This is a genomic window from Amycolatopsis sp. NPDC024027 (genome assembly GCF_040638975.1).
GTDB lineage: Bacteria > Actinomycetota > Actinomycetes > Mycobacteriales > Pseudonocardiaceae > Amycolatopsis.
Genome location: NZ_JBEZYY010000001.1, coordinates 728195 through 841413, shown reverse-complemented (window position 1 = coordinate 841413; position 113219 = coordinate 728195). Strand labels below are relative to the sequence as shown.

At 70.3% G+C, this 113219-nt stretch carries 103 protein-coding genes and 4 tRNA genes (1 of these 107 cut by a window edge); 41 read left to right on the top strand and 66 right to left on the bottom strand.

Annotated elements, in window-relative coordinates:
* Nucleotides 1-1643 carry the 3' portion of a BTAD domain-containing putative transcriptional regulator gene (locus AB0F52_RS04105; RefSeq protein ID WP_360164315.1) on the top strand. It extends 1525 nt beyond the left edge of the window, so the window shows 1643 of its 3168 coding nt (coding positions 1526-3168); its start codon lies off the left edge, out of view; it ends in the stop codon at nt 1641-1643.
* 126 nt (nt 1644-1769) lie between these two features.
* On the opposite strand, the gene AB0F52_RS04100 is transcribed toward AB0F52_RS04105, so the two are convergent.
* Both AB0F52_RS04100 and AB0F52_RS04095 read right to left on the bottom strand, forming a co-directional pair.
* Entirely contained in the window at nt 1770-2576 is an 807-nt protein-coding gene (locus AB0F52_RS04100) for an ABC transporter permease (RefSeq protein WP_360164313.1), read from the bottom strand.
* On the bottom strand, nt 2573-3559 hold the full coding sequence (locus AB0F52_RS04095) for an ATP-binding cassette domain-containing protein (RefSeq protein WP_360164311.1): 987 nt from the start codon (nt 3557-3559) through the stop codon (nt 2573-2575). Before AB0F52_RS04095 ends, AB0F52_RS04100 begins: the two co-directional genes overlap by 4 nt.
* A gap of 105 nt (nt 3560-3664) precedes the next feature.
* On the opposite strand from AB0F52_RS04095, the gene AB0F52_RS04090 reads away from it, so the two are divergent.
* Nucleotides 3665-4681, top strand: a complete 1017-nt coding sequence (locus AB0F52_RS04090) for an endonuclease/exonuclease/phosphatase family protein (protein ID WP_360164309.1) — start codon at nt 3665-3667, stop codon at nt 4679-4681.
* Here AB0F52_RS04090 and AB0F52_RS04085 read toward each other — a convergent pair whose 3' ends face one another.
* Together AB0F52_RS04085 and AB0F52_RS04080 are read right to left on the bottom strand one after the other, a co-directional pair.
* Nucleotides 4682-5482 carry a Sir2 family NAD-dependent protein deacetylase gene (locus AB0F52_RS04085; RefSeq protein WP_360164307.1) on the bottom strand — a complete coding sequence of 267 codons (801 nt, stop codon included), beginning with the start codon at nt 5480-5482 and terminating at the stop codon, nt 4682-4684. It lies immediately after the preceding gene.
* Nucleotides 5475-5786: an antibiotic biosynthesis monooxygenase gene (locus tag AB0F52_RS04080; protein WP_360164305.1), complete on the bottom strand. Its 312-nt coding sequence runs from the start codon at nt 5784-5786 to the stop codon at nt 5475-5477. The genes AB0F52_RS04085 and AB0F52_RS04080 overlap by 8 nt, the downstream gene beginning before the upstream one ends.
* Before the next feature lie 51 nt (nt 5787-5837).
* On the opposite strand from AB0F52_RS04080, the gene AB0F52_RS04075 reads away from it, so the two are divergent.
* Nucleotides 5838-7226, top strand: coding sequence for an AAA family ATPase (locus AB0F52_RS04075; RefSeq protein WP_360164303.1), 1389 nt, complete (start codon nt 5838-5840; stop codon nt 7224-7226).
* Here the strand turns inward: AB0F52_RS04075 and AB0F52_RS04070 are convergent.
* Nucleotides 7212-8627: a M1 family metallopeptidase gene (locus AB0F52_RS04070; RefSeq protein WP_360164301.1), complete on the bottom strand. Its 1416-nt coding sequence runs from the start codon at nt 8625-8627 to the stop codon at nt 7212-7214. The genes AB0F52_RS04075 and AB0F52_RS04070 overlap by 15 nt on opposite strands.
* Before the next feature lie 75 nt (nt 8628-8702).
* Here AB0F52_RS04070 and AB0F52_RS04065 point away from each other — a divergent pair, with 75 nt between their 5' ends.
* On the top strand, nt 8703-9449 hold the full coding sequence (locus AB0F52_RS04065; protein WP_360164299.1) for an alpha/beta hydrolase: 747 nt from the start codon (nt 8703-8705) through the stop codon (nt 9447-9449).
* 109 nt (nt 9450-9558) lie between these two features.
* Here AB0F52_RS04065 and AB0F52_RS04060 read toward each other — a convergent pair whose 3' ends face one another.
* From AB0F52_RS04060 to AB0F52_RS04040, 5 genes are all read right to left on the bottom strand, one after another.
* A complete protein-coding gene (locus AB0F52_RS04060; protein WP_360164297.1) occupies nt 9559-10515 on the bottom strand; it encodes an N-acetylmuramoyl-L-alanine amidase in 957 nt (318 codons plus the stop codon).
* Between the two features lie 63 nt (nt 10516-10578).
* Complete coding sequence (locus AB0F52_RS04055) at nt 10579-11454, bottom strand: A/G-specific adenine glycosylase (RefSeq protein ID WP_360164295.1); 876 nt, start codon at nt 11452-11454, stop codon at nt 10579-10581.
* Between the two features lie 9 nt (nt 11455-11463).
* Nucleotides 11464-12414: a glycosyltransferase gene (locus tag AB0F52_RS04050; protein ID WP_360164293.1), complete on the bottom strand. Its 951-nt coding sequence runs from the start codon at nt 12412-12414 to the stop codon at nt 11464-11466.
* A 46-nt stretch (nt 12415-12460) separates the two neighbouring features.
* A complete protein-coding gene (locus AB0F52_RS04045) occupies nt 12461-12952 on the bottom strand; it encodes a carbonic anhydrase (RefSeq protein ID WP_360164291.1) in 492 nt (163 codons plus the stop codon).
* Nucleotides 12953-13052: 100 nt separating this feature from the next.
* Nucleotides 13053-14153 carry a LacI family DNA-binding transcriptional regulator gene (locus tag AB0F52_RS04040; RefSeq protein WP_360164289.1) on the bottom strand — a complete coding sequence of 367 codons (1101 nt, stop codon included), beginning with the start codon at nt 14151-14153 and terminating at the stop codon, nt 13053-13055.
* 186 nt (nt 14154-14339) lie between these two features.
* Here AB0F52_RS04040 and AB0F52_RS04035 point away from each other — a divergent pair, with 186 nt between their 5' ends.
* From AB0F52_RS04035 to AB0F52_RS04025, 3 genes are read left to right on the top strand one after another with little or no spacing between them, the layout of a single operon-like run.
* Complete coding sequence (locus tag AB0F52_RS04035) at nt 14340-15254, top strand: zinc ABC transporter substrate-binding protein (RefSeq protein WP_360164287.1); 915 nt, start codon at nt 14340-14342, stop codon at nt 15252-15254.
* Nucleotides 15255-15256: 2 nt separating this feature from the next.
* Nucleotides 15257-16102 carry a metal ABC transporter ATP-binding protein gene (locus AB0F52_RS04030; protein ID WP_360164285.1) on the top strand — a complete coding sequence of 282 codons (846 nt, stop codon included), beginning with the start codon at nt 15257-15259 and terminating at the stop codon, nt 16100-16102.
* A gap of 3 nt (nt 16103-16105) precedes the next feature.
* Nucleotides 16106-16987, top strand: a complete 882-nt coding sequence (locus AB0F52_RS04025; protein ID WP_360164283.1) for a metal ABC transporter permease — start codon at nt 16106-16108, stop codon at nt 16985-16987.
* Here the strand turns inward: AB0F52_RS04025 and AB0F52_RS04020 are convergent.
* Nucleotides 16984-18192, bottom strand: a complete 1209-nt coding sequence (locus AB0F52_RS04020) for a DUF445 domain-containing protein (RefSeq protein WP_360164281.1) — start codon at nt 18190-18192, stop codon at nt 16984-16986. The two genes, AB0F52_RS04025 and AB0F52_RS04020, sit on opposite strands and share 4 nt — an antisense overlap.
* A gap of 40 nt (nt 18193-18232) precedes the next feature.
* Nucleotides 18233-19402 (bottom strand): DUF445 family protein, encoded by a 1170-nt coding sequence (locus AB0F52_RS04015; protein ID WP_360164603.1) that lies wholly within the window; start codon nt 19400-19402, stop codon nt 18233-18235.
* Nucleotides 19403-19571: 169 nt separating this feature from the next.
* On the opposite strand from AB0F52_RS04015, the gene AB0F52_RS04010 reads away from it, so the two are divergent.
* Complete coding sequence (locus AB0F52_RS04010; protein WP_360164279.1) at nt 19572-20513, top strand: hypothetical protein; 942 nt, start codon at nt 19572-19574, stop codon at nt 20511-20513.
* A gap of 569 nt (nt 20514-21082) precedes the next feature.
* Nucleotides 21083-21733, top strand: coding sequence for a class II aldolase/adducin family protein (locus AB0F52_RS04005; RefSeq protein ID WP_103343598.1), 651 nt, complete (start codon nt 21083-21085; stop codon nt 21731-21733).
* On the opposite strand, the gene AB0F52_RS04000 is transcribed toward AB0F52_RS04005, so the two are convergent.
* The 15 genes from AB0F52_RS04000 to AB0F52_RS03930 all read right to left on the bottom strand — a co-directional run bounded on the left by AB0F52_RS04000 (nt 21730) and on the right by AB0F52_RS03930 (nt 33370).
* Entirely contained in the window at nt 21730-22383 is a 654-nt protein-coding gene (locus tag AB0F52_RS04000; RefSeq protein ID WP_360164277.1) for an HD family phosphohydrolase, read from the bottom strand. The genes AB0F52_RS04005 and AB0F52_RS04000 overlap by 4 nt on opposite strands.
* Nucleotides 22384-22456: 73 nt before the next feature.
* Nucleotides 22457-23095: a hypothetical protein gene (locus tag AB0F52_RS03995; protein WP_360164275.1), complete on the bottom strand. Its 639-nt coding sequence runs from the start codon at nt 23093-23095 to the stop codon at nt 22457-22459.
* A 2-nt stretch (nt 23096-23097) separates the two neighbouring features.
* Nucleotides 23098-24111, bottom strand: a complete 1014-nt coding sequence (locus tag AB0F52_RS03990; protein WP_360164273.1) for a hypothetical protein — start codon at nt 24109-24111, stop codon at nt 23098-23100.
* Between the two features lie 183 nt (nt 24112-24294).
* Complete coding sequence (locus AB0F52_RS03985; protein WP_360164271.1) at nt 24295-24876, bottom strand: transglutaminase domain-containing protein; 582 nt, start codon at nt 24874-24876, stop codon at nt 24295-24297.
* Between the two features lie 72 nt (nt 24877-24948).
* Nucleotides 24949-25554, bottom strand: a complete 606-nt coding sequence (locus AB0F52_RS03980; RefSeq protein WP_360164269.1) for a histidine phosphatase family protein — start codon at nt 25552-25554, stop codon at nt 24949-24951.
* A 63-nt stretch (nt 25555-25617) separates the two neighbouring features.
* Nucleotides 25618-25944: a hypothetical protein gene (locus AB0F52_RS03975; protein WP_360164267.1), complete on the bottom strand. Its 327-nt coding sequence runs from the start codon at nt 25942-25944 to the stop codon at nt 25618-25620.
* 299 nt (nt 25945-26243) lie between these two features.
* The gene (locus AB0F52_RS03970) at nt 26244-27677 is read right to left on the bottom strand and encodes an MBOAT family protein (protein ID WP_360164265.1); all 1434 of its coding nucleotides are present in this window, start codon (nt 27675-27677) and stop codon (nt 26244-26246) included.
* Nucleotides 27678-27729: 52 nt separating this feature from the next.
* Nucleotides 27730-28686 (bottom strand): 23S rRNA (guanosine(2251)-2'-O)-methyltransferase RlmB, encoded by a 957-nt coding sequence (gene rlmB, locus AB0F52_RS03965; RefSeq protein WP_360164263.1) that lies wholly within the window; start codon nt 28684-28686, stop codon nt 27730-27732.
* A gap of 29 nt (nt 28687-28715) precedes the next feature.
* Nucleotides 28716-30104, bottom strand: coding sequence for a cysteine--tRNA ligase (cysS, locus tag AB0F52_RS03960; RefSeq protein ID WP_360164261.1), 1389 nt, complete (start codon nt 30102-30104; stop codon nt 28716-28718).
* Nucleotides 30105-30146: 42 nt separating this feature from the next.
* Nucleotides 30147-30833 (bottom strand): HAD family hydrolase, encoded by a 687-nt coding sequence (locus AB0F52_RS03955; RefSeq protein ID WP_360164259.1) that lies wholly within the window; start codon nt 30831-30833, stop codon nt 30147-30149.
* Between the two features lie 21 nt (nt 30834-30854).
* Nucleotides 30855-31241: a PPOX class F420-dependent oxidoreductase gene (locus AB0F52_RS03950; protein WP_360164257.1), complete on the bottom strand. Its 387-nt coding sequence runs from the start codon at nt 31239-31241 to the stop codon at nt 30855-30857.
* Nucleotides 31242-31251: 10 nt separating this feature from the next.
* A complete protein-coding gene (locus AB0F52_RS03945) occupies nt 31252-31647 on the bottom strand; it encodes a PPOX class F420-dependent oxidoreductase (protein ID WP_360164255.1) in 396 nt (131 codons plus the stop codon).
* A 93-nt stretch (nt 31648-31740) separates the two neighbouring features.
* Entirely contained in the window at nt 31741-32211 is a 471-nt protein-coding gene (ispF, locus tag AB0F52_RS03940) for a 2-C-methyl-D-erythritol 2,4-cyclodiphosphate synthase (protein ID WP_360164253.1), read from the bottom strand.
* Nucleotides 32208-32822: a 2-C-methyl-D-erythritol 4-phosphate cytidylyltransferase gene (locus AB0F52_RS03935; RefSeq protein ID WP_360164251.1), complete on the bottom strand. Its 615-nt coding sequence runs from the start codon at nt 32820-32822 to the stop codon at nt 32208-32210. Before AB0F52_RS03935 ends, ispF begins: the two co-directional genes overlap by 4 nt.
* 56 nt (nt 32823-32878) lie before the next feature.
* Entirely contained in the window at nt 32879-33370 is a 492-nt protein-coding gene (locus AB0F52_RS03930; RefSeq protein WP_004559016.1) for a CarD family transcriptional regulator, read from the bottom strand.
* Between the two features lie 286 nt (nt 33371-33656).
* Between AB0F52_RS03930 and AB0F52_RS03925 the strand changes: the two genes are divergently transcribed.
* Nucleotides 33657-34328, top strand: a complete 672-nt coding sequence (locus tag AB0F52_RS03925) for a hypothetical protein (protein WP_360164248.1) — start codon at nt 33657-33659, stop codon at nt 34326-34328.
* Between the two features lie 39 nt (nt 34329-34367).
* Entirely contained in the window at nt 34368-35726 is a 1359-nt protein-coding gene (gene radA / locus AB0F52_RS03920; RefSeq protein ID WP_360164246.1) for a DNA repair protein RadA, read from the top strand.
* On the opposite strand, the gene AB0F52_RS03915 is transcribed toward radA, so the two are convergent.
* Both AB0F52_RS03915 and AB0F52_RS03910 read right to left on the bottom strand, forming a co-directional pair.
* Entirely contained in the window at nt 35727-36782 is a 1056-nt protein-coding gene (locus AB0F52_RS03915) for a CU044_5270 family protein (RefSeq protein WP_360164244.1), read from the bottom strand. It lies immediately after the preceding gene.
* Complete coding sequence (locus AB0F52_RS03910; protein WP_360164242.1) at nt 36775-37368, bottom strand: sigma-70 family RNA polymerase sigma factor; 594 nt, start codon at nt 37366-37368, stop codon at nt 36775-36777. The genes AB0F52_RS03915 and AB0F52_RS03910 overlap by 8 nt, the downstream gene beginning before the upstream one ends.
* A gap of 61 nt (nt 37369-37429) precedes the next feature.
* Between AB0F52_RS03910 and AB0F52_RS03905 the strand changes: the two genes are divergently transcribed.
* Both AB0F52_RS03905 and AB0F52_RS03900 read left to right on the top strand, forming a co-directional pair.
* Nucleotides 37430-37735, top strand: a complete 306-nt coding sequence (locus AB0F52_RS03905; protein WP_360164240.1) for a hypothetical protein — start codon at nt 37430-37432, stop codon at nt 37733-37735.
* A gap of 5 nt (nt 37736-37740) precedes the next feature.
* The gene (locus AB0F52_RS03900; RefSeq protein WP_360164238.1) at nt 37741-37932 is read left to right on the top strand and encodes a hypothetical protein; all 192 of its coding nucleotides are present in this window, start codon (nt 37741-37743) and stop codon (nt 37930-37932) included.
* A gap of 30 nt (nt 37933-37962) precedes the next feature.
* On the opposite strand, the gene AB0F52_RS03895 is transcribed toward AB0F52_RS03900, so the two are convergent.
* The 6 genes from AB0F52_RS03895 to AB0F52_RS03870 form a co-directional block, all read right to left on the bottom strand.
* On the bottom strand, nt 37963-39237 hold the full coding sequence (locus AB0F52_RS03895) for an alpha/beta hydrolase (RefSeq protein ID WP_360164601.1): 1275 nt from the start codon (nt 39235-39237) through the stop codon (nt 37963-37965).
* A gap of 48 nt (nt 39238-39285) precedes the next feature.
* On the bottom strand, nt 39286-39852 hold the full coding sequence (locus AB0F52_RS03890; protein ID WP_360164236.1) for a helix-turn-helix domain-containing protein: 567 nt from the start codon (nt 39850-39852) through the stop codon (nt 39286-39288).
* Between the two features lie 263 nt (nt 39853-40115).
* The gene (locus AB0F52_RS03885) at nt 40116-40643 is read right to left on the bottom strand and encodes a hypothetical protein (RefSeq protein WP_103343616.1); all 528 of its coding nucleotides are present in this window, start codon (nt 40641-40643) and stop codon (nt 40116-40118) included.
* Between the two features lie 89 nt (nt 40644-40732).
* Nucleotides 40733-43267 carry a trehalose-phosphatase gene (gene otsB, locus AB0F52_RS03880; protein ID WP_360164234.1) on the bottom strand — a complete coding sequence of 845 codons (2535 nt, stop codon included), beginning with the start codon at nt 43265-43267 and terminating at the stop codon, nt 40733-40735.
* 34 nt (nt 43268-43301) lie between these two features.
* Nucleotides 43302-44744, bottom strand: a complete 1443-nt coding sequence (locus AB0F52_RS03875; RefSeq protein WP_103343618.1) for a trehalose-6-phosphate synthase — start codon at nt 44742-44744, stop codon at nt 43302-43304.
* 81 nt (nt 44745-44825) lie between these two features.
* A complete protein-coding gene (locus AB0F52_RS03870; RefSeq protein WP_360164231.1) occupies nt 44826-46331 on the bottom strand; it encodes a threonine/serine exporter family protein in 1506 nt (501 codons plus the stop codon).
* A gap of 180 nt (nt 46332-46511) precedes the next feature.
* Between AB0F52_RS03870 and AB0F52_RS03865 the strand changes: the two genes are divergently transcribed.
* Nucleotides 46512-46584, top strand: a tRNA-Thr gene (locus tag AB0F52_RS03865).
* A gap of 78 nt (nt 46585-46662) precedes the next feature.
* Here the strand turns inward: AB0F52_RS03865 and AB0F52_RS03860 are convergent.
* From AB0F52_RS03860 to AB0F52_RS03810, 11 genes are all read right to left on the bottom strand, one after another.
* Nucleotides 46663-48009 carry a tyrosine-type recombinase/integrase gene (locus AB0F52_RS03860; RefSeq protein ID WP_360164229.1) on the bottom strand — a complete coding sequence of 449 codons (1347 nt, stop codon included), beginning with the start codon at nt 48007-48009 and terminating at the stop codon, nt 46663-46665.
* Between the two features lie 15 nt (nt 48010-48024).
* Complete coding sequence (locus tag AB0F52_RS03855; protein ID WP_360164227.1) at nt 48025-48330, bottom strand: helix-turn-helix domain-containing protein; 306 nt, start codon at nt 48328-48330, stop codon at nt 48025-48027.
* Nucleotides 48331-48621: 291 nt separating this feature from the next.
* Nucleotides 48622-49773: a DUF3631 domain-containing protein gene (locus AB0F52_RS03850; protein ID WP_360164225.1), complete on the bottom strand. Its 1152-nt coding sequence runs from the start codon at nt 49771-49773 to the stop codon at nt 48622-48624.
* Nucleotides 49773-50849 (bottom strand): DNA cytosine methyltransferase, encoded by a 1077-nt coding sequence (locus AB0F52_RS03845; protein WP_360164223.1) that lies wholly within the window; start codon nt 50847-50849, stop codon nt 49773-49775. The genes AB0F52_RS03850 and AB0F52_RS03845 overlap by 1 nt, the downstream gene beginning before the upstream one ends.
* A complete protein-coding gene (locus AB0F52_RS03840) occupies nt 50846-51205 on the bottom strand; it encodes a hypothetical protein (protein WP_360164221.1) in 360 nt (119 codons plus the stop codon). Before AB0F52_RS03840 ends, AB0F52_RS03845 begins: the two co-directional genes overlap by 4 nt.
* 234 nt (nt 51206-51439) lie before the next feature.
* Nucleotides 51440-53707, bottom strand: coding sequence for an FtsK/SpoIIIE domain-containing protein (locus AB0F52_RS03835; protein ID WP_360164219.1), 2268 nt, complete (start codon nt 53705-53707; stop codon nt 51440-51442).
* Nucleotides 53707-54609, bottom strand: coding sequence for a hypothetical protein (locus AB0F52_RS03830; protein WP_360164217.1), 903 nt, complete (start codon nt 54607-54609; stop codon nt 53707-53709). Before AB0F52_RS03830 ends, AB0F52_RS03835 begins: the two co-directional genes overlap by 1 nt.
* Complete coding sequence (locus AB0F52_RS03825) at nt 54609-54812, bottom strand: hypothetical protein (protein WP_360164215.1); 204 nt, start codon at nt 54810-54812, stop codon at nt 54609-54611. The genes AB0F52_RS03830 and AB0F52_RS03825 overlap by 1 nt, the downstream gene beginning before the upstream one ends.
* Nucleotides 54812-55129 carry a hypothetical protein gene (locus tag AB0F52_RS03820; RefSeq protein WP_360164213.1) on the bottom strand — a complete coding sequence of 106 codons (318 nt, stop codon included), beginning with the start codon at nt 55127-55129 and terminating at the stop codon, nt 54812-54814. Before AB0F52_RS03820 ends, AB0F52_RS03825 begins: the two co-directional genes overlap by 1 nt.
* A gap of 1 nt (nt 55130) precedes the next feature.
* On the bottom strand, nt 55131-55361 hold the full coding sequence (locus AB0F52_RS03815; RefSeq protein ID WP_360164211.1) for a hypothetical protein: 231 nt from the start codon (nt 55359-55361) through the stop codon (nt 55131-55133).
* Between the two features lie 122 nt (nt 55362-55483).
* Nucleotides 55484-55777, bottom strand: coding sequence for a hypothetical protein (locus AB0F52_RS03810; protein ID WP_360164209.1), 294 nt, complete (start codon nt 55775-55777; stop codon nt 55484-55486).
* A 195-nt stretch (nt 55778-55972) separates the two neighbouring features.
* On the opposite strand from AB0F52_RS03810, the gene AB0F52_RS03805 reads away from it, so the two are divergent.
* The 6 genes from AB0F52_RS03805 to AB0F52_RS03780 all read left to right on the top strand — a co-directional run bounded on the left by AB0F52_RS03805 (nt 55973) and on the right by AB0F52_RS03780 (nt 62043).
* On the top strand, nt 55973-56833 hold the full coding sequence (locus AB0F52_RS03805; RefSeq protein ID WP_360164207.1) for a GntR family transcriptional regulator: 861 nt from the start codon (nt 55973-55975) through the stop codon (nt 56831-56833).
* Nucleotides 56830-57774: an NAD(P)-dependent oxidoreductase gene (locus AB0F52_RS03800; protein ID WP_360164205.1), complete on the top strand. Its 945-nt coding sequence runs from the start codon at nt 56830-56832 to the stop codon at nt 57772-57774. The genes AB0F52_RS03805 and AB0F52_RS03800 overlap by 4 nt, the downstream gene beginning before the upstream one ends.
* Nucleotides 57775-57940: 166 nt before the next feature.
* Nucleotides 57941-59716, top strand: a complete 1776-nt coding sequence (locus tag AB0F52_RS03795) for an AAA family ATPase (protein WP_360164203.1) — start codon at nt 57941-57943, stop codon at nt 59714-59716.
* Nucleotides 59717-59723: 7 nt separating this feature from the next.
* Nucleotides 59724-60791 (top strand): DNA cytosine methyltransferase, encoded by a 1068-nt coding sequence (locus AB0F52_RS03790; protein ID WP_360164201.1) that lies wholly within the window; start codon nt 59724-59726, stop codon nt 60789-60791.
* Between the two features lie 73 nt (nt 60792-60864).
* Nucleotides 60865-60992 (top strand) — tRNA-Leu (locus tag AB0F52_RS03785).
* Nucleotides 60993-61092: 100 nt separating this feature from the next.
* Nucleotides 61093-62043 (top strand): LuxR C-terminal-related transcriptional regulator, encoded by a 951-nt coding sequence (locus AB0F52_RS03780; RefSeq protein ID WP_360164199.1) that lies wholly within the window; start codon nt 61093-61095, stop codon nt 62041-62043.
* On the opposite strand, the gene AB0F52_RS03775 is transcribed toward AB0F52_RS03780, so the two are convergent.
* The 3 genes from AB0F52_RS03775 to AB0F52_RS03765 form a co-directional block, all read right to left on the bottom strand.
* Nucleotides 62040-62198 carry a hypothetical protein gene (locus AB0F52_RS03775; RefSeq protein ID WP_360164197.1) on the bottom strand — a complete coding sequence of 53 codons (159 nt, stop codon included), beginning with the start codon at nt 62196-62198 and terminating at the stop codon, nt 62040-62042. The genes AB0F52_RS03780 and AB0F52_RS03775 overlap by 4 nt on opposite strands.
* Nucleotides 62199-62487: 289 nt before the next feature.
* Complete coding sequence (locus AB0F52_RS03770; RefSeq protein ID WP_360164195.1) at nt 62488-63813, bottom strand: tachylectin-related carbohydrate-binding protein; 1326 nt, start codon at nt 63811-63813, stop codon at nt 62488-62490.
* 64 nt (nt 63814-63877) lie between these two features.
* Nucleotides 63878-65191, bottom strand: coding sequence for a tachylectin-related carbohydrate-binding protein (locus AB0F52_RS03765; RefSeq protein WP_360164193.1), 1314 nt, complete (start codon nt 65189-65191; stop codon nt 63878-63880).
* A 411-nt stretch (nt 65192-65602) separates the two neighbouring features.
* Here AB0F52_RS03765 and AB0F52_RS03760 point away from each other — a divergent pair.
* From AB0F52_RS03760 to AB0F52_RS03735, 6 genes are all read left to right on the top strand, one after another.
* Nucleotides 65603-65671, top strand: a tRNA-Trp gene (locus AB0F52_RS03760).
* Nucleotides 65672-65722: 51 nt separating this feature from the next.
* Nucleotides 65723-65795: transfer RNA gene (locus AB0F52_RS03755), tRNA-Arg, on the top strand.
* 311 nt (nt 65796-66106) lie between these two features.
* The gene (locus AB0F52_RS03750) at nt 66107-66973 is read left to right on the top strand and encodes an alpha/beta hydrolase (RefSeq protein WP_360164191.1); all 867 of its coding nucleotides are present in this window, start codon (nt 66107-66109) and stop codon (nt 66971-66973) included.
* A 108-nt stretch (nt 66974-67081) separates the two neighbouring features.
* Nucleotides 67082-68467 (top strand): MFS transporter, encoded by a 1386-nt coding sequence (locus AB0F52_RS03745; protein WP_360164189.1) that lies wholly within the window; start codon nt 67082-67084, stop codon nt 68465-68467.
* Between the two features lie 14 nt (nt 68468-68481).
* Complete coding sequence (locus tag AB0F52_RS03740; protein ID WP_360164187.1) at nt 68482-69105, top strand: TetR/AcrR family transcriptional regulator; 624 nt, start codon at nt 68482-68484, stop codon at nt 69103-69105.
* A gap of 280 nt (nt 69106-69385) precedes the next feature.
* On the top strand, nt 69386-69934 hold the full coding sequence (locus AB0F52_RS03735; RefSeq protein WP_360164185.1) for a hypothetical protein: 549 nt from the start codon (nt 69386-69388) through the stop codon (nt 69932-69934).
* Here AB0F52_RS03735 and AB0F52_RS03730 read toward each other — a convergent pair.
* Nucleotides 69849-71621: a toll/interleukin-1 receptor domain-containing protein gene (locus AB0F52_RS03730; RefSeq protein ID WP_360164183.1), complete on the bottom strand. Its 1773-nt coding sequence runs from the start codon at nt 71619-71621 to the stop codon at nt 69849-69851. The genes AB0F52_RS03735 and AB0F52_RS03730 overlap by 86 nt on opposite strands.
* 157 nt (nt 71622-71778) lie before the next feature.
* On the opposite strand from AB0F52_RS03730, the gene AB0F52_RS03725 reads away from it, so the two are divergent.
* Complete coding sequence (locus AB0F52_RS03725) at nt 71779-75264, top strand: glycosyltransferase (protein ID WP_360164181.1); 3486 nt, start codon at nt 71779-71781, stop codon at nt 75262-75264.
* Between the two features lie 19 nt (nt 75265-75283).
* Here the strand turns inward: AB0F52_RS03725 and AB0F52_RS03720 are convergent, their stop codons facing one another.
* Nucleotides 75284-77482, bottom strand: coding sequence for a tetratricopeptide repeat protein (locus AB0F52_RS03720; RefSeq protein ID WP_360164179.1), 2199 nt, complete (start codon nt 77480-77482; stop codon nt 75284-75286).
* Between the two features lie 219 nt (nt 77483-77701).
* Between AB0F52_RS03720 and AB0F52_RS03715 the strand changes: the two genes are divergently transcribed.
* Nucleotides 77702-78556, top strand: a complete 855-nt coding sequence (locus tag AB0F52_RS03715; protein ID WP_360164177.1) for an ion transporter — start codon at nt 77702-77704, stop codon at nt 78554-78556.
* On the opposite strand, the gene AB0F52_RS03710 is transcribed toward AB0F52_RS03715, so the two are convergent.
* On the bottom strand, nt 78545-79246 hold the full coding sequence (locus AB0F52_RS03710) for a TioE family transcriptional regulator (RefSeq protein ID WP_360164175.1): 702 nt from the start codon (nt 79244-79246) through the stop codon (nt 78545-78547). The genes AB0F52_RS03715 and AB0F52_RS03710 overlap by 12 nt on opposite strands.
* 17 nt (nt 79247-79263) lie before the next feature.
* On the opposite strand from AB0F52_RS03710, the gene AB0F52_RS03705 reads away from it, so the two are divergent.
* The gene (locus AB0F52_RS03705) at nt 79264-80322 is read left to right on the top strand and encodes an erythromycin esterase family protein (protein WP_360164173.1); all 1059 of its coding nucleotides are present in this window, start codon (nt 79264-79266) and stop codon (nt 80320-80322) included.
* Here AB0F52_RS03705 and AB0F52_RS03700 read toward each other — a convergent pair.
* Nucleotides 80309-82636, bottom strand: a complete 2328-nt coding sequence (locus AB0F52_RS03700) for a chitobiase/beta-hexosaminidase C-terminal domain-containing protein (protein ID WP_360164171.1) — start codon at nt 82634-82636, stop codon at nt 80309-80311. The genes AB0F52_RS03705 and AB0F52_RS03700 overlap by 14 nt on opposite strands.
* 267 nt (nt 82637-82903) lie before the next feature.
* Here AB0F52_RS03700 and AB0F52_RS03695 point away from each other — a divergent pair, with 267 nt between their 5' ends.
* Nucleotides 82904-84133, top strand: coding sequence for a peptidase S8 (locus AB0F52_RS03695; protein WP_360164169.1), 1230 nt, complete (start codon nt 82904-82906; stop codon nt 84131-84133).
* Here AB0F52_RS03695 and AB0F52_RS03690 read toward each other — a convergent pair.
* Nucleotides 84122-85297 carry a DUF2716 domain-containing protein gene (locus tag AB0F52_RS03690; RefSeq protein ID WP_360164167.1) on the bottom strand — a complete coding sequence of 392 codons (1176 nt, stop codon included), beginning with the start codon at nt 85295-85297 and terminating at the stop codon, nt 84122-84124. The genes AB0F52_RS03695 and AB0F52_RS03690 overlap by 12 nt on opposite strands.
* Nucleotides 85298-85362: 65 nt before the next feature.
* On the opposite strand from AB0F52_RS03690, the gene AB0F52_RS03685 reads away from it, so the two are divergent.
* The gene (locus AB0F52_RS03685; protein WP_360164165.1) at nt 85363-85986 is read left to right on the top strand and encodes a hypothetical protein; all 624 of its coding nucleotides are present in this window, start codon (nt 85363-85365) and stop codon (nt 85984-85986) included.
* Here the strand turns inward: AB0F52_RS03685 and AB0F52_RS03680 are convergent.
* Nucleotides 85975-88785 carry an alpha-L-fucosidase gene (locus tag AB0F52_RS03680; protein ID WP_360164163.1) on the bottom strand — a complete coding sequence of 937 codons (2811 nt, stop codon included), beginning with the start codon at nt 88783-88785 and terminating at the stop codon, nt 85975-85977. The two genes, AB0F52_RS03685 and AB0F52_RS03680, sit on opposite strands and share 12 nt — an antisense overlap.
* A gap of 289 nt (nt 88786-89074) precedes the next feature.
* Nucleotides 89075-89473: a carboxymuconolactone decarboxylase family protein gene (locus AB0F52_RS03675; protein ID WP_360164161.1), complete on the bottom strand. Its 399-nt coding sequence runs from the start codon at nt 89471-89473 to the stop codon at nt 89075-89077.
* A 166-nt stretch (nt 89474-89639) separates the two neighbouring features.
* On the opposite strand from AB0F52_RS03675, the gene sigJ reads away from it, so the two are divergent.
* Nucleotides 89640-90521, top strand: coding sequence for an RNA polymerase sigma factor SigJ (sigJ, locus tag AB0F52_RS03670; RefSeq protein WP_360164159.1), 882 nt, complete (start codon nt 89640-89642; stop codon nt 90519-90521).
* A 53-nt stretch (nt 90522-90574) separates the two neighbouring features.
* On the opposite strand, the gene AB0F52_RS03665 is transcribed toward sigJ, so the two are convergent.
* Nucleotides 90575-93664 (bottom strand): SpvB/TcaC N-terminal domain-containing protein, encoded by a 3090-nt coding sequence (locus AB0F52_RS03665; protein ID WP_360164157.1) that lies wholly within the window; start codon nt 93662-93664, stop codon nt 90575-90577.
* Nucleotides 93665-93863: 199 nt separating this feature from the next.
* On the opposite strand from AB0F52_RS03665, the gene AB0F52_RS03660 reads away from it, so the two are divergent.
* The 3 genes from AB0F52_RS03660 to AB0F52_RS03650 are packed head-to-tail and all read left to right on the top strand — an operon-like array spanning nt 93864 to nt 96546.
* Nucleotides 93864-95492, top strand: a complete 1629-nt coding sequence (locus tag AB0F52_RS03660; RefSeq protein WP_360164155.1) for a S8 family serine peptidase — start codon at nt 93864-93866, stop codon at nt 95490-95492.
* Nucleotides 95489-96064, top strand: coding sequence for a sigma-70 family RNA polymerase sigma factor (locus tag AB0F52_RS03655; RefSeq protein WP_360164153.1), 576 nt, complete (start codon nt 95489-95491; stop codon nt 96062-96064). Before AB0F52_RS03660 ends, AB0F52_RS03655 begins: the two co-directional genes overlap by 4 nt.
* Nucleotides 96061-96546, top strand: coding sequence for a hypothetical protein (locus tag AB0F52_RS03650; RefSeq protein ID WP_360164151.1), 486 nt, complete (start codon nt 96061-96063; stop codon nt 96544-96546). The genes AB0F52_RS03655 and AB0F52_RS03650 overlap by 4 nt, the downstream gene beginning before the upstream one ends.
* A gap of 20 nt (nt 96547-96566) precedes the next feature.
* Here the strand turns inward: AB0F52_RS03650 and AB0F52_RS03645 are convergent, their stop codons facing one another.
* Nucleotides 96567-96848, bottom strand: coding sequence for a hypothetical protein (locus AB0F52_RS03645; protein WP_360164150.1), 282 nt, complete (start codon nt 96846-96848; stop codon nt 96567-96569).
* Between the two features lie 96 nt (nt 96849-96944).
* On the opposite strand from AB0F52_RS03645, the gene AB0F52_RS03640 reads away from it, so the two are divergent.
* Nucleotides 96945-99491 (top strand): CHAT domain-containing tetratricopeptide repeat protein, encoded by a 2547-nt coding sequence (locus AB0F52_RS03640; protein WP_360164148.1) that lies wholly within the window; start codon nt 96945-96947, stop codon nt 99489-99491.
* 292 nt (nt 99492-99783) lie between these two features.
* Here AB0F52_RS03640 and AB0F52_RS03635 read toward each other — a convergent pair whose 3' ends face one another.
* A complete protein-coding gene (locus AB0F52_RS03635; protein ID WP_360164146.1) occupies nt 99784-101109 on the bottom strand; it encodes a DUF2079 domain-containing protein in 1326 nt (441 codons plus the stop codon).
* A gap of 56 nt (nt 101110-101165) precedes the next feature.
* On the bottom strand, nt 101166-102500 hold the full coding sequence (locus AB0F52_RS03630; protein WP_360164144.1) for a HAMP domain-containing sensor histidine kinase: 1335 nt from the start codon (nt 102498-102500) through the stop codon (nt 101166-101168).
* A gap of 65 nt (nt 102501-102565) precedes the next feature.
* Here AB0F52_RS03630 and AB0F52_RS03625 point away from each other — a divergent pair, with 65 nt between their 5' ends.
* On the top strand, nt 102566-103402 hold the full coding sequence (locus tag AB0F52_RS03625; protein ID WP_360164142.1) for a maleylpyruvate isomerase family mycothiol-dependent enzyme: 837 nt from the start codon (nt 102566-102568) through the stop codon (nt 103400-103402).
* A 357-nt stretch (nt 103403-103759) separates the two neighbouring features.
* On the opposite strand, the gene AB0F52_RS03620 is transcribed toward AB0F52_RS03625, so the two are convergent.
* The gene (locus tag AB0F52_RS03620) at nt 103760-104782 is read right to left on the bottom strand and encodes an aldo/keto reductase (protein WP_360164140.1); all 1023 of its coding nucleotides are present in this window, start codon (nt 104780-104782) and stop codon (nt 103760-103762) included.
* Between the two features lie 116 nt (nt 104783-104898).
* Between AB0F52_RS03620 and AB0F52_RS03615 the strand changes: the two genes are divergently transcribed.
* Entirely contained in the window at nt 104899-105468 is a 570-nt protein-coding gene (locus tag AB0F52_RS03615) for a TetR/AcrR family transcriptional regulator (protein ID WP_360164138.1), read from the top strand.
* On the opposite strand, the gene AB0F52_RS03610 is transcribed toward AB0F52_RS03615, so the two are convergent.
* Nucleotides 105453-106055 (bottom strand): dihydrofolate reductase family protein, encoded by a 603-nt coding sequence (locus AB0F52_RS03610; protein ID WP_360164136.1) that lies wholly within the window; start codon nt 106053-106055, stop codon nt 105453-105455. The genes AB0F52_RS03615 and AB0F52_RS03610 overlap by 16 nt on opposite strands.
* Nucleotides 106056-106077: 22 nt before the next feature.
* Nucleotides 106078-107064: a small ribosomal subunit Rsm22 family protein gene (locus AB0F52_RS03605; protein ID WP_360164134.1), complete on the bottom strand. Its 987-nt coding sequence runs from the start codon at nt 107062-107064 to the stop codon at nt 106078-106080.
* 478 nt (nt 107065-107542) lie between these two features.
* On the opposite strand from AB0F52_RS03605, the gene AB0F52_RS03600 reads away from it, so the two are divergent.
* From AB0F52_RS03600 to AB0F52_RS03590, 3 genes are read left to right on the top strand one after another with little or no spacing between them, the layout of a single operon-like run.
* On the top strand, nt 107543-107968 hold the full coding sequence (locus tag AB0F52_RS03600; protein WP_360164132.1) for a YciI family protein: 426 nt from the start codon (nt 107543-107545) through the stop codon (nt 107966-107968).
* Nucleotides 107969-107972: 4 nt separating this feature from the next.
* Nucleotides 107973-108323: a YciI family protein gene (locus AB0F52_RS03595; protein ID WP_360164130.1), complete on the top strand. Its 351-nt coding sequence runs from the start codon at nt 107973-107975 to the stop codon at nt 108321-108323.
* Between the two features lie 39 nt (nt 108324-108362).
* A complete protein-coding gene (locus tag AB0F52_RS03590; protein ID WP_360164128.1) occupies nt 108363-109628 on the top strand; it encodes an RNA polymerase sigma factor in 1266 nt (421 codons plus the stop codon).
* On the opposite strand, the gene AB0F52_RS03585 is transcribed toward AB0F52_RS03590, so the two are convergent.
* The 3 genes from AB0F52_RS03585 to AB0F52_RS03575 are packed head-to-tail and all read right to left on the bottom strand — an operon-like array spanning nt 109618 to nt 112682.
* A complete protein-coding gene (locus AB0F52_RS03585; RefSeq protein ID WP_360164126.1) occupies nt 109618-110175 on the bottom strand; it encodes an HD domain-containing protein in 558 nt (185 codons plus the stop codon). The genes AB0F52_RS03590 and AB0F52_RS03585 overlap by 11 nt on opposite strands.
* A gap of 9 nt (nt 110176-110184) precedes the next feature.
* Nucleotides 110185-111873 carry an L-lactate permease gene (locus AB0F52_RS03580; protein WP_360164124.1) on the bottom strand — a complete coding sequence of 563 codons (1689 nt, stop codon included), beginning with the start codon at nt 111871-111873 and terminating at the stop codon, nt 110185-110187.
* Nucleotides 111874-111899: 26 nt separating this feature from the next.
* The gene (locus tag AB0F52_RS03575) at nt 111900-112682 is read right to left on the bottom strand and encodes an IclR family transcriptional regulator (RefSeq protein ID WP_034284138.1); all 783 of its coding nucleotides are present in this window, start codon (nt 112680-112682) and stop codon (nt 111900-111902) included.
* Nucleotides 112683-113219 lie beyond the last annotated feature (537 nt).

Sequence of the window (113219 nt, the reverse complement as noted above, 5' to 3'; positions counted from 1 at the left end):
TGCGTGCGGTCGTCGAGTGGAGCTGGGAACTGCTGGCCGAGCCCGAGCTGGTGCTGGCCCGGCGGCTCGCGGTGTTCGCGGGCGGGGCGGAACTGGCCCCGATCGAGGCCGTCTGCGGTGACGAGCTGCTCCCCGCGGCCGACGTGCCGTACGTGCTCGGCAGCCTGGTCGAAAAGTCCATAGTGGACACCGTGGACGCCGGCGGCGAGCCGCGGTACCGGATGCTCGAGACGCTGCGGGTGTACGCCACCGAGCGGCTCGTGGAGTCGGGGGAGCACGACCGCACGCGCCGGGCGATGGCCCGCTACTACGCCGAACTCGCCCAGCGGCTGGAGCCGACGCTGCGCACGGCCGACCAGCTGCGGGCGATCGACCAGTACGAAGCCGAGAGCGCCAACATGATCGCCGCCCTGCGCGGGGCCATCGAGATGTCCGATGTGGACAACGCGGTCGCGTTGCTGGACGGGATGTTCTGGTACCTGACCATCCTGGGCCAGGGCGGGCGGATCGGCTCGCTGCTGCGCGAGACCCTCGAGTTCGGCGACCGGCTGCCCCCGGCGGCCCTGGCCGCCTACCGGGCGCTCGGCTACCTCATGGACGCGGTCCCGGTCCGGTCGGACCAACCCGCGATCCTCCGCCTGGTCGACGCCTGCGTGCGCACCGAGGCGGTGGACCGCTACCCGGGTCTCGCGGTGGCGCTGCCGATGCTGGCCTTCCTGGGCGGGGATCGCGAGATCGCCGTCCGCGAGGTGAGCCGGGCCGCGCGGCACCCGGACCAGTGGACCCGCGCCGGCGCGCACTGGGTGGAGAGCTTCCTGCTCGACGACGAGGGCGACGTCGAGGGGGCCGACCGGGCGCGCGACCTGGCCCACGCCGGGTTCGAGGCGGTCGGCGACCGCTGGGGCATCGCGATGACGCTGAGCTTCAAGGCGTACTCGCTGTCGCAGAACGGCGACAGCGCCAAGGCCATCGAGACCTACCAGCAGGGCCTCGCGCTATCGATCGAGCTGCGGTCGTACGAGGACGCGGTGCAGCACTGGTGGCGGCTGGCCGTCGAGCGGGCGCGCGCCGGGGACTTCGAGGGTGCCTGGCGCGATCAGGAGGCGGCGGAGCGCTACGGCGAAGGCATCACGAACCTGCAGCACCGCGCCATCCTGATGTTCGGCCGGCTCGAGCTGCTGCTGCGCACGGACCGGCTGGGCGAAGCGCGGGCGCTGCTCGACCGCGTCGCCGCGATGGGTGGCGACGACTGGTTCCCCGGCGGGATCGGCGACGAGTTCATCCACGCCTTCGAGGCGCGGATCCTGCTGGCCCAGGGCCGGGTGGACGAGGCCGAGCCGCACGCGGTCATCGCGATCCGGGCGACGAACCAGCGCGGCGACATGCCCGACCTGGCCGGGGTGGTGGAACTGCTGGCGATCATCCGCGAACGGCAGGGCCGTCCCGAGACGGCGACCCGGGTGCTCGCCGCGTCCGCCGTCATCCGCGGCCGGCTCGACCGGGGCAGCCCGGAGGTCCGGGCGCTCATCGACACGCTGCGCGCGGCGCTCCCGGACTACGACTCGCGCTACGAAGAAGCCCACCGGGTGTCCAAAAAGGACGCGATCGTCCGGCTGCTGGACGAGCTGCCTCCGATGCAGTGAATGACTCATTCCTGTCATCCGAAGGCAGGAATGAGTCATTCACTGCATGCCGGTGGGGACGTCCGCCCCCGCGAACGTCCCCACCGGCTTCCCCCTGGCGCGACTCACCCCCGTGTGGCGCGCCGTTCAGACCCGCTTGCGGTAGGCCCAGGTGGCCAGCGGGAAGAACACGATCACCGCACCGGCCATCCAGGCCAGCGCCCCGGTCAGCGGGCCGGCCACCGCGCCGCCGTTCATCAGGCCGCGCAGCGCGTTCGCCATCAGGCTGACCGGGCTGATGTCCGCCCACGCCCGCAGCCAGCCCGGCATGGTGTTCGTCTGCACGAACACGTTGCTGCCGAAGGTCAGCGGCATGATGAAGACGAACATCAGCGCCTGCGCCGAGCCCGGCGACTTCATCACCATGCCGACGAACACCGAGGCCCAGCAGAAGGCCAGCCCGAACGCCAGCGCGAGCAGGATCGCCACGGCGAACTCGCCGGGGCTGGTCGCGATCCGGTAGCCCATGATCGTCGCCACGACCATCAGCACCGCCAGGCACACGACGTACCGCACGACGTCGGCGAGCACGGCACCGATCAGGGGTGCCGAGCGGGCGATCGGCATGCTCCGGAACCGGTCGAACACGCCCTTGGTGACGTCGGTGTTGAGGTTCGTGCCCACGGTGAGGCACGCCTGCAGGATGTTCATCACGATGATGCCGGGCACGACCATCTGCAGGTAGGCGTCGGTCGAGCCGGACAGCGCGCCGCCGAACAGGTAGACGAAGATCACCAGGAAGACGATGGGCATCAGGGTGACGTCGGCGAGCTGTTCGGGGTTCTTGCGGATCTTCAGGATGCCGCGCCACGCCAGCGAAAGCGCGTGCTGGAACCCCTTGCCGGGGCTGATGTGCCGCGGCGGGGCCGGGCGGTCGAGGGCCAGCGTCGTCATGCCAGGCTCCCTTCGAGGGTCTTGTCCGAAGAAGACACAGCGGACTGTTCGGCCGTGTGCCCGGTCAGGGCGAGGAACACCTCGTCGAGGCTGGGCAGCCGCAGCGCCAGCTCGTCGGCGGTGATCCCGGCTTCGTCCAGCTTGCGGACCAGGGTGGACAGCAGCACCGGGTCGTTGACCGGCGCGGTGAGCAGCCCGGAGGCGTCGTCGCGGGTCGGCCGGACGCCGGAGAGGTCGCCGAGGATCCGGTTGACGGCGTCCATGTCGGACAGCTGGGTCGGCCGGACCTGCAGCGTCTGCCCGCCGACGCGGCGCTTCAGCTCGTCGGCGCGGCCGTCGGCGACGACCCGGCCGTGGTCGAACACGGTGATCTTGTCGGCCAGCTGGTCGGCCTCCTCCAGGTACTGCGTGGTCAGCAGCACCGTCGCGCCTTCGGCGACGAGGCCGCGGACGACGTCCCAGACCTCGTTGCGGGCGTGCGGGTCGAGGCCGGTGGTCGGTTCGTCGAGGTAGAGCACCTCGGGCCGGCCGACGAGGCTGGCGGCCAGGTCCAGCCGCCGCCGCATGCCGCCCGAGTACGTCCGGATCGGCCGCTTGGCCGCCTTGGTCAGCTCGAACCGCTCGAGCAGCTCGGCGGCGCGGGCCTTGGACTGGGCGCGGGAGTGGCCGTACAACCGTCCGATCAGGACGAGGTTCTCGATGCCGTTGAGGTCCTCGTCGACCGACGCGTACTGCCCGGTCAGCCCGATCAGGCTGCGGACGCGGACCGGGTCGGCGACCACGTCGTAGCCCCCGACCGTGGCTCTGCCGGCGTCCGGTTTCATCAGGGTCGCGAGGATCCGGACGGCGGTCGTCTTGCCCGCGCCGTTCGGCCCGAGCACCCCCACGACCTGCCCGAACGGGACCTCGAGATCCACCCCGTCCAGCGCCGTCGTGTCCCCGAACTTCTTGACCAAGCCCTCGGCTTGGATCGCGTGCGACATGGGCGTCCTCCTTCGCTCGTCGCTTCTGCGATCACAGTGCGGGTTCGCGCTGGCAGGCCACGCACAGCGCGCTGTCAGCGGCTGGCAGGCGCTGGTGGAGATCTTGTGGAGGAGTTGTCGGCGCCCGGGCCGACCGGCGCCGGTCTCGGCATACTCGGCAGCATGGTGCTTGCGGAAGAGACGCGGTCGCGGCGGAAGAACCCGCTCGTCACGGGCCTGCTGGTGGTCCCGGTGGTGCCGTTGGCGCTGCTGGCGGCGCTGCGCCTGCTCGGCTTCGACGGCGGCTGGTACACGCTGGTCGCCCTGGCGCTGACGCCGTTCGGGGCGGCCGCGGGTGCGCTCGCCGGCGGGCTCGCGCTGGCGTTGCGGCGGTGGTGGATCGGCGGGGTCGCGCTGGTGCTGGCGCTCGCGCTGGCCGTCCTCGTCCTCCCGCGGATGTCGGCGAGCGAACAACGCGCCGTGCAGGGCAAGACCCTGCGCGTCCTCGCTTCGAACCTGCTCTACGGCCGGGCGGATCCGAAAGCCGTCGTCGACCTGGTGCGCGAGCAGCGGATCGACGTGCTGAACCTGGTCGAGATGACGCCGTCGGCGGTCGACCGGCTGACCGCGGCCGGGCTGTTCGACGTGCTGCCGTACCGGGTGCTGCACCCGGCGCCCGGCGCGTTCGGCTCGGGGATCGCGGCTCGCTTCCCCCTGAAGGAGGTCAACCTGACCGGTGACTCGGCGGCCAAGCAGCCGGGCGCGGAGGCCGACCTGGGCGACGGGGTGGTAGCCGAAATCGTCGCCGTCCACCCGATCTCCCCGGACGTCGACACACCGGGGTGGGAGCGCGAGATCAAGGACCTCTCGCAGCCGGCGGGCGAGCACGGCCTGCGCATCCTGGCCGGCGACTTCAACGCGACGCTGGACCACGCGGCCTACCGCACGGTGCTGGCGCGCGGCTACCGCGACGCGGCGGAGGAGCGCGGCGAAGGACTGGCCCCGACGTGGCCGTCGTCGCTGCCGGTGGTGACGATCGACCACGTGGCGGTGGACAACCGCGCGGCGGTGCTGGACTACCGCGTGTTCGACGTCGCCGGCAGCGACCACCGGGCGGTGTTCGCCGAGGTCCGCCTGCCGTGATCAGCCCGGCAGGAGCCGCGTCAGCGTTTCCAGCGCTCCGGCGGCGATCGACACGCCACGGCCGTGCCGGATCCCGGGTTCCCGCGGGTTGATGCGGACCAGCGCGCCGGTGGCCGCGCTGGCCAGTTCGGCGTAGCGGCGGACGGTCGGGACGGCTTGGCCCGCGCCCAGTTCCACCACCACGAGGTCCCGGGCGGTCCGGCGCCACGCCGTCAGCTCGTCCAGCTGCGCCTGGCTGCGGTCCGGGACCCAGGAGACGTCGCCGAACATCAGGATGTTGGGCCGGGCGAGGCCGCCGCAGCGGGGGCACGACGGCAGCGGCGGCACCGCACGCATCGTTTCCGGGTCGATCGACACAGTGACGCCGGCGGCCGGCCAGATGTCGTCCGTGCACCCGGCCAGGCACTGCAGGTGGTGGATGGAGCCGTGCGCCTCGGCCACGAACTCGAAGCCCGCCGCCTGGAACTGGCCGTCCACATTGGACGTGAACACGCGGGCGCCGTGGGGCAGCTTCGCGCCGAACTCGCGCAGCAGCCGGAACCCGTCGTGCGGCACGGTCTTGCGGTAGAGCTCCAGCCGGTGCCCGTAGAAGCCCCAGGCCAGCTCGGGGTCGCCGGCGAAGTGCCGCGGATCGGCGAGCTCCTCGAACCGCAGCCCGAGCCGGGCGTACGGCGGATACGCGCGCCAGAACCCTTCGCCGCCGCGGAAGTCCGGCAACCCGGAGTCGACACCCATACCGGCGCCGGCGCAGATCAGCAGCGCGCCGGCGCCGTCCAGGAGCTTGGCGGCGAGCTCACTCACCCGGCTGCGAACCGAGGACGACCTCGAACTCGAGCAGGTTCGCGCCGGTGGACACGGGCTTGGCGCGCTCGCCCGCGTGCGCGGCCGCGGCCGGGCCGCCGGTCGCCCACGCCTGGTAGTGCTCCTCGGTCTCCCACTTCGTGTACACGAAGTAGCGCGTCTCGCCGGAAACCGGCCGCAGCAGCTCGAAGCCGAGGAAGCCCGGCTGCTGGTCGACGGAGTGCATGCGCGCGGCGAACCGCTTCTCCAGCTCGGGGCCGGCCCCCTCGGGGACCTCGATCGCGTTGATCTTCACGACACTCATGCCGTCCACCATAGTTGGCTCGGCAGTGTGATCCGTGCCACTGTGGGAGACATGGGGAGCACCGAGCGCGACCTCGCCACCGATCTCGCCCGGATCATCCGCGCCACGGCCGACGAGGTCGCGGGCGGCGGGGGCAGCGAACTGATCGAGCGCGTGACCGGCCACCTCGGGGCGCCGTTGCCGGAGGTGGTGGTCGTCACCCGCAACTGGCCGATGTGGGAGCACGCCAACATCCAGCGCGGGGTCGACGCCTACCTGGCCGCACACGGCACGGCCGTGGGCTGGTTCGGCATCGCGGGCGGCCAGCGCACGCACGAAGACCTGATCGGGATGCTCGCCACCGCGCGCAGGCAGGGCATGTACGAGCTCGGCTCGGTGGACTACACGACCACGGCGATCGGGCCCGACACCGCGACCGAGGCGGTGCAGCTCGGGCTGGTCGGCACGCACGCCCCGGGCGGCGAGCCGGTGCTGCTCGCGATCCGCGGCGCCAACCCGCAGTGGGGGCTGGAGCAGTGCCGGCTGGAGGTCCTGGCGACGTCGCGCGCGACCGCCACCGAGGTGCGCGACCGCGTCGAGCGCCTGATGGCGGAGCGCGACCTCCTGCGCGGCCAGGTGCTGGCCTTCGGCACCAGCGAGCACCGCGGCAACGAGCTGCTCACGTTCCTCCCGCGGCCGGCGCTGACCGGCGAGGAGGTCGTGCTGCCGGACGGCGTGCTCGACGCGATCGAGCGGCACACGATCGGCATCGCGCAGCACGGCGAGCGGCTGCTGGCGGCGGGCCAGCACCTCAAGCGCGGGCTGCTGCTGCACGGCCCGCCCGGCACCGGCAAGACGCACACGGTCCGCTACCTGATGGGCCGCCTGCCGGACACCACGGTGATCATCCTGACCGGCACGGCGATGAAGCTCGTTGGCAAGGCCGCGGAGCTGGCGCGGCGGCTGCAGCCGAGCGTGGTCGTGCTGGAGGACGTCGACCTGATCGCGCAGGACCGCAGCTACGGGCCGATGGTCCAGCCCCTGCTGTTCACGCTCCTCGACGCGATGGACGGCGTGGGCGGCGACGCCGACGTCACGTTCCTGCTCACCACCAACCGGGCGAGCGAGCTGGAAAAGGCCCTCGCGGACCGCCCGGGCCGTGTCGACCTGGCGGTGGAGATCCCCCTGCCGGACGCGGCCGGACGTGAAGCGCTGCTGCGGCTGTACGCGCGCGGCCTGAAGCTGACGGCGGACCTGGGCCCGGTCGTCGAGGCGACGGCGGGGATGACGGCGTCGTTCGCGAAGGAGCTGTTGCGCCGCGCTTCGCTGCTGGCGCTGGGGGTGCGGCCGGAGGAGGACGTCGTGGTCGGGGATGCCGAGCTGACCACGGCGTTGCGGGAGATGCAGGACGCCCGGAGCGCGCTGACGCGGTCGCTGCTGGGCAGTTCAGCTGCGCAGTGAGCCGGGGAACAGGTCGGCGTCCGCGGGGAGCTTCGTGCCGCGGAACCAGGTGTCGAAGAACGGCCGCAGGTTCTTGCCGCCGAGGCGGGTCGCCATGGCTTCGAAGTCGGACCAGGTCGCGTTGCCGTGGCGGTAGCGGGATGGCCACTCGCGCAACAGCTTCGCGAACGCCGGGTCGCCGATTTCGCGGCGCAGGGCGTGCAGGGCCAGGATGCCCTTGTTGTAGACGCCTTCGAATTCGTGGCCCTGCCCCATGTCGACCAGCTTCTGCGCCCAGAAGTCCGTGCTGCCACGGGTGATCTCGATGGCCGCGCGGTAGCGGTCGTCCAGGTTCTGGCCCTCGCGCTCGGCCCACAGCCACTGCGAGTACGACGCGAAGCACTCGTTCAGGCAGACGTCGGACCAGCTGCGCACCGAGACCGAGTCGCCGAACCACTGGTGGGCGTTCTCGTGCACCAGCGTCGGCAGGTCGGCCCACTTCGCGTACGTCGGCCGGGTCTGCGTCTCGAGCGAGAACGGGACGTCCTCGTTCAGGAAGATCCCGCCCGCCGCCGACTGCGGGTACGGGCCGAACTTGGCGGTCAGGAAGCCGAGCACCTCCGGGAGGCGGTCGCCGACCGCGCGGCGGCCTTCGACGCCCGGCGCGTACGCCGAGACCACCGGGGTGCCGTCCGGCAACGTCGAGGAGTCGACACCGAACTTGCCGATCGCGATCGTCGTCAGGTAGCTCGCCACCGGGTTGACCTCGGTCCAGGTGCCGGGCGGCCCTTCGCGGCCGTTCGAGAGCACCGTCCAGCCCGCCGGGACGTGCGCGGTGAGCGTGAAGGTGGCCTTGTCGCGCGGGGTTTCGTTCGCCGGGTACCAGAACGCCGCCGAGTGCGGCTCGCCGACCATGTACGCGCCGCCGTCGGACGAGTGCTTCCAGCCGTTCTCGCTGCCGCCGTCGTGCGGGGTCTTGGCCGGGTCGCCGCCGTAGCGGACCCGCGTGCGGAACGTCGTCCCGGCCCGGATCGGGGCCGGTGGCGTGATGACCAGCTCGAAGGTCTTCTCGCGGCTGAACTTCGCCGGCTTGCCGTCGACCTCGACGCTGTGCACGTCCAGCCCGCGCAGGTCGAGGTCGAACCGGCTCAGGTCCTGGGTGGCCTTCGCGGTCACCGTGGTGTCGCCGTCGAGGTGCCCGCTCGGCGGGTCGTACTTGACGTCGACCTGGTAGCCGAGCGCGTCGTAACCGCCGTTGCCGTCATCGGGGTAATACGGGTCGCCGGCGCCGGCCGCGCCCGGCACCGGGTGCATGGGTGGCAGCGGAGGCGGCGCGGGCGGCAGGGCGACGGCGTCGCCGCCGCACGCCGCGGCGACGATCACCGCGGCGCAGACGGCCAGGGCGGTGAGTCGTCGGCGCACACCCACCACCATAGGTGATGGACAGCGACGGTTTGGTCACGTTCCGCACCAGGGGTTTTGTGGTTAGGTGGCCGCGTGCTCTGTTTCGGCGGCAGCGGCGTGCCGATCGTTCTGCTCCACGGCCTGATGGGCCGGGCGCGGACGTGGTGGCGGGTCGCGGAGTGGCTCCGGCCCTACGGCGCGGTGTACGGCCTGGACGCGCGCGGCCACGGAACCGCGCCGCGCGTCGGGCCGTGGACGACCGAGCGCTTCGCCGACGACGTCGCCGAAGCGCTGCGGACCCTCGACGCGGGCCCGGCGGTGCTCATCGGGCACTCCATGGGCGGCCTGCACGCCTGGGCGACCGCCGCGCGGCACCCGGAGCTGGTGCGCGCGGTCGTGTCGGAGGACTTCGCGCCGGACCAGCGCGGCCGGACCGTGGAGACCTGGCGCGGGTACTTCGAGAGCTGGCCAGTCCCGTTCTCCTCGCTCGACCACGTCCGGGAGTTCTTCGGCGACGCGGGCGGGTACTTCGCGGACTGCGTCGAGGAGCGTTCCGATGGGTTCCACCTGGTCGCCGACCTCGAGGACCTGTACGTGATCGCCGCCGAATGGGGCCGCCGGGACTACTGGGACGTCGTCGAGGCGATCCGCTGCCCGTTGCTGCTGGTCGAGGGCGAGCACACGGCGATGCCGCCGGGCCAGCAGGCGCTCGTCGCCGACCGGGTCCCGGGCGCGAAACACCTGGTGGTGCCGGGTTCGGCCCACCTGCCCCACGACGAAGCCCCGGAGACCTACCGCGGCGCGGTGGAGGCCTTCCTCGCCCAGGTCCTGACCCGCTGAACCGGACGGCACGCGTACCTGGACGGACGACACGGCGAGCGCTTCGTTGAGCTGCCGTGTCGTCCAACCGAGTACGCGTGTCGTCCAGCCGGGTACGCGTGTCGTCCGGCTAGGTGCGGGCCAGGTCCGCTCGCCAGGCCGCCGTGGAGCGATCCGACGGGACGATCAGCGGCCAGACGTCCGCGCCCAGGAAGCCCGTCTCGTCGGACGCCTTGGCCGCGGTGCACGTGTCGCGGGTCAACCCGGCCTGAACGGACAAAGCGGTCACCGCGTCCTTTGTGGACTTCCCGAAGACGCCGTCGGTGGGGACGTCGAACCCGGACCGCCGCAGGAACTGCTGTGCCACCTGCACCTTCCGGCCCGTGTCGCCCGGCTTGAGCAGCGGCCACTCGGCCTCGGCACGCGTGACCGCGACGCCGAGGACGCGGCCGACGGCCGTCCGGAGCTCCGGCAGCCGGTTGTAGAGCACCTGGCCGGGGCACTCGGTCGAGTTGAAGTCGCGGTGGCCCTTGATGAACTCCGGGGCGATGCCGTACTGGCTCGCGATGTAGGCGACGAGCGAGACCAGCGAGTTCCACAGGGCCGGCGGCACGTCGACCGTGCTGTACAGGCCCTCGTTCTCGATGCCGATGACCTCGCTGTTGTGGTTGCCGACGTTCGCACCCTGGACGTGCTGCGTGCCGCCGCGCAGGATCTCGAGGCTGCGGTGCCGGCCTTCGGTGATGAACCCGCCGCGGCTGTTCGTGAACTGCTGGCCGCTGTCGATCCAGCCGTTCTTGTCCATGTGCAGGTTCTGGATGTAGCGCGAGACGTAGAACGCGCGCGCCAGCGAGAAGTCGTCGTTCATCGGCGGGTCGACCGCGTGGTGCACGACGATATACGTCGGCTTGTGGTTCTCCACCACGATCGGGCCGGTGGCGGGCCGGGCGCCCCAGTCGGACGTCGGGTGGATCGTCGGTGCCGGCACGGCCGCGCCGGCCGTTCCCGTGGTCGTCATCCCCAGTGCGCCGGCCGCGGTCGCGGTCACCCCCGCCTTGAGCAGGGTCCGGCGGTCAACAGTGACCATACGTGAAACGGTAACTCCGGAACGCGCCGATGACAACTATTGACCAACTTTGGTCGTAACGCGTCAGTGTTCGCCCGGGAGTGCGAACAACCCGTCTCGGGTCTGCTCCAGCAGGCCGTCGACCAGCAGGGAGTCCAGGCAGCGGTCGCGCTGGCCGACGTCGTGCCAGACGAGGTCGAGGCGGGCCTTGTCGACCGGGCCTTCGCTGCCGCGCAGCACGTCGAGCAGTCGCCCGCGGACGTACCGGTCGGTGCCCGCGTACCGCTGCACCGGCTTGGCCGGGCCGGCGTACTCGGGCCGGCCGGCGTGCTGCCACGCGCACTCGTCGTAGATCGGGCAGTCCGCGCACTTCGGGGCGCGCGCGGTGCAGATCAACGCGCCCAGCTCCATGATCGCCGCCGAAAAGCGAGCCGCGGGCGCGTCCTCGACCGGCAGGAGTGCCTCGACGTCGGCCATGTCCCGGGTGTTGGACGCGGGCCCGGCATCGCCGGCGCCGTGCACCGCCCGCGCGACGACCCGCCGCACGTTCGTGTCGACGACCGGCGCCCGCCGGCCGTAGGCGAACGCGGCGACGGCGCGCGCGGTGTAGGCGCCGATCCCGGGCAGCGCGAGCAGAGTGTCCACATCGGACGGAACGACGTCCCCGTGTTCGCGCGCGATCACCCCGGCAGCCTCGTGCAGCCGAAGCGCGCGGCGCGGGTAGCCGAGCTTGCCCCACGCCCGCACGACCTCGCCCTGCGACGACGCGGCCAGCGCCGAGGGCACCGGCCAGCGCGCCATCCACTCGAGCCAGATGGGCTGCACCCGGACGACCGGGGTCTGCTGGAGCATGATTTCGCTGACCAGGACACCCCAGGCCGAGCAGGTGGGCTCGCGCCACGGGAGATCCCGGCCGTGCGCGGAGAACCAGTCGAGCAGTACGTCAGCGTCCACAGCCACGCCGGGAGGCTACTTCGCGTACTTCGGCAGCTCGCGAGCGACCTCGTCCGGCGACGGCATGGCGGCGATCTCGTCGGCGAAGGCGCGGGCCGCCTCGCCGCAGGAGGACGCCTTCCGGGCCTGTTCGGTGACGGCGTCCGCGCTCAGTTCGCCGGGCAGGAGGCGCAGTGCGGCACCGGCGGCCACGAGGGTGTCGGCGTTGGCGAACTGGTCGGCCCCCTGCGGCAGGACCAGCTGCGGCACGCCCGCGGCGAGCGCGCCCAGCGTGGTGCCGCTGCCGCCGTGGTGCACGACCAGGTCGGCGTGCGGCACCACCGCCGCCTGGGAAACCCAGGCCCGCAGGGTGACGTGGTCCGGCACCGGTCCGAGGTCCTCGGGACGCACCCGTCCGGTGGCCACCACGAGGGGAACGTCGAGGGCGGCCAGCCCCTGGATCGCCGTCGTGAGCACCTCCGGGGTGCCGAAGGCGGTGCCGAGGGTCAGGTAGATCAGCGGCCCCCGGAAGTCGCCCGGCTCGGAGAAGGGAACGGGACGCAGGGCGATGCGCTCGGCGGTCGCGAGGAAGTCCGCCTCCTGCACCGACGGCGGGCAGATGTCGAGGTGCACGCCGCCGGTGGGGCGCTCGAACCCGATGTCGCGCGGGAACATCCGGCCGAACCCGTGCCAGAGCGACGGGATCCCGGCGCGCCGGGCGGCCACGGCCACCTCGGGAACACCCCACCCGTGCACGACCAGGTCCGGGCGCAACCGGGCCAGGTCCGGCTCGAGGTCTTCGGCGTAGATCTCGTAGAACGAATCCGCGGGCCGGAACGGGTTGAGCCCGAGCCGGTGCAGCGGCACGTGGACGTGCTCACCGGCGGCGAAGTGCACCTCGTGCCCGATGTCCCGCGCCGCGAGCGCGAGCGGGACCATCGGGTACGTGTGGCCGGCGGACGCGAGCCCGGCGAAGAGAATGCGCATGCTCGCCCCATTCGGATGTCGAGAACATCTGAATGGGAACGATAGCCTACTCGACCTCGGTGAGCTTCCCGGTCTTCACGTCGTAGACGAACCCGCGCACGTTCTCGGTGTGCGGCAGGTAGGCACTGCGCCGCACCCGCTCCACCGACGTCCGGACGCTGTTCTCGACGTTGCGGAACGCCTCGACCGACCACGTCGGCCGCAGGCCCGTGTCGCTCTCGAGCTCGTCCTTGAAGTCGTCCTCGGTCACCATCGAGAGGCCGCACTCGGTGTGCTGGACGATCAGCACCTCGCGCGTCCCCAGCTTGCGCTGGGAAAGGGCCAGCGAACGGATCATGTCGTCGGTCACCACGCCGCCCGCGTTGCGGAGGACGTGCGACTCGCCTTGCAGGAGGCCGAACAGCTCGAACACCCGGATCCGGGCGTCCATGCAGGTCAGGACGGCCACCTGGAGTGACGGCTTCGGGGACGACCGGTCGCCGGGCGTCACCTCGCCGAGTTCCTGGTTGCGCTTGAGCAGTACGTCGATCGAGGTCATCGGTCACCTTCCGGCCAGTGGCCCCGCGGCGCGGGCGTACCACTCCATTTGACCTGGTGAGTACCCCGGCGGGCAATGCACTAAGGGCAATGTCACGACGTCAGCCGCCGAACCACGGCTCCTCGACCGTCCGCGGCGGCGCCGACGTCCGCCCGACGCGCAGCTCGGTCGGGAGGGTGATCGTCTTGGGTGCGCTCCGCTCGCCCGAGCTGAGCAGCAGCCGCCCGGCCACCTTGCCCTTCTCCAGGACCGGCTGGTGGACCGTGGTGAGCCCGATGCGCTCGGCTTCGGCGATACCGTCGAAGCCGGTGACCGTGAGGTCCTGCGGCACCCGCAGCCCGCGCCGCTCGGCCTCGGCCATGGCGCCGAGCGCGAGGATGTCCGAGGTGCAGATCACCGCGGTGATCTGCGGGTAGGCGTCCAGCAGCTGGCGGGCCGCGGACGCGCCGTCGTCCACCGTGTGGTCGAAGCGCTCGACCACCGGGACGCCCGCCCAGTCGACGCCCGCCGCCGAGAACGCGACGGCCAGTGCCTCCAGCCGGGTGCGCTGGACGTGGAAGTGCGCGCCGCTCTGCCGTGTCGCGGAGACGAAGTCGTCGTTGCGCTCGCGGGCCAGCCGCATGCAGATCACGCCGACCTGCCGGTGCCCCAGCGACACCAGGTGCTCGGCGATCTTGCCGACGGCGGCGGCGTCGTCCGGGCCGACGCGGTCGATGCCCTCGATGCTCGGCTGGTCGATGATCACCGTCGGCACCGGCCGCTCGAGCACCGCGGCCAGGTGCGGGTCGTCGTCCGGCACGGAGTAGACGACGAAGCCGTCGACGCCCGCCCGGTGCACCGCGGCGACGTCCTCGCGGCCCGGGCTGGCCGGCACCAGGTGCAGGCCGACGCCGGCGTCTTCGCAGGCCAGCGCCAGTCCTTCGAGGACACCGACGGCGGCGGGGTCGCGGAAGGCGTAGGAGAGGTTCTCGGTGAGCAGCAGCCCGACCGCGCCCGCCTTGCGCGTGCGCAGGGAGCGGGCGACCGGGTCGGGTCCGGGGTAGCCGAGGCGCCGCGCGGTCTCGAGGACGCGGCGGCGCAGTTCGGGGGACAGCTGGTCCGGCCGGTTGTAGGCGTTGGACACCGTGGTCCTGGACACACCGAGCTCCGCCGCGAGCGACGCCAGCGTCGCCTGCCTCCGGGTGCGAATAGGACGTCCCATCAGCAAACCGTAACGGTTCAGATCGGTTTCCTGAAGAGACACCCCGCGTGGTCGATGTCTCGATCCGCATGCGCGGAGACGCATACACCAAAGCGCGATCCGATGGCCAGAAAGTCATCCGGATGGGGTAAGGTGAATCTGACAACGGTTTCCATTAGCGTCTGCGTCTCTCTCAGGAGTCCCCCGATGAGTTCTCGTCGCACCAGGAGCGTGCTCGCCGCCGCTTCGGTCCTGTCCGTGTTCGCCTTGGCCGCGTGCTCCGGCGGCGGGTCGTCTTCCGACGGCGGCGGCGCGCAGGTGGGCAGCGACGGCAAGGTCGAGGTCGTCGCGTCGACCGACGTCTGGGGCAGCGTGGCCGCCGCCGTCGGCGGGCAAAACGTCGAGGTCAAGTCGGTCATCCACGACCCGTCGGCCGACCCGCACTCGTACGAGACCACGGCGGACGACGCCCTCGCCGCGAAGGGCGCGCAGCTGCTGCTGTCCAACGGCGGCGGGTACGACGAGTTCTTCGGCAAGCTCACCGAGCAGGCGGGGAGCGCGAAGAAGCTCGTCGCCTACGACATCGCCGCGACCGGCGACGAGAACGAGCACGTCTGGTACGACCTGCCGGGCGTCGGCAAGGTCGCCGACCGGCTCGCCGCGCAGCTGGGCGAGCTCAAGCCGGCGGCCAAGCAGCAGTTCGCCGACAACGCGACCGCGTTCAAGGCGAAGGTCGACGCGCTCGAGAAGCGGCTCGAAGAGCTCGGGACCACCCACCCGGGCACGAAGGTCGTCGTCACCGAGCCGGTCGCCCACTACCTGCTGGCGAGCGCGAAGATCACCGACGCGACGCCCAAGGCCTTTTCGGACGCGGTGGAGAACGACACCGACGTCCCGGCCGACGCCGTCAGCGCCTACAAGCAGCTGATCGCCACCAAGCAGGTGAAGGCGCTGATCGACAACGAGCAGACCGTGACGCCGCTGACCCAGGACGTCGTCAAGCAGGCGAAGGAGGCCGGGATCGGCGTGGTCGGCGTGACCGAGACGCTGCCCGCGGGTGTGACGGACTACATTGGCTGGATGACCGGGGAAGTCGACGAGCTGGCTGGGGCGTTGAAGTAGCCATGGCCCCCGTATCGGACGACGTGCGTCCCGCGGTCCGGGTCCGCGGAGCGGGCCTGGCCTTCGGGCCCCGGACCCTGTGGTCGGGGCTGGACCTCGTCGTCGAGCCGGGCGAGTTCCTCGCCGTGCTGGGGCCGAACGGGTCCGGCAAGAGCAGCTTCCTCAAGGCGCTGCTCGGGATGCAGGACCTGTCGGCGGGCACGGTCGAGATCGCGGGTGGCCGCCCGGGCGGCGCGAACCGCAAGGTCGGGTACATCCCGCAGCAGCGCGCGATCGACGAGTCGCTGACGCTGCGCGGCGTCGACCTGGTCGGGCTGGGTCTCGACGGGCACCGCTGGGGTTTCGGCCTGGCCGGTATGGCGGCCCGGCGGCGGCTCGTTTCCGAAGCGATCGACGCGGTGGGGGCCACGCGGTACGCGAAGCAGCCCGTCGGCCGGTTGTCCGGCGGCGAGCAGCAGCGGCTGCGGGTGGCGCAGGCCCTGGTCGGCGACCCCGAGGTGCTGCTGTGCGACGAGCCGCTGCTGTCGCTCGACCTGGCGCACCAGCGCGCGATCAGCGAGCTGATCGACTCCCGGCGGCGCTCGGCGGGGACGGCGGTGCTGTTCGTGACGCACGAGATCAACCCGGTGCTGCCGTTCGTCGACCGCGTCCTCTACCTGGTCAACGGCCAGTTCCGGATCGGCAAGCCGGACGAGGTCATGACGACCGAGACGCTTTCGCAGCTGTACGGCACCCGCGTCGAGGTGCTCAAGGTCGGCGGCCAGATCCACATCGCGGGCGCGCAGAGCGCGTTGTGCGAGGCGGAGCCGCACCACCACGAACACGACGTCGAAGAGCAAGTGGGCTGAGTCTTGGATCTGTTCGACTTCGGCAAGACCTGGGAGCTGATCACCGAACTCGACGGCGTCCAGACGGCGCTGCTGGCGGCGGCGATCCTCGGCCTGGTGGCCGGCGTGCTGGGCCCGCTGATCGTGATGCGGCGGATGTCGTTCGCGGTGCACGGGACGTCCGAGCTGGCGTTCACCGGCGGCGCGGCGGCCCTGCTGCTCGGGATCGGCGTCGAGTACGGCGCGCTGATCGGTGCGGTGGTGGCGGCCCTGCTGCTGGGCATCCTCGGTGCCCGTGACGCCGACCGCGACTCGGTGATCGGCGTGATCCTGTCCTTCGGGCTGGGGCTGGGCGTGCTGTTCCTGGCGCTCTACAAAGGACGGCAGGGGAACAAGTTCGGGATCCTGACCGGCCAGATCATCACGATCGACTCCACGAACCTGACGTTGTTCGTGGTCTCGTCGGTGGTGGTGCTGGCGGTGCTGGCGCTGGTGTACCGGCCGTTGCTGTTCGCTTCGGTGGACCGCAACGTGGCCGTGGCGCGCGGGGTCCCGGTGAAGACGCTGACAGTGGTGTTCGCGCTGCTGGTGGGCGTCTCGACGGCGCTGAGCGTGAAGGTGGTCGGCTCGCTGCTGGTGGTCGCCCTGATGGTGACGCCGGCGGCCGCGGCCGCTCGCGTCACGGCGTCCCCCTGGAAGGCGACGGTGCTGTCGGTGGTGTTCGCCGAGGTCTCGGCGATCGGCGGGATCGTGCTGTCGCTGGCCCCGGGCCTGCCGGTGAGCGCGTTCGTGACGGCGATTTCGTTCCTGATCTACGTCGTCTGCCGGGTGCTCGCCTGGCAGCGCGACCGCCGGACCCGGGTCCGGTCGGTGGACCCGGCCCCGGATCTGGTCGCGGCGGCCTAACCCAGCATCAGCAGGACCTGCAGCTCCCCGACCACGAACCCGATCACCCCGCCGACGGCGATGAGCTTCCACTCGTCCTGCCGGAACGCCGGCCGCAGCAGGCCCTCGAACTCCAGCGGCGTCAACGCCAGCATCCGCTGCTCGATCACCTTCGCGACGTCCATCGCCTCGGTCAGGTAGCCCTCGGCGTACCGGGCCGTGTCCGGCAGCTGCTCCAGCGCCTTCCGGGCCGCCGCGTGCTTCATCTCGCGCAGGCGCGTGCCGCCCACCGTCCAGGCCAGGGGCATCTGCGCGTCGACCGTTTCCGACACCAGGTGCTCCACGCGGGCGGCCAGCCGGTCGGCGCGGGGGCCGCGCAGGACCGCGTCGAGCAGGTTCTGGACGGTGAGGACCTCGGTCGCGATCAGCTCGCCGTACTGCCGCGCCACCTCGGCCCGCCGGCGCTGGAACTTGCCCTGGAAGATCACCCGGCCCACGCGCACCGGCTCGCGGGGGACGAAGATCAGCTTGATCGCCAGCCAGTCCGTGCACAGCCCGATGACGCCGCCGAACACCGGCAGCACCCACGGCTCGCGCGTGACCGCCCACACGATCGTCTGCACGAGGCCCAGCCCGAACCCGAAGTAGATGCCCATCCGCGCGATGAACGCCATCTCCGGGCGGGACGTCTCGCGGATCAGCCGCACCAGCAGCTTCTTGTCGCGGGTCAGCCGCTGGACCGTCATGTGCTGGACGTCGAGCACCTCGTCGAGGTTCTCGCGGACGTCGTCGAGGAAGTCCCGCACCAGCCGCGGCGCCGACGCCTGGACCTGCTTGATCAGCAGCTCCTGCGCCAGCGTCGGCAGGACCTCCCACAGCCGCGGGTGGTGCTCGGCCAGCACCTCGCGGGCGATGTGGTCGACCGCGCGCAGCAGCGGCTGCTCCAGCTCGCTGGTGATGATCACCGGGTCGATCCGGCCCAGGACCTCCTTGAGGTCCAGCAGGTTCGCCGTCAGCAGCTCGGTCGCGACCGCGGCCATCCGCCCGCCGTGCTTCGGGACGACGCCCTGCCAGCCGAGCAGCGGCGGGATGCCCACGAACTCCAGCGGCCGGAACATCATCTCGATGGCGACGCGCTTGGTGACGCACCCGATCAGCGCGGCGACGAACGGCATCGCCGCGTACAGCGGCCAGTGCAGGGCGAGGTCGTGCAGGACAGCGTCCATTCCGGCCTCCCTCGCGATCCCGAGATCGAAACCGTACCGGCTACCCGAGCAGCAGGAGCACCTGCAGTTCGCCCACCAGGCCACCGATGACCGCGCCGACGGCGATGAGCTTCCACTCGTCCTGCTTGAAGGCCGGCCGCAGGATGCCCTCGAACTCGAGCGGGGTCAGCTGCCGCATCTTCGTGACGATCGTGTTCCGGACGTCGAGGGCACCGGTGGCGTAGCTCTCGACGTGTTTCACCGTTTCGGGGAGGAATTCGATCGCTTTGGCGGCGGCCGCGCGCTTCATCTCCTGGTACTGCCGGCCGCCGATGGTCAGCGCGACCAGCGGCTTGGCGATGCTCGCCTGCGCGTCGATCGTGCGCTGGACCTCGCGGGTGACCATGGCGAACAGCTTGTCGGCACGCGGCCCGGTGAGCACGGCCTCCATCACGTTCCGCACGGTGAGCACCTCGTCGGCGATCAGCGCACCGTAGTCGGCGGCGACCTCCTGGCGGCGCTTCTGGAACATGCCCTGCCAGCGGAAGACGCCGAACCCGCGGGGCTCGCGCGGGTAGAAGATCATCTTGAGGGCGAGCCAGTCCGTGACGAAGCCCGTGACGAAACCGAAGACCGGCATGATGAGCGGCTCTTTCGTCAGCGCCCAGGCGGCGAACTGGACGAGCCCGATCACGAACCCGAACCAGATCCCCGAGCGCGCGATGAACCGGAACTCGGGCGCGGCGACCTCGCGGATCAGCCGGCAGGTCAGCGACTTGTCGCGGACCATGGCGTTGATCAGCATGTCGTCGACGTCGAGGACGTCGTCGATGTTGGCCGAGACCTCCCGCAGCAGCCGCTTGACGACGATCGGCGCCTGCGCGCGGACCTGGTCGACGAGCAGCTGCTGCGCCCGCGCCGGCAGCAGTTCCCAGAGCCGCGGCTGGTAGGTCTCCATGACTTCCCGCGTGACCTCCTCGACGGCCTTCAGCAGGGGTGGTTCGAGCTCTTTGACCATTTCTTCCGGGTCGAGCCGGGCGAAGATCTCCTGCGGGTCGACGAGGTTGCGGGTCAGCAGGTCGACGGCCGTGGTGGCCATCCGCCGCGCGTTCGCCGGGATGACGCCCTGCCAGCCGAAGGGTTTGACGCCGGCGAACTCCAGGGGCCGGAACATCATCTCGATGGCGACGCGCTTGGTGAGGTAGCCGATCAGGGCGGCGATGAGCGGCATGGTGGCGTAGACGGGCCAGTGCGCGCCGATGTCCGCGAGTATGTCCAAAGTGGTCTCCTCGCGTTCGGTCGGCGATTCAGGATGCCATGCGTTACCGGGGGTTCCAATATTCGTGATGCATCCGTTTGGCGGTACGCATCGAAGGACCCTTGCTCATTAAGGTGGCCCGATGGTCGCGCCTGAGAAGCCCCAGTCCGCTCCGAAGACTGCCCAGTTCGCCGTCGGTGTCCGCGGCTACAACCAGCGTCAGGTCGACGCGCGTCTCGCCGAGCTGACCAAGGAGCTTCGCGAGACGTCCCGCAACCGTGACGACGCCGTCGCGACGTCCTCGGACCTGACGAAGGCCCTCGCGTACGCGCAGAAGGAGCTGGCCGAGACGAAGGCCGCCCTGGCCAGGATGAGCTCGAGCCCGTCCGGCGCGGGCGCGATGGCCGAGCGCGTCCGGATGATGATGCAGCTCGCCGAGGAGGAGATCGCGGATCTCCGATCGGCCGCCGAGGCCGACGCGGCCTCGACCCGCGACCAGGCGGACAAGTACGCGCACGAGACCCGCCGCACGGCCGACAAGCTGGCGAAGGACGCGGAGGAGGAGCGCGCCCGGCTGCTGTCGCAGGCGAGGGGCGAGATCGAGAAGCTGAACGCGGCGGCGGGCGCCAAGAGGGTCGAGCAGGCGGCGGCGGCCGAGCGAGCCCGCAAGGAAGCGGACGCGGCGGCCGAGGCGGCGGCTGCTTCTCTGCGCGAGAAGGCGGACCAGAAGGCGGCGGAGGAGCTGGCCGCGCGGAAGAAGGCCTTCGAGGAGGAGTTCGCGCGGAAGAAGCAGGAGACGGAGGCCGCGCTGGCTTCGGCTCAGGCGTCGCAGGCTTCGGCGGATCAGAACCGGAAGCTGGCGCTGGACCTGCGGGCGAAGGTGGCCGAGCGGATCGCGGCGACGGATGTGGCGGTCAAGGAGGCTATGCGGCTGCTGGCGCCGGCGGAGGACGCCTCTGCTGCTGCCCCTGCCGCTTCTGCTGCTCCTGCCGCGAACGGGGACCGGAAGCCTGCGCCCGCTCCGAAGGTTTCGGCGGCTCCCGCTGGCCCTCCGGCGGCTCCGGCTGCTCCGGCGAAGGCTTAGTTATCCACATCGGCTTGGGTTGTTCGTAGATTTTGGGAGTCCCACCACCCCGAAGCCGGATTGTGACTACGGACGGTGGTGCCGCGTCAAGGCGGGAAAGCGTGCCTTGACCCGGCACCACCGTCCGTGTTTTGGCTTCGGATCGGGGTGGCGGGGGAGGCCTGGGTGGGGGGCCGGTCGTGCGCTGCCTGCCGGTTCCGGGCGGACCGCGGCCTGACGGCCGCGCGGACCGCGGACCCGCGGCCTCGCGAACCGTGGACCGCGGCCTGCGGCCTGCGGCCGGGCCGACCGCGGCCTGCCAGCCCCGTGATCCTCTGGCGATGCGCAAGCCCGGGCCGACCCGACCCGACCCGACCCGGCCCGACCTGGCCCGACCCGACCCGGCCCGACCTGGCCCGGCCCGACCTGGCCCGGCGGGTAACCGCTCCCGGCGCCCAAGCCCGGCCCGACCCAACCCGGCCCGACTCGGCAAAGCGAATAAATCCCCCGTCCGGGGAGGTGGCCGAAGCTTGTGGGTGGCTGGCAGTGTTCAGCTCAGTTGCTGATCACCCACGAGACGGGACCTGCGCATGATCCTCGAGACCGAGCGGGCCGCTGTGTGCGCCTATGCGCGCCGGATGGTCGGTGATGGCCTGGTCGTCGGTACCTCCGGCAACGTCTCGCTGCGGGCCGGTGATCTCGTCGCCGTCACGCCCACCGGGGTCGCCTACTCCAGCCTGACCCCCGGCGACATCGCGGTCGTCGATCTCGGGGGGCAGGTTGTCGATGGCTCGCTCAAGCCGACCAGTGAACTGCCGATGCACCTGTCCGTGTACTGGGACGTCCGTGACCCGGACAGTGAGCCCGTCACCGCCGTCGTGCACACGCACTCGCCGCACGCCACCGCCGTCTCGACGCTCGTGCGTGAGGTTCCGCCGATCCACTACATCATCGCCACCATCGGTCCCTCGGTGCGCGTCGCGCGCTACGCCACCTACGGCACGCCGGAGCTCGCGGCCGCCGTGCTGGAGGCGCTCGAAGGGCGCCGTGGCTGCCTGCTGGCCAACCACGGCACCCTCACCTACGGCGACGGCCTCGAGGCCGCCTACCACCGCGCCCAGCAGCTCGAATGGGCCTGCCGCGTGTGGCTGCTCGCGCAGAGCGCCGGCCGGCCCAGCCTGCTGCCGCCGCCCGAGGTCGCCAACGTCGTCGAACGGCTGCGGGGCTACGGGCAGGGCTAGGAAGCGACCGCGTCCAGCAGCTCCGCCACCGTCGGGTCGTCGACCGCCTCCTTGATGCACCGCCACAGCTGCAGGTTCGCCGTCGCCCAGCGGGAGTACGTGGCCGCCGCCTCCGGGTTGTAGAAGTAGTAGCCCTCGTCGTGGACGTCGCACTGCTCGCCGACGATCTTGTCCGCCAGCTCGCGCAGGCTCAGCCCGTTCTCGCGCAGGTACCGGTGCGCCAGCACCACCGGCGTCACCGGCAACGCCTTGAACAACGTGTCCGCGTCGCTCAGCGCCTGCGCTTCCAGCGAAATGTTACGGCCGCGCGTGGCCATTTCCGCTTCGTCGACGATCTCGTCGATCCACCGCGCGATCCACGCCGGAACGCCGCATTCGGCGAGGATTTCCCGCCGCAGGCTCCGGCCCGCCGCGGCGGGCGAGTTCCGGAGCACCAGGTAGTTGACGTCGTGCACCAGCGCGGCCACTTCCACCACCGCCGCGTCGGCACCGTTGTGCCGGGCGAAACCGGCCGCCTTCGTGCGGACGAAATTCACGTGGTGCCACCCGTGGAACGGCAGCCGATCGGCGTACTCCCGGCAGAGCCGGTGGACCCGATTACCGACGGCGTCGACGATGACGTGGTCGATCGTGCTTTCCTGCGTGCGCATACACCTCTCCCATCCCGGCCGTGGTGTTCAGACGGGTGGAGTAATGGTAAGCGCCGCTGACGCCGGTGTGTAGCTAGATGCGGTCGGCCAATTCCCCCAATCGGACCTCTGCCGGAACGTGACGATGACCGATTCCGCCGGCTGGATCGAAAGACAAGCTGAAACTGCTCACCGGGCGTGATTTGACGAGGAAAGTCATCGTTCCGGTGGCCGCTTCCGGGATCCGGTGGAATTCGTCGGCCAGCATGGTGGCGCACGCACCCGCCAGGCACCGCGTCCGGCGGCGCAACCGCGCGGACGTGATCAGCCCGGTGCCGGCGTCGATCGTCGTCTCGTACCTTTCGTGCAGGTAGTCACCGCGGAGGATCGTGGTGCAGAAGTGGTACCTGTGGTTGTGCACCGAATCCGCGTACCCCTCCCGCCAGTCCTGCTGCGCCTTGTATTCGTGCAGCCAGAAGGAAAACGGGTCGGTCGGCGAATCGAGCAGGCACCAGGCGAAGTGGGTGGTCGTTTCCCGGGACGAGCGCAGGACCTTGGTGGCCTGCGCGGCGGACAGCGCGCGGAGCTGCGTGCGCAGCTCTTCCCGCAGCCCGGCCTGGGCGGCCCACGGCCGGAACCAGCCGTCGACCGCGCGCCAGTCCGCGGCGAGCGGGAACCTGGCCGTGCGCAGGCGCGTGGCCAGTTCGGAAAGGGGGGACAGGCGGGTGAGCAAGGTCAGCTCCCTAGCTCGGCGACTGCGGAGAACTCCGCGCGGAAGGCGTGGAACTTGCCCTCCAGCTCGCGGAACTGCTCCTCGGACAACGGGGATCCGGTGATCTTCTCGAACAGCGCCAGGAAATCCGTCCGCGTCGTCGCGGACGTGATGCGGAAGTGGCGGCCGGTCCGGGACTGCGAGACGCGCACGAATTCGGCGCGTTCCATGTTGTAGAGGAAGGAACCTTCGGTGAACCGCAGGGACCGCGGGTACAGCTTCGTGGCGCCGCGGACGTCGCTGTAGAGCGACACCCACACGCTGTCGTCGAACATCTCGAGCCGGTCCAGCGGTGGGTCGGCGACCACGGTGATGTCGACCGACGCGCAGCGGCTGCGCGCCAGGAAGAGGCCGACGAGCCCGATCCGGATCTCTTCGTCGAGCCGGGTCTGGATCCGTTCGTAGTCGACGTCGGCCGCCTCACGCCGCAGCAGGTACCGGGCGCGCCCGCTGATCGAGCTCGCGTCGCGCGGATCGGCGATGACGGCCCGCAGTTCCCGTTCGGTGCGGGAAAGCAGCAGCCGGGCGGCCGCGTGCCGCCCGGAGAAACCGCGGAAGAAGTACTGCCGGGTCGCGTCGAGGTCGGCCATCAGCGCGCGGTTGAAGGCGGGGTCGGGATCGGTCGTCGCCTCGAAGACGTCGGTGGGGAAGAACTCCTTGTTCAGCGCGCGGTATTCGGCGCTCAGGTCCTCCAGCGCGCGCCGGCTTTCCTCGATCACCGGGGTGACGAGTGCCTGCTGCGACGCGCTGGCGGTGATCAGTGTCTGACCGAACCCGACGATCGCGGAGATCAGGGTGCCGGTGCCCAGCGACGTCACCAGGTTCTTCCCGGTGCCGGGTTCCATCAGGCCGGCGATCCACAGGCTCAGGCCGGCGACCACGACCAGCACCGTGAGGAGCAGGCTCGTCCTGGTCCAGAAGATCTCTTGCAGTGGGGTACGGCGGAGGCGTCCGCCAGCCGCGGCCACGTGCTTCACCTCCCTCGAACCACCCGAACGGACGTATGCGTAAAGTGTCTGTTCGAGCGCGGGGAGTCACTTTACGCGCCTACCGAGGTGTGCGAAATAAGAAGTTCGGGGGACAGGACTGACGGACAGACGTCACTCTCGGCAATAATTCACCGAGTCGGCCGGTTTTCCGAAAAATAGGGAAAACCATGATCAAAGCGTGCGCGGGAGCCCCTTTTCGTACCAGCCGGGGCCCGGTTCGGCGGTCATCAGGTAATCCACCACGACCGGGGCGGGTGCCGGGTGGATCTCCGGGTGGTCGCGTTCACCGCGGGCGAGGTCGACCGGCCAGGCCAGTTTTTCCGCGTCGAGCGAAAACTCGCCGCCGGCACCCGTGCGGTTGCCGCGGGCGTCGAGCCGGGACCACTTGCCGTGCAGGTACACGGCATTCAGCCCGTGCAGCGCGGAGAGCTCCTGGTAGCAGAAACCGGCCGGAATCCCTTGTGCCCGCAGCAAAGCGGCGAGCAGGTGCGCCTTGGCATAGCAGATCCCGACGCGCTCGCGCAGGACGTCCGACGCTCGCCAGGTGACCCGCGGGTCGGCCGCGTCCATGACGTGCTCGACCTCGTCCCGGACGAAGAGGAACGCGGCTTCGGCGGCCTCGGCGGGATCGTCGCCGCCGGGACGCAGAGCGTCGGCCAGCGCGCGGATCGACGGGTGCTCGTGGTCGACGACGGCGTCGGCGGCGAGGTAGTCGCCGAGCCGATCGGAAGTGGGCGCCGGAACCTGGTTCATCCACGCATCCTGACACGTTCGGCCATTCGGGCGGGAGCCGTTTCCGGGGCGGACACGCTTCGCGGTTGCCGATCACGGAACGTAAAAGTCGGGTGGGAAGCCGGTCCACCGCAGTTCGGCGGGGAGGTGGCTCAGGTCGTTGTAGGTCAGCAGCGCGGCGGGCCGTCCCGGGGAGTACCGGATGACGGTCAGGCCCGCGTTGGCGTGGGTCAGGGTGAGCCAGCGCCACGGCGGTGCGTCCTGGGCCGCGCGGATGAGCCAGCCGGCGAGGAAGTTGTGCGTGACGAGGACTTCGTACCTGGGCTCGTTTCCGGGCACGGGACCGCTGAACCGGCGTTCGGCGTCGGCGGCCAGTTCTTCGTCGGCGGGCGGGAATTGGCGGGTGAAGGCGAGCAGGAGGTCGCCGGAGGTTTCCGGGAGTTCCTCGCGCTTCGGCGTGTACGGGACGAAGTCGCCGGCCGCCTTCTCGACGTGGAGGGGAACGCCCGGGAGCTGGCCGGCGACGAGGTGGGCGGTCTGTGCGGCCCGCGGCAGGGGGCCGTGGTGGATCGAGGTGACCGGAACGTCGCGGAGACGACGTCCGAGCAGGACGGCTTGGCGCCGGCCGGCTTCGGTGAGCCTTCCGTCCGGTCCCGCTTCACCGTGACGGGTGAGGAAGAGGTACCGCGTGGTCAGCACGGGGCCAGGGTTTCACGCTTGGGCCGTTCGGGTGAGCGGGTTGGGGATACTGAAGGAGCTTCCTCAGACGAGGGGGACGAGCGCGCCTTCGGGGCCCTGGCTCGGGACGAACTGGGTGACCAGACGCATCGGTGCCGGGTGGGGCGAGAGGACGATCGAGGCGAACGGGGTGATCGTGTGCTCGTGGCCGCTGTTCGTGTGGAGGTGGACGCTCACGTGGACGTTCCGGTCGGCCGGGATTTCGAACGAGACCGAGCCCCAGGAGACGACGTACTGGCGGCCGTCGATGCTCGCTATCGGCGCGTAAGCGCGGACTGTGTGGCCCAGGTGGGGGATTTCTATGGTGAGGAGGCGGCGGGGGCCGTTGTGGTTGTCCACGTACGGGATCACGCCTGGGTCTTGGACAGGTCGGTCGTCGGGTTGGTCACTTCTCGGGGGCTCTCGGGTGGTCGGGATTGGGTGGCTGGTCGGGATTGGGCGGCGCTGATCATGCTGCCGGTTCGGCCGTCTGTCGGCAGCTCCCCGCCGACCCGAACGCCGGATTGTTCAACGGCCGCCAGACCGCGTCAAGGCGGGAAAGCGTGCCTTGACCCGGCCTGGCGGCCGCTGAGGCGGCTGCGTATCGGTTCGGCAGGGGGGTGTGGTCGGTGGTGGCCTTGTGTGGCCTTGTGCGGTCGGGAGTGTGGTTTTCAGAACTGGTAGTACAAGAATGGGCTGAATGTTCCCGTTGCGATCAGGATTGCCGCGTACAGCAGGCCCACCGTCATCACTCCGATGCGCAGGGCCGTTGCCGGGCGGCTTCTCGATGACTCCAACAGGGGGCCCGTTACCGGGTGGGCCGGCAGTGCGAACACCGCCAGTGCGGCCAGGAGCAACACCAGGCGCTGGTTTGTGAAGGCCTGCTCCACCCCTGCTCCCAGGCCGTCGAAGTCGGGGATCAGCATGTGGCCGAGCATCGACAGCGCGTGGCCGAGGTCCGGGGATCGGAAGAACACCCAGCCGATCACCACCAGCAACATCGTCAGGGCCCTGCGGAGGTAGCGCTTCCACGGTGTCGACGGGTCCAGGTCCAGGCCGAAACGGCGCTCGATCACCAGGAGGGCGCCGTGGTAGCAGCCCCACACCAGGAACGTCCACTGGGCTCCGTGCCAGAAGCCCGTCAGGACGAACACTGTGCAGAGGTTGCGATACGTCTTGGCCGCTCCGTGGCGGTTGCCGCCCAGGGGGATGTACACGTAGTCGCGGAACCAGCGGCTCAAGCTCATGTGCCAGCGGCGCCAGAACTCCGTGATCGTCACCGAGGAATACGGCCTCGCGAAGTTCTCCGGCAGCCGGAAGCCCAGCATGCGGCCGAGGCCGATGGCCATGTCCGAATAGCCCGAGAAGTCGAAGAACAGCTGGAGGGTGTAGCCGATCGCGCCCAGCCAGGCCGTGGTGAACGTCATCTGGTCCGAGGGGACCTTGAAACACGCGTCCACCAGTGGGCTCAGTGAGTCCGCGATGATCGTCTTCTTGCACAGGCCCAGCGCGAACCGGGGAAAGCCCGCCGCGATGTCGTCCAGGCGGTGCGAGCGCAGCTGGGGGAGCTGGTCGGCGATCTCCCGGTAGCGCACGATCGGGCCCGCCACCAGCTGCGGGAACATCGCGATGTACGCCGCGAACGACACCGGGTTGCGCAGCGCCTGACGCTCGCCGCGGTAGATGTCGACCACGTACGAGATGTGGTGGAACGTGAAGAACGAGATGCCGATCGGGACCACCAGGCTCGCCACCGGCACGCTGCCGCCGAACCAGTGGGCCACCGCCGCGATCTGCTGGGTCGCGAAGCCCGCGTACTTCCAGATCAGCAGCACCGCGACGTCGAACGACACCACCGCGATGAGGATCCGGCGCCTCCGGACGCCGTGGACGTCCCAGGAGCTCGGGGCCAGCAGCGGTCCCGCCAGGAAGTTGACGACCATGCAGCCGAGCAGCAGGAACACGAACCCGCCGGCGCCGATCGTGTAGAACAGCAGGCTGGCGACCGCGATGATGCCGTTTCGCCAGCGCTGCGGGCACACCAGCACGGCGATGAGCACCGCCGGCATGAAGTACCACAAGAAGAGCGGCGAAACGAACGACATCGGGTCCCCTCGGTCTATCCGACGGTGACCTTAACCCGGCTGGGTGGTCGTGTCAGACCCGCCCGGCGAGACGACGGCGGCGCGCCACCTCCGCGAGCAGGACCCCCGCCGCCACCGAGGCGTTGAGGGATTCCACGCCCGCGGCCATCGGGATCGACACCGTCGCGTCACACGTTTCCCGCACCAGGCGGGACAGCCCGCGGCCCTCCGAGCCGAGCACGATGACCAGCGGGTCGGCCGCCAGCGCGAGCTCGTCGATGTCCACCGAACCGTCGGCGTCCAGACCCACCAGCATCAGGCCCTCGTTCGCCCACGCCTTGAGCTGCCGCGTCAGGTTCGTCGCCACCGCGATCGGCAGCTTCGCCGCCGTGCCCGCGCTCGTCCGCCACGCCACCGCCGTCATGCCCGCGCTGCGCCGCTCCGGCAGCAGCACGCCGTGCGCGCCGAACGCGGCCGCCGAGCGGATCACCGCGCCCAGGTTGCGGGGGTCGGTGACGCCGTCGAGCGCGACGAACAGCGGGACCTCGCCCGAGTTGCGCGCCGCCGCCATCAGGTCGTCCGGGTGCGCGTACTCGAACGGCGGGACCTGCAGGCCCAGGCCCTGGTGCACGGCCCGGTTGGTCTTGCGGTCCAGCTCCTCGCGCGGGATCTCCAGGATCGAGATGCCCTTGTCGCCGGCCAGCCGGACGGCGTCGTTCACGCGGTCGTCGATTTCGATGTTCAGCGCGACGTACAACGCCGTCGCCGGGACGCCCGCGCGCAGCGCCTCGACCACCGGGTTGCGCCCGGCGATCAGCTCCGGCTTGTCGGCCTTCTTCTGCCGCGCCTGGTCGCGCTTCGTCGCGGCGTTGGCCGACCGGTAGGCCTTGTGCCCGGGACGGTCCTCCGCCTTCGGGGTCGGGCCCTTGCCTTCGAGGGCCTTGCGGCGCTGACCGCCCGAGCCGACGACGGCACCCTTCTTGGTGCCCGTCTTGCGGATCGCGCCCTGGCGCCGCGAGTTGCCTGCCATGGTGAAAGTTCCTTGCGTAGAAAGCCGGTTCAGTCGGACTTCACAGTCCACTGAGGACCGTTGGGGGTGTCCTCCACCACGATGCCCGCCTGCTGGAGGCGGTCACGGGCGGCGTCCGCGCGAGCGAAGTCCTTCTCGGCCCGGGCCTGCTGGCGCTCGGCCAGCAGCCCTTCGACGATGCGAGACAGCGCTTCTTTGGTGGGCGTTTCGGAACCGCCCGCCTCGGACCAGCGCGCGGACAGCGGGTCGAGGCCGAGCACGTCGGTCATCGCGCGGACGGCCGCGGCGAATTCGAGTGCCTTTGAGGTGTCGCCCGCGTCGAGGGCGGCGTTACCGTCCCGCACCGTGGTGTGGACCACGGCGAACGCCTGCGGGGTGGCGAGGTCGTCGTCGAGCGCGTTCGCGAAGGCCTCGGGGATCGTGCCGACCGGCACGTCGCCCGGCTGCGCGGCGCGGCGCAGGAACGTCTCGATCCGCCGGTAGCCCTGCGCGGCCTCGGAGACCGCGGCGTCGGAGTACTCGATGGTCGACCGGTAGTGCGGCTGGACCAGGTAGTACCGCAGCTCCGGGGCCCGGTAGCGGTCCAGCATCGCGGGGATCGACACGGTGTTGCCGAGCGACTTCGACATCTTCTCGCCCGACATGGTCACCCAGGCGTTGTGCAGCCAGAACCGCGCGAACGCGTCGCCCGCCGCGTTGGACTGGGCGCGCTCGTTCTCGTGGTGCGGGAAGACCAGGTCGATGCCGCCGCCGTGGATGTCGAACTCCGCGCCGAGGTACGCCGTCGCCATCGCCGAGCACTCGAGGTGCCAGCCCGGCCGGCCCTGCCCCCACGGTGTCGGCCACGACGGCTCGCCCGGCTTCGCGCTCTTCCACATGGTGAAGTCGCGCGGGTCGCGCTTGCCGCGGGTCGGCGTCTCGCCCTGCTGGACGTCCTCCAGGACCTGGCCGGAGAGCTTGCCGTAGTCGTCGAACGACTTCACCGAGAAGTAGACGTCGCCGTCCGCGACGTAGCCGTGGCCGGCCTCGATGAGGCGGTCCATCAGCTCGACCATCTGGGTGACGTGCCCGGTCGCGCGCGGGTTGATCGACGGCGGCAGGCAGCCCAGCTGCTCGTATGCCTCTTCGAAGGCGCGTTCGTGCGTCGCGCCCCACTCCCACCAGGGCCGCTCGTTCTCGGCGGCCTTGGTCAGGATCTTGTCGTCGATGTCCGTGACGTTGCGGACCAGCAGCACGTCCAGTCCACTGTGGACCAGCCAGCGGCGCAGGACGTCGTAGTTCAGGACGCCGCGGACGTGCCCGATGTGCGGAACGCCCTGCACGGTGGCACCACACACGTAGATCGACGCCGTTCCGCTACGGACGGGGTGGAACTCCCGTACGCTCCGGGTCGCTGTGTCGAAAAGGTGAAGGGCCACCCTGAAAGGGTACGGGGTGGGCGTGAGCGACGTCGCAGCCGGTCAGCCGACGCCGTGGGTGCGCAGCGCCGTGAGCAGGGCGTCCGGCCGGTCGGCGGTGGGCAGCGGGTCGACCAGCGCGAACTCGCAGCCCAGGGCGCGGGCGCCGCCGTCGGCCTCCTCGCTGTCGCCGACCATCAGCGTCTCGGTGGCCGGCACGCCGAGGGACTCGACGGCCTTGCGGAAGATCTCCAGCTCCGGCTTGACCGCGCCGACCTCGAAGGACAGCACGAACTCGTCGACGTAGGCGTCCCACCCGCGGGCGGTGAACGCGGGCCGGATGTCGAAGGCGATGTTGCTCAGCACGCCGACCTTCAGCCCCCGCTCGGCGGCCGCCTTCAGCGCGGCTTCGGTGTCCGGGTACGGCGTCCACTGGCTGGGATCGATGAGCCGGTCGTAGAGCGCCCGCGCCTGGTCGGCGTGCGGGACGCCGGACTTCTTGAGCACCTCGAGGTACACCTTCCGGTGCAGCGCGGGGTCGCGGTCCCGGTGGTGCCAGGCGTGCACGTGCTCGGCGTCGAGCTCGACGACCTGCCCGACCGGCGCGGTCATCCGGCGCATCAGCTCGGCCTGCGCCTCGATGTCGAGCGGCTCGCCGTCGTGGTTCGTCAGTTCGGTGAGCCAGGACTCGTCCTGCTCGAGCCGGAACAACGTACCGGAGAAGTCGAACAACACCGCCCTGATCGTCATGGGTTCAGCCTAACGGGATCATCAGGCCGAATGCCCTGTGATGTGTTCGGGAACAACGCGCACGAGCACGCGCACGACGTCGGCCGGCTCGGGCGGGAAGTCCGTGCCGAGGTACTTGCGGGCCAGCTCGTCGTTCAGCTCGCGGCCGCCCTCGGCGGTGACCTCGGCGCGGCCGCGGATCTCGACGTAGTTCTCCGGGTCCGCCAGGTCGAAGACGGAGAGTGACACCCGCGGGTCGCGGCGGATGTTGCGTTCCTTGCGCCGGCCCTGGACGGTCACGAAGACCACGGTGTCGCCGTCGCGGCGCGCCCAGACGACGGAGCTCTGCGGCGAGCCGTCGGCGTTGGTGGTGGCCACGACCGGGTAGTTGCGGCCGTCGAGCAGGGCCTTGGTGGCTTCGTTGAACATGGTCTGGACCCTATTTCACGTTGCCGGCGATTTTCTCGGCTTTGAGGCGCACGATCACCCGCTGGACGTCGGCGTCCTCGGGCGGCGGATCCTGGGCGAGGTACTTGTGGCTGAGCGTCTTCGGGAGGGCCTTGCCGGGGTCGGGGGTGATCGTGACGGTGCCGCGCAGCTGGGTGTGCCGGTAAGGGTTCTCGGCGTCGGTGATCGAGACGCTGATGCGGGGGTCGCGCCGCAGGTTGCGGACCTTCCGGCGGTCCTCGGTCGCGCTGAAGACGAGGTCGCCGTCGTCGAGGCCGACCCAGACGACGGAGGTCTGCGGTCCCCCGTCCGGGTCGAGGGTGGCGACGGTGGCGAAGTTCCGGCCGTCGACCAGCGCACGGACGGGCTCCGGGAGAGTGAGGGGCATATCACGGCGAACCGGCGTGGGTGGAGGCCTATTCCGCCTGTCTCGACGCAGTGAATGACTCATTCCTGACGCCAGACGCCAGGAATGAGTCATTCACTGCGTCCGAGCCAGCAGCAACGCGGTCGCGAAGGCGGCGATGCCCTCGCCGCGCCCGGTCAGCCCCAGGCCGTCGGATGTGGTTCCGGACACGCTCACCGGGCCGCCCACCGCGTCCGACAGCACCTTCTGCGCCTCTTCGCGCCGCTTCCCGACCCGCGGGGCGTTGCCCACGATCTGGACCGTGGCGTTCCCCACCCGCCAGCCCGCGCCCTCGATCAGGCCCCGGACCTCGGCCAGCATGTCGATGCCGTGCGCGCCGTCCATCCGGGGGTCGCCCGTGCCGAACACCGCGCCCAGGTCGCCGAGGCCCGCGGCCGACAGCAGGGCGTCGCACAGCGCGTGGGCCGCGACGTCGCCGTCGGAGTGGCCCGCGCAGCCGTCCGCGTCCGGCCACGACAGGCCCGCCATCCAGCACTCGCGGCCCGGTTCGATCGGGTGGACGTCGACCCCGTTGCCGATCCTCACAGCGTCTCCTCGTTCTTCGGGGCCGCCGCGATCGCCTCGGCCAGGGACAGTTCGAACTCGCTGGTGACGCGCATCGCGTCCGGGTGGCCGGGGACCGTCGCCGCGCCGGCAGGCACGAGGTCCGGCCGGAACGCCGCGAACGCGTACCCGACCGGTGTCTGGACCGTGCGCAGCCGCGTCCGGTCCTGCGTGCCGACGATCAGCGATGTCGCGTCGGTCACCTTCACCGTGTCGGCCATCGGCAGCACCGGGACCACGACCGGTGCGCCGTCACGGACCGCGCTGATGACGTCACGCACCGTTTGCGCAGGCGTAAAGGCTCGCAGTGCGTCGTGGAGGAGTACAACGGAACCACGGGCGAGTTCGGGCTCGACGGCGGCGAAGGCCTCCCGGAGCGAGCCGGACACGACCCGGCAGGCGAGGCCGCGAACGGCCTCGGAAAACGACGAAGCACACCGCTGGGGGGCCGCCACCAGCACCAGATCGATCTCCGGCACGTCGAGCAGCCCCCGCACGGTGTGCGTGAGTAGCGCATCACCATGGACCGGCGTGAGAGCGGACTCTCCGTCGGAGGCATGGTGTGCGACGGTCACGATCGCGACGACGTTCATCGGTACGCGATCGTAGAGGCACCCACCCGCCCGTCGAGTGGGATGCCTGCCTGGGCTCAGACCGTCGCGGTTTCCAGAACTTCGTCGAGGAGGACCTCAGCCTTGTCCTCGTCGGTGCCCTCCGCGAGCGCGAGCTCGCTGACCAGAATTTGCCGCGCCTTCGCCAGCATGCGCTTCTCACCGGCTGAAAGTCCGCGGTCCTTCTCTCGCCGCCAGAGGTCGCGCACCACTTCGGCCACCTTGTTCACATCGCCGGAGGCGAGCTTCTCGAGGTTGGCCTTGTACCGACGAGACCAGTTGGTGGGCTCTTCGGTGTGCGGAGCACGCAGAACGTCGAAGACCTTGTCCAGTCCTTCTTGCCCGACGACATCGCGGACGCCGACGATTTCGGCGTTGTCTGCGGGCACGCGAACCGTGAGATCCCCTTGCGCGACCTTGAGGACGAGGTACTTCTTTTCCTCGCCCTTGATCACGCGGGTCTCGATGGCTTCGATGAGTGCGGCACCGTGGTGCGGGTAGACGACGGTCTCTCCGACCTTGAAAACCATGTGTCCTCTGCCCCTTTCGCTGACTCCATCCTAGCACGAGCCGCCAGTGCCCACCTAGCGGGCCGGACTCGTCCTCGCAGGTCAGCGGCCTGGCCGGGGGTTGACAAACGTCGGACCCCCGTGCTCACGCAGGTAGCGGGGAAGCGTTTCGTCACAGGCCGGGAATTCCTTTGTGGACGGTTGATCTTGGTCGCCGCGTCCTGGCAACGCACACCCGTTCCGCGGCGGAGATCGACCCCGGCTAGTCTTCGGGGCGACGAGGCCGTGAAAAGGGAAGGACTGCGACGTGAGGCTGCAGAATCGTCGCGTGCTCGGTGCGGGCGTGCTGGCGCTCGGTGCCGCGCTCGCGCTCGCCGGGTGCGGGGCCGGCCAGATCACCCAGACCGACTCGCAGCAGCCCGCGGTCAACGGCACGCACGCCCAGGTCAAGACCATCGACCTGCGCAACGCCGCGGTCCAGTACCCGACGTCGGGCCCGGGCTACGCCGCCGGCGCCACCCCGGCACTGACCCTGGCGATCGTCAACCGCGGCCAGCAGGACGACTCGCTCGTCTCGGTGACCACCGAAGACGGCACCCAGGCCACCATCGCGGGGTCCAAGACCGTCGTCGCCATGCACTCGCTGGTGATCGGCCCAGACGACGCCGTCGAGTCCACGAACGAAGCGCAGCCCACGTCCTCGGGCGCTCCGACGTCCAGTGGCACGCCGACCGGCAGCAGCTCGGCCTCCAACAGCCCGGGCAGCCTCACCGCCACGGCCACCTCCGAGGTCCCGTCGTCCGGCCCGGCCGCGACGCCGACCGCGCCGGAGAAGGTCGGCCAGGCCAAGGTGACGCTGCCCCCGCTGAAGCAGCCGCTCTGGCCCGGCCAGGTCATCAAGGTCACCTTCGTCTTCCAGAACGCCGGACCGGTCACCGTTGAGCTGCCGGTCGCGGCGCCGGCGCACACCAAGGAGTAGGTCCCCGGTTTTGTCGGTGGTCGCCGCTAGCCTCACGGGGTGAAGAAGGGGACCACCTACCGCTGCGGCAGCTGCGGGTACGAAGCGGCCAAGTGGCTGGGCCGGTGTCCGGAGTGCCAGGAGTGGGGCTCGCTCGAGGAGCGCGGGGCACCGGTCAAGCCGGCGATCCAGCGCGTCGCGGCCGGGGCGCCGAGCGCGCCCGCGCGGCCGATCGGCGAGGTCGACGTCGAAGCGGCGCGAGCCCGGCGCACCGGTGTCCCGGAGCTCGACCGGGTGCTCGGCGGCGGCCTGGTGCCCGGCGCGGTGGTGCTGCTCGCGGGTGAACCGGGCGTCGGCAAGTCGACCCTGCTGCTCGAGGTCGCCTACCAGTGGGCGAAGACGGTCGACCGGTCCCTCTACGTCACCGGCGAGGAGTCCGCGGGCCAGGTCCGGTTGCGCGCCGAGCGAACGGGCAACGTCCACGACCGGATGTACCTGGCCGCCGAGAGCGACCTCTCGGCCATCCTCGGGCACGTCGACGACGTCAAACCCGGGATGCTGATCGTCGACTCGGTGCAGACCATGGCGTCCCCGCAGGTCGACGGCTCACCCGGCGGCGTGACGCAGGTCCGCGCGGTGACGTCCGGGCTGGTCGCGCTGGCCAAGGAGCGCGGGCTGCCGGTGGTGCTGGTGGGGCACGTCACGAAGGACGGCTCGGTGGCCGGCCCGCGCGTGCTGGAGCACCTGGTGGACGTCGTGCTGCAGTTCGAGGGCGACAAGCACTCGACGCTGCGGATGCTCCGCGGCATCAAGAACCGGTTCGGCGCGTCCGACGAGATCGGCTGCTTCGAGCTGCAGGAAGAAGGCATCGTCGGGGTGCCGGACCCGTCGGGGCTGTTCATGAGCCACACGGCCGAGCCGGTCTCCGGCACGGCGATCACCGTCTCGATGGAGGGCAAGCGGCCGCTGCTGGGCGAGGTCCAGGCGCTGGTGTCGGCCACCGCGGCGCCCCAGCCGCGGCGCGCGGTCAGCGGCCTCGACTCCGCGCGGGTGGCGATGGTCCTGGCGGTGCTGGAGAAGCGCGGCGGGCTGAAGCTCGGCGACAAGGACGTCTACGCGGCCACGGTCGGCGGCATGAAGATCACCGAACCGGGCATCGACCTGGCGCTGGTGCTGGCGCTGACGTCGAGTTTCGGAGACGTCGCTCTTTCGCCGCGGCTCGTCTCGGTGGGCGAGGTCGGGCTGGCCGGGGAGATCCGGCGCGTGCCGAGCGTGGGCCGCCGCCTGGCGGAGGCGGCCCGGCTCGGGTTCACGCACGCGCTGGTCCCGCCGGACTCGGGCAAGCCACCCGCCGGGATCCGGGTCCTGGAGGTGGCGAACGTCGCGGACGCGCTGAACGCGGCCGGTCACGCGCGCTGATCATCCCGAGGTCCGCGTGATGGCGTAGGAGTACAGCGTGTCCGGGGCATCGGGCCGGTTCGGGGCGAGGGGGAACCGGGTCGTCGTGGTGTTCGGCACGCTCACGCTGCTCGGTGGCGGGTTCAGCGGTGTCTCCTTGTTGCGGATCGCCGCCGCGGTGGGCGCGCTGTCCGCGGCCAGCAGGCGCGCCGTCGCCGGGTCGAGGAACAGCCGCAGGCCGGTGTCCTTGGCGACGTAGACGGCGGCCTGCCGCTGGTCCGGCAGCGTCCACTGGGGCACGACGAAGATGCCCGGGAAGCTCGCGAGCGCGTCGCGCAACGCGAACCGGACGTCCGGCCGGAGCAGGCCGGTTTCCAGCACGCCCCGGACCATGCCGAGCGCCTCCGTGGCGGAGTGCAGCCTGCCTTTGCGGGGGTCGTCGATGTCGAGTGTGTCGGAGGCCAGCCGCTGGACCAGTTTCTGCCGGTCGGGGACGAGCGAGGCGATGAACGCCGCGTCGGGGGTCAGCCAGTTCAGGTAGTGCTGAGCGGCGAACATCCCGTGCGGCCCGTACTCGTCGAGGGGGCCGGGCAGCGGTTCGGTCTTGCCGTCCGCCCAGCGGCCCGTCAGCGTCGTGCGCCGGTGCCACACGCCGGTGGGATCGGCCGGGACCCAGAGCTCGATCCGCCGCTGGGCCTTGGCGGCGATCCCGTTGCCGGTCTGCGTCACCCAGTCGCGCATCTCCGTGTAGTGGAACTCACCGGGGGCGAGCGGGCGGTCGAGGTCGGGGAGCGCGGCGGCCGGCCGGGACGTTTCCGGCGGGTCCGGCGTCCACACGGCGGCGGCGACGCCGAGCCCGCCGACCAGGGTGACGACGGCCGCGGCCACCGCGAGCCACCGCCACGCCCCGCTCCGGCGCGGCCCGGCGGGTGGCGCCTCCTCGCCCCCGGCCGCCGCGAGCAGGGACGCGCGGGCGAAGGCGAGCCCGTCGCCGGGGCCGACGTCGCTGTTCAGGTCCGCCAGTGCCGCGTCGAGTTCGGTTTCGGACCAGATCTTCCGGACGTTGTCCTCACGCAAGGTCCTGCACCTCCTCTTGGGCCGGGGCGTTCGTCCTGAGCCAGCGTCTGATCCGGTGCAACCGCGACCGGACCGTACCGGGCGGGATCCCGAGGGCCTCGGCGACCTCGCCCGGCTCCAGCCCGGCCCACGACACGAGCAGCAGCGTGTCGCGGTCGGCCGGGTTGAGCCGGGCCAGCGCACCGGCCAGCTGCGCGGCCCGCACCTGGGCGTCGACCTGCTCGGCGACGCGGCCGTCGTGGTTCGCGTGACTGACTTCGCCGGTCCGGGCGAGCCGGGCGGTGGCCTGCAGCCCGCGCAGTTCGGACCGCACGTGGTGGCGCAGCAGGTTGGTGGCGATGCCGTAGAGCCACGACCGGGCGGTGCCCAGCTCGGGCCGGTAGGTCTCGCGCCGCCGCAACGCGACCAGGAAGGTCTCGGCGACGAGGTCGTTCGCCGGTTCGGCCCCGACGCGGCGCGCGAGGTAGCGCCGCAGCTGCGCGGCATGGGCGTCGAAGAGCCGCCCGAACGCCGGCCCGGGCTCGGGTCCGCCCAGGTCCGGGCGGTCGGGCCCCCCGCGCTCCGAACCCTCGTGGATCACCTGCATGCCCCCCAGTTGCCCGCAGGCGCCGATAGCGTTCACGGCGAAGTTAGCGGAGAGGGGACCGATGATCGCCCGGTGCGTGGCGGAGTCCGGCGGGCGGGGCGCGGCGCCCGGCTACGGCACGGTCTCCGTCGGGACGATCCCGTTCGGGCTGACCCGTGGCCGCGAGTACGCGGTGTACGGGGTGGCGAGCCGGCCGGGGCGAGGGTACGAGCTTGTCCTCGCCTACCCGGAGCCGGCCGCGTCGGAGAGCGCCATGTCCGGACTGATCCGGCTGGACCGAGACGCGCGGCGGCACTTCGCGCGGCAGGTGCAGGGCCGGACCAGCTCGCCGGCGGTGGAGGACGTCGCCAAACGCCGCTCGAGCTGATCGACATGTACCTCGAAGACGAGGCCGACGCCGTCGTGGCCGAGCTGGACGCGCTCTTCGCCGCCGGCATGGACGAGGTCGTCGCGCACCGGATCTGGCCGGTCGAAGGCCGGGCGATGGTCGACCCCGCCGGATGCGGCGGCACCCGCCTCGACTGGCTGCGGACGGTCCGGGACCACCTGGCCGAACGCCGGTGACCCCGGACCCGTCCACCTCCGGGAACAGCGCTAGATCCCCAGCAGGCCCCAGTAGATCGCCCACGGGACGAACACCACGCCGCCGGCCAGGAGGACGCCGAGCCGGGGGCCGCGGTTGCGCCACCACGCCACCGCTGTGCCGATGGTGGCGGCCACCGTGGCCAGCGACAGCAGCTGCAGCGCCAGCCACGGCAGCGGGCGGCCGGCGACGACCGGGCCCAGTCCCTTGCCCATCGACAGCTGGATCAGCACGTCGACGACCAGGAAGCCGAGCACGGCGAGCAGCCCGGTCGCCGACAGCCAGCGGGCCGGCCGCGCCGCGGGACCGCGCCGGAACAGCGGGTACCAGGCGAACGCCACCAGCAGGAACACCAGCGCGGCGAGCTGCAGCCACGTCGGCTCGTACCAGGCGAGCGGCGTCACGGCGGTGCTCGGCCGGTCCTGCGCCGGCGGTGCGTCGGCCGTCGACGCGCTGGGCGGGTTGTGCACCCAGCTGCCCACCAGCTCGAGGTAGCCGGGTGCGTACCCGGGCAGCTTGTCGAAGCCGTCGGTGGTCCGGCGCAGCTGGTGCTGCGCGTCCGGGAAGACCCGCAACGTGTGGTGCGCCACCGACTCCCGGAAGATCCGGACCGCTTCACCGGGCGGGGTCAGGATGTCCTTCGCGCCCCACAACCCGAGCACCGGCTGCCGCAGGCTCGTCAGCACCGCCACCGGGTCGTAGTGCGCTTCCGGGAACACCCCGCCGCCGGCGAGCTGACGAAACATCGTCGACGACGCCATCCGCACGATCGAGCCGTCCATTCCCAGCCGCCGGAGCTGGTTCTGGACCGCCCAGGCCTGCTGCTGTGACGGCTCGACTCCGTTCGCGCCCAGCGTCACGACGAAGGCGACGTCCGACGAACGCGAAGCCGCCAGTGGTGCCACCCAGCCGCCTTCGCTCAAACCCCAGACGCCGACCCGCGCCGGATCGACGTCGGACCGCTTGCGCAGCACGGAAACCGCGGCCAGCGCGTCGTCCGCGAGGGTCGAGTACGAGCGTTCGAACTGCGAATAGCCTTCGGTGCGCTTGTCGTAGATGAGTGTCGCGATGCCTTGCCGCGCAAAGGCTTCCGCCTGTTCGCGGTAGTCCTCCCGGCTGTGTGCCCCCGAGCCGTGGACCATCACCAGGCCCGGCAGTTTCGTCCCGCCGGGTGGTGCGACGACGGTGCCGTGCAAGGTCACTCCGCCGTTGGTGAACGTCACGTCGTCGTTGGTCACGGACGCCGCCGACGCCGGTGGCGCCAACGCCGTGACCGCCAGGATCACCCCGGCCAGTAAAACCGCTTTTCGCATGGAAATCCCCCTGGTGTCATGTCATTCCCCTGGATCCGGGAACGCGAGCCAGCGCACGAGCACGCGCCGCGCTTCCGGTGACCGGTCGCCTTCGGTCCGCCAGTACCGGCGGAACAGCTCCATGTAGTCCTGCCAGAACTGCTGCAGCTCCTCTTCGGTGAGCCACGTGCCGCCGCGCGCGAAGAGCAGCGCGTCCGGCCAGCCGCCGGGCAGCTCCTCGCGCTGTTCCGCGAACCGGTTGAGCTTTTCGAGGTCGTCCTCGAACCCCTGCCGCTGCATGTCGTCGAACAGCATCCGGGATTCGGCGCTCTGCTCACTGCGGCGCGGCCAGCGGATGTCCCGCCGCCGCGTCCGCCACCACCGTTCCTTGCCCCGCGCGAGCTCCGGGACGTCCTCGACGAACCCGAAGCGAGCCAGCTCCCGCAGGTGGTAGCTGGTCGCACCGGTGTTCTCGCCCAGGGTTTGGGCGAGTTTCGTGGCGGTCGCCGGGCCGGCCGACAACACGCCGAGGATCCGGCGGCGCAGCGGGTGGGTGACGGCCTTGAGGGCGTCCGGGTCGAGCTCTTCCGGTGGTGGAGCGCTGGTCATGGCTCCACAGTAGCTGTGCAAAGAAGATTGTGCAAAGAAATCTCTGCAACTTCGCGCGGCCGGATGCGGGGAGGGCCGGGCATCGCGGAGTCGCCGGTGCCGCGAATGACTCATTCGGGACCTCAGAGGTCCCGAATGAGTCATTCGCGACGTTCGAACCCGTCGCCGAACCCGGCGGAGGAAGGGGTGGGGGCGCCCCGGAAGGCCGGGCGCAGGCCGGTGCCCGGGAGGGCCGGCGAGGCGGCGGCTTGTCTACAGTGGACTTACCAGATCGGGTGGTCGCTGTACTTCCTGAGCGTCTGCACGGACGGCCGCAGGTAGAGCATCCCGCCCAGGAACCCCATGGTGGCGAAGGCGAGCGTCGAGAACGTCGTCAGCAGGTCGGGCGCCCGCAGTTCCGGGGTGTCGCGCCACACCCGGAAGACGATCGGCACCGCGAAGGCGCCGAAGATCAGCACCAGCGTCAGGACGTAGGTGAGCAGCAGCGCGCTGCGGGTCGCCTCGGCGCTGGCCACCACGAGGTAGTCGCCGCGGAGGCAGCGGCGGCAGGTCAGCACCAGCACCGCGATCGCCAGCACGCCCAGCGGCGGCAGCGCCGTGGCGGCCTTGCCGAGCAGCGTGTCCGGGAACGCGTGGCCGTGCACGATGCCCTGCAGGTACGTCGTGAGCCCGAACAGCAGCACCATGCCGGCGATCATCGAGCAGCCGACGACCACCGATCCCCAGCGCACCCGGTCGGCGAAGCGGGGCGGCAGCGGCACGAACTCGACCTGGCCGAAGGTCCCCTGCACCCGTCTCACCTCCAGAACGCACTGAAGGCCACCATAAGGGCACTGGGTGCCGTCATGGTGGCCTTCAGGGGCCTTTCGGACCGAAAGGGCTAACTGGCCGCCAGCAAGTTGGCGCACCGGATGAGCCCGATGTGGGAATAGGCCTGCGGGTGGTTGCCCAGCGAGCGTTCCGCGATCGGGTCGTACTGCTCCGGCAGCAGGCCGGTCGGGCCGGCCGCCGCGACGATCTGGTCGAACAGCTCCTGCGCCTCGGTGCGCCGCCCGGTGAGCAGGTACGCCTCGATCAGCCACGCCGCGCAGATGTGGAAGCCGCCCTCGCCGCCCGGCAGGCCGTCGTCGCGGCGGTAACGGTACACAGTGGACCCACTGCGCAGCTCCGCCTCGATCGCGGTCACCGTCTGCTGGAACCGCTCGTCGGCCGGGTCGATCAGGCCGGTGAGCCCGACGAACAGCGACGCCGCGTCGAGGTCCGTGCCGTCGTAGGCCGTGGTGAACGCCTGGACCTCGTCGTTCCAGCCGTGCGTGAGGACGTCGTGCTTGATCTCCTCGCGCAGGCCGTGCCAGTTGCCCGGGATCTCCCGGCCGTACTGCTCGCCCAGCTTGATCGCGCGGTCGATGGTCACCCAGCACATGACCCGCGAGTAGACCCGGTGGCGCGGCACGTGCCGCTCCTCCCAGATCCCGTGGTCCGGCTCGTTCCAGCGCCGCGTCACGGCTTCCGCCATCGCGCGCACCATCTGCCAGTCCTCGTCGCGCAGCTCGTGGCGCGCCGCCGCGAGCGTCTGCACGAGCTCGACGACCGGGCCGAAGACGTCCAGCTGCACCTGGTGGTTCGCCAGGTTGCCGACGCGGACCGGGCGGGAACCGGCATAACCGGGCAGGGATTCGATGACCGCTTCGGCGCCGATGACGCTGCCGGCGAGGGTGTACAGCGGGTGCAGCCGCTCCGGGCCGGCCAGCGTGGCGAGCACGCCGTGCAGCCACCGCAGGTAGCCCTCGGCCTCCTCGATCGAGCCGAGGTGCACGAGCTCCCGCACGGTCATCGCGGCGTCGCGGATCCAGCAGTAGCGGTAGTCCCAGTTGCGGACGCCGCCGATCTCCTCCGGCAGCGACGACGTCGCCGCCGCCAGCACGCCGCCGGTGTCGGTGTTGACCAGGCCGCGCAGGGTCAGCGCGGACCGCAGCACCAGGTCGGTCTGCACCTTGGGCAGCTGCAGCTTCGACGTCCACTCGCTCCAGTAGCGGCCCGCGCGGTCCCGGCGTTCCACTTCGGACAGTTCGTGCGGGCCGAGGTCCGTGGTGCCGCAACGCAGCTCCAGCACGACCGGCCGGGTCGGCGTCGGCTGGACCAGCGCGGACGCGGTGTCGTGCAGGCCGTCGGAGGTGATGGTCCACTCGACGCCCGGCGAGTACAGCACGAACGGCTCCGACGTGCCGAGCACCCGGACGCCGCCGTCGGTGACCTCGAGCTTCACCGGCACGCCGCCGAACTCGGGCCGCGGCGCGAACTTGACGCTCGCCGCCGCTTCGCCCGAGATCACGCGCACGAGGTCCGTCCGGTGCGGCGCGCTCTCCGGCTCGAGGTAGTCGGTGACGAGCAGGCGCGACCAGCGCGTCTCGACCGTCATCGTGTTCGGCAGGTAGCGCTGGCCGAGCGGGAGGCCGTTGCGGTGCGGCTTGATGGAGAAGTGGCCGGCGCCCTCGCCGCCGAGCAGGTCGGCGAACACCGCGGGCGCGTCCGGCCCCGGGTGGCACAGCCAGGTCAGCTTGGCGTCCGGCGTCAGCAGTGCGACCGAGCGCTCGTTGGCCAGCATCGACAGCCGCTCGATCGGCGGGGCCGACTCGCCGTACAGCCAGTTGCGGCGCTCCTCGAGGAGGAAGCCGAGGACCAGTGCGACGTCCACGGTGTCGGGCACCCGGAACGCGGCGAGGGTCTCCCCGTCGCCGACCTTGATGCCCAGGTCCGGGCCGGACAGGCGGGCGAAGGCCTTCTCGTCGGTGACGTCGTCGCCGAGGAAGATCGCGGCCGTGGCGCCCACCTGGTGGCGGAGGATGTCCAGTGCGTGGCCTTTGTCCGTTTGGACGACCGCGAGCTCGACCACCTCCTTGCCGTCGGTGGTCGACACACCCTCCCACGTGGACGGTCCGGAGTGGACGTCCGCGAGCACGCGGCGGCCCGCCTCGTGCTCGGCGCGGCGGACGTGCACCGCGATGCTCGCCGGCTTGACCTCCAGCGACACGCCCGGGACGTCCAGCACGAGTTGTTCGAGCTCGGCCTCGACCCGCCGGTGCAGCTCCCGCGCCTTCTCGTCGAGGGCGTGGATGAAGCCGATGTCGAACTCCGAGCCGTGGCTGCCGACGAGGTTCACCTCGGCCGGCAGCCGGGAGAGCGTGGCCAGGTCACGCAGCGCGCGGCCGGAGATGACCGCCGTGGTGGTCTCGTGCAGACCGGCGAGCGATCTGAGGGCCCCGACGGACTCGGGCAACGGGCGTGCCTCGTCCGGGTTGAGCGTGATGGGTGCCAGCGTGCCGTCGTAGTCGCAGGCGACCAGCAGACGCGGAGTACGGGCGATCTGGACGATCGCGCGCCGTAGCTCGGCGGGCAGGGCCTCGGCAGTCAACACTCCTCCTCAGGAGCTCGTGCATGGGTGCGGACTGTCAGTCGACTCCTTCGGCACCCAACGCTTGGAGGAACGAGCGCGCCCAACGATCGACATCGTGCGTGAGGACCTGGCGACGCATGGCGCGCATCCGGCGACGGCCCTCTGCCGGGTCGAGCGTAATGGCAGCCACTAGTGCGTCCTTCACCCCGTCCAGATCGTGGGGGTTCACGAGGAATGCGCTAGAGAGCTCCGCGGCCGCACCCGCGAACTCGGACAGCACCAGCGCCCCGCCCAGATCGTGCCGCGTGGCCACGTACTCCTTGCACACCAGGTTCATGCCGTCGCGCAGCGGCGTCACCACCATGACGTCGGCGGCGGAGAAGAACCCGGCCAGCTCGGTGCGGTCCACGGACTGGTGCAGGTAGTGCACGACCGGGTGGCCGACCCGGGAGAACTCGCCGTTGATCCGGCCGACCATCTGCTCGATCTCGCCGCGCATCCGCTGGTAGTGCTCGACGCGCTCCCGGCTCGGGGTGGCGAGCTGGACGAACGTGACGTCGTCCGGCTGCAGGCGGCCCTCGTGCAGCAGCTCGTGCAGCGCCTGCAGCCGCAGGTCGATGCCCTTGGTGTAGTCGAGCCGGTCGACGCCCAGCAGGACCGTCTTGGGGTTGCCGAGGTCGCGCCGCAGCTGCGCGGCCCGCTCCTGGACGCCCTTGGTGCGGGACAGCTGGTCGAGCCCGGCGGCGTCGATGGAGATCGGGAAGGCGCCGACCCGGACGGTCCGGTCGCCGACCTGCATGGTGCCCGGCCGCGACCGGACGCCGACCGCGCCGCGCGTCGACTCGAGGCCGATCAGCTGGCGGCACAGCCAGAGGAAGTTCTGCGCGCCGCCGGGACGGTGGAAGCCGACCAGGTCCGCGCCGGTGAGGCCGCGGATGATCGCGGCGCGCCACGGCATCTGCATGAACAGCTCGACCGGCGGGAACGGGATGTGCAGGAAGAAGCCGATGCGCAGGTCCGGTCTCAGCTCGCGCAGCATGGCCGGCACCAGCTGGAGCTGGTAGTCCTGGATCCACACGGTCGCGCCCGGGGCGGCGACCTCGGCGCTGGCCTGGGCGAACCGGCGGTTCACCTTGACGTAGCTGTTCCACCACGCGCGGTCGAACACCGGGCGCTCGACGACGTCGTGGTAGAGCGGCCAGAGCGTCGCGTTGGAGAAACCTTCGTAGTAGTCGCGGACTTCGTCGGCGCTCAACGAAACCGGGTGCAGCACCAGTCCGTCGTCGTCGAACTCGTCGACGTCGACGTCGGGCACGCCCGGCCAGCCCACCCAGGCGCCCTTCCTCGACCGCAGGAACGGCTCCAGCGCCGACACCAGCCCGCCCGGGCTGGCCGTCCACCGGCGTTCGCCCTCGGCGGTGCGTTCGAGGTCCACCGGTAGCCGGTTCGCCACCACGACGAAATCGGCCTGGTTCGAGTTCTCCTTCTGGTCACTCACGTCGCCTGCTCCTCGCGTCTGGGTCGCGGCCCCAGAGTGAAACCCTATCGCGTGAGCGATGAACATTCGGTGACCGCGCTGTTACTCCAAGCTTCGTTCCGTCGGTTCGAGCGGACCAGCCATCCGTGGTCCGGCGAATCGGCGCTCCAGCCGGCCCAGCCCGGTGCGCACCGGCTGGGCCAGCCATTCCCCGAGTACCACGCCCGCGGCCAGCGCAAGCCCGATTGCGACGGCCGTCATGAGCGTCGAGATGTTGCCGCTCGGCTCGACCCCGATTTGGTACAGACCACGGTAGGTCGACAGGCCCGGAAGCAGGGGAGTGATCCCGGACACGGCGACGACCAGGGGGGTGACCCCGAGCCGCCGGGCGAGCACGCCACCGCAGAACCCGACCAGCGTCGCGGCCACCGCGGAGGAGCTGACGCCGTCCAGCTGGGCCAGCATGAGCGCGCCGTAGACGGCGGCCCCGATGCCGCCCGCGGCCGCCGCGACCAGCATGGCGCGCATCTTGGCGTAGCTCGCGAGCGCGAAGCACGCGGCCGCGCCGGCCCCGCCGAGCACGACGAGCGGCAGCTGCTGCGGCGTCGACCCGGTCACCTCGGGCAGCGGCGTGCGCGGCAGGCCGAGCATGACGGCGATCCGCAGGGCGAGCACGACCCCGGCGATCAGGCCGGCCGACATCAGCGCGGTCTCCATGGTGCGGCCGGCGGCGGTGACGTTGTAGCCGGTGATGGCGTCCTGCACGGCCGAGACGGTGGACAGCCCGGACAGCAGCACGGTGACCGCCGCCGCGACGACCAGCGTCGGCTTGTCGGTGGTCAGGACGTTGCTGCTCACGATGACCATGGCCGACAGCGTCGCGACCAGGCCGCCGATCACCTGCTGGAAGAAGAACGGCAGCCCGTAGCGGTTCACGACCCGGCCGACCCGGTCGATGACGCCGCTGATGGCGAAGGCGACGAGCGCGATGTCGAACCCGCCGCCGAGCAGGATGGTCACGAACGCGGCGACGCCGCCCCAGGACAGGGTCGCGACCCAGCGCGGGTACGGGTGCGGCGCGGAGGTGATCCGCTCCAGCTCGGTCTGCGCCTGCTCGGCACCCATGTGCCCGCGCACGATCTTGCGGACGAGCTTCTCGGTCTCGGTCAGCCGCGTGTAGTCGAGGCTCCGGCTCCGCACGACGCGCAGCGCGGTGATCGGCGTCAGGTCGGTGCCGCGGTGGCAGGTCACGGTGATCGACGTGAAGATGACGTCGACCTCGCAGTGCGGCAGCCCGAGCGCCCCGGCGATGGCGATGATCGTCGCGGTGACGTCCGACGCGCCCGCGCCGCTGGCCATCTGGACCTCGCCGATGCGCAGGGAGAGGTCGAGGACGAAGTTGACGGTGGCCTCGTCGGGCAGCTGCGGGCCCATGGCCTCGTCGGCGTCGACGGCGGGCAGCTCGCCGGTCGGTGCTTCGAGGACGTGCCACGGACGGCGCTTGAGGAGGTTGGGCCGGTGCGCGCGGGGCCGCTGGGCTTGCTCGGGTGGTTCGAGGAGCGGCCATCTGGTCGCCCGGCCCCCGTTGGTGCGCTCGCTGATCTTCATGATCCATCCACCTCCTCGCTCGTTCCTCGATGACCATCGACGGCTACCCGCCGACCGTTGCACGGATCATGGAGTGGCGTCCACCACGTTGGCCCATGGTGGCCTGGACCTGCGGATTCCGCCTCCCGAACGGATCATGGGCGGCGGCTCGGTACACTGTGTCCGGCGCCTCGGCGCCAGGCCGCTATAGCTCAGCTGGTAGAGCATCTGTCTTGTAAACAGAAGGTCAGGGGTTCGAGCCCCCTTGGCGGCTCATCTCTGACCAGGGAGTCTCCGTTTTCGGGAGACTCCCTGGTCGCGTTCCGTCTCAGTTCCAGTCTCATTCGGCGATCTACGCAGGTACGAGCGCGGCCGCCGGTGGCTCTCCGTCGTCGTCTCCCGGCGCCTGCCAGAGCAGCCCACCGAGCTGCGTGGCGATGCCGCGCCGGACCTCGTCGGGCACGTGCTGGTAGCGCTGAGCCATCGTGATCTTGGACCAGCCCATGACGTCCATGACGGCTCGCTCACCGACCCCGAGCACGAGCAGGAACGTCGCTGCCGTGTGGCGAGCGTCGTGCAGGCGCGCTTCCCGGACGCCGGCGGCCTTGAGGACGGCCTTCCACTCGCTGTAGTCCGCCCGTGGGTCGGTGGGCTTGCCAGTGGGCTGCGCGAAGATCCAATGCCCGTCGTGCCACAGATCGGCCGCGACCCGTCGTTCGGTCTCTTGCTGCTCCTTGTGTGCGAGCAGGGCGAGCACGAGCGGGGGTGGCACGCTGACAACCCGTCGGCCGGCGCGGGACTTCGGCTCGACCACCACCAGCCCACCGCTGTGCCGCTCGGTGCAGTCAGCGCCGCGCTTGCGGCCGCAGGGTCGTTCGCCGCAACCGTGCTGCCAGGTTTGGCGCTGAAGGGCGCGGCGGACAACCAGCAGCCCGGTGACATGCGCACTCGGGCAGTCTTGCGCCGTGCACGCGGTGCAGCGCGGCTCCCCGCATCCGTGGTGCCACTCGACCTGAAGATCGCTCCACTTCAAGCCAAGGGCCTCGCCCTGCCTCAGTCCGAGCGCGAGCGCGACGGCCCAGCGCGCGCCGTTCCGCAGTGCCTGCGTCGACGCGAAGATCGCCTTCGCGTCGGCGACGGTGAGTGGGTCGATCTCGGTTTCGTCGATCTTGGGAGACCTGACGGCGCTGATGGGGTTCTTGCCGAGGCGGTCTCGCCGATCCGCTTCGTTCAGCGCGGCGCGCAGCGTGATGTGAACCTGTTGCAGGGTGGCCGACTTGGCACCTTCCTTCCGCAGTCGTGCGTACAACTTCTCAATGTGTTCCGACTCAAGCTTCTTGAGCTTGTGGGCGCCGATGCCGGGGATCAGGTACTTGCTGATTGCCGTCCGGTAGTAGGTCTGTGTCTTGTAACGGACCGAGGGCAGGGCGATGGTTTCGAACCAGTGCAGCAACCACCGTTCGACTGTCCAGTCCGGCCCGGTCTTCTCAAGCGATCCGGCGTCCCGAGCGCGTTCGAGCTGCCGGACCTTCTTCGTCACCTCCGCTTCCGTCTTCGCTTGAACGTGCCGGCGGTCGGGCCTCCCGTTGTCTTTCACACCAACGGTCACGCGGCCGTGCCAGTAGCCGTCATTGCCGAGGTAGATGCTGCTGGCCCCATTGGGAGCGCGGGTGCCTTCCGGGCGATTGCGTCGAGGCATGGTGGTTCCCTTCGGTCAGGCGGCTGGGTTTTGAGCGGCGGCGTCCATCACGAGACGTTCTGCGAATTCGCGAACGGCTGAGGCGGGGACGCGGCGAAGGCGGCTGATCTGAACGGATTCGAGCTGGCCGGTTTTGACCAGGCGGAAGGCCAGGGTTCGGCCGATCCCGAGCCGCTCCGCCGCCTCCTCGACAGTCAGCAGGACGCGTTCGGGCATCTGCCGAACCGGCGGGGGCGGGGGTTCGGCTTCACTCGTGGCGAGGGATTCGGCGAGCTTCGCGAGGGTGGCGGCGAGCTGGGTGAGTTCGTTGGCGGTAGCCATCGGTGGTGTGAGCCCTTCGGGTGGCGGTGCGGGTGGCGTTGATGCGCATGGGCTCTCCTCGGGTCTGGTGTGGTCGGTTGTCGGTGCTGAGGGGGTAGGCCGTACCAGCCGTACCAGGCTCGTTTTGCCTGGTCAGGTGCGGTACGGCTTGGTTTCGTGGTACGGCTTGAGCCGTACCAGGGCAGTCGGGGTGGTACGGCTTGAGTCGTACCAGGAGGGGATGCCGTACCAGGTCTGAACTGCGAAAACGAGGCTGGTACGGCTGGTACGGCTACCCCGCCTGGCGGGTGGTCAGGCCGACCGCGCCCGGCGGAGCGGGATCGCTCCCCCGGCGGCCTCGCCGACGCGGTTAGCTGGCGACTCGGATGGGCTCGGGCAGTAGCGCTCCCACGAGTCGGCGAAGTCCGCGCGTCGGTAACCCTTGGCCTGCCCGGCACCGGGGAAGCGCATGGTGTCCGACCGAATGCCGTACTCCTTGAGCAGCGTCCCGAGCCTCATGGCGGTGAGCCCGGTCGCGCCGTACTCCCGCCACGGCGACTCGTCCATCGCGCGCAGCCGGTGCAGCAGCTCCGCCGTCGGCAACGCGGTCTCGTCCCCGAACGCGGTCCGGCAGTCGACGAGCAGCCGTTGGCGGTCGGAGTTGCCGTCGTCTTCCTCTGCGGTGGCGGTGAGGGCGAGGACGGCGGCACGAGAGCGGTCACGCCAGCCGCCGCCGGCGTGGTCGGCGACGGCCACGAGTGGTTCCCAGGTGTCGGCGGCGCGGTCTTCCACGGGCATCTCCGGTTCGGTGGCTTCCAATGTGGACAGATCGGCGCGCAGCCACGCGCGCAGGTCGTCGGCGAGCGTCCGCAGCGCGGGCCGGTCCCGGCGGTGCCGGTACGGCGCAACGCTTTCGCCGGGGGCGCGGCGACGCATCCGCACGATGACCGCCCGGTCCTCGATGGTGTCGGGCATCGCGCCGATGCCGGCGAGCGCGGCCATGGCGAATGTGGGGATGGATTCGACGCGCTGGTTGGTGGCGTCGTAGCGCTTGGCCGGGCGGTTGCGCTGGTGCCCGGCATTGAGCAGTCCGCGCAGGTCCTCGTTGCCCTCGGCTTTCGGCCCGAAGATCGTGTCCGCCTCATCCACAAGCAGAGTGGGCGGGTCCTCGGACACGGACCGGTAGACCGCCGCTGGGGAGCTGTTGACCGTGATGAACGGGTTGTGGCAGGTGGCTTCCACGATGTCGAGTAGGCGGGACTTTCCGCAGCGCTTCTCCGGGGCGCGGATCACCAGCCGGGGCGCGTGCGCCCACGCGGGCTGGGCGTGGGTGGCGGCGATCCAGAGGGCGATGGCGTCGGCGGTCTCGGGGGTGGGCAGTGACACGTACCGGGTCAGTGAAGCCCTGAGGTTGTCCAGGAGCGTCGCGCCGTCCACGGTGGCGTGTGGGGTGTCGGTGCTCATCAGGCGGCCTCTCGTTGCGCCCCGAGGTCCGGGGCGTGGGTGGTGATGCCGAGCAGGGGCAGCAGGTAGCCGAGTGCGGCGGTGGCTTGCTGCCAGACGACGCCGTTGCCGGCGAGGCGCAGCATGTCCGCCCGGCTCAGCCCAGGGACGGCGGTGATGTGGCCGGTGGGGAGGCCCATCATCCATTCGGGCAGGGCCGGGTTGAGGACGGTGTTGCCGCGCCGTCCGGGCACGGTCGGCATCGGCGCGGGCCGCCCGGTCACGTGCTCCCATCGGCGGATGGCGGGCTCGTACTCGCCCCAGGCGAGAGCAGGAACTCGATCGCGGTCAGGGAGGGGTCGTTGCGCCGGGTCTCCGCCGGGCTGACCCCACGCCGGCTGTCGGTCGCTTTCGGTGTGGGCAGCAGGTGCGAGGCGACGTCGTCCAGGCTCACCGAGTGCTTGCCTGCCCGGCGCTTGTCCGGGTGCTGGCTGCCGCCGTTGGCTCCGAGGTTCGCGGTGGGTGTCGGTAGCAGCGATGAAGATGCGGTAGCGGGTGTGCGGGGCTCCCACGGCGGAAGCGGGTAGGCCGCACCATGCCGCGTCGTACCCGAGGTCGGCCAGGTCGGCGAGTACGGCTCCGAGTGCCCGCAGAGCAGGGACACCTCGGTCGTCTCCCAGACACCACGGGCAGGGTTCCACGTCGCTATGGGCTGGGGCATGAAGGAGTCCTCTCACGTTCTCGATGAGCACGAGCTCGGGGCGGAGCACGGCGGTGGCGTGGCGCATCACCGACCACAGACCGGATCGGGTGCCGGGCCGGATGCCGGCCTGGCGTCCGGCGGCGGAGACGTCGGTGCAGGGGAACCCGCCGGTCAGGATCCGCACGGGCGGGACGGTGGAGAAGTTGGCTTTGGTGATGTCCCCGAGGTTCGGCGTGCCGGGCCAGTGGTGTGCGAGCACCTTCGACGCGGCGGGGTCGACGTCGCAGTGCCATGACACCCGGCCACCGAGCAGCGGGGCGGCGGCGAGTTCGCAGAGCCCGCCGTAGCCGGAGAACAGCGACCCGATCGTCACGGCATCGTCCACTGTGGTCATGCCGCCTCCCTGATGGCGATCCAGTCTTCGATGCGTGCCCAGGACGCGGCGGCCTGTGCGCGGATCTGGTGCGGTGTCAGGGCGGGCCGGGTGGCGACGGCGCGGCGGCGTTCGAGTTCGGCGTAGGTCGGCGCGGCGGCCAGGGCGCGCCAGTCGGCGGCGGCCGACACGGCGTGGGACGTCTCGCGCAGCGTGCGGCGGCGGTCCCACTCGACCCATTCGGCGAGGAGTTCGGCCACGTGCGGGCTGGTGTTGAGGTGTCGCCACGTGGCGGCGTCGAGCACCAGGGCGCGGTACTCGATGAAGGGGACGGTGACCCGGGTGGCCGGGCCGGCGGCGGTGGTGTGCGTGGTCAAGGCGGGTCCTCACGTCGGTCACATTTAGTGACAGTGTGTGGGTGTGTTCAGCCAGGGCTAGGGCCGGGTGGCGTGGGCGCTAGCCTGGTTTTTCGGGTGTTTCCGCAGGTCGGAGCGAGGTGGTTCTAGGGCGCTAGTGCGCTGGTCACGACTGCTGCGGGTGTCTAGAGGAGGGGTCTAGGTCTAGGGGCGGTCCGGTCTAGGACGCGCACCGCCCCTAGCCTCCGAGACTGGTTACGCTCGGTTGTTCTTAGCTGTGGTGAGGGCGTCGCGGGTGTAGCCGTTGCGGTTGGCGCCCTTGCCGGTGACCAGGTCGGTGCTCCACACCTGCTTGGGCTTGACGCCGTAGGGCTTGAGCGCGGTGGCGAGGTTCTGCGCGGTCCACCCCCGGTACTGCGCGGGCCGCAGCTCGGCGAGCCGGGTCACGATGGCGTCGGACCAGAGCTTGTCCTCACCGCGCTGGAATACCGCGATGGTGTCGGCCAGCGGGTCCAGACGCGCGGCCTCGACGTCCACGGCCTCACCGGCGGCGTAGCCGGTGATGTTGCCCAGCGCTTCCCGCCGCGCACGGGCGCCGGCGGCGATTTTCTTGGCGTCGGTGGCGTCCTTGTAGACGCTGCGCACGATCTGCGCGTCGTCGCCCTCGCCGGCGAGGTAGCCGATGCCCCGGTCGGAGCGGGCGAACATCGTGGCCCGCACCCCGGACTTGTACTGCGACGTGCCGAGGACCATGTCGTTCGCCTGCTGCCCCATCACCTTGAGGCAGAACCGCAGGATGGCGTTCGCGGAGATGCCGGTGGGCAGTGACTTCGCGTCCGGGCGCTGCGTGGCCAGGATCAGCGTGATCCCCAAGGCGGGGCCGCGCTTGACCAGGTCGGTGCAGATCTCCTCCAACTCCGGCCCGTGCTCGGGGTGCTCGAACCACACCTGGCACTCGTCCACCCCGACCACGATCGGCGCGAGCCGCAAGTCCTTGCGTGCGGCCAGTTCCGGGGTGACCTTGTTGTCCGGGCAGACCGACTCCGGCAGGTTGCGGATCACCTTGGTGCGGCGGCGCATCTCCTCGCGCAGCTCGCGCATCTCGACCACCATGCGTTCGATGTCCTCGGGGTCGTCGCCCACGCCGTAGCCGTGCGCACACTGCCCCAGCGGGGAGAGGTCGCCGGTGCCTTTGAGGTCGTAGGCGTAGAGCACGGCACGCGGGTCCAGGGCGGCGATCAGCAGCAGTTCCCGCAGCGTGACCGTCTTGCCCATGCGCGGGACCGCGCCAATCACCATGGACGCGAACATCAGGGTGATGGGCACCCAGCGGCCGCGCTGGTCGGTGCCGAACGGCTGCGCGGTGAACAGGTCGACCGTCGCGCCCGGCTTGGCCAGCGACCACGGCTTCTGCTTGGCCTTGGACATGTCGATGTCCCCGACCCACAACACCAACCGTCCTTCGTGGACCTTCGCGTCCCCCTCGGGCCACACGCACCCGATCTGCCGGCGCAGCGCGGAGGACAGCTCGTCGCGCTTGGCGATGATGTCGCCGGCCGTGACACCCAACGGGAGGTCGACGTCGGCGCGCCAGCCGTCGCCGTCGCGGGCGATCGGGTTGGGGAACTCGATGCGCTTGCCCTTGGCGTAGGCCTGGTTGAGGCCACCGATGCCGAGCGAGCAGAGCGCGTCCTCGATCATCGACGACGTCAGCTTGGGTGTCTTGACCGAGTCCACGGCGCGGCCGGCGACCGGCTTGTCCGCCGGGGCGCCCCACCAGCCCACGAGCGTCATCGCGACGACCAGGCCGGTACAGTTCCAGAACGGCGTGACGAACGTGATGCACAGGTAGACGATCGCCAGCAGCACGACCACGCCCACCATCACCGGTCCCATGCGGCGGCGCACGGTTTCGTTGCGGATCTCGCGCAGCTTCATGTACAGCTCGGCGTCGGCGCGGTCGCGGGCGTTCATCCGGACCGGGTGGGACTCCGCGTCGTACACCCACGCACGCAGCCGGGCGACCAGGCGGCCGGTCGCGCCGAACGAGCGCAGGAACGCGGTCGGCACGTAGACCGGCACCCGTAGCGCGTGGAAGGCGAAGGTGTGGGCGGCGTAGCGGACCAGGAACCGGGCGCGGGAGCGGAACTCCTCCGCCGAGGTAAGCCAGCGCGCGACCAGCGGCCGGGCGGTGGCGTGGCCGGCGGTCTCCCACCACGTCGCCTTCGTCGCGGGCGGGTCGACCAGCCGGACGACCGTGCCGGGCTCCGCGTCGTCGGCGGCGGGCCGGTCCTGCTCCGGGATCTCATCGACGCTGCGGGCGGAGTCCGGGCGGATCGGGACGACGTTCCCGGCCCGCGTCGTGGCCGTGTCGGTGGCGGCCGGGTCGCTGTTCACGGTGGCGTTCACGGGAGAGTCGGCCGGGGTGTTCGTGGACGGGTCGGGCGTGCTGTTCACGGAGAGGGGCCCTTCGGGGTCGGGTCCGTTCGCGGACTCGGGGGTGTGGTCGGCGGTGGTGGACATCAGGCGGCCTCCTCCTGGTCGACGGTCACGGGCTGGTCGGCGGGCACCGGCAGGGCGGCCGGGGCGGTGGTTTCGGCGATCAGGTCGTCGGCGACGTTCTTGCTGGTGCCGCGTGAGATCTCCGGGCACACGGACCGGACCCAGGCCGGGGTGATCTCGATGCCCGGTGCCCACGCGGCGCGGGCGTCGGCCAGGTAGTCCCCGCGCAGCTTCCGCGCGGGCTTGGCGGCGGGCTTGCGGGCCGGACGGCGACGCGGCCGGGTGGCCGGCGCGGGCGTCTCGCCCGCGTTGTCCTCCGACGGAGCTGGCTCGGCGGACGGGGCGTCGGCAACGGGCTGTCCCGTGAACGCGGTGCCGGCGGCGGCCATGACGGCCTCGGTGAGCTTGTCCCGCAGCACCGGCGCGGTCTCCGCCGCGAGAAACACCAACACCGGCGGAACCGAGTGCAGCACCACCCCGGCCACGTCGAAGTGGGTCCACGACTTCCAGGTGTTCATGACGTAGGTGGCCAGAAACGCGAACCACTTCGTCCGATGCGCCCACACCCCGGTCGACACCTGGTAGCGGGCCGTGACCTGCTCCGCCCGCAACACCGCGACCAGGACCAGCGACACCATCGGGTCCAGCAGCCACCCCGCGACCCACCCAGCGGACCAGGTGGCCGCGCCGGCGGCGGCGAAGGACTGGACGTTGACCATCGTGAACGCCAGCCCAAGGAAGATCCCGAGCCAGATCACCGCGTCGATCTGCGTGCGGACCTTCTCCACCCGCAGCGCCACGACGTCCGGGTGGTTGGCCAGCCGCCGGACCTGCGCGGCGGTGGCGGCGTCCTGCGCGAGCTTGTCGGCCTCGGACAACGGCTGGTGCTTCGCGTCCTGCGGGATAAGGGTTTCGGTGCTCATCAGCTCTCCCCCCACTTCGTGTCATGCGTGCGGTTCCAGCGGTCCTGCCGGCCTTCCAGCTCGGCGTCGAGGACCAGGCGGCGCTGGTCGTCGGTCAGCTCGCCGAGGACGCCGCTGCGGTGCTCCGGCGTGAGGCCGGACAAGAGGGTGTGGACGACGGCGGCCGCGATGGCGTCGTCTTCGGTCTTCTTCTTGCCGAACATCAGCGACGACCCCCACGGGTGGTGTGGACGATTTCGGTGATGGCCATCAGCCGCACGATCGTCGCGGCGGCCAGCAGCGCCGGCACGAGCAGCGCGATCCAGGTGGCGGTGGTGTTCTGGATCTTCACGATCACCAGCCACTGGACGAACGCGATGATCGCCGTGGCCAGGACCAGCCGGATCGTGTTGCCCGTCATGCGGGTGACCTCGCGAACGCCCTTCTGCGCCCGTACCGCGGATTTGCGGCCGGAGCGCCACACGGAGAACACCCCGACCAGCGCGAGGCCACCGAGGACCATCAGCATCTGCGTGGACATCTCAGGCCACCTCCGACACGTCGAAGAGGTCGGTCTGGCCGGGGGCCTGCCAGCCACCGCCGTGCCACACCGCGTCGAGCGCGATGCCGTGTTCGGCGCGGATGGCCGGCTCGACCTCCGCGAGCCAGGTCCGACGGGTGGCGGCCGGGGCTTTGGCCCACGAGCGGCCGGTGTCGGTGAACCGGCGGATCGCCAAACGTTCGATGGCGCGGGGAGTCAGGGTGCTTACCATGGGAGACCTCTCCGAGTAGCTACCTGCGTGGTGGTTGATCGGGAGACCCGACGCGGCGTGCGCGTTCTTGGCGGGATGAGCCGCCGTGTCGGGGCCAAATGCGGCGATGACGAGTCGGACAGTCATGCGGCCTCGCCCTCCGGTGCCGACGCGGCGGTGTCCAGCCGGACCGGCAGAACCCGCAGCGTCGCCCGATCGGTCCGCCGGCGGGTGCGGTGGGCGCGCTGCGGGTCGGTGAACGCGTAACGGGTGCGGGTCTCCGCCACGGCCGTCGAGGCGGTCAGGTCCCGGTCGACGTCAGCGATCAGCGCGTCGATGGCGGCCTCGTCCAGGCCGTCCGGGTAGTAGCCCTCACCAGCGGCAAGGCCATCAGCAGCGATTCGGACGACCTGGTTGGTGATGTGTGCCGACTTCATGGTGTGCCCTTCGGTGGGTGTGTTGTGGAACACCACGAACCTAACAGTTGGTTTTTTCACCAGTCAACTGGTTGACTCGAATGGAGTAAAATCATGCGCTCTGAGCTGGGAAAACTTCTCCAGTCATCTGGTATGGTCTGATCTGCTAGCCATCCAGATGATTGGTCGCACTGGCGACCCGAAGGAGCTGCACACATGTCCCGGCCGCGCTCTGGGGTCCAGCGGTCCGACCCGCTGCACCAGCAGGTAGCCCGCAACATCCGGAACGACATCGAAGCCGGTCGACTCCGCGATGGTCAGACTTTGCCGTCCACGCGCGAGCTGGCGACCGAGTGGAACGTCAGCCCGTTCACGATCAACGAGGCGATGGACGTGCTGATCAAGGAAGGGCTTGTCATCAGCAAGCCCCGCGCGGGCCGCGTCGTCAACGCGCCGCATGTGGCCGCAGAGACGCGCCCAAAGCCCAGCGCGCCCCACGCCCTGCTGGTCGGCGGCTACGCCGGTAGCGGCAAGACGGAGCTTGGCCGCGTCGTGGCCCGCGAGACCGGCTGGCCGATGCTCGACAAGGACACCCTGACCCGCCCCGTCGTCGAGGCCGCCTTAGAGCTACTTGGCCTGTCGCCCAACGACCGCGAGTCCGAGATGTACCTCAGCAAGGTCCGGCCGCGCGAGTACGAAGCGCTGATCAGCGCGATGACCGAGAACGTTCAGTGCGGCAACAGCGCGATCGTGACCGCGCCGTTCATCAAAGAGTTCTCCGACCCGGCGTGGGTCGAACGCATCCAGGCGACGTGCCAGGGGATGGGAGCCAAGCTCTCGTTCGTCTGGGTCTACTGCGACGCGGAGACGATGCACACCTACGTTCGCCACCGTGGCGCTGCACGCGACGCCACGAAGCTCGCGAACTGGGAGAGCTACCTCGCCGGGATCGACCTCGAGCTACGCCCACCCGTCCCCCACGTCGTCATCGACAACTCGGCGTCCAGCAAGCCTCTCCAGGACCAGGCGAGGAGCCTTGTCAGCACCGTACTGAGTGAGGATTCGGAGCAGCAGTGACCGCGACAACGCGCATCCTTGTCAGCTCGGAGACGGACGACCTGGTGGGCCAAGAGCTGTTCAGCCAGCTCGACTCCGTCGAGGTCATCCCGTACGACCCCACAACGACGACCCTGGACGAGCGCCAGCGTCAGGCTGAGATTTTCGTGCCGCCCTACCGTGGCACCAATCGCCCCATGGCGTTGATGGCGCAGATGCCCAACCTCCAGATGGTCCAGATCACGGCGGCCGGCACGGACGAGTGGGTGAACGAGATCCCGGATGGCGTCGTCCTCGTCGGCGCGCGGGGAGCACACGCCGGACCGGTCTCCGAATGGGTTCTGTCTGCCGCGCTGACTCAGTACCGCCAATGGCCAGCTCTGGTGCGATTCCAGGATCAGCACATCTGGGCGCACCGCAGGTTCGACGCCGATACGCTTCGCGGGAAGCGGGCTCTCATAGTTGGAGCGGGCAGCATCGGGTCAGCTGTTGCCCGGCTTTTCGCGGCATTTGGCGCGGGGTCGACCTTGGTAGCCAGGTCAAGCCGAGACGGAGTCTATGCGGCATCTGAGATGCCAGGCTTGATCAGAGGACACGACATTGTAGTAATTACAGCACCGCTTAACGCCGAGACCACTAACCTGGTTGATGAAAAATTTCTTTCAGCTATGGCCGACGGTGCGATGCTTATCAACGCCGGACGGGGCAAGATTGTCGACACTGATGCCCTTGTAGCCGAGGTTCGTTCGGGCCGTCTACGGGCAGCGCTTGATGTCACGGAGCCGGAGCCGCTTCCGCCAAATCATCCGCTCTGGAGCTGCCCGGGCGTCATCATCAGTCCGCACTCTGCACGAACCGTCCCTGGAACCAACGCGCTCTGCTATTCAGTCGCTGCTCAGCAGGTCGGGGAATTCCTGGCTGGCAAGGTTCCGTCGAACGCGGCTATCCGGATCAAGTACTGATCTCAAACCGTCTGAAGTCGCCGGTAACGTCTGACCATTGGTCGACGATCGTGCAGTGGGCGCAGATATCGATTTACTAACAATGTTAGAAATTGGGTGTTGAGTGATCCACATCATGTGGTTAGCCTAGCTATCAACCAGTTCGGGGGCGGGCGGGGAGGTGCGCGTGAGCGGGGATGCACACGACAAGTTGGCTAGAATGATGGAAGCTGGTGCGCTTGAGCCGTACCTGCGCTACATCCGGTTTCCCCGGTTCAAGAACATCCGTGAAGATACTCAGATCAACTTCGATCACCCCGTTACCGCGCTTGTTGGGCCGAATGGCACCAATAAGACGGCGATCCTTCGTGCGATCCAGGGGTGTCCTGACTATGAGAACCTGGGAAATTACTGGTTCTCCACTAGTTTGGACCCGATCTCTGACGAAGATCGTCACCGGTTCATACATGGCTATTTTGCTAAGAGTGCGGGGCAAATCGTCGAAGTAGTTAAGACGCGGATCAAAAGGGACAAGAATCCGGACTACTTTGAGCCGTCCCGACCGTTGATTGTCGATGGTATGGAGCGGATGCCTCCTCTGGTTGAGGGCAAAGGGGTGCCGGCCGACCGGGTGCAAACTCGATGGAAGGCGATCCGGAAGAAGGTCGAGTATCTCGACTTTCGATCTGAGCTTTCTGCGTACGATAAGTTCTTCTTTCACTCTGCGCCTAATCTTGGCGGCGCTAGTGTCGGGGAGCGGAAAAATCGCGTGCGTAAACGTGCTGCCCGAATGGTCCTGGCGCTTGGCGATGGTCGCCGTAGTGACAACTGGTTTCAGATGCAGCGAATATTGAAGCCTGCTCGGTTTGCTTCGGAGGAGCAGGTAAAAGTCATTTCTGAGATTCTCGGGAGGGTCTACACTTCCATCGAAGTTCTGGAGCACCGCTACTTCAATGTCGAGGGCGCTACGGTTCGGCTGAAGACGAATGACTTGGAATATTCTGAAGCGTTCGCTGGCAGTGGAGAATTCGCGGTTGCTCGCCTCGTTATGAAGGTGATGGAAGCAGAGGATCGCTCGTTGATTCTCCTGGATGAACCCGAAGTTTCTCTTCATCCTGGCGCACAGCGTAACTTGATGAGCTTTCTCGCTGATCAAGCTAAACTGAAAAAACATCAGATAATCTTGTCTACTCATGCGCCGGAGATTATTCGGGATCTCCCTCCTTCGGCAATAAAGGTCCTTCATTCGAATGAAAATGACGGTCGTGTTGAACTTGTTGCGCAGAGGTCAGACCCTAGTGAAGCTTTCTTTCGGCTAGGAGTCAACCTGCAGAAGGCCAAGACAATTTACGTTGAAGATCTCTTGGCTGTGGCCATCGTTAAGAAGGCCATGAGGCCGCTTGGGCAGGCTGCAAATATTCAGGTCGAAATACTCCCGCTTCCTGGCGGCGCGTCAGGTATTCGAACGAAGTTTATTCCGTCGTTTGCGCTGGCTAGAAAGTCGGACTCATTGGTTCTTCTTGATGGTGACCAGCGGCCGGATATTGACTGTCCTGAACCTGATGAAATTCAAGAGGCGAACTTGGAAGAAACCGCAAATAAGATAGCTGGCGGGGAGGTTCGAATATTTCCAGACGGTCATAAGGGTGATTCTTCGGCGGCTAGTAAGTCGGCTCAGCTGAGGCTAGTTCTGGAGTGGTATCGCCTCAATGTTGACTATTTGCCAGGCATGGTGCCAGAAGAGTTGCTGGTCGAGATGGCGGGGGAGAGCCTTGGCGACGTAGATGCTAAGGTGTACTGGAAGCACAGGACTAGAAGTTCCCTTGGCCTTGAGGAGTGGGAAGCCGTGACGGCGAGTGAGATTCTTGCTGAGCAACGGCGTGAACTCGCGAAGGTCGATGACGATTGCGCTGAACTAGCTACTATTCGCAGTCGCGTCCAGAATTTTCTAGAGGGGAGATAGGCGGCTCATGGGACGCATCTCAGTGGTCGACTTCTTCTCTGGTTGTGGTGGAACCAGCCTTGGCTTTCGTAATGCTGGAATGTCAATAATTGCTGGTTTGGACAATGATCCTGATGCGTCAGCAACTTATAGGCAGAACTTTCCTGAGGCAAAGTTTTTTGAGCGAGACATCCGCAAGGTGGATGTCTCTGAATTGACAGGGGTTTTACCCAAGCGCGGAAAGATTCTTTTCTCAGGGTGTGCTCCCTGTCAGCCATTTTCCGCACAGAATCGTTCCCAGAAGGGATCGGATCCGCGGCGTCTATTGCTTGGCGAATTTCAACGATTCGTCCTCGCAATTAAGCCAGACTACGTGGTTGTAGAGAATGTTCCGGGTCTTCAGAAGGTTGGCAGCGAGGGTCCCTTTGCGAACTTCATTAATGCGCTCGAAGATGTGGGATATAAGGTAACTTGCGAGATTCTCTCGGCACTCCATTTCGGCGTACCTCAAATGCGAAAACGTCTCGTTTTGGTCGCCTCGCTTGATGGGGAAGTGCCGATGCCTGCGGCCACGCATGGCCCAGGCTTGGAGCCTCCAACAACTGTTCGGGACTGGTTGGATGGACTACCCGCGGTCGGCGCCGGCGAGCAGCACAAGGATGACCCTGACCATGCTGCAATGAAGCTGTCACCGATCAATATGCGTCGGATTCGTGCGACTGCGGAGGGTCGTGGCCGCGAGAGCTGGAACGACGACCTTCTTCTGGACTGCCATCGTGGGCACGTGGGGCACTCGGACGTGTACGGGCGTCTAGCTTGGGACCGCCCAGCGTCGGCGATGACTACTCGATGCCTGAGCTACTCCAATGGGCGGTACGGCCATCCCGTGCAGCATCGCGCGATCAGTCTGCGTGAGGCAGCTTGCCTACAGACCTTCCCGAGAGATTTTACGTTCGCGGGCACCTTGACTTCGAAAGGGCGGCAAGTGGGCAATGCCGTCCCGCCACTGCTGGCTCAACGCATCGCCGAGGCCGTCCTCCGGGCCGATCGCGCAGCCGCCCGTCGGCGTCGGAAAGCTGCGACGTCCGCTGCGTAGGGGGCCGGTTGGTCGAGCTGAGCCGGTCCTGCAGGTAGCGCAGCTGTCTCAGTTCCAGTCTCGTTCATCGGCAGCCGCCGGTGGTCGAATTACGCCGGAGTGGCACCATGACCTGCGGTTAGTCGCCCAACGAACTGTCGTGAACGGCCCACCAGACAGCTTGTAAACAGAAGGTCAGGGGTTCGAGCCCCCTTGGCGGCTCCGAAAGCCCCTTCACGCGCCCGGATCCGCGGCGTCCGGCACCTCGATCGACCGGCCGAATGGACTAGTCTGGAGCCGGGATGAGCGCGGGGGTGCGGGGATGCTGGAAGGGCTGCTGTCGACCGGCGCGGGAGCGCTTTACGACGCCATGGTGCGGTCCGGGCCGGTGCCGCTGGACGATCCGCGGGCCACGACTCCCGAGATGCAGGAGCTGGTCGACCGGGGGTTCGTCCGCCGGGACTACCGCGATGACCCGGTGCTGGCGCCGATGGAACCGGTGCGGGCGGTCGACCACGCCATCCTCGGCGCGCAGCAGCGACTGGTCGAGCAGCAGCGGCAGATCCTCGCGGCGCGTCAGCAACTGGACGTGCTCCAGACCGTCTACCGGGCGGCCTACGGCGGCGGGAGCGATGCCGCCGTCGAGGTGCTGTCCGACCCGCAGCGGATCGGTGCCCTCTCCCTCGAACTGTGCCTGTCCGCGAAGGAGGAGTTCCTCACCTTCACCACGCGGCACTTCAAGCGCAAACCCGACGCGAACACGGCGATGGCCCTGCCCGACGCGGTGACCGAACGCGGTGTGCGGCTGCGCAACGTCTACGAGCGCGCCGCGCTGGAGTTCGAGGGCGCGAAGGGCGTCGTCGAGGCCAGCATCGCCGCCGGCTGGACCATGCGGGTGGCGCCCGAGTTGCCGATGAAGATGGTGATCGCCGACCACCACTCGGCGCTGATGCCGCTCGATCCCAGCGGGATGGCGGGTGCGGTCTTCGTGCGCAGCCCGACCATCGTGGCCGCGCTGCGGATGCTGTTCGAACTGGTGTGGACCCAGGCCGTGCCGATCGGCGACGGGCAGCAGCGCCACGGGCTGACGCCGACCCAGGCCAAGGTGCTCGACCTGCTGGCCACCGGGATGACCGACGGGGCCATCGCGCGGCACCTCGATGTCAGCGAGCGGACCGTGCGCCGCCACGTCCAAGGCCTGCTCGACGCCCTGCAGGCGGACAACCGGGTGGCCGCGGTGCACGCGGCCACCCGGCTGGGCTGGCTCGACTAGTCCAACTTCTTGCAGGCTCCCCCACCCTGGGTCCAGATCCAGACACATTTGGTGGTCGGATCCTGGATGGCCGCCGCCTCCGGTGCGGCCAGCGCCCCGAACGCGACCGTCGCCGCGATCCCCGCTACCAGTCCGGCCAGCATTCGCTTGATCATGTCGTCCTCCCCGCGAAAAGTGATCTCTGCTGTGTGACAAGTTAGGCCGGGATGTCTTACGCCGGGAGAGCAAGTCCGGCCACTGTCCGGATCCGGTCACGCGGGGCCGGCCGGATCCGGACCGTGGCTGCCCGGCGGTTCCTCGTCCGGTACCGGCCCCCGTACCCAGTGCAGGTTGTCCGGTTCGGGCCACCAGCCCCCCGGCTGCGGCCGAGGATCGCCGCCCGTCTCGCCCCACCAGCGTGCGGCCGGTTCGTCTCCCATGCCGGAACGCCGGGCCCCGGAAGGGCTAGGCGCCGAACGGCTGGGCCGACAGCAGCGTCTGCGTCCACCCCTGGGTGTCGACCGGGTCGGTGCCGAACCCCTGGATGTCCGAGCCGTCGAAGTCGAACGGGTTGTGGTCCTGGTAGCGGTACAGCGCGCCGTCGCGGGTCTGGGCGTAGTACAGGCCGTAGCCGGGCGAGACGATCTGGTCGAAGGTGCTCCAGCGGTCCGCCAGCGTCGTCCCGGTCCAGGTGTGGTCGGCCGCGATGTGGTACGAGCGCAGGACGCCGGCGGTGCTGATGCCGACGAGCCAGTCGTCGCCGGTGGCGGCGATGGTGCGCATGGTGAACCCGGTGCCGATCACCACCCGCTGGCCGATCTGGTTGCTCGCGGGCTTGGGCCGGGAGACCACGTAGGACATCAGGGTGGTGCCGGCAATGCCGTAGAGGTGGCCGTGGCCGTCGTAGGTCAGCATGTCGTGGGTCCAGCCGCTGCCGAGCGCGACCGGGGTGCCGAGCTGCAGCGAGTTGTTGTTCGTGATGACGTCGACGCGGTAGAGCACGCCGGCGGGCGAGGTCGCGAGCACGGTGTTGAAGTTCAGCGTGGCCAGCGCCTTCGGCGTGAAGCCGAGGTTGTCGGCCGAGACGAGGGTCTTGGTGCGGTCGCCGGTCTGCGAGTTGATGGTGCTGTAGGTCAGCCGACCGTCGGCCAGCGCGCCGTAGACCGACACGGTGCTCGCGGCCGGGCTGCTCAGCTCGTCGACGATGCGCTGCGCGTCCGCGGCCTGCGGCTGGTAGCGCTCGGGGAAGGCGGAGCGCTGGACCCGCTGGCAGACGTCGCCGATCGCGGCGGTGCGCCAGCTGCCGTTCGGGTAGAAGTCTTCCATGACGTCGAGGAAGGCGTTGGTGGCCCAGGCCGGGTTGAGCCGCTGCGACTCGGTGCCCCAGGAGTCGAGCTGCTGGAACAGGCCGAGGCTGGTGTGGTCGACCTTTTCGCTGATGTTTTCGAGCAGGGATTCGACGATCGTGGTGGTGATCGCGATGACGGCCGCGCGCTCGTCCAGCCCGCGCGCCTGCACCGCGTCGATGACGGCCCGGGCGCAGGAGACCCGGTAGGGCGTCATGTGACCTTTCAGCGTGCCGGTCAGGACGCTGTTGAGCCGGGAGGCCGAGGCGGTGTCGGCCGCGGTCGGGCCGCCGGGGACGCAGGCCGCGGTCGCGTAGGCGGCCAGCTGCTCCATCCGGACGGCCATGGCGTCGGATTCGGTGGTGGCGCTCGCGGCGGTCGCGCCCGCGGTGAGGATGGACAGCGCGGCGAGGGCCGCGGCGATCGATCTCGTGGTGGTGCGCATGAGGACTCCAGGTGGTGGGGGCGGTGCCGCGGCTCGGGCCGCGGCACCGCGCGGAAGGGAAGGATCAGGCGCCGGGCGGGGAGACGTAGCCGGAGATCAGCTGCTCCTCACGGCCGGACCGGGCGGTGTCGGGGTCGATCACCCGCCGCGTGACCTTGTTGCTGACGTTGCCGCCGACGACGGTGAGCGTGCCGTCGGGGTGCACCGCGGTGATCACGTCGACGTGTCCGCCCGTGCTGCCGTTCGGCGGGCCGTAGATCACCCAGTCACCGATCTTCGGGCTGCCGTGCGAGCTGCCGGTCCGGGACTTGAACAGGCCGTGCTCGACACCCCACTCGCCGAGGCCGCGGGCGACCCACGTGCCGCGCGGCACGTTCGCCACGCCGGCCGCCGCCCAGGTCCAGGTGGCGAACATCGCGCACCAGTCGTTCGCGCCCTGGTTGCACCCGCTGTTGTACTTGTCGCAGTTCGCTTCGGTGGTGCCGACCTCGCCGGTGGCGAGGGTGGCGATCTTCGAGCGCAGCGGCTTGACCGGGGTGGTGCTGGTGCAGCCGGCCGGGTCGGCCGAGAGCAGGTACTGCGTCCAGCCGCGCGAGGCAACCGGGTCGTCCAGGTGGTAGGCGATGTCCGCGCCGGACCCGTCGGCCGGGTCGTCGTCCTCGTACCAGTACATGGCGCCGTCGGGGTTCTTGCCGTAGTACAGGCCGCCGCCGGGGGACACGAGGTTTTCGAAGCTCTGCCAGCCGGCGTCGTCGAGCTGGGCACGGGTGTAGGTGGTGCCGGTCTGCGAAACGGCGTAGCTGATCAGCTGACCGTCGGACGCGGTCGCGATGAGCCGGTCGTCCCCGGACGTGGCGAGCGTCTTGAGGGCGAACCCGCCGCTGCCGATTTCGCGGCGCTGCCCGATCTGGTTCGCGCCCGGCTTGGGCGCGGAAACCAGGTACTGCAGCAGCGAACCGCCGGAGGTCGTGCCGTAGAGGTGGCCGTGTCCGTCGTAGGACAGCAGGTTGTGGGTCCAGCCGTGCTGGACGTCGATCGGGTCGTCGAAGGTCAGGCTGCCGCTGTTGGTGACGATGTCGACGCGGTAGAGGACACCGGCCGCCGAGGTGACGAGCAGCGTGTTGAAGTTGAGCGTGGCCAGCGCTTTCGGGGAGAACCCGAGCGACTTGGAGGAGACGACGACGTGCGTGATGTCGCCGCTGTCCGGGTCGATCGTGGTGTAGGTGAGCTTGCCGTCGGGCAGTACGCCGTAGACCGACACCCCGCCGGTGCACGACGCCGCGGCGGAGGCGGGAGCGGCGGTCAGCGTGGCCGTGGTGAGGCCGCTCAGCAGCACCGAGAACGCCAGCACCGCGGCGCGCACTCTGTTTTTGAACATGGGAAAACCCCTCGTCGAATGGAAGATTGGTGTCGGCAGCGGCCCCGGGTAAGCGGCTCGACGAGGCAGAGCTTAGGAGAGGTTTCGGTGGGGGCGCATGAGCGAATCCGGCCACTGTCCGCATGCGGACACCCGGGGGTGGGTTCGCGGCCCTAAATGCGTTGACCGCACGGGGCTGGGTGCCGGAGGATGGTTCCACCGGAACGAAAACTCGGGAGAAACCATGACGCACATGCGGACGCGAGCGGCGCGGCACACCGCGGCTGCCGCGTGTGCACCGGTAGCCCGCCACCTCCGGTGGCATGGCCTTCCTGGCTCCTCGTCATGACGTAGTCCTCGTCATGGCTCGGGAGCCGCCCATCGGGAAACCGATTCGGGCGGCTTTCTCTTTTCGTGCGTTCGCAATTCTTTATCGGCGTGCTTCGGAAGCGGCGCGGTCTCCAAAACCGCGACCCGAGGGTTCGACTCCTTCCGCCGGTGCCGTTTTTTCTGCGCTCGTCTCGGCCGCAACAGTGCGGGCGACGCGAGTGCGCCCCCGTGGCTCAGTGGAAAGAGCAGCGGCTTCCGAAGCCGCAGGTCGCAGGTTCGACTCCTGCCGGGGGCTCTCGGCGGTGCGTCCCGGACGCGCCGCCCGGGAGACGCGCCGGAGCGCGGGCGATCCTTGCACGATCGCCTCGGTGGGTTCGACACCCACGTCTTCCACCGTGGCCGATGCCGAAGGAGACGAGGCCCCGGGCTGTGGCCCCGGGCGAAGCCGGTGCGAGTCCGGTCGGCCACTCACGCGCGCGGTTCGGCGACCAGCGGGGCTTCATACGCCCCGCCGACGTGGATCGACACCACGGCGCGCGACTCGGCCGGGCAAAACTGTCGGTGCCCCGGCCTAATCTCCCGGGGAGACCTGACCGGGGAGGAACCATGACCACCACGCACACACTGGAAACACCGGAAGCCGACATCGTCTACGACGTCCACGGCCCGGCGCCCGCCGAAAGCCCGCGGCCGCCGCTGCTCATGATCGGGCAGCCGATGACCGCCGAAGGGTTCGGCTCCTTGGCGTCGCACTTCGCCGACCGCACCGTGGTCACCTACGACCCGCGCGGGCTCGGGCGCAGCGTCCGCAAGGACGGGCGGGAGGACCACGTGCCCGCCGTCCAAGCCGAAGACGTCCACGCCGTCATCCGGGCGCTGGGGGCCGGCGCCGTCGAGGTGTTCGGGAGCAGCGGTGGCGCGGTCACCGCGCTCGCGCTCGTCACCGCCCACCCCGGCGACGTCCGCACCCTGGTCGCCCACGAGCCACCGCTCATCGGGTCGTTGCCCGACGCCGCCGCGGCCGCGCGCGCCGGCCAGGCGATCCGGGACGCGTACCAGGCCAAGGGGTTCGGCGCCGGGATGGCGGCGTTCTTCGCGATGACCTCGTGGCAGGGCGAGTTCACCGACGCCTACTTCGCGCTGCCACCGGCGGACCCGGCGCAGTTCGGGCTGCCGGTCGACGACGACGGCCGCCGCGACGACCCGCTGCTGACCGACCGGTCCCTCGGGGTGACCACCTACCGGCTCGACGTCGAGGCGCTGGCCGCCGCGCCGACGCGGATCGTCGTCGCCGTCGGCGAGGAATCCCGCGAGGTCTTCACCGGGCGCGCCGGGGTCGGGACGGCCGGGCTGCTGGGTCAGGAGGCGACCGTGTTCCCCAGTCACCACGGCGGTTTCCTGGGCGGCGAGTTCGGCTACGCCGGCCGGCCCGAGGCGTTCGCCAAGAAGCTGCGGGAGGTGCTCGAAGGCTGACCCCCCTCTCTCCAACGCACGGCGGACTCAATCAAACATTTGGTTGACAGAGTCGTCCGCCTGGTTGACGATGGCCGCGTCAAGGTCGTCGCTGGGGAGAGGTACGTCGTGGAGAAACACGCGCTCAGGTGGTGGGCACTGGCGGTCGCGGTACTCGCGGTGCTGGTGGACATGATCGACAACCAGATCGTCGCGGTGGCGCTGCCGACCATCCGGCGGGAGCTCGGCACCGGTGATGCCGCGCTGCAGTGGATTTCGGCCGGGTACGCGCTGGGGTTCGCGCTCACGCTGATCACCGGAGGGCGCCTGGGCGATCGCCACGGGCCGAAGAAGCTGTTCGTGGCGGGCATGCTCGTGTTCACCGCCGCCTCGCTCGGCGCCGGTCTCGCCGGGCACGTCGGCGTGCTGATCGCCGCGCGCGTGGTGCAGGGCGTCGGGTCCGGGCTGATGGTGCCGCAGGTCCTGTCGTTCGTGCACGCGGAGTTCGACGAGCGGGAGCGGCCGAAGGCGATGACCTGGTACGCGGCCGCGTTCCCGGTCGGCGGGCTCGCCGGGCCGCTGCTGGGCGGCGCGTTGACGGAGGCCGATCTTTTCGGGACCGGCTGGCGGGCGATCTTCCTGGTGAACCTGCCCATCGGCGTCCTCGCGCTGGCCGGGGCCCTGGTCACCATGCCGGGCCGGCCGGGGTTCCGCCGGCACCGCATGGACCCCGTCGGGCTGGCGCTGCTGACCGCCGCGTTGTTCGCGGTGTTCTACCCGCTGGTGCAGGGGCGCGAACTGGGCTGGCCGGTGTGGTCGATCGTGCTGCCGGCGGCCGCGGTCCCGCTGTTCGGCGTGTTCGCCTGGCACCAGCGGCTTCAGTTCCGCCGCGGTGGCGAACCGCTGCTCCCGCCGGACCTGCTGCGGCACGTCGCCGGCAGCCAGGCCGTCCTGCTCTGCGTCAACACCGGGGTCGGCGTGTTCTTCGTCCTGACGTTGCACCTGCAGCTCGGGCTCGGGTTCACGCCGTGGGAAGCGGCTTTGACGTTCGCGCCGTCGACGCTCGGCATCGTCGCGGGCAACGTCCTGGCCATGCGCCTGGCCCCGAAGTTCGGCCGGGCGTTCACCGCCGGCGGTGTCGCGGTGCTGCTGGCCGGGCTGGTGCTGCTCGCGGTCCTGGTGGCGCAGGAGGACTCCGCGCTGAGCGGTTGGGCCCTGCTGGTGCCCGTGATCGCCGTCGGGCTCGGCCTGGGTGCGGTGCTGAACTCACTGTTCGCCGCCTCGATGGCGGGGATCCCGCCCGAACGGGCCGGGGCGGCGTCCGGCGTCGTGAACACCACAGTCCAGCTCGGCACGGCGACCGGGATCGCCTTGTCCGGCACCGTCTTCTTCGCCCGGCTGGACAGCGGATCCGCCTCCGCGACGGCGGGCGCGCTCGCGGTCAGCGCCGGCGTGCTGGTGCTCGCCCTCGCCCTGACTCACCTTTCTGTTCCACAGAGTCAAGCGGTTGGTTGACGTATAGTCGCGGCGTGACCGCGTCGAAGCCCCGCCGTTCGCCGAAGCCCCAGGAACGCCAACGGGATCCGGAGCGCACCCGCCGGCTGATCCTGGAGGCGGCGGGCGCGGAGTTCGCGGCGAAGGGCTACGCCGGAGCGCGGATCGCGGCGATCGCGGCGCGGGCCGGGGTGAACCAGCAGCTGATCTCGTACTACTTCGACGGCAAAGAAGGCCTGTACCGCGCGATGTCGGAGGAGTGGGGGGAGCGGCAGAGCGAGCTGATGGCCCCGGAGCTGCCGCTGTCCGAACAGGTGCGCCGGATGGCGCTGGAGGCACTGGCGAGCCGCGACGGCGTCCGGCTGCTGGCGTGGTCGGGCCTGGAGTACGAGGGCCCGGACACCGACCCGGACCACGCGCCGCGCACGCAGCGCCTGGCGGGGTCGGTGGCGCAGATCGCGGCCCTGAAGGCCGAGGGCCGCCTGCCGGAGTGGGTCGACCCGGCGTGCCTGACGGTACTGCTGATGGCGGCCGCGATGGCCCCGGTGACGTTGCCGCACGTGGTCGACGGACTGACCGGCACCGACGGGGACTCGCCCGAGTTCGTCCGGCGCTACGCCGACCAGCTGGCCCGGCTGGTGGAGCACCTGGGGCCGTGACGGCCGTCAGTGCGTGACGGGTTCCGCGGTGGCGGGGGACCCGGCCGGCCCGGAGCCGGGCGGACTGGACGGCGCGGCCAGCGCCAACCCGGCAACCAGAGCGATCACAACGACGAACAGCGCCGCCCGGACAAGCGCGGCAAGGGAACAGACGACCATCATGGCAGGCTCCTCGCAATTCCCCGTTGAACGGGATTCGTGTCATCTCGCGGGTCTCCGCGAGATTCGGTCTGCTTCGATGGTGCGCGCCGCTTCGCAGGTGTGATGGCATCATGGCAGCATGCTTTGGCTCCCTCTGTTCAGCACGGTCATCGGTGCTGTCATCGCGTTGTCGGGAACGTTGCTGAGCGGAAAGCTTGTCGCGGTTCACCATCTGAGCAGAGAGCGTGAAGATTTCCGCCGCACGGTGTATGTCGACTTCTCCACCGCGCTTGACGCTGCTCACTTTGCGCTGCGCTCGGTAGCGCAAGATCCAGGTCCTGGGCGAGACTTGCGCGCTGAAGCCTCAGCGGCGATCGCCGAGTCGGGTTTGCACCGGACCCGGGAGAGTCTGTTGATGTTCAGTCCCGTCAAGGTGTCCAGTGCAGGCGAGTCTGCATTCTTGGCGTTGATCGAAATGCGTCGAGTCGTTCAACAAGGAGAAAATCCGCAGTCTGCGAAATATCACTCCGCCTATCACGCGTTCGCCGAGAGGATCTGGAATTTTCGTCTGGTGGTACGAAAGGATGTAGGAGTGGAAGCCTTCACTCCTGGCTCATTGGGACATTCGGAGTGGTCCGAACGGGAGGACTGCTCGCTATGCCGCGGCTCTGCGCAACGCCCGAACTGATCGGGCGGTCCGAGTCGTCGGGCGATTCCTGGGCAGAAGCCGGTTCTGCAAGCAGCGAGCGCAACCTGCGTTCGTCGGATAGTGGCAGGTCAGGACGGCTCACGAGCACTCTGCTTGCCATGGCGCGGATACCGTCGAGCATTGTTGCCGATGCCGTCGGCGTCCCGGCCAATCGCAGGAGTTCCGTGACGAAACAGGTGGTGATGACCGCGTCGTCGGCCTCGCTGGTACGGGCAACTGCCGTGACGACCAGGGGGTGGAACGACCACCAGTTCTCCCTGCGGGTGGCCAGCAGCCGCCGTCTTATGCCGCCAAGCGCCTCCGCCGTACGCCAAGTACTGCCGATCACGGCGGCGATGAGTTCGGCAGGAAGTGTGAGCGAGCCACTCACTGCCGCGAGACGGATGATGGACTTCTCATCCTCGGTCAGTCGATTCAATACCGGCCCGACGGCTGCTTCCGCACGGACACTGCCGTCACCGACCGCGGCTTCGTACTGCGCCACCGAGATGAAACCCTGTGCGTCTCGCAGTTGCTCGCCGGCGGTGGACAACGCTCCGCAATGCCCTCCCAGCCGCTCGGCCAGCTGTCCCGCCGCCCTGAGCTCCCCTTCCTCAGCGAGGGGACGGTAAGCCCTGATCAGGGCAATCGCATCGGGCGTGGGCAACGCCCCCAGTTCGAGCGCGGGGGTGCCGCAGTCGAAGATGTTCTCCCGGCTGATGAGGATGGTGTGGAGCAATTGCCCCACCGGGGGAACCACGCGGGGGAGGTCGGCGGGGTCGAAGGTTTCGGGGATTTCGTCGATGACCCAGAGGAGGGGCCGGCCGCGCTGCCTCAACGCACCACCGAGCGCGATGACGAGATCGCTTGGCCGAGATCGCCTGCCGGGACGACGCAGTCCGGCGGCGACCGCAGCCGACCGCAGGCTCTCCGAGTACGGACCGGACCCTCGTGTGGGCTGCTCCCCGGCCCGGTGCCAGAAAACGCCCGCGGGGTACGCATTGCCGAAACTCCATGCGTAGGCGGCGGCAAGTGCCGTCTTCCCCGCACCTGGAAGGCCGCACAGTGCGGCTACCGGCCCGGACAACGCTGTGTGCGCGAGTGCGTAGCCGGGGCGGTGCAGAGCGCTGTGCAAGGCCCAAAGCTCCGGGTACCTGCCGACGAATCGGTGGCGGCCGGGAATCGCTCCGATCCACGGCGGAGCTTTCGGTGGCACCGGGATCCCGAGCGTTGTATCGACCGCCCGCACCTTGGCTCGGATCTTCTTCGCCAACGTGCGTGCCGTAGACGCATCGCCCGGCGGCACGGCATATTTGGCGTCCGCCAGCTCGATCGGCTGCAAGTGGTCCGCACTCGGTTCGGGATTCACCACCAGTATGCGATCGGACGGCGATCCGGACTGCTGAGCTGCGATGAAGGCAGCCATCAGCTCTCGCTGGCACGCGGGGCGGCTAGCGAACTCGCGGGAATAGATCGCGACGAGCGTTTTGGCCGCCGAGAGCGCACTGGCGATTCGTTTGTCGATGCTCTCGAACTCGTCGATCATGTCGTCGACGAAGACGCGAAGGCCGAGATGGTGCAGCTCGCCCGCCAGCCGCTGCGCGAGCTTTCGATCTTGCCCGGTGAACGACAGGAAAACGTCGTACCGCTCAGTCGGCTCGTTCCGTTGCTCGTTTTCGAAAATCACCGGATCCCCGCCCCTGTCGCGCGCAATTCGACACCCTGGACGGCTCCAAGGGTAGTCTGACCGGAACCGGAGTCAATGCGGACGGAGGCTTTCAGGCGTGTCGGACACTCCCTTCGCCGCCAGATTACGGAAGCTCATGCGAACCACGCGGATGTCCTTGGACGGGCTGGTCGCGGCGACCGGCGCGCCGATCGAGGCATTGGCCCCGGTGGTCGTGGGTGACCGGTTCCCGTCCCCGGAACTGGCCGACGCCTGCGACCGCGCGGTCGGCGGCCGAGGCCGGTTGCGTAGCTTGGCGTTGCTGCCGAGGGCCACTGATCCGAGAGTCGCAACTCCGTTCTCTCTTCGCCCGCAGGTTCTCCACGGCAGCGCCGCGCTGTACGGCCGGGACAACGAACTGCAGGACGTGGCCGACGCGCTCGTCCCGGGGGGTACGCAGCCTTGCTCGACGAGGCGTGCGTGTCTGCTTCGCGGCCCATCGGGCATCGGCAAAACGGCGCTGAGCATCCATGTTGCGATGCGTCTGAAGGGCAAGTTCGCCCATGGCCGTCTCTACGAGGACTTGCGTCTCTGCCGCGGCATGGGAGCCGAGGAGGCGACAGCCGAGGTGCTCGACCGCCTGCTCCGTGGGCTGGGCGTGGCCGCGCGCTATGTCCCCCGGACTCTCGAGGCCCGTGCGGCGCTCTACAAGAAGTGGATGGCCGACCGGTCGGTTCTGGTCATCGTCGACGGGCTGACCAACGCTGACCAGGTGAAATACCTGCTTCCCGGCTCGGCGACCGCCTCCGTGCTCCTCATTGGCCGTGATGTCCGCATCGCCCCGGAGGACGGCTTGGAGCTCACTTTGCCGGGCCTGGCCGATGTGCCGGCGTTGAAGCTGTTGAACGCGTCCGGAAAGCTTGACCTGACCGACTCTGGCACGGTCGACGTTGCTCGCTGGCTTCTTCGGCGGTGTGGAACCCGGCCGCTGACGCTGCGGTTGATCGGTGGCTGTGTTGGTGTCCGCGGACGCGCTGTGCTCGATACGCTCGACCACAGCCTGGCGAACGTCGCCGACGGGGACGGCGAAGCCGAGCTCGAAGACGTCGCCGAAGCTTGCCTGGCGGTCTTGCCACTCGCATACCGGCAGAGAGTCGAACGGCTGGCGCTTCACCCGGGAGAAAGCATCGGGTGCGGAGCGGCGGCGAGCTTGCTGGATGAAAGCCTTCCCGCGGCCAAAGCCAGCTTGGACGACCTGTGTTCCAGCGGGTTCCTCGACCGTTATACCGAAAAGTCCTGGCACTTTCCCGAGTCCCTGATCGATCGATTCCGTGCGACTTCGGGCATGCCGTCAGGGGCCGTTGCTTCGGTGCAGCCGCTTCTCCGGCTTTTCGGCTATTACCTGGAATCGGTTGCCGCTGCCGACCTGCTCCTAGCTCCGTCGCGACACCGGTTCCCGCTGGTTCGCATCTCCGCCGATCTGGCTGTCGAAAAATTCCACGACAAGGAGGAAGCCCGCGCCTGGATGGACGGCGAGCTAGACAACCTGCTTGCGGTTGCCTCGGGGATGTGTTCACTAGCCGGTGAAGTGCAAGCAGGTCGCGGTCTCACTGCCGAGGAAGCTGTTCAAGTAGCCACGGCCTGCTGGCAGTTTGCTTACGCCGCGCGTGGATACTTGTTCGAAGAAAAGCCTTGGCGAATTTGGGTTTCGCTCTACCGGGTGGGCCTCGACGCTGCCTACAAAAACCAGAAAGATCGACTCGCTCATGGGTTGATGCTGGCCAACCTGGGCATGGCTCTCGGCGAGTTCGGCGATCTGGGGGAAGCTTGCCGTCGTCAGAACAGCGCTCGGTGGGCCTTCGAAGAGGCGGGCGACGAATACGGCGCGACGAACGCGATCCACAACGAAGCTTGGTTGCAGTACTACTCCGCTCGATATCAGGCTGCTTACGAACTGGCTGAGAAAGCTCGAGAGTTCTATCGATTCCGGAGGAATGTCTACAACGAGGCCATCGCGTTGGACTGCATGGCGAGATCGCTCCTGGCGATGCCGAATACCAAGGAGGCAATCAAGTATTTTCAGCAGGCTCTCAAGAAGGGGAGATCCTCGTTTGACCGCGCTGACCTGGCGCAAATGGAATCTCACCTGGGTGAAGCGTTTATTCGATGTGAGAGCTTCGCTGATGCGCAGAAGGCTTTTCGGCGCGCCAGAAGATTGAGTGTGATTGCCGCAAGTCGGGCTGACGAGGTGGTGGCACTCGAAGGGCTGATCGAGGCTGCGCACCGGACCGGTGATTCGGAAAAGGTAGGTTTGTGGCAGGATCTGGCCGAGCAAGCACACGTAGTTTTCGGATCAGAAGACCACTCGAGGCCGAAGGAATTTCCGGTGAACCCGGAGGTATCGCCTGCGAGCGCGGTCACCGCTCCGCCGCTGCCGGGAACCGGTCAGCCTGACGACGAAGTAAGCAGGAATTCCGGGCCGCGCATCCTTGCCATCGACACGGACTGGGTCTCCGTGCACGGTGGACTGACGACCTTCAACCGCCGGCTCTGCGTTGCACTCGCCGACGCGGGGGCGGAAGTCTACTGCCTCGTGGCGGAGTCCGAGCCGCAGGATCGAGACCGAGCGGCGGAACAAAAGGTCTGGCTGCTGGAGGCAACCCGGAGTGACGACGACACCGTTCGCGAAGCACTGATGCGGCGGCCCAGGGATTTTCCCGCCGATGTCGCTCCGGACCTCGTCATCGGGCACGGCCGGATCACCGGCCGGATCGCGGCGTGCCAGCAAGAAGACCATTACCCGACGGCCGCCCGCCTCCACTTCATCCATACGGCGCCGGAGGAGACGGAGTGGCTCAAGTCCCACGTGACCGATGCTGGACTGCGGGCGGAAACGCGGGCAAACCTTGAACGACAGCTTGCCAAGGAAGCTGACTTGGTCTTCGCGGTCGGCCCCAAGCTGCGTGACGACTACGAACCCCAGCTGCGCGGCAGCAGGACGAAGGTGCACCAGATCGACCCCGGCTTCGACGGTGTTCCGGTCGGCTTCGATGCCCCGCCCGACGGCACACACACGGTTCTGGTCAGTGGGCGTCTCGACGACAAGTACGTCAAGGGCTTGGACATCGCGCTGGGCGCTGCTGGTCAGGCGCTTGATGCGCTGAGGTTGGCGGGGCGCGGCCCGATGCGCGTGGTGCTGCGAGGCGCTGCCGAGAATGATCACGCCGCTTTGCGTGAGCTGGCCGAGAATCCCCGGCTCCGCGTGGTGCCGCGGGCATTCGTCACCGATGAAGAGACCCTGCGCGAGGATCTGGCTGGTGCCAGCTTGCTGCTCATGCCGTCACGGAGTGAAGGATTCGGGCTGGTCGGCGCCGAAGCCATCGTGGCGGGGGTCCCCGTCCTGGTCAGTGCCGACAGCGGTCTCGGCTACCTGCTCAAACGTTTGGCGCCCGATCTCACCCACGACTCCATCGTGCCCATGACCGGCGTGAAGTCGAAAGACAATGGCTTCTGGGCCGAGCGGATCACGGCCGTGCTCATGGACGTTCCGGGTGCGTTCGCCAAGGCGGCGGAAATCAGAAAATACCTGGCGGCGCAGCGAACTTGGGCGAAGGCGGCGGATTACGTCTTGCAGACGGCTCGGCAGCACGCGTCGGCAGGGTGATCGACTTGCGGCGTTCTGATCAGTCCTGGCCAGCACTGGCGGCGCGGTACTCGCTCTCGCTGAACCTGACTGGGGTCAGCGTGACGCGGTATGCGGCCGCCTCCGCCCACCAGTGCTCCGCGTCGCGGCGGTCTCCGCGGGCGGCGGCTGTGTTGCCCAAGCCGGTCAACGCTCGGGCTCGCTCGTACTCGCTTCCCGCGTCGTCGGCCAGTTCGGCCGCTCGGTGGTAGGTGTGCTCGGCCTCATGCAAGTGGCTGGCGCGGAAGTGGATCCAGGCTTCGCAGTTGGCCGACATCGCCTGGTCGACCGGCAGCTGGGCGAGCGCGACCGCCTCCTGCGCGGCGGCCAGTGCCTCGGGGAACCGGTCCAGGGCCGCCGAAGCTCGTGCAACGCCGCGCAGGGTGATGACCACGTTGCGGGTGCGGCCGGTACGGCGGTAGACGGCCAGCACCGTCTTGAAGTCAGTCAGCGCGGACTCGGCCTCCCCTTGGCCCAGGCTGGTCCACGCCAGGCTGGACAATGCGTCGATCGTGCCCCGGTCGTCGTGGGCCAACGCGAACTGCTCATAGGCGCGCTGGTGGAAGGGGACTGCGGCGTCGAGCCGGCCCGACTCCGCGTAGGCCATGCCCAAGTTGTTGAGGATCATGCCCATCGCGCTCGGATCGCCGGCCGCTTGCGCCGCTTCGAGCGCTCGCTCGTGCGTGCGGATCCACGGCTCCAACAGCTGCTCGCGGAAGAAGAAAATGCGGAGCACGAACGCGAGCTGCCAGCAGCGGTCGTACAACCGGTGCCGGGCCGCGGAGTCGACGATGTCCGCGAGCGCCGGCCATTGCGCGCCCAACCAGACGAGGGCGCCCTCCGCGTCCGAGAAGGGCACGCCGGCCGGCGCCGGCAGGCCGATGGCCGGGCGGAACCGGTCGGGCTCGACGAGTTCGTCGGCCGCTATGGTCAGCGCGACGAGATGGTCGACCAGGCGGAGCACGGCGTCGTCGCGGTCGCCCGGTTCGACCTGGGGCAGTGCGTGCCTCGCCGCGAAGGTTCGCATCAGGTCGTGAAGCTCGACGTACCCCCGTTCGTCGCGGACGACCAGGTGCGCGTCGTGCAGCCGATCGACCAGCCGGTCCGCTTCGCCCGCGCCGAGTCCGGCGAGCGCCTCGACGGCGCCGGTTTCCGCGGGGGCCGCGGGGTGCAGGGCGAGCAACCCCAGCAACCGGCGCTGGTCGGCGGGCAGCGCATCGTAGGAGACGGCGAACGCGGTCGCGACGCTCCGCTCGCCGTCCTCGAGCGTGCTGAGCCGGGTGGTCTCGTCGGCCAGGCGGTCGCGCAGCTTCGCCGCCGTCCAGCCGCCGGCGACGAACCGGGCAGCCACGATCCGCACCGCAAGCGGCAGCTGCCCGCAGTGCCGGACGATCTCGGCCGCCACCGCGTCGTCGGCTGGTGCGTGGTCGCCGGCGACCGACCGCAGCAGCTGTACGGCGTCGTCGGACGGCAACACCCCGACGGGGAAGTGCCAGGCGTCGTCGAGCGCGGGCAGCCGGCTGCGGCTGGTCACCAGGATCCGCGACGACGTCTCGCCGTCGACGATCGCCCGGATCTGTTCGGCGGACCGGACGTTGTCCAGCACGAGGATCATCCGCCGCCCGCGCAGCTGGTCGCGGACGAGGTTGGCCAGGCCGTCTTCGTCCGCGGGGAGCTGGTCGGCCGAGCCGTCCAGCAGGCGCAGCAGCCGGTACAGCCCTTCGCCAGGCGAAAGCTCGACTGATCCGGGGGTGTGGCCCCGAAAGTCGAAGAAGAGGCAGCCGTCCGGAAAACTGTTCGCAACCCGCCGGGCGGCGGCGACGGTCAGTGCCGTCTTGCCCGCTCCCGCCATTCCGTGCACCACGCCGACCCGGGCGTCGTCCGGGCTGAGCAGTCGTGCAGAAAGTGCTTCGAGCTCGGTTTCGCGGCCGACGAAGTACCGGCCGCTGTCCGGGAGCCCGATGATGCCGCCGGCGCCGCGGCGAGGCGGAGATGCCGATTCGGCGACCAGGGCGAGCAGTTCCCCGTCGGCACCCAGTGCCTGGTCGCAGGCCTTGGCGAGTTCGCGGTTCACCCGGGCCTTGCCGTTCTCCACCTTGCTGAGGTAGCCCTTGGTGAAATGGACGGACGCAGCGAGTCCGGTCAGCGACACGCCGACCGCCGTCCGTCGACGTTTCAACTCCGCTCCGAAGTCCGGCATGGTTCGATCATCCGTTAATCGGTGAACGGGGGGAAGGCGCGATCGCCTTCGCCGCCCGGAGCGAACAGCGCGCAGTCGGCTGTCCGCTCCGGGCTCCTCCTCGCCGTGACCGCCACCGTCCACGATGCCGTATCGAGCGGGGGCGGAACACGACAAAAACGCGACAGTTGGCAGCCGGTCCGAACCGGCTGATCAGCGGTGTCCGTGCCATCATCGGGCATGGTCACCCTTCGCGACGCCCGTGAACCCGAGCTCAACAGCGGGGTGCTGCCCGGAAACGTGCGTGCCGACGACTGGATCATGCTCGTGCTCGCCGCCGGGTCGGTCGGGTTGCTGGGGTTCATGGTGCTCAGCCCGCCCGCGCGCGAAGCCGGGCTCGTCATCTTCTCCGTCGACTGCGGGATCTGCGGGATCTTCCTGCTCGAGTTCCTGTGGCGGTGGCGGAAACGGCGGTGGGCCAAGAAGTTCCTCGTGCGCAACTGGTACGAGCTGTTCGCCATGATCCCGGTCGCGCACCCCGCCATGGCCGCGCACAAGTTCGTCAGCGTCGTGCTGTTGTTCGTGCGGATCGGGCGCGCCGCGGACCGGGCCGTCGGCGAGCAGTTCACCTACCGGCTCGTCGACAAGCTTTCCGAGCCGATCGTCAAGGCGATCAAGAAGCCGGTGACGATCGCGGTGCTCGACGAGGTCGTCAAGGTGCTGGAAACCGGCAACTACCCGGAGAACCTGGCCAAGTCGCTCGGGGCGCACAAGGACGAGCTGCGCTCGATCATCGCCGAGAAGATCGCCGCGGACCCGCAGCTCGGGAAGCTCAAGCGGCTGCCGTTCCACGACGAGATCGTGCGCGCCTGCGTCGACACGTCGTTCCGGGTGCTGCTCGAAGTCCTCCTCGACCCGCGGATCGACGACTTCTTCTCCGCCGTGGTCCGCGAAAACCGCGAGCAGATCCGGCTGGCCGTGCAGCTCGGGCTCAACGAGGTCGACGACGAAGCCGGGGATTCGGCGCTGCCGGTGCGGACCCAGCGCGCGGCCGCGCACGAGTACGACCGGCTGCACCCGGGCTCACGACCGTGAGGCCAGGTACGCGCTGAGCCGGCCGGCCGCGTCGAGCATCGCCAGGCCGCGCGCGGTCAGCCTGTCCTGCCAGGTTTCGAGCGCCTCGGCCAGCGACTCGGTGCCGCCCGCGGTGCGAACCTGCTCGACCACCGTCGCGATGCGGGCCAGCGGGTAGCCGCCGCGGCGGAGCAGGTGGGTCAGTTCCGCGTCCCGGATGTCGGCCGCCTGGTAGACCCGGTGGCCGGTCGCCCGGTTCCGCGAAGGCACCAGGATGCCCGCGCGTTCCCACGCCCGCACGGTCGCCGCGGTGACGCCGAGGCGGTGCGCGAGTTCGCCGATCGACCAGCCGGCCGGGGCCGGCTCGGGGGCCGGACCGGTCGTCAGGTGCCCGATCGCCTTGCGGACCGTGTTGAGGGTTTTGCGGTCGCGGAGCAGCAGCTCGTGGCCGCGGTCGACGAGGGTGAGTGCGCGGCGGAGGTCGTCGTCGTGGACGGCGTGCATGATCCCGCCGGCCGTCGCGTGGCCGTACGCCGGGACCAGCGCCAGGAACGCACGCAGGGCCGAGGCGTGGACCTCGGTGTAGATCCGGTACCCACTGGCCGTGCGCGCGGCCGGCGGGAGGAAGCCGTCGCGCTCGTAGTTGCGGACCGCCTGCGTGGAGAGGCCGTGCTCGCGGGCGAGGTCGGCCGGTCTCAATCGGGTCTTCAAGGATACGATTCAATCATATGGACCTCACGGACTTCACCGCCGAGCTGCTCGCGTTCGGGGAGCCGACGCACTTCGAACCGGCCTTCGCGCGGATCCGCAACGAGCTGTTCGCCCGGCTCGTCGAGCACGGCTTCCGGTCGATCGCCCTGGAGACCGACCGCGTCGCCGCGCTCGACGGCGGCTTCTCGCACGACCTGGGCGAAGTGGCGGCCAACCGGCAGCTGCTCGCGTGGCTGCGCGAGTACAACGAGACGGCCGACGAGCCGCTGACCTTCCACGGCTTCGACGCTCCGACCGAGATGTTCAGCGCCCCCAGCCCGCGGGCCTACCTCGAACACGTCCGCGACTACCTCGGCCTGGACATCGATATCGCTGCTCTGACCGGCGACGACGAGCGGTGGAGCCGTCCGGAGGCGATCCTCGACCCGGCACAGTCGCCGGGCGCCACGGCCGAGGCCCGCGAGCTGCGCGTGCTCGCCGACGACCTGCTCGTCGCCCTCCTCGCCCAGGCGCCGCGGCTGGACGATGCCTGGTGGCTGGCCAAGGTGAACGCCACCGCCGGGCTCGGTCTGCTGCGTTACCACGCGGCGTCGGCTCAACCCGGTGATCAGGACACGAGGATCGCCCGCCTGGCGAGTATGCGCGCGGTGCTCATGGCTGAGAACCTCCTGGACATCCGGGCCATCGAGGCGACCCGCGGCCCGACGCTGGTGTTCGCGCACAACGGCCACCTGCAACGCTCGGGGTCCGGCGCGGGCGCGATCGTCGGGGCGCTGCTCGGCGACCGGTACGCCTTCATCGCCGGCAGCCTGGGCCACAGCGAGGCCATCGGCGTCGGCGAGCCGGCGTGGGACACCTACGAAGGAGTGCTGCAGCAGGGCACCGAAACCTGGCGGCTGGCTGCGGTTCCGGCCGGGCGCAAGCGCACCGACACCAAGCCCGAACGCGGCTACTTCGGCCTCGACGCCGCCCTACTCGAAGGTGCCACAGCGGTGTGGCACATCGCCAGAGGCACGGCAGCCCCCGCACCAGGCCGGGTGCGGGGGCTGCCGGATACCCGGGTTACGGGTAGCTGACCACGTTGACCGGCACCGTGCCCGAAGGCGTGACGCCGCCGGTGTCGTTGATGACGTGTGTGATCGTGCCGCGGTAGTTGAGCGACACCGTCAGCAGGCTGTGGAACCGGACGCCGCTGTTGTTCGGCACCTCGAACGCGTGGTAGCTGGACACCGCCGGGTTCGTGTCGAAGAAGCAGTAGCTCCCGAGACCCCAGGCCTCATGGGACGTCACGTTCGCCCCGACCTTGTAGGCCGCGTACCCGGCGACGCCCGATGGCGCGTTCCACGACGCCTGGTTCGGCACGTCGTAGGGCATCTCGTTCTGGAAGAAGATCGTCTTCCCGCCTTGGCCGTTCCAGATCACCTGGTACTTCTGGTAGTGCTCGACGAACAGGCCGGTGGCCAGCACGTTCGCGCCGTTCACGACCAGCCCGGTGTCGGCCGTGTTCGTGTTCCAGCCGACCGTGCCCGCGTTGCCGTGGTCGGCCCGCCACGCCCAGATGTGGTCGATGATCGTGTTGGCGCTGTTGACGATCAGGCTGTTCGTGGCCTTGCCGGCGATCGCGCCGCCGATCCGGAAGAACACGTCCTGGACCGTCGTCGGGTTCGAAGCGTGGGAAGCCGACGAGCCGGACTGGCCGACCGTGAGCAACGCCTGCGAGTTCGTCGTGCCCGCGTCGAACAGCAGGCCCTTGAGCCGCACGCCGTCCACATCGGACACCTGCATGGCGTTGACGCCGTTGTCGGGCACCAGCGTCGGGTAGCCGATGCCGAGGATCGTCGTGCCGGCCTTGGTCACGTTGAGCGTCTGGTCGAGGTGGTAGACGCCCGGCGTGAAGAACAGGTTGCAGCCCGCCGCGAGCGCGTTGTTGATCGACGAGGCCGTGTCACCGGACTTGACGACGTAGAACTGGCTCATCGGCGCCGACGAACCCGGGGTGCTGCCGTTCGCCCAGCTCGGGCCGGACGCGTTCGTGCGCAGGGAAGGCAGGAACACGCGGTACTTGCCGGTGCCGTCGACGTAGAGGTAGGGCACGTCGCGGGAGACCGGCGTCGTGGCCAGCGTCGTCTCGGGCGGGTTCGGGAACGTCGTCGCCGGCGCGCCGCTGGTGCCGGAGAAGACCATGTTCCACACGCCGCCGTTCCAGCTGCCCAGCGCGGAGTCGCGGGTGTACCACTGCTGCTGCGACACCGACGCGGCCTGGCCCGCCACCTTCGTGTCGGCGATGTAGCCGCCGCTGGCGTAGCCGTAGCTCGCCGGGTACAGCTGCAGCCCGCCGCGGACGTCCATCCGGCGGAACGGCGCGGCCTGCGCGACCGCCCAGCGTTCCTGGCCACCGGAGGGGTTGACCGCCAGGTTCTCCGCCGAGCGCCAGAAGTTCTGCAGCGCGACGCCGTTGTCCGAGGCGTTGAAGGCGTCGACGGTGACGTCGCCGTTGATCAGGACGTCGCCGGGGTTCTGGCCGAGGCCGGCCACCGAGGTGTAGAAACCGACGTTGTCGTGCACGCCGTTGTAGGTGCCCGGCTTGAAGAGGTGCGCGACCCGGCGGTCGGCGAACTGCGCGGTGAGCGTGTCCTTCTGGTTGTTGAAGTCGGTGTCCAGCTGCGCCTGGATCGTCGCCGCGGACATGCCCGGATCGAAGATCCGCACGTTCGGCCCGAAGTTCGGGGTGTCGGACTGCGTCGGGCAGCCGGCCTGGGTGCCGATCGTGTAGCTCGCGCTCGACACCGGCGAGGTCGTCGACCCGGACTTGAGCGCGATCGCGTTGACCGTGCGGGAGTTCGGGACGCTGATCGGTCCGCTGTAGAGGGTCGAGGACGCCGTCGGCGTCGAGCCGTCCACCGTGTACCGGATGGTGGCGCCCGCGGTGGCGCTGCTGATCGTCACCGTCTGGGCGGCCGAGTACGTGCCGCCGGGCGGGCTGAACGTCGGCGCGGCGACCGTCGTCGTGCCGCCCCCGCCGACGGTGTAGCTGAAGTGCGGGGTGTCGTACTGCGGGCCGCTCTTCTCGTAGGTGAACCAGTAGTCGAGGACGTTCCCGCTGCTCAGGCCGTTGACGGTGGTGCGCCAGGTGCCGGAGCCGTTGGTCATCCGGACGTTCTGCTGGCCGACGCCGGGCACGCCGGTGTAGTGGACGTCCACGTACAGCGCCGGGGTGGCCGGGGTGAAGTTGATCTGCGCCTGCGTCGAGCTCGGCTGCGTGACGCTCTGCGTGTAGTCGTCCGCGGCGAGCGCGGCGGGGGCGGTGAGCCCGGCCGCCACCAGCAGTGCCGAGGCGACGAGCGCGAGCCCCGGGCCGCGTCGTCGTAGCTTGTCCAAGGTCCGGTTCACGCCGTGACACCTCCGCCGTTGGGGATCCACGAGGCAATTTGTTGCCAGTCGCAACAAAGTAGCTCCCGGTCAGCGGTGCTTCGATCACGTTTAAGTAACACTTGTCTGGACCAATGCGCAAATGAGTGAAGCGGTTCGTCACTCTTCGTCGGGTTGTCGCCACTCTGGGCGAATGACTGAACCGAGAAACCTTCTTCCGACGGGTGACCTCGATCGTGTGACATGCGACGATCCGCTGCCACCTCGTCCCCTACCGAGGAGTAGGCCATGGCGTCTCCACGGTTGTTCCGGTCCCTCGTCGTGCTTTCCCTGATCGCGGCCCCGGTCACGGTGGCCACCTCGACCGCCGAAGCCGCGCCGCTGCAGAGCGGTGGCGTCGTGAACTTCGGCTGCGCCACCACCGGCAAGCTGCACTGCCTCGGCAAGGCGGTCCGGTCGCCGAACGGCAACGGCCCGCTGGTCGTCTCCACCCCGGTCGGCTACGGACCGGCCGAGATCCAGGCCGCCTACAACCTCGGCGGGCTGCACGCGAACGGCCGCACCGTGGCCATTGTGGACGCCCAGGATGCCCCGACCGCCGAGGCCGACCTGGCCAAGTTCCGGTCCGCGCGCGGGCTTTCCCCGTGCACGACGGCCAACGGCTGCTTCAAGAAGGTCAACCAGAACGGCGCGGCGAGCCCGCTGCCCGCGCCCGACTACGGCTGGGCCGAAGAGATCAGCCTCGACCTCGACGCGGTGTCGGCGACCTGCCCGGACTGCCACATCCTGCTGGTGGAAGCCAACTCCCCGGACACGGACCCGCTGATGACGGCGGTCGACACGGCCGCGGCGACGCCCGGCGTGGTGGCGATCTCCAACAGCTACGGCGGGTCCGAGGACTCGACGATCCTCGCCGCGGACGCCCACCTGAACCACCCGGGCATCGCGGTCACGGCGTCCTCGGGCGACTCCGGGTACGGCGTCAGCTGGCCGGCGTCGTCGCCGTACGTCACGGCGGTCGGCGGCACCACGCTGAAGAAGGCGGCCACCACCACCCGCGGCTGGACCGAAACGGCGTGGAACGGCAGCGGCAGCGGGTGTTCGGCCCTGGAAGCGAAACCGTCCTGGCAGCACGACACCGGGTGTGCGAAGAGGACGGTCGCGGACGTCTCGGCGGTCGCGGACCCGGCCACCGGGCTCGGCGTCTACGACACCTACAACAGCTGCGGCAGCTCGTCGTGGTGCGACTTTCTGCTGTCGCTGGGCCTGGCCCAGGGTGCGGACGGCTGGGTGCAGGTCGGCGGCACGAGCCTGTCGTCCCCGGTGATCGCGAGCGTGTACGCGCTGGCGGGCAACTCGGTGACGTCGGGGTCGTACCCGTACGCGCACACCAGCGGGCTCTATGACGTCACGTCTGGCTCGAACGGCAGCTGCGGCGGGAGCTACCTCTGCACGGCGGGCGCCGGGTACGACGGGCCGACCGGGCTGGGCACGCCGAACGGCACCTCAGGGTTCTGAGCGCCGGATCGGCTCGCCGAGCGCGGCGGTCAGCTCGGCGTCGATCCGCCTGAGCAGGTCGCCGAAGACGCAGACCGTTCCTTCCCACGGGTGCCCGAACGTGCCCAGCCGGAGGTCGCCGGTCAGGTAGCTGTGGTAGTCGCCGTCCGGGAAGACGGCGCCGGGCCAGCGCGGTCCGGCGCCGTCGACCCGGGCGGGGTCGAAGCGGTAGCCGACGTGCTGCCAGTCGAGCCAGTACAGCTCCTCGCCGGGCTCGACCGACTCGCGCAGTCCCTTGTGGACGCTGTCGTACAGCGCATCCAGCTGCGGGTCGTCGAGGTCACCGACGTGCCAGGTCGCCGAGCCGGCGGGTTCGGTGATGCCGGGGAACTCCCGGGTGTCGGGGCGGAAGGCGAACCGCTCCTCGAAGCGGGACCAGATGTCGTCGTACTCCGGCTCGGCGAACAGCCGGCGAACCGGCCGGGTCCGCGCCGGTTCGCCGGGCGAGCTCAGGTGGTAGCGGGTGACCGTGGTGACCTCGCGCATCCCGGCGGCTTCGAACGCGTCCCGCAGGGCACCGGTGGCTTCCGCGAGCAGGAACCGCATCCCCCGGTGCGGTCCGGCGAGCCGCCAGTCGTGGGCGACGAGCGTGGCGGCGAGGCGGGGGTCGGTGACCCCGCCGACCACCATGAACTCCCCGGATTGTTCCAGCCAGGCGGCGCGATCGCCGTCGAGGACGACCGCGGCCGACCGGTCCAAGTAGGCGGAGTCGGCCAGGAACTCGGAGAACGGGCGGCGGTGCGGGCCGGTCTTCGCGGCCAGCTCGGCGACGCGCTGGTGCCCGGCCCAGTCGTGGCCGACCACGGGGAGCGTCGTGGTGTCCGTCCCGATCGGACAGCGGAGCACCGCACGTTCCGGTTCCGCCGCGAAGCCGGCGGCGAGCAGGGCCTCGGCGAGCCGGGCGTCGCCGTAGACCGGCCAGAGCACCGGCTCGTTGCGCTGCGCGAAGGCATCGACCTGCCGGACCACCAGCGCTTCGAGGTCTCCATCGGGCAGCGGCCCGTGACTCACCTCGCCGTGCGTGCCGTAGTGGGTTCGCACCACCGGGCCGTCACGGTCGACCACCGCGCCCACCGGGGGGAGCTGCGGCCGGCGGCTCAACGCCTCTTCCATGCCGTTGATCATCCCCGGTCGGGTGACGTTCGCGCAGCGCATTTTCGCGTCTCCGCGCGCGGGGTAAGGATGTCTGCATGCTGGACACCGAAGTCCTTTCGCGGACGGCCCCGCGGGCGCTCGACGTCGTCACCCCGCTCGGGGACGTGCGGTTCGCCGTCCGCGTCGGCGGCTGGGACGTGCCCGCGAGACCCGAACTGACCTGGGGCCTCGAGTCCGGCGCCCGGCTGTGCCGGTGGCGGCACAGCTCCGTGCGGCTCGACGTCGTGTCCGGGCCCACCGCGTCCGGGCTGCCCGGGATCACCCGCGAGACCACCATCCTCCGGGTGCTGGCCCGCGAGGACGTCGGCGAGTTCGTCGTCCACGCCGAGCTGGCCGGCGCGCCGCACGAGGACCGCATCTGGGAAAGCGCCTTCACCGCCGAGACCGCCGACGCCGCGGTGAGCGTCGGCGGCCCCGGGGCCGAGCTGCTGCGGCGGTGTTCGCGGGCCGGGCAGCACGTGCCGCCGTACTGGTCCCGGCTGGTCGGCGGGGACGCCGTCGAGCGCACCGGGGGCCGGCTCACCTGGCGGCTGCCCCGCGTCGACCGCGGCGACTACGCCGAGCTGTGGGTGTCCGTCGCGTGGAGCGCGGCGGGCGGGGACCCGGGCCGCGCCGTCGACATCGACGCGGCCCGGGTGCTGCGGGAGCTAACCCAGTGAAATCCGGTCCAGGTCCGGAGCCCCGGCGCGGTCGTTGCCGATCCGGACCGTATTGGCGCCCGCGGTCAGCGTCACCGGGACCGAAGTGGTGTACGGGGTGTTGTTCCCGGCGCCGCTGACCTTCACCTCCGTCGGCGCACCGCCGTTCACCGAGACGAAGTACGACCGGTCGCCGTTGACGGTGAAGTCCAGGTACAACGTGTACTGGCCCGCCGCGGGCACCGTCACGCCGGGGAAGGTCACCGCCGCTCCCGGGCCGATGTTGCGCACCTTCTGCCCGCCCGAGCACGGCGAGCAGCTCGTGACGCCGGCGTCGCCGATGTCGTTCGCCGAGTCCTCCGCCTCCCGCATGAACACCCGGTCCGCGGGCCGCGGCTTCACCTGCACCGGCTTGCTCACCGACTTCGCGCGCCCGAGCGTCCGGAAGGACGCCGTCACCGGGATGCTCACGTCCTGGGCCGTCGGGGCGGTCACCGTCCACGAGCCGCTCAGCACCTGGCCGAGCCCCAGTGCGGACGCCGTCACCGGATCGCCCGACACCGCCCAGCCCGCCGGGACGACCGGGGCTAGCGACACGTGGTCGATCGGGTCGTCGACGTCGAGCCGCAGCGACGCGGTGATCCGGAGCGACTGCTGACCCGGCGAAACCCATTGCACACCGGCGGGTTGCACGGTCAACGTCGTCTTCGGCGTATACGACTCCGGCGGCATCGGCGCCACCGCGATCCGGTCGAGGTCCGCCGTCCCGGAGACCTTGATCGTGTTGGCGCCCGCGGTCAGCGGCACCGGGATCGCGCCCGGCGCGGTGACCGCGATCGGGGCCGCGCCGTTGACGCTCACCGAGAGCGTGCCCGGGCCCGTCGTGTCGAGCTGCAGCCGGGACGGACCGGTGGCCTGGACGTCCCGGAAGACGACCGCGCCGCGATCGAGGCCGGTCACCGCGTTCGTGCCCGAGCACGCCTCGCACCACACCGGCGTCGCCTTGCCCTCGAACCCGTTGCGCCACGACTCCGCCTCCAGCGGCACCTCGCCGCGCGGGTCCGGGTAGCCGTAGGCGATGTCGATCTCGTCGAGCGCCAGCTGCCGGTAGAACGGCTTGGCCTGCGGCCCGGACCACGTGTTCAGCACCTCCAGCTTCAGGTACCGCGCGTGCACCTCGCCGACGTCGATGAACTGGACGCCGCGGTTGCTGGGCAGGGCGCCGGTGCGCACCGTGCGCCAGTTCGTCCCGTCGTCACTGGCGTGGACCCGGTAGTCCTTGATCCGCGCGGAGTCCTCGGCACGGCCGAAGGACTCGCGCGCGGAGGTCGGCGACGACTCGCGCTCGTGCACCGCCAGGTAGGCCGTCGACCGCCTGCGGCCCAGGTCCAGCGTCACGGAAACCGGGAGCCGGCCGCCCGCGTCCCAGTAGTTCAGGTAGCTGCCGTCGACGAGGTTCGCCGCCGGGTGCCCGTCTGCGGAAGCCGACGCGGTCGCCTTGATCGTGCTCTTGTCGTAGAAGTACTGCTGCCCGGCGGTGTCCACTTTGAACACCGTGTCGTAGGTGTCCCAGTCTCGGATGTCCAGAATGGACAGGTAGCCGCCGGACTGGGCGAAGCGCATCGGCTTCCCGGTGCGCAGATCGGACACGCCGGTGACGCGGTAGCCGTTGTCCCGCAGCCGGACCAGGTTCGTGGACGGCCGCGTGACGACGTGCACGTACTGCGTCCGCGCGCCGGGCTTGACGGTGATCACGCCGTGGGCGCCGTCGTTCCAGAAGCCGGGCTGCAGGCCGCCGTACATGTACCCGCCGCCCTGGGTGCCTTCGAGGGACTCCCGGATCGGCTGGGTCCAGGACGCCATGAAGGTGTTGAACGCCTCCTGCTGCGGCGGGAACTTCCCGTTCAGCATGGCGGTTTCGGCCATCAGCGACTTGATCGACGAGCCCGCGTTCGTGATGTACCGGCCGGTGGAGAGCCGGAAGTCGACGGCCTGGTCGCCGCCGCTGTACCACCAGTCGCCGTTGGTCGGCAGCTTGTAGTCGGCCTCGGTGAGCCGCGGCATCGGCGTGTAAACCGCCTGCGGGTAGTCGTAGGAGGGGGTCATGCCGGTCTTCTGCTCGTTGCTGACCGTGTCCATGATCGGCGTGTCCTCGTTGTTGTTGCTCAGCAACCAGGACGGCCGCTTCTCGCGGATGTGCTCGTAGAGCCCGTGCTGCTCCCAGTACTCGTTGTCGTTGTCGATCCAGAACCCGGCGAGGTCTGAGTAGCGGTCCATGACCTCGTCGAACAGGTCGTAGGAGTACTCGCCGAAGCCGGGCCGGGTGGTGAGGTCGACCGGCTTGCCCTTGTACGCCGAGTAGGCGGCCGAATCGAGGGATTCGTGCCCGGTTTCGTTGTGCCACTGCGGATCGTCGGTCATGTAGAGCATGACCCGCACGCCCTTGGCCTGGCCGGCGGCGATCAGCTCGCCGAGGAAGTCACGCTGCGTCGAGCAGCTGCCGGGGATCTTCGACGGCCACGGCCGCGCGTAGCCCAGCCGGCTGTGGAAGGTGGTGAGGACGACGTAGGACGCGCCCAGCTTCTTCGCCTCGTCGATCCAGTAGCCCGGCGTCCAGCCACCGTCGGTGACGTCGCGTTCCCAGGCGGCGCAGTCGGTGTGCCGCGGCGCGGTGAACATGCCCCAGTGCAGGAACAACCCGGCCGTCGAGGCCCGCAGCCAGTCCTGACGCGGGTGGTACAGCTCGGCGTTCGCGGGACTGACCAGGCTCGCCACCAGCGCGACGGCGGCGGCGAGGCAGGCAAGCAGGCGGATTCTCAAGGGACCTCCTCGTCCGAGAGATCCGATGATTAGTTCCTGATATATCGTACGTCAAGGGAGGATGCCGCTCATCGGCACACAATCGTCTGATCTGTCCGCTACCGCCGGGTAAAATCGTACGGCCCGGCAGCGCGCCGATGTTGCCCGGCGGGCGCAGGGGTCGCCGCCGCGATCGCCTCGCCCAGCTCGTCGCGGGTTGCCGCCGTGGATGGCGGCGATGCTGGCGGTGTTGATGATCCGCGCGGGATCGACGAGGATTTCTCGCCGGTCGGACCGGACCGTCTGTCGGCTACCGTTCCGCGGTCACCGGCAGCAACCCGCGCTCGCCGAACACCTTCTTGGCCGTGAAGGTCGCGTTCAGCGCCTTCGGAAATCCACAGTAGACAGCGGAGTGCAGGAGCGCCTCGACGATCTCCGCCGGCGTGAGGCCGACGTTGAGCGACGCGTTGACGTGCACTTCCAGCTGCGGCTCGCAGCCGCCGAGGGCGGTGAGCATGCCGAGGGTGACCAGCTGCCGATCGCGCGGCGCCAGACCCGGCCGCGAGTAGATCTCCCCGAACCCCCAGGAGACGACGGCCTCGCCCAGCGCGGGGGCGACGTCGGCGAGCGCGTCGATCACCCGCTGGCCACTCTCGCCGTCGATCTCGGTCAGGGTCTTCAGGCCACGCTCGAAGCGTTCGTCGGTCATGTCGGTCCTTTCCCTGGCGATCTTGTCTCGACCGACGCTAGGTGCTGGAGCGCGCTCCAGGTCAAACGTGACAGCCACCACGGCGGGCGACCGGCTTCCGGAGGCCTGTCACAAATGTCCGCCCGCGTTCGTCAAGGTGGTGATCGCACCGCGAAAGGACGAACCCGTGAACGAGGAGCTCCTGGCCCGCAGCTTCGAGACGCACCGCGGCCACCTGCGGTCCGTCGCCTACCGGATGCTGGGTTCGCTGAGCGAGGCCGAGGACGCCGTCCAGGAGTCGTGGCTGAAGCTGAGCCGGAGCGACACCGCGGCCGTCGAAAACCTGGGCGGGTGGCTGACCACCGTCGTCGGGCGGGTCTGCCTCGACATGCTGCGGTCGCGCAAGGCCCGGCGCGAAGAGCCGTGGGAAGCGCTGGTGCCCGACCCGATCATCAGCCGCGAGGACGACGGCCCCGAGCACGAGGTGCTGCTGGCCGACTCGGTCGGTCTCGCGCTGCTGGTCGTGCTCGACACGCTCACGCCGGCCGAGCGGCTGGCGTTCGTGCTGCGGGACATGTTCGCGATGCCGTTCGAGGAGATCGCCCCGGTCGTCGGCCGGTCCGAGGCGGCGACCCGGCAGCTGGCCAGCCGCGCGCGGCGGCGGGTGCAGGGCGCCCCGGTCGCGCCGGACCCGGACCTCGCCCGCCAGCGCGAAGTCGTCGACGCCTTCCTGGCGGCCGCCCGCGGCGGCGACTTCGACGCGCTCGTCTCGGTCCTGGACCCCGAGGTCGTGCTGCGCGCCGACCGCGGCGCGGCGCAGGGCGGCTCGACCGAGGTCCGCGGCGCGGCGGCGGTGGCGAACCAGGCGCTGACGTTCTCACGGCTCGGCGCCGGCGGCGGCGTCGTGCACCGGGCGCTGGTCAACGGCGCGGCGGGCGTGGTCGCGACGCGCGAAGGACGGCCGTTCTCGGTGCTGGGCTTCACGGTCGCGGGCGGCCGGATCGTCGAGATCGACATCCTCGCCGACCCGGACCGCCTCAGCCGGCTGGACCTGGCGGTGCTGGACTGATCCCGACGCCGTGAATGACTCATTCCTGTCGTCCGACGACAGGAATGAGTCATTCACGGCGTTTGCGGGAACACGGCGCCGTGCTCGTCGGTCACCAGGGCGATTTCGCCGGCGTCGTCGAAGTGCAGGTACCGCCGCCTGCCGTCCGCGTACTGCCGCACCGCGCCCGCCACCACGACCACCAGCTCGCCGTCTTCGATGGCGTACAGATCGTCCGGGGTCAGGACTTCGTGGATGCGCGTGCCGTCGGTGACCAGGGTGCGCACCCGCCGGCCGGTGTGGTCGTAGCTGTAGAGCGCGTTGACGCCGTCGTCGCCGTGCACCCCGCGCAGCCGGCCGAACGCGTCCCGGATTTCGCTGCCCGGCGGCGTCTTCGGGGCCGGCCCGGAACCGATGTCGCGCACCAGCCCACCCGGGCCGGTGAGCACGTGCTGCCCGCCGGCGAAGTGCTCGCTGACGCCGTTCGCGTAGTGCACCGCGGTGCGGCGGCCGCTCAAGTCGTAGGCGACGGCGTCGACGAACCCGGGCACGCTCACCAGCCGGCCGACCTCGTCGTATTGGTGGTGGACGGTCAGCCGCCCGTCGCCGGCGTCGGGGTAGGCCACCTCCGCGACCCGCCCGTCGGCCCGGTGCGCCACGTCGAGCCGGTACTCGACGGCGACGTGCGCCGGGCGCCAGCGCTTCTCGGCCGCGTGGCCGAGCGCGTCGTAGCCGAAGTGGGTCACGCCGCATTCGTCGGCGACGCGCACCAGGCGCCCGCAGCTGTGCGGCCCCGCGCCGAGCGGGGCCGGGAGCCCGCCGTCGTGGTGGGTGAACGTGGTGACCGGGGTGCCGCGCGGATCGTCGACCAGCACCGCGACCACCCGGCCGGCCGCGTCGTGCACCCGGAACACCGTGTGCCCGTCACCGGTCCGCGACTCGACCACGTTCCCGGCCGCGTCCCGGACGTGCACCACCCCGTCCGCGTCCCGCAGCTCGCGCCCGAGCAGGTCGTGCGCGCTGCCTTTCTCGAGGGGGTCGTCACGAGCGTCCGCGCCCAGCGGGCGGCCCAGTGCGTCGTACCGGAACTCCGTGGGCGGGGGCGGCGGATCGCCGTCGCGGAACGCCCGGCTCGTGCGGCACACCAGGCCCCGCGCGCAGTATTCGTGGCGCTCGTCGACGACGTCGCCGAGCAGCTCCGCGTGCCGCCGCTCCAGCAGCCGCCCGGCGCCGTCGCGCAACTCGGCGGTCACCAGCACCTCCGCCTCGCCGGACACCGCGCGCTGCTCGGTGGTCACCCGCACCGGCCCGCTGTGGTCGTAGCGGTACCGGACGGTCGGCAGGTCCGCCGAGTCGCCCGGCCGCACCACCGTTTCGGGCCGCCCCAGCGGGTCGTGGGTCCACGAGGTCACCGCCCCCGCCGGATCGGTCACCCGGCACACCCGCGCGGTGCGGACGTCGTGGCGCGTGATCGTCGCGTTCCCCAGCGGGTCCGTGGTCACCTCGGGGAAGCAGTGGTCGGCGGAATACCGGATCTCCCGGGTGTGGCCGAGCGGATCGGTCGTCGTGGTGCGCAGCCCGGCGACGGTGCCGAGCCGCCCGTGGAACGTCGTGACCCACCAGCCTTCCTCGCCGGGACGGCGGTGGTACCCGTGGTGCCGCAGGTCCGGCGGGCGCGAGCCGTAGACATCGGCGACGAGCGCGTCGGTGAGCACCAGCTCCTCCCGCGCGGTGCGGAAGCCGTGCGAACCGGCGAAGCCGTCGGGCTCTTCGTCGTACCGGAAGATCCTGTCGGACAACACTTTCCCGGTGCCGTCGACCTCGCGGACCCGCGCCGGGAGCGCGGTGAACCGGCGTTCGGGGTCGGCCGCGTACTTCGTCCGCGTCTCGCGCACGACCGGCTCGCGGCCGGGCCGTTCGGTCGTCTCCACCTCCCGGGCCGGATTCCCGGCAGGGTCGAAGGCCGTCTCCTTCGTGGTAACCGAAACCGGGGTCTCCCGGCGCTCGAACACCGTCGTCACCGACCGTGTCCATTGTGGACGCCGGAGGTGCTCGACGCGGCGGTACGGCCGGTCCGCCGCCGGTGAGCCGTCGAGGCCGTAGGTCTCCTCCTTGGCCAAGAGCCCCTCGTCGCCGAACCAGCGCACGGTCCGCAGGGTGGGCGCGCACTCGTCGCCGAGGTCGTCCTGGACCACGCGGCCGAAAACGGGCGGCCGGCTGTCGTGGTACTCGAACTCCGTCACGCCCACGTGGCCGGTGGCCGATTCGCGCAGCGAAACCCGCCGGACCACCGGCACCGAGGCGACGGTCGCGTACTCGATCGCGGTCCGCAGTCCCATCCCGTTGTCGATCTCGCACAGCCGTCCGGTGCGGGGCAGGTCTTCGAGGGAGTGGTACGGCACGGCGTCGAGCACGGACACCCCGCCGCCGGCCCGCGCTCGCGCGGTCAGCCGGACCCGCCGCGGTGCCGGGGCCGCCACGGAGGCGTAGGCCAGCCGCAAGACCGGGGCGGCGGTTTCGGCGCCGTGGGTGTCGAATCCGGTGAGCGCCACCGACGTCAGCAGGGACGCGCCGGTGACGTCGTCGGCCTCGTAGCCGAGGGTCCACCGCCGCACGAGCGGCCGGGCCGAAGCGGGCACCCGCAGATCGATCCGCGCGCACCGCAGGGCCGTCGTGACCAGGGCGCCGTCGCGGCCCCGGCGGAGGACGTCCGGCCGCGGCTCGTAGCTGAACTCCACTTCGTACGGGCCGTACGAGACGCGCGTGAGGTAGGCCTGGCCGCTGTGGTGCGCCCAGCCGAACGTCGCGGTGGTGCCGAACGCGTCCTCGGTGCGGTCGAGGTACCAGGTGGCGCCTTCGCCGGGCCCGAGGAAGTGCCGCAGGCCCGCCTCGGTGGTGAGCAGGAAGCCGTCGCCACGGCGGACGAGCCGGCCCGCGGCCCCGGGCGGCGCGTGCTCGTCCGCCGGCCCGACGTGCGGCAGGGGCAGGGTGAACCCGCCACCGAACGGGCCGTTCGGCGCGCCGGTCGCGTACCGCAGCGCGAGCGCGGGGGCACCGCCGCCGGGACCGGGTGGCAGGTCGAGCGGCACCGTGAAGCAGCCGCCGCCGGTCGCCGGTTCCGGTGTGAAGGCGGCTTCGTGCGTGCTCGGCCGGAGCACAACCATGGTGATCTCCCCGCAGGCATCTCGTGACTTCCGGAGGGCCAAGTGGGTGAGCCGGGGGCGCCAGATACGTCGTCACCCGTTTGCCGTGGCCGTTATGCATTCGTGACGTCGGTGTCGTATCCCAGTGGCGGCCCACGGGTCTTTCCCGGGTGCCGTTGGTGATCAGTGGCGGGGGCAGAGCAGCAGGAGGGTGGACCCGATGGTCGTCAGGTTCTTGCGTGGCGAGACCGCGGAAGCAGCGACGGAGGACGTGAGCACGCTCAACGAGCTCCCAGTCCCGCCAAGGCAGTTGCTGGACCGGCACGGCGCCCGCGTCCTCGATCCGGCGACGGCCGTCGTCGCGGCCGGGCAGCCGGCCCCGCGCACCACCGTGTACCGGCCGGGCGTTTTCCTCATCCCGCAGCGGTACCTCCGCGACCAGCAGACGCTGGCCGCGATCAACGGCGTCCTGGCCCGCATCGGCCTCTACGCCGAGCCGGCCGGCGGGGGCGACACCAAGGAGGCCACCCGCGCCCGGCAGCTCGACGAACTGCCCGTTCGCGCCCTGCTGCGCGTCCGCGAAGACGCCGGCCCGGTCGTCGTCGACTGCTGGAAAGCGCTCCAGCTGCTGCGGTCCGCCGCGTCGGGCGAGCGGCCCGAGCTCGACCCGAAGATCGCGGCCGCGATCGCGCCGGAGCACCTGCTGTTCACCACGCCGGTGTTCGGCGGGGTGCCGTGGGAGACCAGCGGCCTCGGCGGCACGCCGTGGGAGACGAGCGGGTTCGGGGCAGGCAGCTCCTACGGGCGCACCCGCGGCGCCAACCGGATCCCGGTGACGCTGGCCGCGGCGCCGCCCTACCGCAGCGAGAAGGCCGAGCAGCGGCGGCCGGTGATCGCGGTGCTGGACACCGGCATCGGCCCGCACCCGTGGTTCGGGCTGACCGACCGCAGTGGCCCGCCGGCCGCCGGCTCGGGGCTCGCCGTCGCGCCGGGCATCCAGGCGGCGATCCTGCAGGCCGAACTCGCTTCCGGCACGACGTTGCCGACCCAGCTGCTGTCGGACTACTGGGACGCGCCGACGACCGGCCAGCCGCTGATCGGCGACGTCGACACCGACACCGGGCACGGCCTGTTCATCGCCGGCATCGTCCGGCAGGCCTGCCCGGAAGCCGACACCCTCGCGATCCGCGTGGTGCACAGCGACGGCGTCGCGTACGAAGCCGACGTGCTGCTCGCGCTGCACCTGCTGGCCGACCGCGTCCGGGCCGCGCAGGCGGACAACCGGCCCGAGGACATGGTCGACATCGTCTCGCTGTCGCTGGGCTACTACGAGGAAAACCCGGCGGACATCGCCTACACCGGCCAGTTCGGGGCGGTCATCGCGGAGCTGCTGGGCCTCGGCGTGCTCGTCGTCGCCGCGGCGGGCAACGACGCCACCACGCGCCGGTTCTACCCGGCGGCCTTCGCCGACCAGCCGCTCGGCGGCGGCAGTGGCCCGCAGGTGATCAGCGTCGGGGCGCTCAACCCCGACGTCACCGCGAGCAAGGCGCTGTTCTCCAACGAAGGCCCGTGGGTGCGCGCCTGGGCGACCGGCGCCGGCGTGGTCAGCACCTACCCGACCGACGTCCGCGGCACCGCGGCCGCCGACCACGAGGTGCCGGGCTTCGGCCGTAACTCCTTCGACCCCGACGACTACAGCGCCGGCTTCGCGGTCTGGGACGGGACGTCGTTCGCCGCGCCGCTGGCCGCGGCCGAGCTCGGCAAGGCCCTGCTGCAGTCCGGGGACCTGGCCACGGTCGACCGCGAAACCGTCGTCAAGCGCGCCTGGACCGCGCTGGGCACGCTGTGAACGTGGCCAAGACCGACCACGCTCGCGTGGCGACCCTGTTCGACGCCGCGCGGGAGGGCGACCGCGCGGCGCTGGACGAGCTGGTTTCCCTGCTCACGCCGTTGCTCTGGCAGGTGGCGCGTGATCAGGGGCTGGACGCCGAGCACGCGGCCGACGTCGTGCAGACGACGTGGCTGCGGCTGCTCGGCTCGTTCGCGGAGATCCGCTCGCCGGTCGCGCTGACCGGCTGGCTGATCACCGTCACCAAGCGGGAGGCCTGGCGCACGGGGGAAAAGCGCCAGCTCGAGCGGCCGCTGCCGGAGCTTCCGGAGCGGCTTTCCGAAGCATCGCCGGCACCCGAGGAGGGGGTGCTGCGCGAGGACCAGCGCGTGCGGTTGTGGCGCGCGGTCGACAACCTGCCCGAACGCTGCCGCAGCCTGCTGCGGATCGTGGCGTTCGTGCACCGGCCGGACTACGCCGAAGTCGGCGCCCGGCTGGGCATGCCGAGGGGGAGTATCGGCCCGACCAGGGGACGTTGCCTCGCGCGCCTGCGCGAGCAGCTACTCGCCAACGGCGAAGGAGATTGGCTGTGACGACCGTCGAACCACCAGGCGCGAACGAGCCCTTGGACGAGCTCGACCTCCGGTTGCTGGCCGGTGTGCGCGAGCTGTGGGAAGACGCCGACCCGATGCCCGCCACGCTGGTGGACCAGATCCGCTTCGCGATCCGGCTGGAGGACGTCGACCTGGAGGTGATGCGCATCCGTGACCTGGCGCAGCTCGCGGATGCGCGCAGCGCCGCCGAACAGGGCAGGCTCATCACGTTCGACAGCGAAAGCCTGACGATCATGGTGAACGTCAGCCCCGAGCCGGGCGGCACGATCCGCCTGGACGGCTGGTTGACGCCCCCGGCCGAGCACCCGATCGAGGTCCGCGCGAGCTCGGGCCCGCTGACCACGACGTCGGACGCGGAGGGCCGGTTCGCGGTCAGCGGCGTGCCGCACGGGATGGTCCAGGTGCTGGTGCGCACGGCCGGCCGCTCGAGGACGGTGAGCACCCCGGCGATCGAACTCTGAGCGCGAGCAGCGGGGCCGGATCACTGCTCGGTGAGGTCCTCGGCGGGCCACCGCTCGAGGAACGCTCCGAGAGCGTCGTCGATGAGCGTGCCCCGCGGGGTGGGTTCGTCCCACGGGCCGAGGTGGTCGACAAAGGCGTCGACCAGCACCTCGAGCACGCCTTCCTGCTGGGCGAGGGTCGGTTTCGCCTGCGTTCGCAACGCGGCCAGCAGGTCCGGGGCGCGGTCGCCGAGCAGCTCCACGATGATCCCGCGGTACCGGCGCGGCAGCGCTTCGATGACCGTCGACACGGGAAAGGACATTCAGCCACCGTAATGACCCGGGCTCCGAGAGCTGCCTGATACCTCTGACTCGGAGGTACGATCCGGGGCGTTCTTCCCCGGCCGAAAGGGCAGCCCGTGGTCGCGTCGCCGAGGGTCGAAGACCGGGTTCGCGACCTGCACCGGCGGGCGGTCGCGGCGACCAACAACGGTCAGCCCGTGGTGGGCGGTCGCCTGATCCGCTCCGCCGCGCGGCTGCTCGGCCTGCCCGCCACCGAACCACCGGCGGGGTGGCCCGCCTGGCCCGACCTCGCGACACGCGTGCTCGGTACCTACGCGGCCGTCGAAACGGCGCTCGGCCACAGCGCCCGCGGGCTCGCGCTGCTCGACGAGGCCGACACCCTCGTGTCGGACGCCGGGCGCGGGATCCTGCGCCAGCAACGGGGTCTCGTGCTCATCCTGATCGGCCGGATGGACGAAGCCCTGGTGTGCTTCGACGAGGCCATCCCGCTGCTGCGGCAGGCCGGCGAGTTCGTCGTGCTCGCCAGGACGCTGCTCAACCGCGCGATGCTGCACCAGTACGCCGGGCGCGTCCGGCTCGCGCTCGCCGACCTCGACCAGTGCGAGCAGATCGGGGCCGGCCATCCCGAGGAAGACGGCCTGGCCCGGATCTTCGCCAAAGCCGCGCACGGCCGCGGCCAGGCGCGGGTGCTCACCGGCGACATCCCGGGTGCCCTGCGCGACTTCGACGCGGCGAGCGGTTTCTACGCCGAACAGAGCGTCGGGATGCTGCCGGTGCTGGCCGTCGACAAGGCGCGGGCGCTGCTGGCCGCCGGGCTGCCCCACGAAGCCGCCGCCGAACTCGACGCGGCGCTCGAGCAGTTCCCGCGGCTGCGGATGAACCAGGAACACGCCGAGGCGGAGCTGACCAGGGCGCTGGCCGCACTGGCGAGCGGCGATCCGGCCGCCGCGCGCGCATGGGCCGGGCGCGCCGAACGCCGGTTTCGCCATCGTGGCAACGAAACCTGGGCGGCGGTGGCGCAGCTGACGGTGCTGCGCGCGGACTTCGCGGCCGGGCGGCGGATCTCCCGCATCGGTGCGGAGGCGACCGCGCTGGCCGACCGGCTCACCGCGCTGGGCCTGCGCAACGACGCCGAAATCGCGGCCCTGCTGGCCGCCAGGGCCCGGATCGCGCGGGGCGATCTCGACGGCGCCCGCGCCGGGATCGCCCCGCGCGACCGCCGCACCGCGCCGCTGGAAAACCGCCTGGTGCGGCGGCTGGCGCTCGCCGAACTCGGCGCCGCGACCGGCCACCGGCGCATCACGTTCGCGAACGCGCGGGCCGGGCTGACGCAGCTGCAGCGGCACCGCAGCCGGTTCGGCAGCGTCGACCTGCAGACCGGGACGACGTCGCTGGGCAAGGAACTCGCCGACGCGGGGCTCGCCGCCGCGCTCGCCCAGCGCTCGCCGGGCGTGGTGTTCCGCTGGCTCGACCGCTCGCGCGCCCAGGCGTTCCGGTTCCGGCCGGTGCGTCCGCCGTCCCACCCCGAGATCGTCGACGCCGTCGCCGAGCTGCGGTTCCTCTCGATGCAGATCCGCGCGGGCGAGCTGGCCGGGAAGCCGGACGCCCAGGCCGTGAAGCGGTGTGCCGCGCTGGAACGGGAGATCCGCGCCAAGGGCTGGCAGGCCGAGGGCGTGGCTGCCGACCACGCCGAGGCGAAGCTGCGCGAGATCGGCGACGAGCTCGCGGCGACCGGCAGCGCGATGGTCTGCTTCCTCGCCGATCGCGGCGCGTTGTGCGCGCAGGTGCTCGCGAACCACCGGGTGGCGCTGGTCGAGCTCGGCCCGGCGTCAGCCGTGGCGGAGCCGGTCGCGCGGCTGCACAGCGACCTCGACGCGTTGTGCGGGCGCCAGCTGCCGCCGCAGCTGGACCGGGTCATCCGCCGTTCGGTGCGGACGCAGGTCACCGCGCTGGACGCGGTCCTGCTGGCCCCGCTGGCGTCCCGGCTCGGCGACCTCGACGTCGTCGTCGTGCCGACCGGTGCGCTTTCGGCGATCCCGTGGGGGCTGCTGCCGACGCTGCACGGCCGCCCGGTGACGGTCACGCCGTCGTCGTCGGCCTGGCTCGACGCGGGCTCCCGCTCCGGCCGGGCGACCGGAGCGCCGCTGCTCGTCGCGGGTTCCGACCTGACCCACGCGGAGGCGGAGGTCGCCCGGCTGGCGCCGCTGTACCCGGACGCCGAGGTTCTGATCGGCCCGGACGCGACGGTCGCGGCCACGCTCAAGGCGTTCGACGGCTGCCGCCTGGCCCACTTCGCCGCGCACGGCCACCACGAGCAGGAGAACGTGCTGTTTTCCCGGCTCAACCTGGCCGACGGGCCGTTGATGGCCTACGACGTCCAGCAGCTGGCCACGGCACCGGAGCAGGTGGTGCTGTCGTCGTGCGACGTCGGCCAGGCGGTCGTCCGCGCGGGCGACGAAGTCCTCGGCTTCACGGCGGCGCTGCTCTACGGCGGAAGCCGCACGGTGGTTTCGAGCGTGGCCCGCGTCGACGACCGCACTGCGGGCGGCGTGATGCTGGCGTTTCACCAGGCGCTGGCGGTGGGCACGCCCCCGGCACGGGCTCTCGCGGACGCGGCCCGGGCGGAGCCGCTGATGCCGTTCGTCTGCTTCGGCCGCAGCTGACCAGCCCCAGCAGCCCAAGCGAGGTGAGCCCTGCTGTCTCCCTATGCTGATCTGTCACATCAATGTAGCACTTAGCTGTCTCATCGATGTGGCAATTACTCATAGGGTGGCGGCCTTGGATACGTGAGACGTAACCAAGGCCGCCTTGAGGCGCTTGTGGACGGGCCCAGCGTCACTCGATCGAGTGAAGCCGGGGGCCGCGCGTCATTCCTGGTGCAGGGTTCCCTCTTCCTCGGTGCGGCGGTAACCGGCCGGCACGCCCCCCGACTGGCCGGTTACCGCTGCGAGTTTCCTACTCACGGTGGAGCAGCACGACGGAGTCCGTCCCGTCGACGCGCCGGTACCCCGTGTCCGCCAGTCCCGCCAGCGCCGCGGCCTTCGACGCCAGCGTGGTCGGCCAGGACTGTTCCGGCTGCGCGACGGCCACCCACTCCGGCCGCTCGCCGGTGACGCCGTCGAAGAACAGCACCGTGCAGCGGGACGTCAGCCGCGGTGCCAGCCGGTTGGACGCCAGCACCGTCGCGCCGTCCGGGATCCGCGCCAGGACGGCGTCGATCCCGGCCCGCTGCGCCGGTGTCCAGACGTCGCTGGTCAGGTGGGCCGCTTGCAGGCCGGACGACGCCAGTCCGGCGACCACCGCGCACACCGGCAGGTACCGCTTGAACCCGCCGAACCGGCGGGCGCCGTGCACGCCGGCGATGAACACGATCGGCATCAGCACCGCGCTGTAGTGGTAGCCCATGCCCCAGTAGCGGTCGTTCGCCGAGACCAGCCGCCACAGCAGCGTCGGCACCGCGAGGAGCAGCAGGGGTGACCGCAGGGCCGCGAAGGCCGTCGGCGCCAGCAGGGCCAGCAGCATCGAAACCTTGACGATCGCGCCGCCGAACGGGTTGAAGCCGCTGCCGTGCGCGTACGCGCCTCCCGGGTTCAACGCCGGCAGCACGACCAGGAACAGCAGCGCCGACGTGACGACGCCGAAGACGAGCACCGTCCAGCCGAGCCGCCGCTGCCGGTTGAGCACCAGCACCAGGCCGACGGCCGCGAGCGTCAGCGGCAGGTCCTCCTTGACCAGCACCAGCGGCAGCGCGCACCAGACCGCGGCCCGCCACCGCTCGTGCAGCAGGTGCTCGGCGGCGAAGGCCAGCATCGGAACGGCGAAGCAGACCTCGTGGAAGTCGAAGTTCACCGCCGACAGCAGTCCCCACGACAGCACGTACCCCGCGCCGGCGAGCGCACCCCGGCGGACGCCGAGCAGCCGGATCGCGCAGCGGGTCACCGGCACCGCGGACAGCGCGAACAGCAAGGCCTGCGCGACCAGCAGGCACCCCGGTGACGGCCACAGCAGGTAGCACGGCGCGAGCAGCGCCAGGATCGGGTGGAAGTGGTCGCCCAGCGTCGGGTAGCCCGCGCCGAGCAGGTCCGAGACCGGCCAGTGCCCGTGCGCGTAGGACCGCACCGCCTGTTCGAAGATCCCCAGGTCGAACCCGCTCGCGTCGAACGTCCGCAGCCGCTGCAGCGACCAGGCGGCGTACCCGGCGAAGGCGACCGCGGCGACGACGTAGGGGACTGCGCGGCGTTCGCGGGTGCGCGCCGGAGCCGGTGCGAAGTCGATCAGCATGGCGGGATGCTCGTGCGGCCACGCTGAACAGAAGCTGAAGGAGCCTGAAGAAGACTTCAGGCAAGCGGCAGGCGCAGCTCCAGGCAGGCGCCGGACGTGCTCTCGGCGACGCGCAGCGTGCCGCCGTGCGTCCGCGCGATCTCCGCGGCGATCGCCAGCCCCAGCCCCGAGCCGCCGTCGTCTTCGCGTGCGCGGTCGTCGTCGAGGCGGACGAACCGGTCGAAGACGCGCTCGCGGTGTTCGGCCGGGATGCCGGGGCCGTCGTCCCGGACGGCCAGCACACCCTGGCCGCCGGCCTCGGTGAGCGTGATCGCCACGCGGCCGGCCGCGTGCCGCTCGGCGTTGTCGATGAGGTTGCGCAGCACGCGTTCCAGGCGTCCCCGGTGCCCCTGGACCACCGGGCCGGCGTGGATCTCGGTGCGCACCTCGACGCCGTCACGCGGGAGCCGCGCGGCGACGTGCCCGGTGACGAGGTCCGCCAGCGCGATCCGGGTGGCCCCGGCCGGCTGGTCGGTGTCCAGCTTGCTGAGCAGCAGCAGGTCCCCGGTGAGCGTCTCCATCCGCGAGACGTCCAGCACGGCGTTTTCGCAGCTGCGGCGCCAGTCGAGCCGGTCGGGGTGGGCGAGCTGGACCTCGAGCTGGGTGCGCATCGACGCCAGCGGCGTGCGCAGCTCGTGCGACGCGTCCGCGGTGAACTGGCTCTGCCGCTGCACGGACCGGTCGAGCCGCGCCAGCATCTCGTTCATCGTGACGGCGAGTTCGGTGATCTCGTCGCCGGAGTCGGGCACCGGCACCCGGCGGCCGAGATCGCGCGCGCGAACCCCGTCGACCTCCGCGCGGATGGCCCCGACCGCGCGCAGCGACCGGCGGACGGCGAACCAGGCGACGGCCCCGATGAGCAGCGCAGCCGCGGGCACCGCGCCCCAGAGGAGCTGCTCGGCATTGGCCACCGTCTCGAGGCCGATCGGGTCGAGCGGGGTCTGTGCCTGGACGAAGTACTTCCCGCCTTTGGTCCCGGTGACCGACTGGATGCCGTCGATCGGGAACGGCATCCCCACCACGCAGCCGGGCCCCAGGACCCGCGCCTTCCCGACGACCGTCCCACCCTGGTCCAGGCGCTCCGGGCAGCCGCTGTCCTTCCCCTTGCCGAGGCTGATCTGGTAGCCGCCGTAGTTCAGCTGCCCGGCCACTTCGGTGGGCGACACGCCGGCCTCGAGCAGGCCCGCGATGGCGGCGACCTTTTCGTTGGCGACCCGCACCGCGGCGAGGTCCAGACCGCTGTACAGCGACCGCACGAACCAGTACGACCCGAGGCCGAGCATGACAGCCGACGCGAGGGCGGCGAAGAGGGCGACCCGCCACCGGGTCGACCGGGGCAGGAGCCGGGTCATGCCCCGAAGATAACCGCACCTTCGGAGACTCGGGCCGGTGTGCTCGCGGGTTAACGTCGGAAACCGTGACGGTCGAACAGTGGCACCAGGTGCGCGCGGCCTTGCCCGAGGTCGGCGGCCGGTTCGCGGACCTGCTGACCGGGGTCGGGGACCCGCACGAGCGGGCGCTCGGCGAGTGGTCGATCGCCGAAGCGGCATCGCACGTGGGGATGATCGCGCTGATGTACACGGCGATGATCCGCGGCGACGGCGGCCCGCTGCCGCTGCCGGGTCTCGAAGAGCCGATCGACGCGGCGAGCGTCGACACGATCTCCCGGATGAACGCGCTCGCGCTGGAGCTCTACCCGGAGCGCGACCCGGTCCGGCTGGCCGCGCGGCTGCGTGCGGACATCGCCGAGGTGCTGCTGGTCAGCGCGGACCTCGACCCGGAGAAGCCGGTGTGGTGGCTGGGCGGCTCCCGTGTGCCGGTGGCGGGCGTCCTCGCGCACCTGGTCAACGAAATGCTGATCCACGGCCTCGACATCGCCCACGCCCTCGGGCGGCCGTGGCGCGTCCCCGCGCGGCTCGAGGCGCTGTTCCTGGAGCTGTTCCTGTTCGGCATGGTCCGCAACGACATGGGCCACCTCCTCGACGACGCGAAGCCGTCGCCGCGTCGCATCGCGGTGGAGTTCCGGTCGGCGTACACGAGACCGGCGGTGCTGGCGCTCCAGCACGGAAAGCTGCGCTACGAGGAGCCGGACGGCACCGCGGACGTCCGCCTGCGGTTCGACCCGGCGGTGCTGGTACCGATGATGTTCGGCCGGATTTCCCGCTTCCGCGCGGCTTTACTCGGTGGCGTGCGGATCGGCGGCCCGCGGCCGTGGCTGCTCCCGGCCTTCCTGCGGACGGTCCGGATGCCCTAGCCGTCGCGCGTCGCAAGTTGTTTGACGTTCCGGGCGGCTGGAACCGGCTCGCTCCCCCGAAACCGGCCCGGTCAGTGCGGACTTCCGGCCGCGGCGACGCAGTGAATGACTCATTCACCTCGTCCGACGACATGAATGAGTCATTCATGTCGTCGGGCCAGCCGCCGCCAGGAGACAGTCAACGAACCTCAGACGAGCGACACGAGCCGAGTCTCCCGCGAGCTGGACCGCTTCCTGGCCGAGCGCGGGCCGAGGCTGATCCGGCCGTCCTGCCGCAACCACGACCCGCGCCACCGGCCGACCCACCACCCGATCCCTGACCGCCTACGACCACCGACCCGGTTACGCAATATTCGTTCAGGCCGCGGCGCGCTCGGCGAGCGGGCGGCGGCGCAGGTCCGGGTCGTGCACGGCCGGCGGCTGGTAGTTCTGGTCGAGCGCGCCGATGTTGGTGCCGGGCGGGACGATTTCGTCGATGCGGTCGAGGACGTCGTCGGTGAGCCGGACCTCGACGCCGGCCAGCAGGTCGTCGAGCTGGGGCATGGTCCGCGGACCGAGCAGCGCGCTGGTGACGCCGGGGTGGGCGATGACGAAGGCCATCGCGAGGTGGGTCATCGGCAGGCCCGCTTCGGCGGCCAGCGGAACGAGCTGCTCGACGACGTCGAGCCGGCGTTCGTCGCTGAGGTGCTTGAGCAGGTGGGCCCGGCGCAGGTCGTTCCGCTCGCCCTTGCGGACGCGCCCGGTGAGCAGGCCCTGGCCGAGCGGGCCCCAGATCAGCGTGCCCATGCCGAAGCGCTGGGCCAGCGGCAGCACTTCGCGTTCGACACCGCGGTTGAGGAGGGAGTAGGCGGCCTGCTCGGCGCGGAACCTCGCCAGGCCGCGGTGTTCGGCGACCCACTGGGCCTCGACGATGTCGGACGCGAGGCTCTGGGACGTGCCGATCGCGCGGATCTTGCCGGCACGAAGCAAGTCCGTCAGCGCGGAAAGCGTTTCCTCGACGTCCGTCGCGGGATCGGTGCGGTGCAGCTGGTAGAGGTCGATGTGGTCGACCTGCAGGCGCCGCAGCGAGTTCTCGACGGCGGTGGCGATCCAGCGCCGGGACGCGCCTTGGTGGTGCGGGTCGTCGCCGACCTGGCGGCCGAACTTGGTGGCGAGCACGACGTCGTCGCGGCGGCCTCGCAACGCTTTGCCGACGACCTCTTCGGAGTCGCCGTAGGCGTCGGCGGTGTCGATGAAGTTGATGCCCGCGTCCAGTGCCTTGTGGATCATGCGGGCGGAGTCGTCCGGGTCGGGGTTGCCGAAGGACGTCGCGAACATCATCGCGCCGAGCGCGTACGGGCTGACCTTGATCCCGGTCCGGCCGAGGGTGTGGTAGTGCATGGGTTCTCTCCCGCCGAGGTGCCGGCCGGCGCGGATGCCGTACGCTGGCCGTAAGTGGAAACCTATTCCGGAACTATATGGAAAAGCTTTCCGGTTACGCAACCGAGAGGGGCGAAGTGACCCAGGAGACCCGACGTCGGCGCGCCGACGCCCAGCGCAACGTCGAGGCCTTGATCGAGGCGGCGCGGACGGTCTTCGACACCTCAGGCGTGGACGCCCCGGCCAAGGAGATCACCGACCTCGCCGGAGTCGGCGTCGGCACGCTGTACCGGCACTTCCCGCAGCGCTCGGACCTGGTCAAGGCCGTCGTGCGGACCGGGATCGACGCCGTCGCCGACGCCGGCCCGGAGCTGAGCGCCGCCCACCCGCCGGAGCGGGCGCTTTCGCTCTGGATCGACCGGTTCGTCGAACTCCTCGGGACCAAACGCGGGCTCGCCTCGGCCCTGCACTCGGGCGATCCGGCGTTCGAAGGGCTGCCCGGCTACTTCATGGAGCGGCTGGGTCCCACGCTCACGGCCCTGCTCGACGCGGCGGCCGCCGACGGCGCGATCCGCCGCGACCTCGGCGCCGAGGATCTCCTGTACGCGATCGCGTTGCTGTGCCGGCCCGCACCCGGCCGCGAGCCGGGGCACGGCAGGCGCCTGGTCGCCGTCCTCGTCGACGGCCTCCGCTACGGCGCCGGCTGAACGGCGGCGAGCTGGTTCCGCACGCGGAAGGTCAGGTGCGTCGCGTTCGGCGTCTCGTGCACGGCGGTGCGTTCCAGCCGCACGTGCCGGCCGGTCTCGGCGTCGAACAGCCGGACGCCGGCGCCGAACAGCAGCGGGACGACGTGCAGGCGCAGCTCGTCGACCAGCCCGGCCAGCAGGAACTGCCGCAGGGTCGTGCCGCCGCCCATCAGCATGACGTTGTCGTCGCCCGCCGCGGCTTTCGCTTGCTGCAGCGTGCTTTCGAGGCCGTCGGTGACGAACGTGAACGTCGTCGGGCCCTTGACGACCGGTTCGTGCGGGCGGTTCGTCACCACGAAGACCGGCTTCTTGAACGTGCCGTCGTCACCCCAGGGATCGACACCGACGTCGAACATCGACCGGCCCACGACGAACGCGCCGGTGCCGTCGAACAGCCGGCGCCCGACCTCGGCGTCGGCGTCCGTGCCCTCGAACAACCACCCGTGCAGCAGGTCGCCGTCCTTGCCGAGGCGGTGCTCGGTGCTGGTGTCCGGCCCGGCCACGATGCCGTCCGCCGACATGCTGATCTCCGCGATGACTTTCCCCATGGGCCGTCACCCTGCCAGGGGATCAGGCGGAAGACCAGCCGTCGCCCCACTCGGCGTCCCGGGCCGCGCGGTACCGCGGGCCCTGCTTCTTCGAGACGGCGACGCCGGGTTTCAAGCCGTCCGGCGTGCACAGGTCGAGCGCCACCCAGCCCTTGTGCTTCTTCGGGTGCCGGATGATCCGCGCGTCCGGCCGTTCGGGCACGGCCGGGCTCCGCGACGCGACGACGTAGGCGAATTTCTCGTCCTCGAACCCGAGCGTGCCCGCCTTGAGCTTCCGGTGCAGACCCGACCGGGGGAGCCGCGCGGCGAAGTGGCACCAGTCCTTGCCGGGCACGATCGGGCACGCGGCATCGTGCGGGCACGGCGCGACGACGTGCCGGCCGAGTTCGATCAGCTGCGCGCGGGCGGCGCGGATCCGCTCGTAACCCGCCGGCGTGCCGGGCTCGATCAGCGCGACCGTCCCGGCCTTGGCGGCCAGCCAGCGCACGACGTCGCCCCGGGTGGCCTCCGGCAGCTCACCGAGCACATAGGACAGCGTGACGAGGTCGGCGTCCGGAGCCGGCGCGGCGGGGTCGACGAACCCGCGCCGCCACTCGGAGTCCCGGACGGCGGCCCGCCCGGCACCCGAGGCGAGCCGCTTGCCGAGCCCGATGGCCCCGGCCACCTGCTCGAGCACGGTGCAGCGGGCCAGCGAAGGCCACACGGCCGCGGCAGCCCACACGGCGGCACCGGTACCCCCGCCGACATCGACCTGGGTGCGCGGCTCGAAGCCGGGAGCGCGCAACGCGGCTTCGGCGAGCACAGCGTGAACGGCGGCGTAGGTCGCGGGCATGCGGTAGCCCGCGTACGCGGCGACGTCGGCTTCGGAGCCGAGGATCGGCGAAGTGGCCGCGTCACCTTGGCGGTAGCGCGCGCTGAGCCGGTCGACGGCCTGGGTGAGCCGGGCCACGGGGTGCCGGGTCAGCTCGTCGTCGAGCGCGGAGGAGAGATCGTCGGGGAGTACGGCCACGACGGGCAGATTAGCCGGGGGGCCGCCCTCACCAGGGCTTGGCGTCGCGGTTGCGGGTCCAGCGCCACGCGGCCGCCGCCCCCCCCTGCCGCACCAGCCGGCCGGCCCACGCCATCCGGGGCCGCGGCCACGGCCGGTCTTCGGGGGCCCGCCGGATTTCGACGGCGCGGGGGGTAGCGCCTCCGGACTCGCCGCCGGGAGGTGTCCCACACCGGGAAGCTGAGCTTGCGCGCTCGGACGCGCTGGTCCGCCGGCTGGCGGACGATGTACCGGCGCTTCCCGGTGCCGTGCGCGCACCGCCACGGCACCCTTCCCGCTCTGCCGCAGGCCGGCAGCCTATCGGCGGCCCCTGTCCGGATTGTCCCCCCGACCCGGCCCTGAGCTGCTACTTTTCCCGCGCCAAAACTTTTTCTCGGAAGCTGTCGATCCGGCGCCCGGCCGTTCGACGCGTAGGCAAAGCGAACGAAGGGAGACCGCGATGCGGTTCATGGTGATCGTCAAGTCGAACGAGGACTCCGAGGCGGGCCAGGGCCCCAGCGCCGAGCTGCTGGAGCAGATGGGGAAGTTCAACGAAGAGATGGTCAAGGCCGGCATCCTGCTCGCCGGTGAAGGGCTCACGCCGAGTTCGCAGGGCGCGCGGGTCGTCTTCTCCGGCAGCGAGGAGCCCAAGGTCGTCGACGGTCCGTTCGCCGAGACCAAGGAGCTCGTCGGCGGCTTCTGGATCCTGCAGTGCCGCGACCGCGAAGAGTGCATCGAGTGGATCAAGCGGATGCCCAACCCCGACGGCCAGGCCGGTGAGGTCGAGATCCGCCGCGTCGCCGAGGCGGCCGACTTCGAGAACATGACGCCGGAAGTCGTCGAAATGGAAAGCCGGCTGCGGGCGCAGTCCGCCGGGCAGGCGTGACGCCGTGCGGTTCCTGGTGATCGTGAAGGCGAGCCCCGAATCGGAGGCGGCCGGGTTCGAGCCCAGCGCCGAAGAGCTGACCGAGATGACGAAGTTCAACGAGCGGCTGGCCGCCGAGGGCCGGATCGAACTCGCCGAGGGGCTCACGTCCAGCGCGGACGGCTCGCGCGTCCTGTTCGAAGGTGACGCCGAGCCCAAGGTCATCGACGGCCCGTTCGCCGAGACGAAGGAACTGATCGCGGGGTTCTGGGTGCTCAAGGGCGAGTCCCTCGCCGAGATCGTCGAGCTGATGAAGCAGGTCCCGAACCTCGGCCCGGGGGAGGGAGTGCTGGAGATCCGCCCGATCAGCGAGTAGTGGGTTGCACCGCGGAAGATCACCCTGTCTGATGGCCGGGTGACGGTTGCGGACGCCCGGAGAACGGTCGAGACGGTCTGGCGGATCGAGTCGCCGCGGCTCATCGCGGGCCTGGCCCGGATGGCTCGCGGTGACGTCGGTCTCGCCGAAGAACTGGCGCAGGACGCGCTGGTCGCGGCGCTGGAGCAGTGGCCGGACTCGGGCGTCCCCCGCAACCCCGGCGCGTGGCTGATGACCATCGCCAAGCGCCGCGCGGTCGACCAGTTCCGCCGCAACGAGCGGTACGCCGAGAAGCTCGAGGAAGTCGGCCGCGACCAGCGGCTCGGCGAGGGCGTCCTGCCCGACTTCGACGCCGCGCTCGACGACCACATCGAGGACGACGTCCTGCGCCTGCTGTTCGTCGCCTGCCACCCGGTGCTGAACACGCAGGCGCGGGTCGCGCTGACGCTGCGCATGGTCGGCGGCCTCACCACCGACGAGATCGCGCGCGCCTTCCTGGTCCGCGAATCGACGATCGCCCAGCGGATCGTCCGGGCGAAGAAGGCCCTCACCGCGGCGAAGGTGCCGTTCGAGGTGCCGGAGGGCGACGAGCGCGTCGCGCGGCTTTCGTCTGTGCTCGAAGTCCTCTACCTCGTGTTCAACGAGGGCTACTCGGCCACCCGTGGCGACGACTGGATGCGGCCGGCGCTCTGCGAAGAGGCGATGCGGCTCGGCCGCGTGCTCGCCGGGCTGATGCCGGGCGAGTCGGAGGTCCACGGCCTGGTCGCGCTGATGGAGCTGCAGGCGTCCCGGGCGAAGGCCCGCACCGGCCCGAACGGCGAACCGGTGCTCCTGCTGGACCAGGACCGCTCCCGCTGGGACCGCTTCCTGATCCAGCACGGCCTCGCGGCGCTGACGTTGTCCGAGCAGATCGCCGAGGGCGCGTACGGCCCGTACTCCGCCCAGGCGGCGATCGCGGCCTGCCACGCACGGGCGCGGACGGCCGAGGAGACGGACTGGACCCGCATCGCGGCGCTCTACGAAGGCCTCGGCAAGCTCCAGCCGTCCCCGGTGATCGAGCTGAACCGCGGCGTCGCGGTGGCGATGGCGTACGGACCCGAGGCGGGCTTGGCGGTCGTCGACGCCGTCGCCGGGGAAGCGGCGTTGCAGGATTACCACCTGCTGCCGAGCGTCCGCGGCGACCTGCTGGAGAAACTCGGCCGGCTCGAGGAAGCCGAGCAGGAGTACCGGCGGGCGGCGGAGATGACCGAGAACTCCCGCGAGCGGGAGCTGCTCTTGAACCGCGCGAAGACCGTCAGCCGCTAGCGCCCCGCCACGAAAGCGGCGACAGGGTCATCGCCGCCTCCGCGACCTTCCGGGCCGTCTCCGTCTTGAGGCCCTGCCGTGCCGACTCGATCCATTCGTCGACCGGCCGGACCCCGATGTCCCGGTACTCCAGGGCCTGCAGCAGCATCTCCAGCTTGTCCGCGTCCTTGGCGCACAACGCTTCCGGCGATTCCCGCGTCTCGTACTCGTCGACCGCCGCGCGGACGAGCTCCCGGGAACGCTCGGGCAGCGCGGCCGTCTGGTCGGCGGTGATCTGCCGCGCCTGCGGCTTGCGCAGGTAGTCGTTCGCCGTCAGCGGCAGGTCGCCCGTGCGGGTCTCCTGCGTGTCGTGCCACAGCGCGAGGAACGCCGCCCGCTCCGGGGACGCGCCTTCCTCCGCCGCGATCAGCGCCGCGAGCTGGGCGGCGCGCAGGCTGTGCTCGCCGACCGATTCCGGGTCGCGGACGCCCGCGTGCCACCAGCCCGACCGCCGGACGCGCTTGAGCAGGCCGAGCTCGTAGCCGAAGGACGCCAGTGACTCACTCATCCGCCCAGCCTAGGGCGACGGGATCATCGCCGTCAGGATCGTCGCCTGGAGCAGGGAAATCACCCCGACCACCGCGGTCAGCAGCAGCGACCAGAGGAACGTCTGCCGCAGCAGCGAGCCCTCCTTGCCGCTCTGGCCGATCGCCGTCGCGCCGATCGAGAGGTTCTGCGGCGAGATCATCTTGCCCATCACGCCGCCCGAGGTGTTCGTCGCGCCGGCCAGGATCGGGTTGAGGTTCAGCTGCTGCGCCGAGATCACCTGCATCGGGCCGAACAGGCTGTTCGTCGACGCGTCCGAGCCGGTGAGGAACACGCCCAGCCAGCCGATGTACGCCGAGAACAGCGGGAAGACCACGCCGGTCGTCGCCAGGGCCAGGCCCAGCGTCTGCGTTGCGCCCGAGTAGTTCATCACGAACGCGATCGCCAGGATCATGAAGATCGTCGCCAGTGCCCAGCGCATCTGGTGCAGCGTCTTCCGGTATGTCGTCAGCAGCAGTTTCGGCCGCCCGCCCATCGCGAACCCGGCGATCACGGCCGCGAGCAGGGCGACCGTGCCCGGCGAGAACAGGAAGTCGACGGTCAGGGTCGCCGCGTACGGCGCGTTCTTCGCGGTGATCGGCGGGTGCTGGACCACGTGGTTGTGCAGCCCCGGCCAGGCGAAGATCCAGTCCGCCTTGTGCAGCAGCTTGGTCAGGTCGAGCCAGACGGGGAGGTTCTTGAAGATCGTGCCGATCCGCGACAGGAAGATGGCCAGGATCAGGATGATGTAGGGCATCCACGCGTACAGCGCGCCGCGCTCGGCCTGCGCGGCGCCGAGGCTCTTGGCCGCGGGGGCTTCCTCTCCGTCGAAGCGCCAGACCGTCGCGGGTTGCCAGAACCGGGTCAGGATCCACAGCGCGGCCATCGCGGTGAGCGCGGCGAGGACGTCGACGAGGCTGGCGCTGATGTAGTTGGACGCGACGAACTGCATGGCCGCGAAGGCGAGCCCGGCGGTCAGCACCGCCGGCCACACCTCGAGCATGCGCTTCCAGCCGGCCAGGACGACGACCAGGAACGCGGGGATGATCAGCGCCAGTATCGGCACCTGACGGCCGACCGCCGCCGAGAACAGCTCGGTCGCCTGGTCCTGCTTGAGGTGCATGATCGGCGCGGTCAGCCGGCCGAGCACGATCAGCGGGTTGCCCAGCCCGCCGAACGCGACCGGGGCGGTGTTCGCCAGCAGCGCCAGCACGACGGCCTTGACCGGCGGGAACCCGAGCGCGGCCATCATCGCCGCGGTGATCGCGATCGGCGACCCGCCGCCCGCGACGCCTTCGAGCAGCGCGCCGAAGCTGAACGCGATGAGCAGGGCCTGCAGCCGCCGGTCCTCGCTGAACCCGGCGAGCACGCGCTTGATCGCGTCGAACCGGCCGGTGGCGACGGTGACGTTGTGGAAGTACACGGCGTGGAAGGCGATCCAGGCCACCGACCACACGCCGAACACCACGCCCATCGCTGCGGAGTCGAACGCCAGCGCGGCCGGCATCCGGTAGAGCAGCAGGGCGACGCCGAGCGCGGTGACCAGCGCCAGCGCCGCGGAGAGGTGCGCGGAGAAGCGGATCACGCCGAGCGAAACGAGCAGCACGATGATCGGGAGCGCGGCGAGCAGTGCGGAAACCCACAGCCCGCCCGCCGGCTGGTAGTCCTGGATCCAGGTCACGTCGGCTCCTTTGCCGGGTGGGGTGCTCAGGCCGGGCGGCTCCGGACGTACCCGAGCCGCAGGGACAGGGCGGCGGCGGTCCCGGCCACGGAGGCGCCGAGTTCGTCGAGGCGGCGCAGCACGCGCGGAGCGGGCCCGGCGATGCTGATGGCGGCGATCGGCCGGCCCGAGTGGTCCCGCACGGCGGCGGCGACGCAGCCGACGTCCGGCTCGTTCTCGACCTCGTCGATCGCCCAGCCGCGGCGGCTGGTCTTCGCGAGCTCGTCGAGCAGCCGGTGCGGGTCGATGATGGTCTTGAGGGTGAGGGAATCGAGCTTCATCCGCCGCACGCGTTCGAGCCGGTCACCTTCGGGCAGCGCGGCGAGCCAGGCTTTCCCGAGCGACGTCGCGTGCTGCGGCCGCCGCGTCCCGAGTCGGCACGCGAGGGTGACGGCACTGGCACTGCGTTCGGTGGCGACGTAGACCATGGTGTCGTTGTCGGGAACGGCGAGGTAGGTGGTTTCGCCGGACCGTTCGGCGAGCGACGCGAGGTACCGCGGCGCACACCGGTGCAGATCGGTCGCGGCCATCGCGCGCGCGCCGAGCTCGACGAGCCGGGTGCCGAGCCGCACCCGCCCGGTGACCTGGTCGGCTTCGAGGTACTCGAGGTTCTTCAGGGTGCCGACGATGCGGTAGGCGGCGCTGCGGGAAAGCCCCAGTTGCCGCGCGATCGCATTGGTGGAAATCTCCTGGTGCCGCCCGACGTGCTCCAGCACGGCGAGCCCGCGTTCGAGAGTTCCGCTTTGTTCAAGCCCGCGCTCCGGTCCCACGTTGCCCTCCGTTGGACAGATTCCCGCTCAGCGGTACGCCTTTCCGCTGGCTGGGCTTGGACGGTAACACCTCCGATGTATCTGGGGAAGATCTTGGAATGACTCGCCAACAATGCGAGTAGTTGTGGATGCTAATTGGTTCAACATCCGATGGTTAAGTTTCCTACCTATGGCGGTTGCGCGGCTCTCAGCGGGCGCGATCGACGGGTTCGACGGGGGTTTTGTTCAGAAGTGTGAATGGTTGAGCGGGCATCAACAGGCGGAGCGCAATGTGGACAAACCGGCTCCGGCCGCGTTCTTTCGCCGTTCTTGTCGGTCGGCGTCGATACGCTGGACCCGGGGGGCGCCCCCGCGGGAGCTGGTCCGGAATGGCGGCAGGCGGGTGCTGTTGCCGGGTGGCCGAGCTTCGCCCGGGGTTGAGCCGAGAGTCACCCGAGACCGACCCGGGGGCCGGTTAACGAGGCGAACGCGGCGAGGAAGTACGCGCGATTGAGCTGGCGGTTGCCGGCGCGGCCGGGGATGCTCCCCTCGGTGCGT

Bases quoted from the DNA above. Each gene is read 5' to 3' on its own strand.
- AB0F52_RS04100 (WP_360164313.1), bottom strand. From the start codon at position 2,576: ATGACGACGCTGGCCCTCGACCGCCCGGCCCCGCCGCGGCACATCAGC.
- AB0F52_RS04095 (WP_360164311.1), bottom strand. From the start codon at position 3,559: ATGTCGCACGCGATCCAAGCCGAGGGCTTGGTCAAGAAGTTCGGGGAC.
- AB0F52_RS04080 (WP_360164305.1), bottom strand. From the start codon at position 5,786: ATGAGTGTCGTGAAGATCAACGCGATCGAGGTCCCCGAGGGGGCCGGC.
- AB0F52_RS04075 (WP_360164303.1), top strand. From the start codon at position 5,838: ATGGGGAGCACCGAGCGCGACCTCGCCACCGATCTCGCCCGGATCATC.
- AB0F52_RS04060 (WP_360164297.1), bottom strand. From the start codon at position 10,515: ATGGTCACTGTTGACCGCCGGACCCTGCTCAAGGCGGGGGTGACCGCG.
- AB0F52_RS04050 (WP_360164293.1), bottom strand. From the start codon at position 12,414: ATGCGCATTCTCTTCGCCGGGCTCGCGTCCGCCGGCCACACGTACCCG.
- AB0F52_RS04045 (WP_360164291.1), bottom strand. From the start codon at position 12,952: ATGACCTCGATCGACGTACTGCTCAAGCGCAACCAGGAACTCGGCGAG.
- AB0F52_RS04040 (WP_360164289.1), bottom strand. From the start codon at position 14,153: ATGGGACGTCCTATTCGCACCCGGAGGCAGGCGACGCTGGCGTCGCTC.
- AB0F52_RS04035 (WP_360164287.1), top strand. From the start codon at position 14,340: ATGAGTTCTCGTCGCACCAGGAGCGTGCTCGCCGCCGCTTCGGTCCTG.
- AB0F52_RS04030 (WP_360164285.1), top strand. From the start codon at position 15,257: ATGGCCCCCGTATCGGACGACGTGCGTCCCGCGGTCCGGGTCCGCGGA.
- AB0F52_RS04020 (WP_360164281.1), bottom strand. From the start codon at position 18,192: ATGGACGCTGTCCTGCACGACCTCGCCCTGCACTGGCCGCTGTACGCG.
- AB0F52_RS04015 (WP_360164603.1), bottom strand. From the start codon at position 19,402: ATGCCGCTCATCGCCGCCCTGATCGGCTACCTCACCAAGCGCGTCGCC.
- AB0F52_RS04010 (WP_360164279.1), top strand. From the start codon at position 19,572: ATGGTCGCGCCTGAGAAGCCCCAGTCCGCTCCGAAGACTGCCCAGTTC.
- AB0F52_RS04005 (WP_103343598.1), top strand. From the start codon at position 21,083: ATGATCCTCGAGACCGAGCGGGCCGCTGTGTGCGCCTATGCGCGCCGG.
- AB0F52_RS04000 (WP_360164277.1), bottom strand. From the start codon at position 22,383: ATGCGCACGCAGGAAAGCACGATCGACCACGTCATCGTCGACGCCGTC.
- AB0F52_RS03985 (WP_360164271.1), bottom strand. From the start codon at position 24,876: ATGAACCAGGTTCCGGCGCCCACTTCCGATCGGCTCGGCGACTACCTC.
- AB0F52_RS03970 (WP_360164265.1), bottom strand. From the start codon at position 27,677: ATGTCGTTCGTTTCGCCGCTCTTCTTGTGGTACTTCATGCCGGCGGTG.
- rlmB (WP_360164263.1), bottom strand. From the start codon at position 28,686: ATGGCAGGCAACTCGCGGCGCCAGGGCGCGATCCGCAAGACGGGCACC.
- AB0F52_RS03955 (WP_360164259.1), bottom strand. From the start codon at position 30,833: ATGACGATCAGGGCGGTGTTGTTCGACTTCTCCGGTACGTTGTTCCGG.
- AB0F52_RS03950 (WP_360164257.1), bottom strand. From the start codon at position 31,241: ATGTTCAACGAAGCCACCAAGGCCCTGCTCGACGGCCGCAACTACCCG.
- AB0F52_RS03945 (WP_360164255.1), bottom strand. From the start codon at position 31,647: ATGCCCCTCACTCTCCCGGAGCCCGTCCGTGCGCTGGTCGACGGCCGG.
- AB0F52_RS03935 (WP_360164251.1), bottom strand. From the start codon at position 32,822: ATGAACGTCGTCGCGATCGTGACCGTCGCACACCATGCCTCCGACGGA.
- AB0F52_RS03930 (WP_004559016.1), bottom strand. From the start codon at position 33,370: ATGGTTTTCAAGGTCGGAGAGACCGTCGTCTACCCGCACCACGGTGCC.
- AB0F52_RS03910 (WP_360164242.1), bottom strand. From the start codon at position 37,368: ATGCAGGTGATCCACGAGGGTTCGGAGCGCGGGGGGCCCGACCGCCCG.
- AB0F52_RS03905 (WP_360164240.1), top strand. From the start codon at position 37,430: ATGATCGCCCGGTGCGTGGCGGAGTCCGGCGGGCGGGGCGCGGCGCCC.
- AB0F52_RS03900 (WP_360164238.1), top strand. From the start codon at position 37,741: ATGTACCTCGAAGACGAGGCCGACGCCGTCGTGGCCGAGCTGGACGCG.
- AB0F52_RS03890 (WP_360164236.1), bottom strand. From the start codon at position 39,852: ATGACCAGCGCTCCACCACCGGAAGAGCTCGACCCGGACGCCCTCAAG.
- AB0F52_RS03870 (WP_360164231.1), bottom strand. From the start codon at position 46,331: ATGAAGATCAGCGAGCGCACCAACGGGGGCCGGGCGACCAGATGGCCG.
- AB0F52_RS03860 (WP_360164229.1), bottom strand. From the start codon at position 48,009: ATGCCTCGACGCAATCGCCCGGAAGGCACCCGCGCTCCCAATGGGGCC.
- AB0F52_RS03855 (WP_360164227.1), bottom strand. From the start codon at position 48,330: ATGGCTACCGCCAACGAACTCACCCAGCTCGCCGCCACCCTCGCGAAG.
- AB0F52_RS03850 (WP_360164225.1), bottom strand. From the start codon at position 49,773: ATGAGCACCGACACCCCACACGCCACCGTGGACGGCGCGACGCTCCTG.
- AB0F52_RS03845 (WP_360164223.1), bottom strand. From the start codon at position 50,849: ATGACCACAGTGGACGATGCCGTGACGATCGGGTCGCTGTTCTCCGGC.
- AB0F52_RS03835 (WP_360164219.1), bottom strand. From the start codon at position 53,707: ATGTCCACCACCGCCGACCACACCCCCGAGTCCGCGAACGGACCCGAC.
- AB0F52_RS03830 (WP_360164217.1), bottom strand. From the start codon at position 54,609: ATGAGCACCGAAACCCTTATCCCGCAGGACGCGAAGCACCAGCCGTTG.
- AB0F52_RS03825 (WP_360164215.1), bottom strand. From the start codon at position 54,812: ATGTTCGGCAAGAAGAAGACCGAAGACGACGCCATCGCGGCCGCCGTC.
- AB0F52_RS03820 (WP_360164213.1), bottom strand. From the start codon at position 55,129: ATGTCCACGCAGATGCTGATGGTCCTCGGTGGCCTCGCGCTGGTCGGG.
- AB0F52_RS03815 (WP_360164211.1), bottom strand. From the start codon at position 55,361: ATGGTAAGCACCCTGACTCCCCGCGCCATCGAACGTTTGGCGATCCGC.
- AB0F52_RS03810 (WP_360164209.1), bottom strand. From the start codon at position 55,777: ATGAAGTCGGCACACATCACCAACCAGGTCGTCCGAATCGCTGCTGAT.
- AB0F52_RS03805 (WP_360164207.1), top strand. From the start codon at position 55,973: ATGTCCCGGCCGCGCTCTGGGGTCCAGCGGTCCGACCCGCTGCACCAG.
- AB0F52_RS03790 (WP_360164201.1), top strand. From the start codon at position 59,724: ATGGGACGCATCTCAGTGGTCGACTTCTTCTCTGGTTGTGGTGGAACC.
- AB0F52_RS03780 (WP_360164199.1), top strand. From the start codon at position 61,093: ATGCTGGAAGGGCTGCTGTCGACCGGCGCGGGAGCGCTTTACGACGCC.
- AB0F52_RS03775 (WP_360164197.1), bottom strand. From the start codon at position 62,198: ATGATCAAGCGAATGCTGGCCGGACTGGTAGCGGGGATCGCGGCGACG.
- AB0F52_RS03770 (WP_360164195.1), bottom strand. From the start codon at position 63,813: ATGCGCACCACCACGAGATCGATCGCCGCGGCCCTCGCCGCGCTGTCC.
- AB0F52_RS03765 (WP_360164193.1), bottom strand. From the start codon at position 65,191: ATGTTCAAAAACAGAGTGCGCGCCGCGGTGCTGGCGTTCTCGGTGCTG.
- AB0F52_RS03750 (WP_360164191.1), top strand. From the start codon at position 66,107: ATGACCACCACGCACACACTGGAAACACCGGAAGCCGACATCGTCTAC.
- AB0F52_RS03735 (WP_360164185.1), top strand. From the start codon at position 69,386: ATGCTTTGGCTCCCTCTGTTCAGCACGGTCATCGGTGCTGTCATCGCG.
- AB0F52_RS03720 (WP_360164179.1), bottom strand. From the start codon at position 77,482: ATGCCGGACTTCGGAGCGGAGTTGAAACGTCGACGGACGGCGGTCGGC.
- AB0F52_RS03715 (WP_360164177.1), top strand. From the start codon at position 77,702: ATGGTCACCCTTCGCGACGCCCGTGAACCCGAGCTCAACAGCGGGGTG.
- AB0F52_RS03705 (WP_360164173.1), top strand. From the start codon at position 79,264: ATGGACCTCACGGACTTCACCGCCGAGCTGCTCGCGTTCGGGGAGCCG.
- AB0F52_RS03695 (WP_360164169.1), top strand. From the start codon at position 82,904: ATGGCGTCTCCACGGTTGTTCCGGTCCCTCGTCGTGCTTTCCCTGATC.
- AB0F52_RS03690 (WP_360164167.1), bottom strand. From the start codon at position 85,297: ATGATCAACGGCATGGAAGAGGCGTTGAGCCGCCGGCCGCAGCTCCCC.
- AB0F52_RS03685 (WP_360164165.1), top strand. From the start codon at position 85,363: ATGCTGGACACCGAAGTCCTTTCGCGGACGGCCCCGCGGGCGCTCGAC.
- AB0F52_RS03675 (WP_360164161.1), bottom strand. From the start codon at position 89,473: ATGACCGACGAACGCTTCGAGCGTGGCCTGAAGACCCTGACCGAGATC.
- AB0F52_RS03665 (WP_360164157.1), bottom strand. From the start codon at position 93,664: ATGGTTGTGCTCCGGCCGAGCACGCACGAAGCCGCCTTCACACCGGAA.
- AB0F52_RS03660 (WP_360164155.1), top strand. From the start codon at position 93,864: ATGGTCGTCAGGTTCTTGCGTGGCGAGACCGCGGAAGCAGCGACGGAG.
- AB0F52_RS03645 (WP_360164150.1), bottom strand. From the start codon at position 96,848: ATGTCCTTTCCCGTGTCGACGGTCATCGAAGCGCTGCCGCGCCGGTAC.
- AB0F52_RS03635 (WP_360164146.1), bottom strand. From the start codon at position 101,109: ATGCTGATCGACTTCGCACCGGCTCCGGCGCGCACCCGCGAACGCCGC.
- AB0F52_RS03630 (WP_360164144.1), bottom strand. From the start codon at position 102,500: ATGACCCGGCTCCTGCCCCGGTCGACCCGGTGGCGGGTCGCCCTCTTC.
- AB0F52_RS03620 (WP_360164140.1), bottom strand. From the start codon at position 104,782: ATGCACTACCACACCCTCGGCCGGACCGGGATCAAGGTCAGCCCGTAC.
- AB0F52_RS03610 (WP_360164136.1), bottom strand. From the start codon at position 106,055: ATGGGGAAAGTCATCGCGGAGATCAGCATGTCGGCGGACGGCATCGTG.
- AB0F52_RS03600 (WP_360164132.1), top strand. From the start codon at position 107,543: ATGCGGTTCATGGTGATCGTCAAGTCGAACGAGGACTCCGAGGCGGGC.
- AB0F52_RS03585 (WP_360164126.1), bottom strand. From the start codon at position 110,175: ATGAGTGAGTCACTGGCGTCCTTCGGCTACGAGCTCGGCCTGCTCAAG.